Source organism: Dietzia sp. NPDC055340 (assembly GCF_053645335.1).
Window position 1 is genome coordinate 57672 of sequence record NZ_JBSHML010000004.1, and the last position, 115343, is coordinate 173014.

Consider the following 115343-nt stretch of genomic DNA (forward strand, 5'->3'; position numbering starts at 1 on the left):
GGCGATCCCGCTGGTGGTGTCGATCGCCACCGAACGCGCGGCACGCGGCGGCGTCCTGATCAAGGACCGTTTGGCTCTGGAGAGCATGCGAACCGTCGACGTGGTCCTGTTCGACAAGACCGGAACCCTGACCAAGGGCACACCCGCCGTCACCGCCGTCGACCCCGGCGGCCGCATGACGGTCGACCGGGTGTTGGCCCTGGCTGCTGCGGCCGAGTCCGATTCCGAACACCCGCTGGCCAAGGCCATCGTCTCGGCCGCCGCTCAGCGCGAGCTCGAGATCCCGCCCGCGACCGACTTCAGTTCCTCGCCGGCCGTGGGCGTTCAGGCCACGGTCGAGGCACAGACCATCCAGGTGGGTGGACCGTACCTGCTCGAGCAGGAGGGTGGCCGCGAACTCGGAATCGCTGACCGGTGGCGTGCCGAGGGCGCGATCATCCTGCACGTACTTGTCGATGGCGACGTGGTCGGCGCACTGCGACTGGTCGACGAGGTCCGTCCCGAGTCGAGGAGGGCGGTCGACTCGCTCCATGACCGTGGTTTGGAGGTCGTGATGATCACCGGTGACGCCGACGCGGTGGCCGCCTCGGTCTCTGACGAACTGGGGATCGACCGCTACTTCGCCGGGGTCCGTCCCCAGGACAAGGCCGCTACCGTCTCGCGGCTCCAGGAGGAGGGCCGCCGCGTCGCCATGATCGGCGACGGCGTGAACGACGCCCCGGCGCTCGCCCAGGCGGACGTGGGCCTGGCAATCGGCGCCGGGACCGACGTGGCGATCGCCTCGGCCGGCGTGGTACTGGCCTCCGACGACCCCCGCGCCGTGGTCTCCGTGCGGGCGCTCTCGGAGGCCGCCTACCGCAAAATGGTCCAGAACCTGTGGTGGGCGGGTGGCTACAACCTGATCGCGGTTCCGTTGGCGGCCGGTGTGCTCGCGCCGATCGGCGTGGTGATGCCGATGTCCGTCGGTGCGATCCTGATGTCCCTCTCCACGGTCGTCGTCGCGGCGAACGCCCAACTGTTGCGCCGGCTGGACCTTCGGCCGGACACGGTCACCGACTCGGCCCCACACCGACAGGAAGCGACATGACAGCACCTGGCCGGCGCCCACCGTTGAACACGACGGATGGTCCGCGACGTCTCCGATGTCAACCGGAGATGACGACCTGACGTGCCTGACATGTTCGCTGCCGCCTGCGCGGACACTGCGAGGTCGGCGGTGAAGCGTGCCGGTGATGCGAGAAGGCCTGCGCCGACCTCCTCGCCGCGATCGGCTGACGCCCGTCCGACGTGTCGCCCGGGAAGTCGCCTGACGTCTGGACGAACGGGTGCCGGGAATCCGGAAGCGCGCCCGCCATTCGAGCCCAGCCGCCCGTAAGCTGCCCCCCATGAGCAGATGGACCACCGCCGACATCCCCGACCAGACCGGGCGCACGGTCGTCATCACCGGCGCCAACTCGGGCCTGGGCCTGCAGGCCACGGAGGCGCTCACCGCCGCCGGCGCCCGGGTCATCATGGCCTGCCGGGACACCGCCCGCGCCGAGTCGGCACGCGCCGGGCTCGCGCAGCCGGACCGAGCCGAGGTCACCCAGCTCGATCTGGCCGACCTCGACTCGGTCCGCGCCGCCGGTGAGTTGCTGGCCGCGCGCGAGCCCGACGTCCTGATCAACAACGCCGGCGTCATGAACATCCCGCTGGCCCGCACCCCGCAGGGCCACGAGATGCAGTTCGGCGTCAACGTGCTCGGGCACTTCGCGCTCACCCGGAAGCTGGCCCCGGCCCTGTCTGACCGGGTGGTATGGCTGGGCTCGGCCATGCACCGCTTCGGTTCGATCGATCTTGACGACCTGGACTGGACCCGCCGCCGCTACATCCCGATGTCCGCGTACGCCGCCTCCAAGCTCGCGTGCGTGATGCTCGCCTACGAGCAGCAGCGCCGGCTCGACGCACAGGGGTCACACCTCAAGGCGGTGGCCGCTCATCCCGGCTATTCGGCCACGAACCTGCAGTACCACAGCGGCAGCGGTATCCAGGACCTGTTCATGCGGGCGGCCGAGAAGATCCCGTTCCTGGTCCAACCGGCCGAGCGGGGCGCCCTCCCCGAGCTCTACGCCGCGACCGTTCGCGACGTGGCGGGCGGCGCCTACATCGGCCCCGACGGGCCGGGCGAGCTCACCGGTTATCCGAAGATCGTCGGCTCCACGCGCGCGTCCCGCGACGAGGCCGTGGCCGCCGCACTGTGGAACCGCTGCGAGGAGATGACCACACAGGCCTGACGGGACTCCACGCCGCGGCCCTCGCCCGGCGTCGCCGACGGGCGACCCCGCGCGGGTCACCCCTCGGCGGCGCCGTTCGCCTCGGCGGCGGCCGCGGCTGCCTCGGCCTCCACGCGGCGGCGCTCGTTGTCCGCGTGGGGATCCGACTCGGCGGCGATCTGCACCGCATCGATGCTCCCGGTCAGCGGACCGGGCAATTCCGCCCCGGCGGCGTTGGCCGCGTCCTCGATCATGGTGCCGCCCTGGGCGGAGCCCTCGACGACCCCGTGCCAGAAGTTCAGCTCGCCCTCGTTCAGCTCCCCTCGCTCCTGGCGCGCGCCCATCTCCGCGGTGACGATGCCGGCGACCTGCACGCTGAGCACCGGGAAGACGTACTCGGGGATGACCACCGAGCCGAGCCCGATGGTGCCCGAACCGAGCGAGCCGACCGCGTTGACATAGGTCGATCCCGGAACGAGGCCAGAGGAGGCCACCGAGGCCACCGCGGAACCGCCCGCGGAACCGACCGCCTCGAGCGGGGCCACCGAGCCCAGCGTCTGGCCGACGGACAGCGCCGTGCCGACAAGCTCTCCGCTACCGGCCGCCTCCAGCCCCGCGGAGCCGAGGGCCGGGCCACCCACGACTATCTCGTCGGGAACCTGCTCGATCAGCTTGTCGACGCTGCCCTCGCCCGAACCCTGGCCGATCTGCTCGACCGACAGCGCGCCCGCCTCGGTGTCGGCATGGGCGATGGCCGGAACGCCGACGATCGTCAGCGTCACGGCCGCGAACGCTGCGCCGAGACGCTGGACTCGGGTTCCGAAGACACGGTTCAGGGACATCGTGAAAGGCCTCTCGTTACACCTCGGACTCCGATGGTCCGTGCATTCCAGCAGGGTACTACTGCAGCGCGGAGGTGAGCCGGGCAACGTTGTCCACGTAACGTCCCGGCCACGGTCGATTCATCCAGGTATCGAGATCCAGAGTGCTGCTCTCCAGGAGATACCTCTCCACCACGTCGTTGAGGTCGGCCACCGCCGCGCCGCCCAGGACGAGCATGCTGACCTCGAAGTTCAGGTTGAACGAACGGAGGTCCATGTTGCTCGAGCCGACGATGCCGCCGTAGTCGTCCACCAGCATCATCTTGGTGTGCAGGACGGCCGGTGACCGGAATCTGTGGATGATGACACCCGCCTCGAGCAGCGCCCGGAAGTAGGACCGCTGCGCGTGGTGGACCATGAACTGGTCGGCCTTGTCCGGCACGAACAGCTCCACCTCCACGCCCCGGTAGGCCGCCGAGGTCAATGCGTGCAGCAACGCCTCATCAGGAACGAAATAGGGGCTGACGATTCGCAGTCGCTCACGTGCCTGCGAGATGAGCTGGGTGAACATCCGGAGATTGGGCTGCGTGCGGTACCCCGGCCCCGACGGCACGAGCTGGAAAGCGCTCACCGGATCACCGGCCGTGGGGTCGCCGCCCATCGATCCCGCTGTGGCCGGCAGCCCCTTGGCGAGTTCGCCGACGGTCTCAATGATCTCCCCGCACTCGGAGTACCAGTCCACGGCGAAGACGGCGTCCATGGAGTGGACGATCTCACCACGGACCTCCATCATCAGGTCCACCCACTCCCGCCCGAGCTTGGCGTTGCGCGCGCTGCCGTAGTGCCGTTCGATGAGATTCTGTGAACCCACGAACCCGTGGTCACCGTCCACCATGAGCATCTTGCGGTGGTTGCGCAGGTCCGGGCGCCGAAACCGGCCGACGAACGGGTTGATCGGAAGCATGAGGTGGAACTCGACCGGCGTGTTCCGCAGGCGGCGCCGCAGCACCTTGAACCCCTTGTACTTTCCGGAACCGAGATGGTCGGCCAGGACGCGGACCGTCACCCCGCGCTCGGCGGCCTCCACGGCGGCGGTGAAGAACTCGTCGGTCTCGTCGTCCCAGGACTGGGCGTAGAACTCGATGTGGACCCGATCCGTCGCCGCGCGGACGGCGTCGGTCATGGCCGCGAGCGACAGCTTGTAGTCCGAGTACAGCGCCACGAACTCACCCGACATGCACGGGATCTCGGTGAGTTTCCGGTTCATCTCGAGGATCGTGTGCACCCCCGGCGCGACCCGGACCCCCACCGGGACCGTGGGGCGGTTCTTCAGCGCGCCCTCGTACAGCTGGTTGGCCTGGGCCTGGATGACGTGCCTTCGTCCCGTGATGTACGGGTTGCCGAACAGCAGGAACAGCGGCACCCCGACCACCGGGATGAACAGGATGGCCAGCAGCCAGGCCTGCGACGACCCCGGCTGGCGGTTCTCCGGGACCATGCCCAGAGCGAGGATCTTGATCGCGTATTCGGTGATGAGGATGGCCGAGGTGAGGCCCTCGGGCATGTGCAGGAGCGCGAGTTCCTGGGTTCCTGTGTTCACCCGTCCGCCTTGCTCAGCACCTCGCCCACGGGCAGCGTGCGTGGGTCGATCACCCCGCCGCGACGCATGGTCCACCGCACCACACCGGCGAGTGCCCGCTGGGTGTAGACCGAATCCGCCCGACCGAGCTCGCGGGCGCCGGGCAGGACGATGAACGCCTCGTCGTCCGCGACGACGGCGAAGTCGGCCCGCAGACCCTGCCGGATCCCCCCGCGGTCGCCCAGGCCCACGATCTCGGCGGGCCGGCCGGACATCCACCGCGCCACATCAGCCAGATCGAAGCCGCGTCGCCGTGCCTCCGTCCACACCACGGACAGACCCAGCCGGGCCGAGGCGACGGCGTCGATCGTGCCGTCACGCAGCGCCTCCCACAGCAACTCCCGGTTCGCGGCATCCCGGACCGGCGGGTCGAGGGTCGCCGCGGCGGCCGCACCCCGGGTGATCTCCGAGACCAACGCCAGCATGTGGGGGTTCGTCGAGGCGGTCACGGCCAGGCCGTCCCGCGACGCCGCCCGCAGCATCGGCAGCTCTTCGTGGTCCGCCACGGAGCGGACATGCATCCGGCCGCCGGTCCGGCGCACCACATCGAGCAGGTCGGGCAGCACCTCCACGCCGGCGTCCACCGCGAACAGGGCACCGCGGCCCATGACCTCCTCGGCGGCCGCGACCAGCCGGGCCCGGTCGAGCGTCGGCGCGCCCGCCACGCCCTTGCCCTCCGCGACGGCCGACACCCCGAACACTCCCCGGTCCAGCAATTCGCCCAGCCGGCCCACGTTGCCCGGCACCGCTGCGCCCCACAGGCCCACGTCGACGGCCGACTCCCCGGTGACCTCGTCCCGCCAGGTGTCGACCTCCGCCGGAGTGGTTGCGGACGGCTCGCCGTCCGTGCCGTAGTCGATCACCGAGGTGATGCCGCCCTGCGCCGCGGAGCGGGTCCCCACGGCCACGTCCTCGGTGCTGACGTGCGGGTCGACCAGTCCCGGCATGAGCACCACGTCGTCGCCCAGATTGATGGTGTGGTCGCCGGCCAGACCGATGTCCCGCGCATCGGACCCCGTGCGCACCGACGAGATCACGCCCCCGTCCACGGTCACCGCCGCCTGCTGGATGCGGTCGTCGACCACGGCCCGGCGGGCGTGAATCAGGAGTTCGTACTGGGCCACGGCAGGTTCCTCCCCGTAGTGCGGACATCGGGCGGCGCTGTTCTCCGGCCATTGTCCCCCACGGGTGGGCCGACCCGTGGTCGGCTGGCCGGATAGCGTGAGGGGTGTTGACCGCATCGTTCAGGAGGACACGCATGACCGACAGCCCCACCGGATTCGTCCCCACGGCGGACCTCGTCGATGAGATCGGCGAGGACGTCCGCAGCTGCGACACCCAGTTCCGCGACCTGGGCGGACGCACCGAATTCTTCGGCCCCGTCTCCACCGTCCGGTGCTTCCAGGACAACGCCTTGCTCAAGAGCGTGCTCGGCGAGGCCGGCGGGGGCCGGGTGCTGGTAATCGACGGTGGCGCGAGCGTCCACACCGCCCTGGTGGGCGACCTCATCGCCGAGCTGGGCCGCTCCAACGGGTGGGCCGGCGTGGTGGTCAACGGCGCGATCCGCGACTCGGCGGTCGTCGGCGGCATGGACTTCGGCTGCAAGGCCCTGGGCACCAACCCACGCAAGTCCACCAAGACTGGCGCCGGCGAGCGCGATGTCACGGTGAGCTTCGGTGGGGTCGACTTCGTGCCCGGTGACATGCTCTACGCCGACACCGACGGCATCGTGGTGCGCTAGACCGCCCCGCCGAGGCTCGCGAGCGGCGCCGTGAGGAGCTGCCCGACCGACGCCTCCGGCCCGTAGCTCCCGGTCGATCCGGGCGCGTAGGACCCGGTGGAGTTGGGCACGCCCACCGACAGCACCACGGATCCGGTGTTGATGAGCCCGCTGATCAGGTCCGCCAGGGAGCCTGTGCCCAACGAGCCGTAACCGAAACTCCCGGCCACGACGGCGGCGGTCGCCGCGTCGAGGGTCATGCACCACACCACGCCGGTGTAGGTGGGGATGAACACGCACCCTGCCGGGGTGTCCAGGTCGACAGTCGGAGCCGGCTCGCCGTCCTCGGCATGAGCGACCCCGCTGGCGGCGAAGATCGTGGCCGCGGCCAGAGCCGACGCGGCCGAGACGAGGGCGGTCTTGCGCATGGGGCATCCTCCGGAATCGCTGGCCCGCGCCACGGCGGGACTACGGAGCGTATGTTAACTCTCTTTCATCCGGTGCGTGTGCTGCACCCCGGCCGACCGAACGAACCGGGACGGCCCGCCCGCGGCGAGCAGCAGCTCACGCCTCCCGGCGGATCCAGCGCAGCAGCGGGCCGAGCGAGACGCGGTCGGTGAGGTCGAGTCCGCCCAGCTCGAGCATCGCGTCCTCCTCCGGGGTGCGGTCCGACTTGCGGCGAAGCGCGGCCAGCGCCGTCTTGATCCCCAGACGTTGGCGAAAGCCGAGCTGGTCCGGGGTCACCACCCCGCGCAACTGGAACAGCTTGAGCTTGCCGAGCTGGTCGGCGGAGAACTCGGTCGACATCAGCTCGATCCGTGCGTCGTCCGTGACCGGGGTGGGCCCCACCATGACGACCGCGACCCGGCGGCCGGCCTCGACCAGCGCCTCCCAGTTGTCGGTGATGAACGTCGAGCCGCCGAGGCCACCACCGGGCTGCATGCCGGTGAACAGCACGACCGTGCCGGCGACCACCATCTCGCCGGGGTCTGCCTCGTCATAACGGGTGGTCCGCGTCTCGAAGTCCTCCGCCAACCACTCGGCATACCGACGGGCGCCGGCGTCGTCGTCATGCAAGATCACCGGGGCCTGTACCGACCCCTGTGCCCCCTCGCTCATCGGTTCCCCTCCGCCTCGGACCGGGCCACCACGCGGGCCGCGCGGCCACCGGTGGCCACCACGTCCCCGTCGACCATGCCGCGGCCGCGCCGCAGGTCGACCTCACCGTTGACACTGACCTCGCCGGCGGCGACGGCGTCCTTGGCGTCGGCGCCGGAGTCCAGCAACGAAGACAGCTTGAGGAACTGGCCCAGCGTCAGTTTGCGGCTCAGGTCGCACTCGACGTCGTCGACCGGCGGACCGGCCGGCGCGGGTGCGGCCCGGCCGGCTCGTCCTCGTCCTGCGATGTGGCGGCTCATGCCGCTGAGCTTATCGGGCGACCGGCGGCAGGGTCGGAGCGCGCCGCGGCGCCTCCTCCGGCGGTGTCCCCCGACCGCGTCGCGTGACCAGCGCCAGGCCGGTCCCACCGGCGACGAGAGCCCCAACGGCCAGCACGAGTGCCACCATCTGCACCGCGGACATGCCGAAGGTCCCCTCGTCGGGAGCCTTCTCCTCCGCGGCGTCCTCCCCCCCGGCGGGCAGCGGGGGCAACTGGCTGAGCGCCGGCAGGTCGGTGATCACCACCCGCGGGCCCGGCTCGAGGACCTGCGCCGTCGCCGCCGGGGCGCCCTGCAGCGCGATCACTGCGCAGAGCGCACCGATCACGGCGAGAGGGCGACGGCGGACCATAACCTGCCTTCCGTGACGGCGGCCGGGCGGCCTGGAATTGTGATGCGCCCAATCTTAGGTTCGCCTCAGGTATTACGCCACGGCGCCCCTCGAGTCGTAGTGCTCCGGGGCGCCGTGCCGCCGTCAGCGCTGCGCGACGTCCGTCGGGCGGACGGGAGCCGGCAGCGCCGTCTCGCCCATCAGGTACCGGTCCACCGCGGCCGCGGCCGAGCGGCCCTCCGCGATGGCCCACACGATGAGCGACTGGCCGCGGCCCATGTCGCCGGCCACGAAGACCCCGTCGACGTTGGTCGCCCAGGTGCCGTCCCGGTCCACGTTGCCGCGGTCGGTGAAGTCGACACCCAGATCCGAGCACAGGCCGGAGCGTTGCGCGCCGGTGAAGCCCATCGCGAGCAGCACCAGGTCGGCGGGGTACTCGAAGTCGGAGCCGGGCACGGGCTCGAACCGGCCGTCGACCATCTTCACCTCGGAGCCCTTGAGCGCGGTCACATGCCCGCCGGAGCCCACGAACTCGGCGGTCGACACGCTGTACACCCGCTCACCGTTCTCCTCGTGCGCGGAGGCGGTGCGGAACATCAGCGGGTACACCGGCCACGGCGTCGAGGCCGCGCGGGTGGCCGGCGGGCGGGGCATGATCTCGAAACTCTTCACCGACCTCGCGCCCTGCCGGGTCGCGGTGCCGAGGCAGTCCGCGCCGGTGTCGCCGCCGCCGATGATGATCACGTGCTTGTCACGCGCGTGGACCTCCGGCAGCCCGTCCGCGTCCACCACGGGATCCCCCGCGGCGGCCTTGTTGGCCAGCGGCAGGAAGTCCATCGCCTGGTGGATCCCGTCGAGCTCACGGCCGGGCACCGGCAGGTCGCGGCGCAGGGTGGCGCCGCCGCACAGCACGATCGCGTCGAACTGCGCGCGCAACTGGGTGGCGGTGATGTCCTTGCCGACGTTGACGCCGGGGCGGAAGACCGTGCCCTCCGCCTCCATCTGCGCCAGGCGGCGGTCGAGGACCGCCTTCTCCATCTTGAACTCCGGGATCCCGTACCGCATGAGCCCGCCGATGCGGTCGTCCCGCTCGAAGACCGTGACGGCGTGCCCGGCACGGGTGAGCTGCTGGGCGGCGGCCAGCCCGGCCGGGCCGGAGCCCACCACGGCGACGGTCTGCCCGGTACGGAACGACGGCACGACCGGGTCCATGCCGCCCTCGGCCCACGCGGCCTCGGCGATCTCGACCTCGATCTGCTTGATGGTGACCGGCTCCTGGTTGATGCCCAGGACACACGACCCCTCGCACGGCGCCGGGCACAGGCGCCCGGTGAACTCGGGGAAGTTGTTGGTCGCGTGGAGCCTGTCCACCGCCGCGTCCCAGCGTCCGCGGTGCACCAGGTCGTTCCACTCCGGGATGATGTTGCCCAGCGGGCAGCCCTGGTGGCAGAACGGGATGCCGCAACTCATACACCGGGAGGCCTGCGTCCTCAGGTGGTCCTCGGGCAGGGTCGTGGACTCGTAGACCTCCTTCCAGTCCATGATCCGGAGGTCGACCGGCCGGCGCTTCGGCAGCTCGCGCTCGGTGTGCTTGAGAAAGCCCTTCGGGTCAGCCATTTGCGGCCTCCATGATCGCCTCGTCCACGTTGCGTCCGTCCTTCTCCGCCTGCTCGATGGCCAGCAGCACGCGCTTGTAGTCGCGCGGCATGACCTTGGCGAAGTGATTCACGTTCTGGGCCCAGCCGCCCAGGATGTCCCGGCCCCGGGCCGAGTCGGTCTCGGCGACGTGCCGCTCCACGATGTCGTGGAGGAACTGCACGTCGTCGGCGTCGAGCTCCTCGATGTCGACGAGCTCACCGTTGAGGTTCTCGGCCAGTGCGCCGTCGGGGTCGTAGAAGTAGGCCACGCCGCCCGACATGCCGGCGGCGACGTTGCGGCCGGTGGAGCCGAGCACGACGACCTTTCCGCCGGTCATGTACTCGCAGGCGTGGTCGCCCACGCCCTCGACGACCGCGGTGACGCCGGAGTTGCGCACGCAGAACCGCTCGCCCACGATCCCGCGCAGGAACACCTCGCCGGCGGTGGCGCCGTAGCAGATCACGTTGCCGGCGATGATGTTGTTCTCGGCCACGAAGTCGGGGGCGGCGTCGTGCGCCGGGCGGACCACGATCCGGCCGCCGGACAGGCCCTTGCCGACGTAGTCGTTGGCGTCGCCGAGGACCCGGAGCGTGACGCCGGAGGCCAGGAACGCTCCCAGCGAGTTGCCGGCCGAGCCGGTGAAGGTCAGGTCGACAGAGCCGTCGGGGAGCCCGGCGGCGCCGTGCGCCCTGGAGATCTCGTGGCTGAGCATCGTGCCCACCGAGCGGTTGACGTTGGCGATCGGGTAGGCGCCGGTGACGGGCCCGCGCGAGGGGTCGACGACCACGTCGCGGCAGTCGTCGATCAGCGTCCGGTCGAGCACCTTCCCCAGCTTGTGGTCCTGCTTCTTCGTGCAGCGCAGGTCCTGGTGCATGAACGGCGAATCGGCCTGGGCGAAGATCGGTTCCAGATCGAGTCCCGCGATGCGCTTGTTGTGGGCGAACGCCCGGGACTTGTCGAGGCACTCCGAGTGGCCGATCGCCTCGTCGAGGGAGCGGAAGCCCAGCTCGGCGAGGTATTCGCGGACCTCCTCGGCGATGAACTCCATGAAGTTCACGACGTACTCGGCCTTGCCGTTGAACCGCTCGCGCAGCACCGGGTTCTGGGTGGCCACGCCGACGGGGCATGTGTCCAGATGGCAGACGCGCATCATGACGCAGCCGGCCACCACGAGCGGGGCGGTGGCGAAGCCGAACTCCTCCCCGCCGAGCAGGGCCGCGATGATCACGTCGCGCCCGGTCTTGAGCTGCCCGTCGACCTGCACGACGATGCGATCACGCAGGCCGTTGACCAGCAGGGTCTGCTGGGTCTCGGCCAGGCCGAGCTCCCACGGCCCACCGGCGTGCTTCAGGGAGGTCAGTGGGGAGGCCCCGGTGCCGCCGTCGTGACCGGAGATGAGCACCACGTCGGCGTGTGTCTTGGACACGCCCGTGGCCACGGTGCCGACGCCCTGCTCGGCGACCAGCTTCACGTGGACCCGCGCCTGCGGGTTCGCGTTCTTCAGGTCGTAGATGAGCTGCGCCAGGTCCTCGATCGAGTAGATGTCGTGGTGCGGCGGCGGGGAGATGAGCCCGACGCCCGGCGTCGAGCCGCGGACCTCGGCGACCCACGGGTACACCTTGTTCGGCGGGAGCTGACCGCCCTCGCCGGGCTTGGCGCCCTGGGCCATCTTGATCTGGATGTCGGTGCAGTTGGCGAGGTAGTGGCTGGTCACGCCGAACCGGCCGGAGGCGACCTGTTTGATGGCCGAGCGTCGCCAGTCGCCGTTCGCGTCCGGGGTGAAGCGGTCGGTCGACTCGCCGCCCTCGCCGGAATTGGACCGCGCGTGGAGCCGGTTCATGGCGATCGCGAGGGTCTCGTGCGCCTCGGCGGAGATCGAGCCGTAGCTCATCGCACCGGTCGAGAACCGCTTGACGATCTCCGAGACCGGCTCGACCCGGTCGATCGGTATGGGCTGGCGGTCACTGCTGAGTTCGAACAGGCCGCGCAGGGTGGCCAGTCGCTCGGACTGGTCGTCGACCAGACGGGTGTACTCCTTGAAGATCTCGTAGCGGCCGGACCGCGTGGAGTGCTGGAGCTTGAACACCGTGTCCGGGTTGAACAGGTGGTACTCGCCCTCGCGGCGCCACTGGTACTCGCCACCGATCTCGAGCTCCCTGTGCGCGGCCTCCTCGGGCCGCGGCAGGAAGGCGAAGCGGTGACGGCGGGCCACGTCCTCGGCGATCTCGTCCAGGTCGATGCCGTCGATGGGGCTGATCGAGCCGGTGAAGTACTCGTCGCACAGTTCCTGCGACAGACCGGTGACGTCGAACAGTTGGGCGCCGGTGTACGAGGCCAGGGTGGAGATGCCCATCTTGGACATCACCTTGAGCACGCCCTTGGCGGCCGCCTTGCGGTAGTTGGCGTAGGCCACCTCGGTCTCGACGCCGGTCAGGTCGCCGGTCTTGACGAGCTCGTCGATCGACTCGAACGCCATGTACGGGTTGATCGCCTCGGCGCCGTAACCGAAGAGCACGGCCATGTGGTGGACCTCGCGGGCATCGCCGGACTCGATCACCAGGCCGACGCGGGTCCGGGTCTTCTCCCGCACCAGGTGGTGGTGGACGGCCGAGGTCAGCAGCAGCGACGGGATCGGCGCGTTGCGCTCGTCCGACTCGCGATCCGACAGCACGATGATCGACGCGCCGTCTTCGATGGCGCGGGAGACCTCGCGGCGGATCCGGCCGAGCGCGATGCGCAGGCCGCGACCGCCGTGGGCGACGTTGTACAGGCCCCGGACGACGACCGACTGCAGGCCGGGACGGACCCGACCGGCCGCCATGAGCGTGGTGAGGTCGGTGTTGCTGAGGATCGGGTTGTCCAGTCGGACTTGCCGGCACGAGTCCGGCCCCGGGTTGATGAGGTCGCCCTCCGGGCCCAGGGTCACGCCGTAGCTGGTGACCAACTCCTCCCGGATGGCGTCGAGCGGCGGGTTGGTGACCTGGGCGAATCGCTGGGCGAAGAAGTCGAACAGCATCCGCGACCGCTGGGACAGCACCGGCAGCGGGGTGTCGGTACCCATGGATCCGATCGCCTCGGCACCCGTGGCGGCCATCGGAGAGACGAGTATCCGCAGCTCCTCCTCGGTGTAGCCGAAGACCCGCTGGCGCAGCACCACGCGCTCGTGGCTCATGATCTCGTGTCGGACCTCGGGCAGGTCCTCGAGGCGGGTGATGCCCTCGTCGAGCCAGGTGCGGTACGGGTGCTCGGCGGCGAGGGAGGTCTTGATCTCCTCGTCGTCGATGATCCGGCCCTGCTCGGTGTCGACCAGGAACATCCGGCCCGGCCGCAGGCGGGTCTTGGTGACGACCTTGTCCTGCGGGATGTCGAGCACGCCCACCTCGGAGGCCATCACGACGAGGCCGTCGTCGGTCACCCAGATGCGCGAGGGGCGCAGACCGTTGCGGTCGAGCACGGCGCCGATCACGGTGCCGTCGGTGAAGGTGATCGAGGCCGGTCCGTCCCAGGCCTCCATGAGCGAGGCGTGGTACTCGTAGAACGCCCGCTTGGCGGGGTCCATGGTCGCGTGCCGCTCCCAGGCCTCGGGGACCATCATGAGCACGGCGTGCGGCAGCGGCCGACCGGCCAGGGTCAGCAACTCGAGCGCCTCGTCGAAGCGGGCGGTGTCCGATCCGCCGGGGGTGCAGATCGGCAGCGCCGCCGACAGGTCCTCGATGTGCTCGCTCGACATGAGCGACTCGCGGGCCCGCATCCAGTTCTCGTTGCCGCGCGCGGTGTTGATCTCGCCGTTGTGCGCGACGTAGCGGAACGGGTGGGCCAGCGGCCACGCCGGGAACGTGTTGGTGGAGAACCGGGAGTGCACGATGCCCAGCGCCGACTCGACGCGCTCGTCCCGGAGGTCGACGTAGAAGTCCGGGAGCTGCTTCTCGGTGAGCATGCCCTTGTAGACCATGGTCCGCGGGCTCAGTGAGGGGAAGTAGACCGTCTCGGAGCCGATGTCTCCGCGGCCGGGACCCTTGCTGCCCAGTTCGTGCTCGCACCGCTTCCGGACGACGAAGCACTTGCGCTCGAGTTCGAGCCCGGTGAGCAGCCGTCCGTCCGGGCCGGCCGCCTTGACGAAGATCTGGTGGATCGTGGGCTGCGCGTCGCGGGCGATCGCGCCGACCGAGGAGTCGTCGACCGGGACCTCGCGCCAACCGATCACGCTGACGCCCTGTTCGGCGCCTATCCGCTCGACCATCCGCATGGCGTCCATGGCCAGCATCCGGGACTGCGGGAGAAAACAAAGGCCGGTTGCATACGCACCGGCCTCGGGTAGTTCTCTGTTCTGCTCCTCACGCAACACCTCGCGGAGGAACCTGTCAGGTATCTGGATCAACAAGCCCGTGCCGTCGCCGGTGTTCACCTCGGCGCCCACGGCGCCGCGGTGCTCGAGGTTCACCAGCGCGGCGATCGCCTTCTCGACGATGTCCCGGGACTGACGTCCGTACATGTCCACCACGAACGCGACACCACAGGCATCGTGCTCGTACTCCGGGCGGTACAGGCCTTGTGGGCCGGGATTCGTCTTCATCACTTCGCCTTCGCTTGTCGACGGGTCGACCCCGTGACTGTCGGAGCACCCGCACACAGAGAACCGAGGCTCTCCGGCTGGAAAATAATATGGGCAGAGGGGGCTACCCACACAAGTCGTGCAAGTCAAACCACTGTCCTTGACGTGGGAAACGATTCCACCTTGTGAGATTTCTCTCAGGGCTGGCACGTACTCCGGGGCCCGACGACCGTCCCCGGCGACCCGGGTCAGCGAAGAATGCCGCGGCGGTCCCGCCCGGGACCCCCACGGACCCGGCCCACGGCGAGGCGGCGGAAAGGAACGGAGGACTTCACCCTCTCAGCCTACTGTTATCCAGATCACAGTTCCAGACCTGTTCGCCGCCGACCGGGGCCGGTGCACGTCAACCGGGCATCGCCGTCGTCGTCGTCCTGCCAGAGTGGGGAGGATCGGGGCCGCCACCCACCGCGGCGCGGAGCCCGATCCCCACGATCAGCAGGCGGTGCCCCGGCACCGGGGAGGCGGGACGACGGTGACCGACGCCAGGGCGGCCGAACTCATCGCAGGCGACGAGACACTGCATCGCCGCGGCATCGGGTATCTGCGGGAGAGGGAGGGGGCGTCCGAGGTCCCGGGCACGCTTGCGCGCCGCGGCGCCGTGTACGCGCTCAGACGCGCCCTGCCGAAATTCAACTCGGACAACTGCATGGACATGGCCTCCGGGCTGACCTACCACGCGGTGCTGTCGCTGCTTCCGACGATGATCGTGCTGGTCTCCCTGCTCGGCGTGTTCGGCCGCGGCGACGAGACGGTCCAGGCGGTGATGCAACTGCTCAACGATTCGGTTCCGCAGGCGACCGTCGAGTTCCTCCGCGGCCCCGTGGAAAGCCTCGTGCGCACGAGGGCCGCCGGCTTAGCGCTGGTGGTCGGCCTGCTCGGCGCGCTCTGGACCGCCTCGAGTTACGTCGGCGCGTTCGGCCGCGCCCTCAACCGCATCTACGGCGTCGGGGAAGGGCGCCCGTTCTGGTGGCGACGACCGGCGTTCGTGCTGCTCACCGCGTTTCTCGTGGCGCTGCTGGCGTGCGCGGCCCTCATCCTCACCCTCACCGGCGGGCTGGCCGAGAGCGTCTTCAGATTCGTCGGGCTGGGTGATCTCGCGCTCACGGTGTGGTCATTCCTCAAGTGGCCGGCGCTGGTGGCCATCGTGGTGCTGGTGATCGGGATCCTCTACCAACTCACCCCGAACGTCCGCCGGCCGCGATTCCGCTACCTGTCCCCCGGCACGATCGTCGCCCTGGTCGTGACCATCGCCGGCGGCTGGGGCTTCACCTTCTACGCATCCCACTTCAGCAACTACAACGCCACCTACGGCTCGCTGGCCGGCGCCATCATCTTCCTGTTCCTGATCTGGATCTCGAACAACGCGCTGCTGTTGGGTGCCGAGATCGATTCCGAGCTCATCCGCGCGCGCCTGCTGCTCGCCGGCGTCGAGGCCGAGGAGGTGATCCCGCTGCCGCTGCGCGACGGGACCTCGGTCATCAAGGCCCACCGCAGGACCGCGGCCCTCGTCGCCGACGGGGCCGAGCTGCGTCACGAGGCCGCCGGGCTGGGCGCCTGAGGGGGTCTCCGAACGCCCGCGGGACAGCCCGGCCGGCTGCGCCGATCAGGGCACGGTGACCACGCCGCCGCAGCCGCCGTACGGGTTGCTGCCCGAGCCGGTCGGGATCAGCAGGTCGAGCGAGAAGGTGGGCAGGAACAACCCGTCCTCCGTGGCCGACATCGTCCATTCGATGGTGCCGGGGCCGGTGTCGACGATGGCACCCCACACGTCGTCGCCGTTGAACTCGACCCAGTGGATGTCGTCCTCACCGTGCCCCTCGACCAGGGTCCCGTCCGCGCCGGTGTCGGTGTTGACCCAGTGGACCTCGACGTTCTCGGTGGTAGTGCTGCCCTCGGACGACTTGTTGGTGTCGACCAGGAAGGCGGTCTCGCCCGGGTTCTCGCCCGGAACGGCCCGGGTCTGGTTGTGATCGGCGAACCCGACAGAGCCCATCGCGGAGCACTGACCGGGCAGGGAACCGGCGGCCGCACCGAGGCCCACCTTCTCCGCGACACCGACGGAGGTGCCGCCGACGGAACCGATACTCAGGGAGCCCGAGTCGGTCGGCGCACCGCCGTCCTGCGCGGCGGCGACGGGGGCACCGAGCGCCAGGGCGAGGCCGAGGGAGGCGGTACAGGCCGCAGCGGTCATGGGACGAGGAAGCAAGGTGGTCATACCGACACCCTCGCTCAGAAAGCGAAGGGACACAAGGCTTTTCAGCCCAGACGGGGCGCCCGCCGGGACGGCAGGGAGCGGGCTGCGGTGGCCTCGCGGATCCCGGGGACCGAGGCCGGGATGACGACGGGGCCGCCGACCCGGGGGTCGAGCACCATGGCCGTGGGCGTCTCCTCGGAGCCACGGTTGATGCTGCGACACAGCTCGTAGGCGTCCTCGTCGCGCCAGATGTTCACCCAGTGGACCTCGAGGCCCTCACGGGCGGCCCGGCGGCGCAGCGCCGACGAGTAGGCGCAGCCCGGACGCCAGAGAACCACCACGGCCTTCTCGGAGTCGGAGTCGGCCCGGCTACGGACCGAATCCAGCGGCACGTGCCCGGCCACCCGGAGCGGGGAATTCCACAGCGCCACCGCGGCGATGGCCGCGAAGACCGCGATCGCCAGCGGGACGCCGTGCCCGAACCCCACGACGGTCAGGGCGAGCGCGCACCCGAGGGCCAGCACGGCGGCGGAGCCGAACCAGTGGCCGGGGACGAGTTCCCTCCCGGCCCGCGCGAATGGGTGGGTCACGAGCAAGACCATACGCCTCCGCAATCGACATGTGTGGACTGCACTGAAAATTTCTGTGACCCGACAACGACCGCCCGCCTCCGGCCTCGGAGGTCTCCGCTCCACACCTGCAGCCCCGCCGACCACCCCCGCCGAACCTCGGCCGGAGTCGGTCCCCGTCACGCGCTACCGCGGTAGCGTCTGCTTTATGACGGAGACGCCGCAGGCCCCCGCCGCGCCCTCGACCGCGACCCGCAAGGTCCGTGATCTGAGCGGTCCCGGGATCACCACCCGGTTCGGCATGGAGGGCACAGACCTGGGAATCGTCGCCCGGACACCCTCCGGGCGACTGCTCGCCGTGTTCGGGGACACCTTCGCCGGTGCGGGGATGGGCGCCCCGCACGTCGGCAAACCGCATCCGGGGATCGCGCAGTGCGTGCCCACGACCGACGACCGGCCCGGGCCCGGCAACCCGGACTGGCGCTCCCCCGTCGGGCTGTTCTCCGACACCGCCGATCCGGCCGCCGGCATCGAGTGGGCGGACGCCGCCGGCCCGGGTCCGCGCGACTACGCGTCGCAGCTCCTCGGCTACGTGCACGGCCGCGGCTGTTCGACCGTCCTGCCGAGCGACGTGCTGACCATCGGCGACACCATGTACCTGCACGTCATGGTCAACGAGGGGCTCGGCACGGTCACCCGCACGCAGATCCACCGCTCCACCGATGACGGCCGCACGTGGGAGCCGACGGGCGCCGAGTTCTCGCCCCGGCTCGAGGGCGGCCACCGCCAGTTGTGGACGTGGGAGCGAGGCGGCGACGGCTGGGTGTACGTCATGTCGACCGGCTTCCAGCGCGACAAGGGCGCCATCCTGATGCGCGTGCGCGAGGAGCACCTCGACGACCCGAGCACCGGGCACTGGCAGACCTACGGTTTCAAGGACGGCCGTTGGGACTGGGGCAACCCCACGACCATCGTGCTGCCGGGCCGCATCGGCGAGATGTATCTGCGGCGCTGCGAGGACTTCTGGACCCTCACGTACTTCAACGCGGAGCACTACCGGATCGACTGCCTGACGTTCTCGCAGATCGGGTCGGACCTGCTGGACCGCTCGGTGACGGCCCACGCCACGCTGCTGCCGGGCAGCGCGTGGGGCGACGAGTCCGACGGCACCGACCCGGCCTCCGGCCCCGCCCGCGTGGCCCAGTTGTACTGCGGCTGCCCGATCCCGGGCTCCACGCCGGAGCAGTGGTACGTCGTGGTGAGCCAGTGGAACACCCACGATTCGGCGGCCGGGCCGGCCGGCTGGCCGTACCGGTCCATGCAGTTCGTGACATCCATCCCCCGCCCGCCCGGTCACATGCCGGCCCCCTGACGGGCATCGGCGGCAGATCGTCTGACCCGGCGGGTCATACCCAGGGCAGCGGGCCCAACTCGCGCTCGGCCCACCGCCGGACCGCGTCGCCGTCGCGGCCGTCCAGCGCGGTGGTGTCCAGCTCGACCGCCTCGGGCCACGGCGCCCTGTCCGCCAGCTGGGCGTCGAGCACCTCGACCGTCGCCTCGGACGGGTCCGTTCCCGCCCGGGCCCGGTCGGTGACCCGCCGCGCCAGCTCGTCGCGGGGTGCGGTGCACGAGATCTCCACGAGCTCGGCATGGGCGTCGGCGGCCACCGTCTCGGCCTCGGCCCGCCGCCGCGGCTCGAGCCACGTGGCATCCAGCACCACGCTGCGTCCCAGCGCGAGGTGGCCGGCCGCGCGGTCGAGCATCTCGGCGTAGACCGCCGCGATCGCCTCCGGCGAATAGCGGCCCTCCCCGCCCTCGCGCCGCGCCACGTCCGATCGCATCGGGTCCGAGCGCACGAGGTCCGAGCGCACCAGCTCGGCGCCCAGCGCGGCCGCCAGGGGCGCGGCGACCGTCGACTTACCGGAGCCGGAGACCCCGCCCACCAGCACCAGCCGCACGCGCGCCCGCAGCAGGCCGTCGACGGCCCGGGCGGCCAACTCCACCGCGAGGCGGGCGTCAGCGCCGCCGGAGTCCGTCTGCGCGGCGCGGATCGCGGCGACCTTGGCGCGCACGAGCGCGCGATACGCCATGTAGTGGTGCACGAGTGACGCCGGCGCGTCGTCGCCGGAGGCCTCGCGATAGGCCTCGAGGACGACGACGGCGAGGTCGGTCGCCCCCGACCGGTCGAGATCCATGGCCAGGAACCCGATGTCCAACACGGCGTCCCCGAACCGGAGGCGGTCGTCGAACTCGAGGCAGTCGATGATCCGCGGTCCGTCGCCGGTCAGGTAGACGTCCGCGGCCAGTAGATCCCCGTGGCCGTCCACGACCCGGCCCTCCTCGATCCGTGCTCGCAGCAGCGGACCGCGGCCACGCAGGTAGGCGCCGGCGAGGTCCGCGATGTCGTCAACGATCCCCGGCGCGTCCTCGCCCACGCTCAGTCCGCGCAGGTGCTCGAGCGACTCCGTCCAGAGACCACCCACCACGCCCGGGTCGCCCGCCGCGTCGATCTCCGGCGTGCGGTGGCTGTCCGCGTGCAGACGCGCGACCTGCCGGGCCACCTCGCCCAGGCCACCCACGATGTCCGTATCGCCGACCCGGGACGCGCCGGCCTCCCGCTCCCGCACCAGCCAGGCGAGGCTCTCCCGCTCCGGGAGTCGGCGCATCTCCACGACGTGGTCGATGATCTCGTCGTCGTTGTCGTCGTCCTGCCCATCGGGCGAGCGGGGCCGGCGCACCTGCAACACACCGAGATACACGTCCGGGGCGAGCCGACGGCCCAGTTCCACCTCCCGTCGGCTCTGCTCCGCGCGCGCCCGCACGGTGCGGTTGTCGAGGAAGCCCAGATCGATCGGTTTGCGTACTTTGTGAGCCTTGTCACCACAGAGGAAGATGAGCGCCCCGTGGGTCTCCACCACGACGGGAGGCCCCCACGACTGGCGGTCCGGACGATCGGAGGTGTCCATGGACCCACCCTAGGCAGGCGCGACGCCTCCCGCCGCCGGTCCGGGCACACGCTGCGGTGCACCACATCACCGAACTGTTACCTGAAGCGCCACTGAACAAATCGGGGGCTGACATGCCCGGATGTCACTTGTAGTGTCGCCGACGCACCCCAGCCACACGGCCGGGATGCCCGCGATGAGACACATCGTGGTCAATGCAGATCGGAGACGTTCAGCAGTGACGAACACCCACCGCAAGACCACCAACCGGACCACCGCGAAGATCGCCGCCGTCGGCGCGTTCGGCATCGGTGCCGCCATCGCATTCCCGGGCCTCGCCGCCGCGCAGGACGCCACCACGCCCGAGGGCCCCACCGCCAGCCTCGAGAACCTCGCCGGCGAGGAGGGCAGCCTGTCCGACCTCACGGGTGAGGACGGCAGCCTTGAGGGCGCCCTCGGCACGGACCTGGCGCTCGACGCGGGCAGCCTGGCCCTCAATGTCAATCTCGACGCCGAGACCCCGAACCCGGGTTCGGTCGAGCTCGGCAGCCTCGGCGTCTCCCCGAACACCGGCAGTGACCTGGTCGACGGTGGCACCGGCTCGGGCTCCGCGGACGAGGACGCCACCGACGACGCCGAGGAGACCGGCTCGCTCGACACCGGCTCGCTGCCGGGCAGCAGCGAGGAGAATGAGGACGTGGCCGCCGCGGCCGAGACCGACACGGACACCGGCTCCGCCGCGTCCTCCGAGGACGACACCACGGCCACCGACGACGAGGCGGAGGAGACCGGTTCGATCGACACCGGCTCGCTCGCCGGCCTGAGCTCCGGCGCCGACGAGGTCGCGGTCTAAGACGACCACCGGCCGGTTCGGCCGACCTCATACCCGCACCTCCCCCGGTGCAGCACGGCCCGGGATCGCGACCACCGCTTTCGGTCACGATCCCGGGCCGTCGTGTGTTCGCCGACACTCATGGGGGATGATGCAGGGGTGACGATCGTCGTGGCCTGCGGGGCCTTCAAGGGCTCACTCACCGCTATCGAGGCCTGCCATCACGCGGCCGAGGGCGCCCGCCGTGCGCACCCCGACACGGACGTGGTCGAACGCCCGGTCGCCGACGGCGGCGGGGGGAGCCTCGAGGTGATGGTCGCCGGTGGGGCACGCCCGGTGCCGGTCACCGCCTCCGGCCCCACCGGCGAACCGGTCGAGACCTCGTTCGCCGCCATCGACCCGGATACCGCGTTCGTGGAGATGGCCGACGCATGCGGGCTGCTCCGACTGCCCGGAGGCGTCCCCCGGCCACTCGAGGCGTCCAGCCGCGGCGTCGGAGAGGTCATGCTGGAGGCCCTTCGCTCCGGCCGTGGCAACATCCACCTGGGCATCGGTGGCAGCGCCTCCACCGACGGCGGCACCGGCATGCTGTCCGCCCTCGGCGTGCGGTTCCTCGACTCAGACGGAAACGAGCTCCCCGACGGCGGCGGCGCGCTCCGGCGGCTTGCGACCGTCGACCTGGACGGCCTCGACCCCGCGGTGCGGGCCGCCCGCGTCCTCGTGGCCTGCGACGTCGACAATCCCCTGCTCGGCCCACTGGGCGCCGCCCGCGTCTACGCGCCACAGAAGGGCGCCTCCCCAGAGGAGGTCGACAGCCTGGAGGCCGGGCTCGCCCGGCTGGTCGAGGTCCTGCGGAACCAGGGCCTGGACGTCGACCCGGACGCCCCCGGCTCCGGCGCCGCAGGCGGGGTGGGGTTCATCGCCCGCGAGCTGCTCGGGGCATCACTCGACCCCGGATTCGAGGTACTCGGCACCCTGACCGGGTTGGAGGACGTGGTCTCGGCCGCGGACCTGGTGGTCACCGGCGAGGGACGACTGGATGACCAGACCATGCACGGCAAGACCCCGCTGGGCGTGGCCTCGCTCTGCCGCACTCACGGCGTCCCCGTGGTGGCCGTGTGTGGCCGCCTGGACCTGGAGGCGGACCGTGTGGCCGCCGCCGGGTTCGTCACCGCCGCCGCGCTCACCGAGAAGGAGCCGGACATCAAGCGCTCCATAGCCAACGCCGGTCCGCTGCTCGATGCCGTCTCCGCCGAGGTCGTCTCCCGCGTCCTACCCTGACGCTCGGCGAGCCGGTCCCGCGAGCCGCCGGACAGGGCCCCTCCGAGTGGGCCAGAATGAGGACTCGTCGTTCCCGGACCCCCTCCAGGAGGCTCCCTTGCGCAAGTGGCTCCTCGGCGCACCGCTGGCCGCGCTGGCCGCGGTCGCGGCCGCAGACCTGCGGCAGACGCGGTATCCGATCCTGCGGACCTTCCCGATCCTGGGCCACGCCCGCATGGCGCTGACCTCGATCGGACCGGAGTTGCGGCAGTACATCGTCGCGGGCAACGACGAGGAGCGCCCGTTCACCCGCAACCAGCGGGACTGGGTCTACGAGTCCGCCGAGGGCCGGGCCACCACGTTCGGATTCGGCACGGACAACGACGTCGAGTTCCTCGAGGGATACCCCCTGGTCAAGCAGCGGACCTTCAGCGACGTCTCGCTGTCCGCCCATATCCACTCCGGCGAGTTCCTGCCCACCCCGCCCGCCAAGATCCTCGGCGGGGCCCGCGGCCGCGCCCGCGCCTTCCGTCCCGACTCCTTCGTGACCATCTCCGGCATGAGCTACGGCGCCCTCTCCGCGCCCGCGGTGGAGGCGCTCAACCGCGGAGCAGCCCTCGCCGGAGCCCTGCACAACACCGGGGAGGGCGGGCTGAGCCCGTACCACCAGAACGGCGCCGACCTCATCTATCAGATCGGCACCGCCTACTTCGGCTGCCGGGACGCCGACGGGCGCTTCGACATCGACAAGCTCGTCGCGGTCACCGAGAAGAATCCCATCCGGGCGATCGAGATCAAGCTCAGCCAGGGCGCCAAGCCGGGTCTCGGCGGGCTGCTGCCGGCGGCGAAGATCACCGAGGAAGTCTCGCAGCTGCGCGGGATCCCCATGGGCGAGGACTGCGCCAGCCCGTCCCGCCACACCGCCTTCCACGACGTGGACTCACTCCTCGATCTGGTGGAGGACATCGCCGACCGCACCGGGCTGCCGGTGGGCATCAAGTCCGCCGTGGGCGACACAGGGTTCTGGGAGGATCTGGCCGATGCGATGATCCCTCGCGAGCGTGGCGTCGACTTCATCACGATCGACGGCGGCGAGGGCGGGACCGGTGCCGGCCCGCTCGTGTTCTCCGACGCCGTGTCACTGCCGTTCCGGCTCGGCTTCCCCCGCGTCTACTCGATCTTCGCCGAGGCCGGGCTCACCGACGACGTGGTGTTCATGGGCTCGGGCAAGCTCGGCATTCCCGAGAATGCCGTGGTCGCGTTCGCGCTCGGCGTCGACATGATCAACGTGGCCCGGGAGCCGATGCTCTCGGTGGGGTGCATCCAGGCCCAGCAGTGTCACACCGGCGGCTGTCCGACCGGCGTGGCCACCCAGAACCCGTGGCTCATCCGGGGCGTCGATCCCACCTCGATGGCCGAGCGCTGCGCCAACTACATCCGTTCCCTGCGCCGTGAGCTGATCAAGGTCTCCGGCGCGGTCGGTGTCCCGCACCCGGCACTGATCGGCCCGACCGATGTGGAACTGGCCCGCGGCACCCGCGATTCGACCTCGCTGGCCGAGATCTACGGCTACGAGGCGGGCTGGGGCCTGCCCGGCGAGGCCGACGTGGAGGCCATCACCGAGATCATGGTCGCCAACGGCGTGGCCGAATACACCGACGCAGCCCGGCCGCCCGGGGTCTGACCGGCGGCCGGGATCCGGCAGCCATTCGTCGCGAAGAGTCTTTCGCACGCGTTTCCCGAGAAGCGAGTGTACGAAACCCTCTTCTCGACGGCAGCCATGCGCGGGCTGGGATCAGTCCTCGCCGAGACCCGCCCGCAGCAGCCCGAGCTCGCGATTGAGGTTGGCGTGCGCCTGGCGCTCCCACGCGTCGCGTCCCGCCCGGGTCAGGTACACCGACCTGCGTTCGAGCAGGCCCTCCAGCGCGGCGATCCGCCCCGCGACGAACCGGTCCCCCGGCACGTGCGCGTACTCGTGCCGCACGTCGTGGGTGTAGGCGTCGTAGGTCTCCGGGTCCGACCCCAGCACCACCAGGTCGGCATCCGACAGGACCGAGCCGTTGGGATCCCCGGCCTCCACGCGGTGCCCGCCCATCAGTCGGACGAGCCGCGCGACCTCCTCGACGGGCGCGGCCGGATCAAGCTTCCGCTCGACCCACACCGCCGACTTCTCGTTGTTCTCCGACTCCGTGGGATCGAACTCCGCTGTGTGGCACCACGCGGCCAGGCGGACCGCGGTCCCGTCGAAGGATTCACCGTCCGCCTCGAGGGCGTCGATCGCCCGGAGCACAGCACGCAGGTGCGTCTCGTTGTGGTAGCGCCGCTGCGGGTCGTTCCAGCGTCGCAGCAGGTCGGAGCGCAGGTCGGCGGTGAGGAACTCGACATCGACGTCGAGCGGGTCGGCAGCGTTCACTCGGTCGGTATCCATGAATGGACTCTACCGCCGGAAGCCGACCGGCCTGGGCGAATCGGCCCGGGCCGGTGCGCTCCCGGCGGCCGCGGCACGGCGCTCTCAGTCCTCCAGCTCGCCGCCCAGCTTCGGCGGGAACTCCTCCAGCAGTGCCAGCTCCCGCTCATCGAACGTGCGCGCCCGCGACAGGAACCGCTTGCCGGTCGGGTTCTCGAGACTGAACCCCGAGCCCCTGCCCGGGACCGCATCCAACACCAGTTGCGTGTGCTTCCAGGTGTCGAACTGTGGGCCCGAGATCCAGACGCGCACCCGGGTCGACGACGACGACGAGTTCAGGCGCGCCTCGTCGTCGTCGTCCGCCGGTACGTCCCGGGCGCCCTGCGCCAGGTCCACCTCCCCCACGAGGACATCCCGCTGCCCCACGCGGAACTCCCCGTCCGGGTAGCACATGGGCGCCGAACCGTCGCAGCACCCGCCGGACTGGTGGAACATCACCGGCCCGTGGCGCTCGACCAGCTCGCGGATCAGCTGCGCGGCCGGCTCGGTGACCACGACGCGCGCCGGCAGCGCGGCCGGCGCCCCCTCGGGCGGGAGGGCCCGCGCCGCGATCGACACGCTCCCTCCCGAGGGCAATCCGCAGACGTCGTCCATGACCGGTCTCCTCTCAGAAGAAGCGCTGGATCAGAAGAAGCCCTGGGGCTTGCCCGAGTAGCCCACGAGCAGGCACTTGGTCTGCTGGTAGTGGTCGAGCATCATCCGGTGGTTCTCGCGCCCGATGCCGGACTGCTTGTAGCCGCCGAACGCCGCGTGGGCCGGGTACTGGTGATAGGTGTTGGTCCACACCCGGCCGGCCTGGATGGTGCGGCCGGCCCGGTAGGCGGTGGTGCCGTTGCGCGACCACACGCCGGCGCCGAGACCGTAGAGGGTGTCGTTGGCGATCATCATGGCGTCGTCGAAGTCGGTGAACGAGCTCAGGGAGAGCACCGGGCCGAAGATCTCCTCCTGGAACAGGCGCATCTTGTTGTGGCCGCGGAAGACCGTCGGCTCCACGTAGAAGCCGCCGGCGAGATCGCCCTCGAGCTCGGCGCGGCCGCCGCCGGTGAGCACGTCGGCGCCCTCCTGCTTGCCGATGTCGATGTAGGACAGGATCTTCTCGAGCTGGTCGGTCGAGGCCTGGGCGCCCATCATCGTCTCGGTGTCGAGCGGATTTCCGGTCTTGATCTGCCTGACCCGCTCGATCGCGAGGTCGGTGAAGTCATCGATGATCGACTTCTGCACCAGCGCGCGCGAGGGACACGTACACACCTCGCCCTGGTTGAGGCCGAACATCGCGAAGCCCTCGAGCGCGGACTGACGGAAGTCGTCGTCGGCGTCCATGACGTCCTCGAAGAAGATGTTGGGGCTCTTGCCGCCGAGCTCGAGGGTCACCGGGATGAGGTTCTCGGACGCGTACTGCATGATCAGCCGGCCCGTGGTGGTCTCGCCGGTGAAGGCCACCTTGCGGATGCGCGGGTTGGACGCGAGCGGCTTGCCGGCCTCGGTGCCGAAGCCGTTGACCACGTTGATCACGCCCGGCGGCAGCAGGTCGCCGATGACCGACATCAGGAACAGGATCGATGCCGGGGTCTGCTCCGCCGGCTTGAGCACCACGCAGTTGCCGGCGGCCAGGGCCGGGGCCAGCTTCCAGACCGCCATGAGGATCGGGAAGTTCCACGGGATGATCTGGCCGACCACGCCGAGCGGCTCCTGGAAGTGATAGGCGACGGTGTCCCCGTTGATCTCGGAGATGCCGCCCTCCTGGGCGCGGATCGCGCCGGCGAAGTAGCGGAAGTGGTCGATCGCCAGCGGGATGTCGGCCGCCAGGCACTCGCGGATCGCCTTGCCGTTGTCCCACGACTCGGCGAGCGCGATCTTCTCGAGGTTCTCCTCCATGCGATCGGCGATCCGGAGCAGGACCAGCGACCGCTCCGTGGCGGAGCTCGCGCCCCACGCCGGCGCAGCGGCCCAGGCCGCGTCCAGCGCGGCCTCGATGTCCTCCGCGGTACCGCGGCCGACCTCGCAGAAGACCTGCCCGGTCTGCGGGGCGACGTTCTCGAAGTACTCGCCCTTGACCGGCGCGACCCACTCGCCGCCGATGTAGTGGTCGTAGCGGCTCTCGTAGGACATCACCGCGTCGGCGGAACCGGGCTGGGAGAAGACGGGCATGTCGACACCTCTCGCGTTCTTCGGGACGCCGACCCCTGCGGTCGGCGACTGTGAGCCACGACACTATTCCCCCGGACGTTGCACGCACGTTGCATCTGACGCCGACGCCGCGGACCGCCGTGCCGGACCGTCCGAACGGCCAGGTCCGTACCCGGTCGACCTGCCGGAACACAGTCGATTCGACCCGCCGTGCGGCCCGCGCCGACCTAGCGTCCGCGGGCATGGACACCATGCTGACGCCCCGGGCCCCCAGGGAGATCTCCGTGGCGCGGGGCGGCCCGGGCGTCGCCGCCCGGCGACTCGGCGCGTTCCTCGTCCACGCGGACGCCGACCGGGTGTGCCTGGGGCACGACTTCGACAACGACGAGCTCAGCGAGGCGGTGATCCCCACGATGGCGCGCGACCTGCTCCACACGGGCGTCCTGCGCACCGTCGAGGAGTTCCACCGGGCCGTGACCGCGCTCGTCACCTCCCGGAGCGGGTCGTGGCAGGAGTGCTGGTCCGCCTACTACCGCTCCTCGATCGCGGCACTGGCCCGCGGGGCGTGCCCGTTCTCCCCCGTCCACGACCGGGCGGTCGGCGAGCAGGCCGGGGACAGTGCCCTGGAGATCGGGTGCTGCTTTGGATTCCTGTCCCTGCGGTTGGCCCGTGAGGGGGTGCGGACCATATCGTGCGATCTGGACCCCTCCGTGCTCCGCCTGCTCCGGACCTGCGCACCCGACGGGGACGCTCCCCCGGCCACGGTCTGCCTGGACGCCCGCGGCACGCCGCTCGCACCCGGGATGGCGGATACCGTCTACCTGGTCCACGTCCTGGAACACCTGGACGAAACCTCGGGGTGGGATGTCATCCGCGAGTCGCTCCGGCTCGCCCGGAGGCGTCTGGTCATCGCCGTCCCGTTCGAGGAGGTCGCCGTCGCCCAGTACGGACATGTCCGGACTTTCGACCTCGCCGCGCTGGAACACCTCGGAGACCGGGTCCGCGCGCTCGACCGGGGTGGCGCCGCGATCCGAACACGTACCGACGAGCACCACGGCGGATGGCTCGTGATCGACCTGGCCCCCGCCGCGCCCTGCGATCGGCCCCCTTGGTCAGAGCAAACCCTGCCGGCTCGCGACATACACGGCCTCGGCGCGGCGTGAGACCTTGAGCTTGCGCAGGATGTTGCTGATGTGGAACTTCGCCGTGGTGGCCGAGATGAACAGCTCGACTCCGATCTCCTTGTTCGATTTACCCTCGGCCAGGAGCCGGAGCACCTCGACCTCGCGACCCGACAGGATCTCGGGCGTGGAACCCCCGCCGCGGAGGGTGTCGACGACCATCGCGGCCGTCCGGGGGTCGAAGGCGCTCTGGCCCCCGGACACCGACCGGATCGCGGTGACCAGCTCGGTGACGTCCACATTCTTCACCACGTACCCACGGGCACCGGCCCGGACAGCGCGTACCACGATCGCCTCGTCGAGGAACGTGGTGAGGACCAGCGGCGCGACGTCGGGAAGCAGATCTCGGACCGCCGCGCACAGCCGGAGCCCGTCGAGTTCCGACCCGGCGCCCAGCTTGAGGTCGATCACCGCGACGTCCGGCCGGGTGCGGCGGAGCACCCCCAGCGCGTCATCCGCGGTCGCCGCCTCGCCGACCACCGTGATGTCGGCCTCCCGTTCGAGCATCAATCTGACGCCCTCGCGCAAGACGGCGTGATCATCGACGAGGACGGTACTGATCGGCCCGGTGCTCATCCCGTCACCCCCCGCCTCGGGGACCCGGCTCCCGTCGACCCCGGTTCGGTACGCACGTGGGGCACGACAACCGCGATCGCCACGCCGCCGAGGGCCGACGCGGTGATCCGGATCCGGCCGCCCACCATCGCCGTCCGCTCCGCCATGTTCACCAGTCCGTGGTGTCCGTGCAGCGACTCGACCCGGGGCCGCTCGAGCAGGCGACGCATCTCGTCAGGGCGTCCCTTTCCGTCGTCTTCCACCGTCAGACCGACAGTCCCGTCCCCGAACTCCACGGTCACGATCATCCGGCTCGCATCGGCGTGCCTCGCCGCGTTGGACAGGGCCTCCCCCGCGATACGGACTATCTCGTGCTCGACCTCGGGAGGTGTGGGGACCTCCTCCCCAACGACGACGACCTCGGCCTCGACGTGCGACGGCACATGCAACCTGCACAGATCGTCGATAAGGCGACTCAGTCGGCCGTCCTCGTCATCGATGGTGCGCAGTGCGTAGATGACCGACCGCAACTGCTCGACGGCCTGGGCCGTCAACCGCGCCGCCTGGTCGAGGAACGGACGGGGTGCCTCGTCGGGCGGGGTGACGTCGAGCCCCAGCTGGAGATGCATGCCCGCCCCCAGTACGAGCTGGGACACGCTGTCATGCAGTTCCCGCGCCATCCTCGAACGCTCGACATCGAGGATCCGTTGGCGGTGCGCGGCGTCGAGCTCCCGCTGCGCCAGCTCGAGTTCGGAGTTGCGGCGGGAAAGCTCCACGACGTGACCACGGGCCTGCTCGTATGCCTCCTCGGCCCGGGCGAGCAGCATCTCCTTGTCCCGGAACAGCACGGAATTCTGTAGCGCCACCGCCGCCTGCGCGGCGAGGATCCTCAGGACCACGGAGTCGATGTCGTCGGCCTGCCGGCCCGCTCGACCCCAGGACGCCAGTCCCCCGATCACGCCGCCGTGGAGTACCAACGGCACCGTCACCGCGTCCGGCCCGCTGACCTCCGCGAGCTCCACCGAACCGCCCCCGCGCAGTACCGCATTGAGGGCGTTGACGACGTCGCTGGGAACATCGTCCGGCACCGGAGATAACTCCCCGCCCTCGAACGCCACGAACCGTCCCCCTGGATCCATGATGAGATGACGGGGTTCGACCGAGGGCAGCTGCCCGTCTCGAATCGCCATGAGTGCCCAGTGCGAGTCGAGCTGGTCGTAGGCGACCCCCAGGACCGAACGCACCAGTGCCTCCGGCCCCTCAGCGGTCCGCACCAGCGCCCCGGAGACCCGGTCGAGCGCGTGCATGGACCTGCGAAGGCGTGATTCGGCCTCGCGGTACTGGTCGAAGAAGCTGCGCTTGACCGACCGCAGGCCCAGCAGGGTGTCCAGATCGGTGGGCCCCTCGTCCCTCGGCGCGGCACCGGGCCCCGGGGCTGTCATGACGCCTCCCTGTAGAGACCGTCGATGTCCTCGCTGGTGGCCGGTCTCGGGTTGGTGGCCATACAGAGGTCAGCTATCGCGTGCTCGGTGAGGATCGGGATGTCGTCCGCCCGCACCCCGAGATCGGCCAGGCCCCCCGGCAGACCGATGCCGTCGGCGAGGTCCCGGAATCGGTTCGCGATTCTGTCCACCGATATCGTGGGCCGCGCGCTGGCGGGAATGCCGACCGCCCGGACGAGATCCTCGACCCGTCCCGGGGTGAGCGTCTCACCGTTGTGCCGGACCACGTGGGGCAGCAGCACACCGTTGATCCGTCCGTGGGTGGAGTCGTACCGTCCCCCAACGGGGTGACTCATGGCATGGACCGCGCCCAGCACTGCGTTGCTGAACGCCATCCCAGCCTCGAGCGAGGCCAGCGCCATCTGTTCCAGCTGCTCACGACTGTGTGCGTCCCCTCCTGCCAGACGGTCGAGGGCGTGCACGCACAACGCGACGGAACGGAGGGCATGCGAATCGGTCAGCGGGCCCGCGGCACGCGAAAAATAAGCCTCCACCCCGTGCGAGAGCACGTCTATCGCGGCCGCCGCATTGGCGTCGGCGGGAACGGTCGCGTGGGTGGCCGGGTCGATGACCGCGACATCCGGGACCAGGGACCGGCTCGCGATGGTCACCTTGGTCCCCCGGTCCGCGTCGTTGATGACGCAGAACTGGGAGACGTCGGCGCCGCTGCCCGCGGTCGTCGAGACGGCAACTATCGGCGGCAGCGGCAGACGGACCCGGTCGACGCCCTCGTACTCGAGGACGTGCCCGCCGTTGGAGACGACCAGCGCCACCCCCTTGGCGGCGTCGATGACGGAGCCGCCGCCCACCGCCACGATCACGTCGCACCCAGCGGTGCGGTACGTCTCGGCACCGCTGAGCACCTGCGTCGCCCGGGGGTTGGGGCACACGTCCGACCACACCACCGGACGCGCCCCTTGGCTCCGCAGCCCGTCGAGCACCACGTCAGGCCACGGCGTGCGTTGCAGTCCCGGATCGGTCACCACAAGTGGACGACGTGCCCCCAGTCCCAGTGCGACCGTCGCCGCCTCGGGCAGAGCTCCGAAGCCGAAGAGGATCTCCGGCGTGTGGAACTTCGCCACGCGGGCCTCCGAGGTCATGGGCCAACGATAGGCCCGGCGGGTACTCAGCCGAGCGCACTTCCCAACAGACCTGCCCGTTCGGACAGTTCCGCGGGATCCCGGGCTGTCACGATCCCGTCGAGGTGCTGTTCGTATGATCCGAGGCCACAGGTGGCTTGGTTCCAGTACCGCCTGGCCTCCGGGGTTATCCAGGCGACTCGATGTGATCGCCGGCTGATAACGGCCATCTGGTCCGTCCGTGGGTCGAGTCCGTTGCTGCGACCGTCCCCCACGACCAGCACCGAGGTTCGCTTGTCCACCAGATGGCCGTGGCGATCGAGCAGCTCGGTGAACATCCGCCCGTAGTCGCTGCTCGCCTCGAGATCCAGCCCCGGCGCGGCCAGCACGGTGGTCAGCGCGTCGTCGCCGGACGAGGACAGCAGTCGATCGGTGACGTCCACGGGCCGGTCGACAAAGGCGACGACCGAGCACCGGTTCACCTTCCGGTGCAGACTCTGCGCCAGACGCAGCACGAAGCCGGTGACGGGTCGGACGGACAGCGACACGTCGACGAGGATGACCAGCTTCAGCGGCCCGGGCACCCGTGACCGGTTCATGATCGTGAACGCCTCGCCGTCCGTCGCCCACGCCCTGCGCAACGTCGCACGGGAGTCCAACCCCCCGTGGGCGAACGCCCGCGACCGCCGCCGGGGGGCACCGCGGATCCGACGCATCACCTCGTGACTCGCCCGCTCCAGATCGCCGAGGCCCGCCCGGTCCTGCGCGCGCGAGGCCTCCGGATCGTCCGGGCGCCCGTCGCCGGAGGCGTCCGAGACGCTCTCCAGGAACGCGACGACCGCGTCGACGAACATGCCCATCTGTTCGGTGGTCAGCTCCCCGGCGTCCGCACCGTGCTCCGAGTACACCCGGCGCGCGTCGTAGCCGTCGAGAGTTCGGAGGATGTCGAGCGCGTCCGACCACTCCAGCGCTCCGTCGCCCGACACCGAGATCGCCGAGGACCCCATCTCGCCGGCCCGATCGGACGAGGCACGGTCGACCTCGATCTCGTACGTGACCGAGGACTCCCAGCGGTCGGCACCCTCCTGGACGGCGAACTCCTCCTGGCCCGTCGCGGTGGAGAAATCCGAGTCGTCGTAGTGCATGCTCTCGTCCCGCCTCGCCGTCTCCTCCCCCTCGACCAGGTCGCCGATCTCCGCGGGGTCCAGATCCGAGGGGGCGAACGACGAGGGGTCGTCCGCGGACAGTTCGAGCTCGTCGGGCAGCCGCCCCACCTGTCCGGCGGCGCCGGGTCCTTCGCCGTCGTCGTCGGTCCGGGCCGCGTCGACCCCGGCGAAGAAGTGGTCGAACGCCCGGTCGAAGCCCGGGTTCTCCCGCTGGTACTTGACCGCCACGGACCGCAGCGCCGACCGCAGGACGCCGCGGTCGGTGGTCCCGACCACGTCGAGGACCGCCCGCACCTCCAGCACCTCGGCGGGCGAGATCTCCACCCGGCGCTCCCGCAGGAGTCGACCGAACGTCACCGCGACGATGTCGAGGACGTAGGAGGGCGAGACCGGGGTGGACATCACCGGGGCCCGGCTGACCGGCCGGACGCACTGTGGGCGCGCCCGGCGCCGAACACGGCGGAGGTCGACGCCCCGGTCGTGTCGGCGGCGGCCCGCATGTCGCGTCGGTGCTCTGCCGGGCGGTCATCCCCGACACCGAGGTCCTCACGCGCGAGGTCGGCGTCGGATCGGTACTTCAGCAGTGCCGCGACGAGGGCACCGCCCAGCTCCGGACGGTCCTCACCGAGTATCGACGCCACCCGGGCCGCGTCCACCACCTCGGAGATCGACGGCGCCTTGCGCAGCGGCAGGCCGCGCAGTCGGCGTGCCTTCTCCACGACCGCGGCCGCCACGGACGCGGGGACCTCCGGGGCCCTGGACCGGACGATCTCCGTCTCGCGCGCGGTGTCCGGGAAGTCCACGTGGAAGTGGAGGCAGCGACGCTTCAGAGCGCCGGAGAGCTCGCGTGTGTCGTTCGAGGTGAGGATCACCCAGGGCATGGTCCGCGCGCGGAAGGTGCCGAGTTCGGGGATCGTCACCTGCTTCTCCGCCAGCACCTCGAGGAGCATCGCCTCGAGCGACTCCTCGGTCCGGTCGATCTCGTCGATGAGCAGGACCACCGGGTCCTCGGAGGTGATCGCCTCCAACAGCGGCCGGGAGACCAGGAAGTCCTCGCCGTGGATCCCCACGTCCATGCCCGCCAGTGCGGCGGACGCGGCCGCGAGGTCCTCGTACCCCTCGAGCTCACCGGTGATCCGGTCCCGCAGCATCTGGACGTGGAGCAGCTGCTTGGCGTAGTCCCACTCGTACAGGGCGCGGGAGTCGTCGAGCCCCTCGTAGCACTGCAATCGGACCAGTCTGCGACCGAACGCGGCGGCCAGTGACTTGGCCAGTTCGGTCTTGCCCACGCCGGCAGGACCCTCCAGCAGCAGCGGCCGGTCCAGTACGGTCGCCAGGTGCACGACCGTCGCGAGTTCGCGATCGATGATGTACCCGGTCTCGCGGAGGGCCGCCTCCAGCGCCTCGACCTCGATCACGGTCTCCGAGGGGCCCGCCTCGTCGACCTCGGGAACCTTTGTGACGTCCATTGACGGGTCCTTTCAGGTGGCCGTGCGGCCTTGGTGGGGTGTGGGCTCACCGGGGCGGGCGGGGGTCTGCGCTCGCCCGCCCCGGGAGGTTCGTGCGTCCGTGCCGGTCGCGTGAGTACCGGCCGCGTCAGTACGAGCCGGTCATCGCGTGCTCGACCATCGGGATCAGCGACTCGACCGTGGACTCGCGCGGGTTGCCGGGCGTGCACGCGTCTTCCATCATGTGCTCGGCGATCCTGCGGACGCTCTCGGCCGAGGTGTCGATCACCGTGCCCTTGTTCTCGTACTTGCCGGTGCCCATCTGGTTCTTCGCGTACAGACCCGGGGTGATCTGGCTGAAGTTGTCGGGGATGCCGACGTCCTTGGCGAGCCGGATCGCGGCCTCGACCGCCGCGTCGGCGGCCTGGACGGTGCTCATGTTCCGCGTGTCCACGCCCATCTGCGGCGCGAGCTCGGCGTAGCGCTTGTAGCGCGCCGGCAGGTTGTACTCCCATACCCGCGGCAGGGCGATCGCGTTGTTCAGTCCGTGGTGCGTGTCGTAGAACGCGCTGATCGCGTGGGACAGAGAATGGACCATCCCCAGCCCGCCCGAGTTGAACGCCTGCGTCGCGATGTACTGGGCGTTCATCATCCCGGTCCGCGCCTCGAGGTTACGGGGATCGTAAACCGCCGTCGCGAGGTTGTCCGCGACGAGCTTGGTCGCGTAGAGCGCGTTGCCCAGCGACGGGGCGAAGTCGAGCCGGGACACGTACGGCTCCGAGCAGTGCGCGAGGACGTCGAACCCGCAGTAGGCGGTGAAGTGCTGGGGGCAGGAGTAGTAGAGGAGCGGGTCGTCCATGGCCAGTGAGACGAGGCTCGCGTCATCGAACGCGACCCACTTGTGCGGGTTGTCCATGTCCGAGGTGTCCGTGATCACGTACGCCCACGAGGTCTCGGCCCCGGTGCCGGCCGTGGTGGACACCGCGATATGCGGTGGGTTCTCGAAGTTGGTCGACTTCGAGAAGCCCTGGAACTCGTTGATGTTGCGACCGTCGTGTGCGATCACCACTCGAGCGCCCTTGGCGGCGTCGTGGCTGGAGCCGCCACCGACCGAGATGATGCCGTCGCACTTCTCCGAGTTGTACAGCGCGGCGGCGTCCATGACGTTGTAGTCCTTCGGGTTGGACTCCACCTTGTCGAAGACCACCACGTCGAGGCCCTGGTACTCGATCTTTCCCTTGAGCTCCTCGATGATCCCCGAGCCGCGAAGGCCCGTGGTCATGATGAGCACGCGGGTCATGCCCAGCTTCTTGGCCTCCACGCCGAGGATGTCATGCGCCCCGACGCCCAGCAGTGCTTTGGGGAGGGGGTGGAACTCCTTGATCGGCATGTCCCAGATCTGATTCAGTTCGATCGCCATGTGCGCCTCCTGCTCGGCGGGCCCCCGTCGAGCGACGGCGGCAGTGTGTGTGACATGGCTCACTATGCGCAGCCGAACGAGGTGCGGGAACGGGCCTACGACGACTCCCGTCTGGTCAGAGCGCCCCAACCGTCCGAGCGGCGCCGTCGCACCTGCCCGGTCGGACGGGTCCGGCGCCGGATCGCGCCGAGCAAGGCCCCGTGGGCCGCCCGCGCATCACGCTCCCAGACGCCCGTCCAGAACGCGGGTCATCGACGCCGCCGCCGACCTGCTCGCCGGGGGCGTCCCCGGCGCGACGGAGAGGGCCCGCCACGCCTCCGGATCGTCGCGACCCGGCCCGGCCACCCAGTCCCTCAGATCCTCCGTCGACCCGGCCGCGAGCACCGCCGCCCGCACCCGGGCGTGCAGCCCCTCGCGCAGCTCCACCACCCCGGGCGCATCCGAGGCCGGGAGCAGGGGTCCGCGGTAGGCGGCCACCGCGGCCGAGACGTCGCGCCCCAGCAGGTCCTCGACCTCATGGGCATCGGTTCCGAGCAGCCCCGGGTCGAGCCGGTACGGCCGCGAGTCGATCGACGCCGGACCCAGCACGCGACGCAGCCGGGACAGTTCCGCGCGGACACTCACCTCGTCCAACCTGCCCTCCGCGAGCAGTTCCGCGAGCGCCCCACCGGACAATCCCTCGGGGTATGCGGCCAGCAGCAGCAGGATCTCGGCGTGGCGGCCGGTGACGGGCCCGTGGCCCTCCAGCGCGGGCCGGTGGGTGCCCAGCACGGACAGGCGACGCGACGATCCGGACGTACGCCCAGTCCACGTCGACGATCCCGACATCGCGGCCCGCAGCTCCGACTCGACGAGCAGCACGGTCGCCCTGACGAGGGCCAACATCTCGTCCGACGCCGCGGAATCCCGGCCCGTGACATCGATGCCGCCGATCACCCGGCCGGTGATCGGGTCGTGCACCGGCGCCGCCGAACAACTCCACGAATGGGCGGGTGCCAGGTAGTGCTCCTCACCCCGGACCCGCACCGGGACATCGTGACGAAGCGCCAGGCCGGGCGCGTTCGCACCCACGACCTCGTCGCTCCACAGGGCCCCGGGCACGAAGGCCATGCGTTCGGCTCTCGTCCGGACGCCCCGATTGCCGTACAGCCACAGCAGGCGCCCGTCGGCGTCCGCCACGGCCACGAGATGGCCGCTGTCCACGACCCCCGAGACCAGGACCTTCTCGACGATCGGGAGCACCGCCGACATCCGGTTGCCGTCCCGATGCGCGGACAGCGCGGCGCCCTGGAGGTCGACCACCGGGTCCGAGCGCTCCGGATCGATCCCCAGTCGCCTGCTTCGCTCCCATGACCGGGCCACCATCGTGGCGGCCGCGGGCCGTGCACCTGCGGACATGTCGCCAGTGTAACCGTCGTCACAACAACATGATGCGCGCCTCATAAAAGGTTTCCGATAGACCGTGCTCGACACAGATCGTGAGCGGACCTCTACACTTGCCAGTGACACAGGCCACAAAGACCTAAAGGATCGCGATGACGACCGAGTTCGCCAGCCCGCCCCCCGCCAAGCCCTTCCCCGATCAGAACCTCGGCCGAATCGTGTTCACGAACGCCGCGGAGGCACCGAACGACGTCGCCGTGCTGCGGCTGGTCGGCAGTGACTGGAAGGAGGTCACCTGCGCCCAGTACCTGGAGGAGGTCAAGGGCGTCGCCAAGGGCCTCATCGCCAAGGGCGTCAAGACCGGTGATCGCCTCGCCATCATGAGCCACACCCGCTACGAGTGGTCGCTCATCGCCTGGGCCGCGTGGGCCGTCGGTGCCGTCACCGTCCCGATCTACGAGACCTCCTCGTCCGCCCAGTGCAACTGGATCCTCACCGACGCCGGCGTCTCGCTCGCCGTGGTCGAGGACCTCGAACTTCGCGAGGTGCTCACCGCGGAGACTGACTGGAAGGGCGACATCCTCGTCATCGAGAACGACCTGATCGCCCAGCTCAGCGAGGCCGGGGCCGGCGTCTCGGACGAGGAGCTCGAAACGGCCTCGTTGTCCACGGGCCACGAGGACACCTGCGCGATCATCTACACCTCCGGCACCACCGGCAACCCCAAGGGCTGCGAGATCGTGCACGGCGGGTTCGGTGGCGTCGTCGTCTCCGTCGAGGAGCGCCTGCAGGACGCGTTCGTCCCCAACAGCCGCACCCTGATCTTCCTCCCGCTCGCCCACGTGCTGGCCCGCATCCTCGAGGTGGCCTGCTTCTACAAGCGCGTCGCCGTGGCCCACGAGCCCGACACGACCAAGGTCGTCGAGCGCCTGGCCGAGATCCACCCGACGTTTCTGGTCTCGGTCCCGCGCGTGCTCGAGAAGGTCTACAACTCCGCCGCCGCCAAGGCCGAGACCGCGGGCGGCGCCAAGGCCAAGATCTTCAAGGCTGCTGTCCAGACCGCGATCGACTACTCCATGGCCCTCGAGAACGGCGGCAAGCCGTCGACCGGCCTGGCGCTCAAGCAGAAGCTGTTCGCCAAGCTCGTGTACTCGAAGCTGCACGAGGCCCTCGGCGGCGAGTGCAACCGCATCATCTCCGGCGGCGGTCCCCTGGGCGCCCGCCTCGGCCACTTCTACCGCGGTGCGGGCTTCGACCTTCTCGAGGGCTACGGCCTCACCGAGTCCTCGGGCGTGCTCACCGTCAACCCGATCAACGCGGCCAAGATCGGCACCGTCGGCAAGCCGATCCCGGGCGTGACCATCCAGATCGCCGAGGACGGCGAAGTCCTGGCCAAGGCCAAGACCCTGTTCAAGGGCTACTGGCAGAACCCGCAGGCCAACGAGGACGCGTGGACCGGAGACTGGTACCACACCGGCGACATCGGCGAGCTCGACCCGGACGGCTACCTGTCCATCACCGGTCGGAAGAAGGACCTGATCGTCACCGCCGGCGGCAAGAACGTCTCGCCGTCGCAACTCGAGGATCTGCTCTCCTCCGATCCGCTGATCAGCCAGGCCGTCGTCGTGGGCGACAACCGCAGCTACATCGCGGCCCTCGTCACCATCGACCCGGAGACCTTCCCGGGCTGGGCCGAGAAGCACGGCAAGACCGGCTCGGTGTCCGATCTGATCCAGGACGGCGACCTCGTGGGCGCCGTGCAGGACGCCGTGGACAGGGCCAACAAGTCCGTCTCCCGCGCCGAGTCCATCCGCAAGTTCAAGATCCTCGCTGCCGAGTTCTCGGTCGAGAGCGGCGAGCTCACCCCGACGCTGAAGCTCAAGCGCAACGTCGTGCACGAGCGGTTCGCGGGCGACATCGAGAACCTCTACACCACGTAGGACCCCCGAACGCCGGAGCGCCCGGACCCTTCCCAGGGCCCGGGCGCTCTCGCTTTGGTCCGATCAGGCGTACATGCCCTCGATCTGCTCGGCGTAGCGCTCGGCCACCACGTGCCGCTTGACCTTCAGGGTCGCGGTCAGCTCCCCCGACTCCTCGGTGAAGTCCCGGTGCAGGACGGTGAACTTCTTGACGCCCTCGGCCTGCGAGACCTGCCGGTTGGCGTCGTCCACGGCGAACTGGATCTCGGCCTGCAGTGCAGGGTCGGCCACCAGGTCCTCGGCCGGCTTGCCGACGTGTCCGTTCTCCGCGGCCCAGGCCTCGAGCTCGTCCTCGTCAACCGTGATCAGTGCGGACACGAACTTACGGGCCTCACCGATCACGACGGCGTGACCGACCAGGCGGTGCGCCCGGATCCCGTCCTCGATCGGGCCCGGTGCGACGTTCTTCCCGCCCGCGGTGACGATGATCTCCTTGGCGCGGCCGGTGATCGTCAGGTAGCCGTCCTCGTCGAGCGATCCGAGGTCCCCGGTGCCGAACCAGCCGTCACGGAGGGCTTCCTCGGTGGCCTTCTGGTTGTTCCAGTAGTGGTCGAAGATCAGCGGCCCGGCCAGTTCCACCTGTCCGCTGTCGGTGATCCGGACGCTGGTGCCGGCGACCGGCCGACCGACGGTGCCGATGCGCTGGCAGCCGGGCCCGTTCACGGTGGCGGCGGCGGTGCTCTCGGTGAGGCCGTAGCCCTCGTAGATCGGGACGCCGAGTCCGCGGAAGAAGTGCGAGATCCGGTCCGGCAGGGCGCCGCCTCCGGAGATGGCGTACTCGCACCGGCCCCCGAGCGCCTCACGGACGGCCTTGTAGACCGCCACGTCGAGAGCCTTGTACTGAATGGTGTGCACAAGCGAGGGTCGGCGGGCGTCGCCCAGACCGTCGCCGCCGCGCAGCTCGCTGGCCTCGATGGCGATCGCCTCCGCGCGACCGAAGATCTCCTCCTGCAGTCGGCCCTTCGAACCGGCCTTGGCGGCGATCCCGTCGCGAACTTTCTCGAATACGCGCGGGACACCGAGAATCATGTGCGGCCGGAAGTCGGCGAAGCGCGGCAGGATGGTCGAGGTGTCATCCCAGAACCCGACGGTGGCCTCGCCCAGGAACACGGTGTAGGTCACGGCGCGGGCGAGCACGTGGGCGAGTGGCAGGAACATGAGCGTCTTCTTGCCGTGCTGCGCCATCGAGCCGATGGGGTGGTCGAGCAACGCGTGGCACTCCGACAGGAGGTTGCGGTGGGTGATCACGCAGCCCTTGGGCCGTCCTGTGGTGCCGGAGGTGTAGATGATCGACGCGGGGGCGTCGGGGTCGAGGGTGGCCAACGAGGCCTCGAGGGTCTCGGGTGCGATCGAATCGCCGTCGGCCTCGAGGGCCTCGAGCCCGCCGTCGTCGAGGTAGAGGACACGGGTGCAGGTGGCAGGGACGTCGGAATCGCCGACGACGACGACGTGGGCGTCGGTTTCGGCCACGAGCACCTTCGCCTCGGAATCGGTGAGGATCCACTCGAGCTGCCCGGCCGAGGACGAGGGGTAGATCGGCACGGTGATGGCGCCGGCGGTCCAGACAGCCAGGTCGACGAGCACCCATTCGAGGCGGGTCCCGGCCATGAGCGCGACCCGGTCACCGGGTTCGACACCGGAGGCGACGAGTCCGGCCGCGATGCGGTCCACACGGGCGACGAGCTCCGCGTTGGAAACGGATCGCCACTGGTCGCCGTCGTGATACTCGAACGGGACGGCCCGTGGGTCCGTGGCGGCGCGTCCGCGCGCCACCACCGGGATAAGGTCGGAACCGGTGAAGGTTCGCTGGGTGGGGACGGTGATCTCGCGCATGCCGGTTGCGGCCTTTCGGACGACGTCGAAATGGAGCGCAGTCGATTATCGACCGGACACCGCACCTGTGGCAATCTGTCGGGTTTTCCCGATCGCACCCTCGTGCCTTGTCGTCGCATCACGTAGACTACGCAATAGACAGATCGGTTCATTCTCTGCAGAACGGAACACATCATGGCGCAGATCTACTCCGACATCACCGAGACCATCGGCCGTACCCCGCTGGTCCGTCTCAACTCCCTGACCGAGGGCATCCAGGCCACGGTGCTGGCCAAGCTCGAGTCCGCGAACCCCGCCAGCAGCGTCAAGGACCGCATCGGCGCGGCCATCATCGACGACGCGGTCGCCTCCGGCGGCCTCAAGCCCGGCGGCACGATCGTCGAGGGCACCTCCGGCAACACCGGTATCGCCCTGTCCATGGTCGCGGCCGCCCGCGGCTACAAGGCCGTCATCGTCATGCCGGACACCATGTCCGTCGAGCGCCGCGCCATCATGCGCGCGTACGGTGCCGAGCTCATCCTCACCCCGGGTTCCGAAGGCATGAAGGGCGCCGTCGCCAAGGCCCAAGAAGTCGCCGACAGCCGCGAGAACGCCGTCCTCGCCCGCCAGTTCGCCAACCCGGCCAACGTCGACGTGCACCGTCGCACCACGGGCCCGGAGATCTGGGAGGACACCGCCGGTGAGATCGACCTGTTCGTCGCGGGTATCGGCACCGGCGGCACCATCTCGGGCGCCGGCAACTACCTGAAGTCTCAGAAGTCGGACATCCAGATCGTCGCCGTGGAGCCCAAGGACTCTCCGCTGCTCACCGAGGGCAAGGCCGGCCCACACAAGATCCAGGGACTGGGCGCCAACTTCGTGCCGGAGATCCTCGACCGCGAGGTATACGACGAGGTCATCGACGCCACTCTCGAGGACTCGTTGGAGGTTGCCAGGCGCCTCGGCAAGGAGGAGGGCATCCTTGCCGGCATTTCGTCGGGTGCCAACGTGTGGGCCGCGCTCGAGGTGGCCAAGCGCCCCGAGAACGCGGGCAAGACCATCGTCGTGATCGTGTGTGACTACGGCGAGCGCTATGTCTCGACGATGCTCTTCGAGGACTACCGCGACTGATGTCAGGTTCCTCCGATCGCCCGGTGGGGCTCTTGCGCACTCTGCGTGAGGACCTCACCGCGGCGCGTGCACACGACCCGGCAGCCCGGGGTGACGTCGAGAACGCCGTCGTCTACTCCGGCCTGCACGCCATCTGGATCCACCGCCTGTCCCACCGCATGTGGCACTCCGGCGGGGCCGGCCGCACCGCCGCGCGTGTCCTGTCGCAGTTCGCCCGCTTCCTCACCGGGATCGAGATCCATCCCGGCGCGGTGATCGGCCGGCGGTTCTTCATCGACCACGGCATGGGCGTCGTGATCGGTGAGACCGCGGAGATCGGCGACGACTGCATGATCTACCACGGGGTCACCCTCGGAGGCGTCTCGCTCAAGCAGGTCAAGCGGCATCCCACGCTGGGGGACCGCGTGACCGTCGGCGCCGGGGCCAAGATCCTGGGGCCGGTCGAGATCGGCGCGGACTCGTCGGTCGGAGCCAACGCCGTGGTGGTCAAGGACGCCCCCGCCGACTCGATCGTCGTGGGCATCCCGGGCGTCGCCAAGCCCGCCAGGTCGACCAAGGAGGAGCTGCGCGAGGCGCAGTTCTATATCGACCCGGCCATCTATATCTGAGTCCCGGGCCCCGGCCCGGGAGGGGGGCCGGACCTACACCGTCTGGCCCCGATGAGGCCGTCACGCCGCCGTCACGCCGCCGCCACGCGCATCAGCGCGGGCGCCCCGGCGGTGACGGCCTCATTATTCTCTCCGCATTCGCGCGAACCGCTGCCCGTCCGGGTCTAAGCTCAGCCCCGATGCGCTCGTTACCCACCACCGTGTGGCTCCGGGGGCCGCTGGCGATCCTGGCGCTGTCCTCGGTCTTCATGGTGCTTCGCTTCCCGGATGAACGGACGCCGTGGTGGGGCATCTACGGCAACCTGCTCGATGTCAACGTCTACCGGTGGGGCGGGCAGGCGGTCCTCGGGGCGATCCCGCTGTACGAGGGGCTGCTGACCGGCGCCGACTCGGGGCGGTTCTACGCCCCGATGCCGTTCACGTATCCGCCGTTCTCGGCCCTGCTGTTCACCCCGCTGACCCAGGTAACGCCCGGCCTGATGGAAGCCGGCTGGACCGCATTGACGGTGGGGCTCCTCTATCTCGCGATCCGCATGTGCCTGCGCACCCTGGGCTACCGGTCCGACCGCGTGACCGTGCAGGTCGCGGTGTGCCTGACCCTGATCTCGCTCTCGCTGGAGCCGGTGCGCACCACCGTGTGGCTCGGCCAGATCAACGTCCTGCTCCTGGTGCTGGTGCTGGCGGACCAGCTCGCCTCGCGGTCCGGTCGCCGCTGGGCGGGCATCGGCTCGGGGATCGCCGCCGGCATCAAGCTCACCCCGGCGTTCTTCTGGGCTCACTGGGTGCTCACCGGCCGGTGGCGGATGGCCGCGGTCTCCGGGCTCACGTTCCTCGGCACCGTGGCGCTCGGCTTTCTGGTCATCCCCCGTGATGCCATCCGATACTGGTCGGGGACCCTGCTCGATTCGCAACGGATAGGGCAGGACTCCCTGGTCGCCAACCAGTCTGTGCGCGGGGCCATCGCCCGTCTCGCCGGGCTGGAGATGGCCCCCACCTGGGTCTGGTTGATCGGCGCCGTTCTCGTGGCGGTCGTCGGTCTGACGGTCGCGGCGTTGGCGCATCGCGCCGGGCATCAACTCCTCGGGCTGACGCTGGCGGGGATGACCATGACCATGGTCTCGCCCTTCACCTGGGGTCACCACTGGGTCTGGCTTGTCCCGCTGCTCGTCTTGACGCTGCACTACGCGATCTCGGCCGGTCGCTGGTACGTGTGGCTCCTGCCGCCGCTGGTGTGGGCGGCGGGAGCCAACTGGGTCCAGAGTTTCCCGGACACCAACTTCCCCGACGACCGCTGGGTGGGGATGGGCCTGTTCATGCTCGGCGGCGATATCCCGTCGGTGGTCTTCTCCACGATCACCAACGTGTATCCGCTGATCTGGCTGGTCGCGGTGGCCCTCACGGCGCTATACCTGGGAAAGGGGTCGGCGGTGACGGCTAGGCTGGCCGACTATGGGACGGCGGACGACTCGTCACCCCGCGCTGAGGATCATCGCCGGGGCTGACACCAGGCGAGAGGTGGCGACCCTCGCTGTCGAGGAGCCGCTCGAGATCCGTGTCGGCGGTGCGCCCTTCGTCGTCACGATGCGGACCCCGGGCGACGACATGGATCTGGCCGCCGGCCTCCTGGTCTCCGAGGGCGCCATCTGGGATCGCGAGCACCTGCCCACGATCCAGTACTGCACCACCGTCAGCGGGCGCTCCGAGCAGGACTACAACACGCTCTCGCTGACCGTCTCGCCCGACGTCCCCGAGCCCAGGTCGGCGCGAACCACCACCATGACCAGCGCGTGCGGGGTCTGCGGCGTGGACTCGATCGACGAGGTCCGCCGCACCACGCACTTTCCTCTCGGCCCGGTCGAGCCGCTCGTCGCGGCCGAGGTTCTGTTGTCCCTGCCCCGGCGGCTCCGCGAGCACCAGCGTGTCTTCGACAGGACCGGCGGGGTACACGCGGCCGGACTGTTCACCCCGGACGGGGAGCTGCTCTGCCTACGCGAGGATGTGGGTCGACACAACGCGGTCGACAAGGTGGTCGGCTGGGCCCTCCGAGAGGATCGACTCCCGCTCGGCGACACCGTCCTCCAGGTGTCCGGCCGGGCGTCGTTCGAACTCGTACAGAAGGCGTCGATGGCGGGGATTCCCGTACTGTCCGCGGTCAGCGCGCCCTCGTCGCTCGCGGTGGATCTCGCGGTCGACGCGCGCGTGACGCTCGCCGGCTTCAGCCGCGACGACCGGGCGACCGTCTACGCCCACCCCGAGCGCATCCACGACTGACGACCTCCGCATCTCTCTGACCTGCACCCGCCGGGCGTCGTGAGGCCGCTACTCACGACGCCGATCACCATCGAGAACCCGACCTCCAACAACGCGAACTACAACTGATCCGACGCGGAACCAGCCGCCGCGTCGACACCGGCCCGCCGCACGTCACCCTGCGGCACGTAACCGCGGCCCGGGGCCACGAACAGCAGCAGGACCGCCGCCCCCGCCGCGACCAGCCCCAGCGCGACCAGCGAATCGGAGATGCCGGCAGCGAAGATCTCCGCGGCGGCGTCCACGATCGGCCGGGCGGCGGGCCCGGCTGCGTTGCCGAACTCGATGGCCCCGGCGAACGAGCCCTCCACCGCCGGCCGGCCCGCCTCGGGCACGCCGGGCAGCACCTCCACGATGTCGGAGGCATACCGCCCGGCGAGAATGCTGCCGCCGATCGCGATGCCGATCGCCGCGCCGATCTCCCGCATCGCGTCGTTCACGGCCGCCGCGACACCCTGCTCGTCAGCGGGGATGTCCGAGACGATGGCCGAGGTCGCGGGCGCGGTGGACAGCCCGAGCCCGGCTGCGGCGATGCACAGCGGCCACAGGACATCCCAGTACCCGGAGTCCACGGTGAGCCTCGAGAGCAGGAGCATGCCCACGGCGATCCCGCCGACACCCACCACGGACACCACGCGCAAACCCACGACGTCGGTGATCCTGGGCGCGATGACCGACAGCACCATCACGGGCACCACCATGGGCGCCAGGGCCATCGAGGCGCCGAGCGCGTCGTAGCCCTGTACCAGCTGGAGGAACTGAACGATGAGCAGGAAGAACCCGAAGATCACCAGGAACTGCAGCGCCACCGAGACCGACCCGGTGGAGAAGCCGCGGCGCCGGAAATAGCGCACGTCGAGGAGCGGGTCCGAGGCGCGCAGCTCGACGCCGATGAACGCGACGAGGCTCACCACGGCCACGACGAGGGCCACCACGACGAAGGGCTCGCCGAAGCCGGTCTGCGCGCCCTCGATGAGCCAGAAGACCACACCGCCCACGGCCAGGGCCGAGAAGATCGCGCCCGCGACGTCGGGCCGACCGTGCCTGGCCGCGACGGACTCCCCGATCGTGAACGCGGCGAGCAACACCAGGAGGCCGATCACGGAATAGACGAGGAAGATCGACTTCCAGGACCACACCTGCAGCATCAGCCCGGAGCCGACGAGACCCACGATGCCGCCGATCCCGGCGAAGCCCGCCCACATGCCGACGGCCATCCCGCGCTGCTCGGGCGGGAAACTGGCCGTGAGCAGCGACAACGTGGACGGCATGACGAACGCGGCGCCCAGCCCGGCGACGCCGCGCAGGACGATGAGCCAGGTGGGCGAGTCGAGCAGGAGTGGCAGCGCGGAGGAGACCGTGAACAGGGCGAGCCCCGCGATGAGGGTGGCGCGGCGCCCGAATCGGTCGCCGAGGGCGCCGGCGGTGAGAACGAGTGCGGCCAGGGCGAGCGTGTAGGAGTCGACGATCCAGGTGAGCTCGGCCTGGGTGGCGCCGATCGCCACCGCGATGTCGGGCAGCGAGGTGTAGAGCGCGGACATCGTGGCCACGACGATCGAGACCGCGACCAGGCTGACGAACAGCAGCCAACGCCGCCGTCCTGCGGACAGTTCGAGCACGGGCCCTCCCGGGGTCATCGCGAGAAACGCTACCAACGGTATCGCTTCCTTCCGTACACCGTAACGCACGAGCCGACCGACGCGGCGGGCCACAATGGACACCATGCCCTCGCCCATCGATCCTCGCCGCGCCCGCTCGCGCGGCAAGTTACTGGACGCCGCCGCGGACCTCCTCGTCTCCGGGGGCGCGGCGGCGGTGACGGTGGAGGCGGTCACGCGCCTGTCGGGCGTGGCGCGGACCACGCTGTACCGCAACTTCCCCTCGACGGACTCGCTCATCGCCGCGGCGTTCCGGCGCCTGCTACCCACCCCGGAGCCGCCGCCGGCGGACCTGTCGGTGCGCGGGCAGCTGGTCCACCTGTGCGCCGCCCTGACCCGGCTCATCCAGACCGTGCCCATGCAGCAGTCGATGCTCGGCTGGCTCGCCATGGGGCGCGGTGCCTCCGACGACGACGAGGTGGGCGAGCTGCGCCGCAGCGTGGTCGAGTCCTACGCCGCACCCCTCCACGAGGTCCTCTCCGCCGCGGAGGCCGACGGCACGCTCACCCCCGGCGACCGCGACCTCGCCGTGGCTCAACTCGCCGGCCCCGTGGTGCTGGCCCGCATCATCGGCCTGCGCCCGTTCACCGAGACGGATGTCGAGCGACTCGTCGACGACTTTCTGCGCGATCGCCTGGCCACCCCGGAAGAACGGCGACAGGAGAGCCTGCAGTGAGGGGCACCGTCGGCGCGATCATCCTCACCGGCGGCCGGGGCAGCCGGCTCGGCGGGGTGGACAAGGCCCGGCTCCCGGTGGCCGGTCGGCCGATGGTCGAGACCGTGCTCGGCGCCGCCCGGGCCGTCGCGGGGCCGGCCATCACGGTGGGACCGGGTGGTGACGCCCGCGAGGACCCGCCCCATTCCGGACCGGTCGCGGGAATCGCCGCGGGACTGGCGTGCCTTCCGGACGGTGTCGACGTCGTCGTCGTCGTGGCCTGTGACCTTCCCGAACTCGACGCCGGCACCCTCCGCGCGCTCGTCGACGCCGTGCGCACGTCGGGCGCGGCGGCCGCGCTCGGCGTGGACGCCGCCGGTCACGAGCAGTACCTCCTGGCCGCGTGGGACCGCCGCGCGCTCGCCGCGCGCCTGGCGCGACTCGAGGCCACGGGCGGCACGGCCGGACGAGCGGTGCGCGCCCTGTATGACGACGACGATACCGTCGCCACGGGGTTCGTCCACGTGCCCGTCGGCGCCCAGGCACTCGACGTCGACACGTGGGCCGACCTCGCCGGGCGTGGGCCGGTGGCGCTCGCGCACGTCGGCCCGGTCCTGGCCGCGGGCCTGGATGCCGTGCCGGCGGCCCGGCTGGCGCTGCTCGACGCCGTGGGCGCGGTGCTGGCGGCGCCGCTGGTCGCGGCCGATCCGATGCCGCGCGGGCGGGTGTCGGCGATGGACGGGTACGCGCTGGCCGGGCCCGGCGCCTGGCGGCTGACCGGGGCCGCGCGGCGGGCCGGCGACGGTTCCGCGGCGACCCTGGAGCCCGGATGCGCGGCGCCGATCGCGACCGGCGCGCTCGCCCCCGCCGGGACCGACCGGGTGCTGCGCCACGAGTTGGTCGAGGTCTCGCCGCCGGGCGCCGGGCCGGCACTGGTCACCGCCCTGGGCGCGGCCGACGGGATCAACGACCTGCGGCCGGTCGGCGAGGACTGGCCGGTCGGGCACGCCCTCGCGCCGGAGGGCGCCACGCTCGACGCCGCGCTGGCCTCGGCGGCGCTGTCGTCGGGACTGACCGGGGTCGTGGTGCGGGGGCCGGTTCGGGCGACGGTCGTGACCACCGGCGATGAGGTGCTGCCCGCCACCACCCCGCCCCCGCTGCCCGACGGGCGGATCCGCGACACCGTCGGGCCGCTGCTCGGCGCGGTGCTCGCGCGCGCCGGCTTCGGGCCCGCCACCGCCGCGGTGGAACACTGTCCGGACACCGAGGCCGAATTCGAGGCGCTGCTGCAACGGCCGCGCGCGGCCGGGGAGGTGCTGGTGCTCGTCGGGGCCACCGGCCGCGGGGTGGCCGACCACCTGCGCCCGGCACTCGAGCGGGCGGGCGCCCGGATCGTGCTCGACGGGGTGCGGGTCCGACCCGGCGGCTCGCAGATCGTGGCGGCCCTGCCCGGTGGGGGCGTGCTCCTGGGACTGCCGGGCAACCCGCTGGCCGCGGTGTGCGCTGCCGCCAGCACCGGCCGCGCGCTGGTCGACGCCCTCACGGATCGACGGCGGACGCCTGTGCTCGCGCCCGTCCCCGCCCTGGCGGGACTGGCCGCCCCGACCCGATCCCGGATCCTGCCCGCGCGACCCGACGGCTCCGGCGGCTGGTCCGTGGACGAGCGGGTCCGTACCGCGCACCTCGCCGACCTCGCGGGGGCGCCGTCACTGGCCCTGATCCCCGAGGCCGCGGCCGGTTCCGAGCTGGTCGAGCTGATCGACTGGATCTGACGCCCCCGAAATGCGTTGTGCAAATTCGCATTATGGGATCATGGACGGGTGAACATCTCCCGTCACTCCGACCTCGCGCTTCGCACCCTCATGCTGCTCGCGGTGGGCGACCGGGACGGCGAACGGATGACCGCGGGCGCCATCGCCGGTTCGGTCAACGCCTCCCCCAGCCATGTCGCCAAGATCGTCTCGCGCCTGGTGGATCTCGAGGTCATCGCCTCGCGCCGAGGCCGCGGCGGAGGGCTACGGATAACCGACGTCGGGCGGAACCACTCCGTGGGCGCCCTGCTCCGCATCCTCGAGGGCCCCGGCGAGGCGGTCGACTGCGAGGGTGAGCAGCCCTGCCCGCTCGCCGGGAACTGCCGACTGCGCCGGGCCTTCGCCGAGGCCCGCGAGGCCTTCTTCGCCACCCTCGATCCGCTCACCGTCAACGACATCGTCCACTCCCCCACGCGGCAGATCCTGCTCACCCTGGAGCCGAGATTCACTCCGACAGTCGCGGAGCGGCCCTGACGTGCAGTTCCTCTGCACTACGTACGTAAAGCGCAAATATCCAGTTCAGGTGGGTATTCGAACTCACACAGCGTGAATGCGCATATCGAAGTCGGATTCTGGCAGGCTCGGACTCAACGCCTCCACACCCGTAGGGGCCGGTCCGGAAAGGCTGCCATGACCACGTCACTGATCTCCCTCGAGTCGATCCTCGCCCACCCCCGGGAGCTGTCCCCGCACAATGTCCCGGTCATCCGCGAGACACTGCCGGTCATCGGTGCCCACATCGACGAGATCACGCCGCTGTTCTACACGACGATGTTCGACAACCACCCCGAACTGATCCGCGACACCTTCAACCGCGGCAATCAGAAACTGGGCGCCCAGCAGCGCGCCCTGGCCGCCTCGATCGCCACGTTCGCCACCATGCTCGTGGACGGCAAGAGCCCGGTCGACCTGCTCTCGCGTATCGGACACAAGCACGCGAGCCTGGGTATCACCCCGGACCAGTACCAGATCGTTCACGACAACCTGTTCGCCGCGATCGCCCGCGTGCTCGGCGACGCCGTCACCCCCGAGGTCGCCGAGGCATGGGACGAGGTCTACTGGATCATGGCCTCCGTCCTCATCGACTTCGAGAAGGGACTGTACGCCGAGGCGCAGGTCGAGCCGGGTGACGTGTTCCGGACCGCCACCGTCGTCGCCCGCGAGGACGTCACGGACTCGGTCGCCGTCTTCACCCTCGCCGGGCCTGACGGCGAACGCCTCCCCGACTTCCGCCCCGGCCAGTACACCTCGGTCGGCGTGGTGCTGCCCGACGGCGCCCGCCAGCTGCGCCAGTACTCACTCTCGACCGCCTCCGGCGACGGCACCTGGCGGATCGGCGTACGCCGCGTGGACCCCACCGCCGGCGGCTGTCCCGCCGGCGAGGTCTCCGGCTGGCTGCACGCGACGGCCGAGGTCGGCACCACCCTGCAGGTCACGCTCCCGTTCGGCGACCTGGTCCTGGACCAGGCCGACGCCGGGACCGCCTCCGCCCCGGTGGTGCTGTGCTCAGCCGGCATCGGCATCACGCCGATGCTCGGCATTCTCGCCCAGCTCGCCGCGGAGGAGACCTCGCGTCGCGTGCTCGTCCTGCACGCGGACCGCTCCCCCGGCCAGCACGTCCTGGCGGGCGAGGTCGCCGGCGAGGCCTCCCTGCTCGCCGACGCCGAGGTGCACTCCTGGTACGAGGACGGTGCCGACACCGCTTCCGGCCCGGGCACCGTCCACCACGGGCTCATGGACCTGTCCGCGGTGCCGCTGCCCGCCGACGCGCACGTCTTCCTGTGCGGCTCCGCCGGGTTCCTACAGGCGGTACGGCCGGCCTTCCTGGCGGCCGGCATCCCGGAGGATCGGCTCCACGCCGAGCTGTTCGCGCCCAACGACTGGCTCGTCTGAGCCGCTCACTGTTGACGATGAAAACATTGCTGCGGCGAATATTTGCCCGGTAACGAACCCCGCCACATTCGTCGAACCGCCCACGGCGCGGTGACGGACTGTCGCACACTCGGGATTCGGGCCCGTTCCCCTGTCGTCCGTGCCCGACCCGCGAGACTCTGACGTGAAAGGACCGCCCGTGTCCTCAGGCTCCGACCCCGTGACCTCCGACCCCTCCGCCGCGCCCGCCATCGATCCCACGAAGGCCAACCTCGCCCTGGCACTGTGTTTCGCCGGGTTCCTGCTCACCTTCTGGGCGTGGGCGCTCATGGGCCCCCTCGGCGCCACCTACAAAGAAGACCTGGGGCTCTCCTCGTTCCAGCAGTCCCTGGTGGTGGCGCTGCCCGTGGTGGTGGGATCGCTCGGCCGGATCCCGGTGGGCGCGCTGACCGACCGGCTCGGCGGCCGCACGATGTTCCCGCTCATCGCGGCGTTGACGATCATCCCCACGCTCTTCGTCGGCTTCGTCGACAACAGCCTGATCGTCCTGCTCATCGGCGGCTTCTTCCTCGGCATCGGCGGCACCTCCTTCGCGGTGGGCGTCCCCACCGTCAACTCGTGGTTCCCGCCGAACCGGCGCGGCACGGCGATCGGCATCTTCGGCGCCGGCATGGGCGGCACCGCCGTCGCGGCGTTCACCACCCTGCGGCTCCGCGACGCCTTCGGCGACCAGGCCCCGTTCATCCTGGTGGCGGTCCTGCTGGCGATCTACGCCGTGACAGCCCGGATGCTGCTGCAGAACTCACCGGCCTGGGCACCGGCCCAGGGCAACTGGGTGGTCAAGGCCGCCAGGACGCTCGCCCGGCCCGTCACGCTCAAACTGTCGTGGATGTACGCGATGGGCTTCGGCGGGTTCGTGGCGTTCTCGGTGTACCTGCCGACCTACCTGCACAACTTCTACGAACTGGACATCGAGGACGCCGCGCTGCGCACCGCGATCTTCGTGGTGGTCGCCGTGGCGTGCCGCCCCCTCGGCGGTGCTCTGGCGGACCGGTTCGACGGCGGGTGGGTCCTGGTCATCAGCTACGTCGTCACCGGCCTCATGGCCGCGGCCGCGTCCGAGCGCATGCCCCTGATCGGGATCGACGACGGCAGCTTCTACCCGGTGGGCACGGCCGTGTTCCTCGTCATGGCCGCCTCGCTGGGCGTCGCCTCCGGCGCGGTGTTCGCCCTGGTCGCCGAACTGGTCGAGCCGTCCTCGGTCGGGTCGGTCACGGGCATCGTCGGCGCCGTTGGCGGGCTCGGCGGGTTCGTCCCGCCGCTCCTGCTCGGCTACTTCTGGACCGCCGACAGCAACTACCGCACCGGCCTGCTGCTGCTGTTCGCCCTCTCGGTCATCACCGCGGCGCTCACCTGGCTGTGGTTCCTCCGCAACAGTCGCAGCGCGTCCACCGCCACGGAAAGGACTCCGGCATGACCAGCACAGACCCCCGCCTGGACGGCCCCGCCTCCGAGGCCATCCTCAAGGCCGGCCGGTTCTTCCGCCGCGGCACGGCCTCCGACGATCTGCGCACCGTGACGATCGAGGGCGGCCGCGAAGCGGACGTGTTCTACCGCGACCGCTGGAGCCACGACAAGGTGGTCCGCTCCACGCACGGCGTCAACTGCACGGGCTCGTGCTCGTGGAAGGTGTACGTCAAGGAGGGGATCATCACCTGGGAGGCGCAGCAGACCGACTACCCGGACATCGGTGACGACATGCCGGGATACGAGCCCCGCGGCTGCCCGCGCGGTGCCGCCTTCTCCTGGTACACCTACTCGCCCACGCGGGTGCGCTACCCGTACATCCGCGGTCGCCTGCTCGAGCTGTGGCGGGCGGCGCGCGCCGAGCACGCCGACCCGGTGGACGCCTGGGGGTCGATCGTCTCCGACACCGCCAAGACCGCCTGGTACAAGCGTGCCCGCGGCAAGGGCGGCCTGGTCCGCTGCCGCTGGGAGGACGCCGTCGAGATCGCAGCCGCCGCCCACGTGTACACCGCGAAGACCGCCGGCCCGGACCGAGTCGCGGGCTTCTCCCCGATCCCGGCGATGTCCATGGCCTCGTTCGGGGCGGGCTCGCGGTTCATCGAGTTGTTCGGCGGCTCCATGCTCTCGTTCTACGACTGGTACGCCGACCTACCGGTGGCCTCACCGCAGGTCTTCGGCGACCAGACCGACGTCCCCGAGTCCGCCGACTGGTTCAACTCCTCCTACCTCGTGATGTGGGGTTCCAACGTCCCGGTCACCCGCACCCCGGACGCCCACTTCATGACCGAGGCCCGGTACAAGGGCCAGAAGGTCGTGGTGGTCTCGCCCGACTACGCGGACAACACCAAGTTCGCCGACGAGTGGCTGCACCCGCACCCGGGCACCGACGGCGCGCTGGCCATGGCGATGGTCCACGTGGTGCTCACCGAGTTCTACGCCCGCCGGGGCACGCCCGAGTTCGAGCGCTACGCCAAGCAGTACACGGACCTGCCGTTCCTGGTCACGCTGCGCACGCGCTCCGACGGGTCGGTTCTGCCGCACAAGTTCGTCACCGCGGACATGGTCGGTGCGGGCGTGCTCGCGGAGGATCCGGGCGAGAACGCGGCCAACAAGACCGTCCTGCTCGACGCGGTCACGGGTCGGCCGGTCGTCCCGAACGGCACGCTGGGCCACCGGTTCGGCGAGCAGGGCGCGGGCGACTGGAACCTGGATCTCGGCGAGGTCGACCCGGCACTGTCCCTGCTGGACACGCTCGAGGGAACCGCCGAGGTCACGTTGCCGCGCTTCGACACCACGCGCGGCGACGCCGGCACCATCACCCGTGGGGTGCCCTACCGGACCATCAGGGGCCGCGACGACGACGACAACCCCACGGACCTTCGCGTCACGACCGTCCTCGATCTGATGATGGCACAGTTCGGCGTGGGCCGGGAGGGGCTGCCGGGCGATTGGCCGACCGGGTACGACGACCCGCAGCCGTACACACCGGCCTGGCAGGAGGAGCACACCGGCGTCCCGGCCGCGCAGGCCGAGCGGATCGGGCGGGAGTTCGCCCGCAACGCGCTGGAGTCCGGTGGGCGCTCGATGATCCTCATGGGGGCGGGTACCAACCACTGGTTCCACTCCGACCTCATCTACCGGGCGTTCCTCGCGCTGACGATCCTCACGGGCACGCAGGGCGTCAACGGCGGCGGCTGGGCGCACTACGTGGGCCAGGAGAAGGTCCGCCCGCTGACCGGGTTCCAGCAGGTGGCGATGGGTCTGGACTGGTCCCGGCCACCGCGGCAGATGATCGCCACCGCGTTCTTCTACCTGCACACCGGGCAGTGGAAGTACGACGCGTACGGCGCGGACACCCTCGCCTCCGCGACCGGCGAGAACCGCTTCACCGGGATGAGCACCCCGGATCTGGTGGCGATGTCGGCGCGACTGGGCTGGATGCCCTCCTTCCCGACCTTCTCGGCCAACCCGCTCGACCTGGGGGACGAGGTCGCCGAGGCGGGCGTGTCCGCGGCCGAGCACGTGGTGGGCCGGATCAAGGACGGGTCGATGCGCTTCGCCGCCGAGGACCCGGACGGCCCCGGCAACTCCCCCAAGGTCCTCACCGTGTGGCGCTCGAACCTGCTCGGTTCGTCGGCCAAGGGTGACGAGTACTTCCTCCAGCACCTGCTGGGCACCGACTCGTCACTGCGCGCCGACCAGGCCCCGGAGGGGCACCGGGGTCGGGACATGGTGTGGCGCGAGGACGCGGAGGACGGCAAGCTCGACCTGCTCGCCACGCTCGACTTCCGGATGACCTCCACCACGCTTTTCTCAGACCTCGTGTTCCCGGCGGCCACCTGGTACGAGAAGCACGACCTGTCCTCGACCGACATGCACCCGTTCGTGCACTCGTTCAACGCCGCGATCGACCCGCCGTGGGAGACCAGGACGGACTTCGACACCTTCCGGCTGCTCGCCGAGAAGGTGTCGGAGTTGAGCCACGGGCACCTCGACACCCGCACCGACGTCGTGGCGGTCCCGTTGGCACACGACACCCCGGACGCCCTGGCCAACCCGGGCGGCACGGTGTCCGACTGGAAGGACGGCTCGTGTGAGCCGGTGCCGGGGCGGAACTTCCCCAAGATCGTCACTGTCGAACGCGACTACCGGCTGATCGGCGAGAAGTTCGGCTCCCTCGGGCCGCTCGCCGAGAAGGCGGGGATGCCGGTCAAGGGATTGCTGCTCAAGCCGGACGAGGAGATCGGCGTCCTGCTCAAGGCCAACGGCGAGACCCGCACGGGCGCCGGCCGGGGCCGCCCGCGCCTGGACACCGACATCCGCATGTGCGAGGCCATCCTCACCCTGTCCGGTACCACCAACGGGCGACTCGCGACCCAGGGTTTCGAGCAGCTCGAGGCGCGCACCGGCCGGGAGCTCGCCGATCTGTCCCGCGGTGAGTCCGGCAAGCGCATCACCTTCGCCGACACCCAGTCCCGACCGCAGCCGGTCATCACCTCCCCGGAGTGGTCCGGCTCCGAGCACGGCGGCCGCCGATACAGCGCGTTCGTCATCAACGTCGAACGGCTCAAGCCGTGGCACACGCTCACCGGCCGCATGCAGTTCTTCATGGACCACGACTGGATGGCCGAGGTGGGCGAGCAGCTCCCCGTCTACCGCCCGCCGCTCAACATGCACGAGCTGTACGGCGAGCCGGTGCTCGGCAGCACCGACGGATCCGGTGGCGCCGGCGCCGCACTGACGGTCCGCTACCTCACCCCGCACAACAAGTGGTCCATCCACTCGGAGTACCAGGACAACCTCCTCATGCTCAGCCTGTCCCGCGGTGGGCCGACCATCTGGATGAGCAGGGAGGACGCCGAGCTGATCGGGGTGGTCGACAACGACTGGGTGGAGGCGGTCAACCGTAACGGCGTCGTCGTCGCCCGCGCCGTCGTCTCCCACCGGATGCCGTCCGGCACCGTCTACATGCACCACGCCCAGGACCGCACGGTCGACGTGCCGATCGCGGAGGCCTCCGGTAAGCGCGGCGGCATCCACAACTCGGCCACGCGGATCCTCATCAAACCCAGCCATCTCATCGGCGGGTACGCCCACTTCAACTACGCGTGGAACTACATCGGCCCCACCGGAAACCAGCGCGACGAGGTGACGGTCATCCGCCGTCGCTCGCAGGAGGTGCAGTACTGATGCGCGTCATGGCCCAGATGTCCATGGTGATGAACCTGGACAAATGCATCGGGTGCCACACGTGTTCGGTGACCTGTAAGCAGGCCTGGACTAACCGGTCCGGCACCGAGTACGTGTGGTGGAACAACGTCGAGACCCGCCCCGGTCTCGGCTATCCGCGGACGTACGAGGACCAGGAGCGGTGGAAGGGCGGCTGGGAGCTGGGCCGGGGCGGCAGGCTGCGCCTCAAGGCCGGCGGGCGGATGAAGAAGCTGCTGGAGATCTTCTCGAGCCCCACCATGCCGTCGCTGGACGACTACTACGAGCCGTGGACCTACGACTACGACATGCTGGTCTCGTCCCCGCTCCAGGAGCACACCCCGGTCGCGCGACCCTACTCGCTCATCAGCGGCGAGCCGATGAAGATCTCGTGGTCGGCCAACTGGGACGACGACCTGGGCGGGTCGCCGACCCACATGAAGGACGACCCGATCCTGGCCAAGGTGGGCGAGGACATCAAGGCCGAGTTCGAAGAGACCTTCATGTTCTACCTGCCGCGGATCTGCGAGCACTGCCTCAACCCGTCGTGCGTGTCCTCCTGCCCGTCCGGCGCGATGTACAAGCGCGTCGAGGACGGCATCGTGCTGGTGGACCAGGACCGCTGCCGCGGCTGGCGCCAGTGCGTGACCGGCTGCCCGTACAAGAAGGTGTACTTCAACCACCGCACGGGCAAGGCCGAGAAATGTACGTTCTGCTTCCCGCGCGTCGAGGTGGGCATCCCCACCGTGTGCTCGGAGACCTGCGTCGGCCGGCTGCGCTACATCGGCCTGGTTCTCTACGACGCGGACAGGGTGCTCGCGGCGGCGTCGGTGCCGGACGAGCACGACCTGCTGGCCGCCCAGCGCGAGTGCTTCCTCGACCCGAACGACCCCGAGGTCATCGAGGCCGCCCGCGAGGCGGGCATCCCGGAGGACTGGATCGAGGGCGCGCAGCGCTCACCGATCTGGCAGCTCATCTCGCGGTTCGAGGTGGCCCTGCCGCTGCATCCGGAGTACCGGACCATGCCGATGGTCTGGTACGTCCCGCCGCTGTCGCCCATCGTCGACCGCGTCGCCGCGGACGGCGGCGACGGGGAGGACTCCGACACGCTGTTCGGCGCGATCGACACGATGCGAATTCCCATGGAGTACCTCGCCGAGCTGTTCACCGCCGGGGACGTCGACACCATCCAGACGGTGCTCAACCGACTCGCCGCGATGCGCACCTACATGCGCGACATCAACCTCGGCCGCGAGCCGCGGGGCGAGATCTGTGAGGCCGTGGGCATGAGCGAGGAGGACGTGTACGACATGTACCGCCTCCTGGCCCTGGCCCACTACGACGAGCGGTACGTCATCCCCACCGCCCACCAGGAGCAGGCGCATTCCCTCGAGGAGCTGGTCACCGACTGCAGCCTCGACTACGACGGCGGCCCCGGGATGATGGGCGATTCCGGCCCGTTCGGTGAGGGCTCGGGCGACCAGGCGCTGCCCATCGCGGTGGAGAGTTTCCACGCGTTGAAGCAACGCCAGACCTCGGACACCATCGCCTCCCCCGCGGACAAGGGTCGGCGGGTCAACCTGCTCAACTGGGACGGCCTCGGTACCGGCGGCCTCTTCCCGGGAAGGAAGGGCTGAGCCGTGGCGTCGCAGTTCCTCGCCGGTACCGGCTTCGGTACCGATCTGTTCTCCCGGGTCCGCAGGGCGGTGATGCCCGGCTCCTCCCCGGCCGTCGGCCGCGGGGCGCCGGAGGACCGCTCGCTCTATCAGGCTGTCTCGCTCCTGTTGGACTACCCGACCCCCGAGCTCCTCGAGCGGCTGCCGCTCATCCGCGAACTGGTCGACGACCGGGGGGACGTCGCACGGCCGCTGCTCGGCCTGGTCGACCACCTCGAGTCGACGCCGCTGGGTGAGACGCAGGAGGAGTACGTCGAGACGTTCGACCTGCGTCGTCGCTGCTGCCTGTACCTGACCTACTTCCGCTACGGCGACACCCGCAAGCGCGGCACGGCGCTGGTGGAGTTCGTCGAGGCCTACAAGTCGGCCGGCGCCCGGTTGGACGCCGCGGAACTGCCCGACCACCTGGGCGTGCTCCTCGAGTTCGGGGCCCAGCACGATCTCGACCGGTGCCGGGCTCTGCTCGTCCAGCACCGCCCCGGTCTGGAGTTGCTCCGGATCTCCCTGACCGACCGGGGGTCCGCCTGGGCCGGCGCCCTCGAGGCGGTCTCGGGCACGCTCCCGCCGATCGGCGGCGACGACCGCGATGCCGTCCGCCGACTCGTCGCCCAGGGGCCGCCCGACGAAGAGGTCGGGCTCGAAGCGTTCACCTCCTCGTCCTACCTGGAAAGCGGGGCCCGGCCATGACCGAGACGACCACAGTCGACGCGACGATCCTGGACATCGTCCTGTGGGTGGTCCTGCCGTACGTGTGCCTGGCGATATTCGTGGTCGGCCACTGGTGGCGGTACCGCTACGACAAGTTCGGGTGGACAACCCGCTCGAGCCAGCTCTATGAGTCCCGCCTGTTGCGGTGGGGGAGCCCCCTGTTCCACTTCGGCATCCTGGCCGTGGTCGCGGGCCACTTCATCGGGCTGGTGATCCCGGAATCGTGGACGCACGCGATCGGCATCACCGAGACCGGCTACCACTGGATGGCGGTGTCGCTGGGGGTCGTCGCCGGGTTCTGCACGCTCGTCGGACTGGCGATCCTCATCTACCGTCGTCGCACGGTGGGGCCCGTCTTCTCCGCGACCACCGCCAACGACAAGCTGATGTACTTCTTCCTCACCGTGACGATCCTCTTCGGACTGGCCAACACGGTCGTCGGCAACATTCTCAGCAGCTACAACTACCGCGCCGACCTGGCCGTCTGGTTCCGCGGCATCTTCTGGCTGCACCCGGACCCCGTACTCATGACCGACGCGCCCTTCACGTTCAAGGCCCACGCGATCCTGGCGTTCCTACTGTTCGCGATCTGGCCGTTCACCCGTCTGGTGCACGTGTTCTCCGCGCCCGTCGGGTACCTGTGGCGGCCCTATGTCGTGTACCGCTCGCGTCCGTCGGGCCAGTTCGGCAACCGCCCCTACCGCCGCGGCTGGATGCGCGAGGACGTCGGCGACGTGAGCCGACAGGTCGGCGAGGGCCGTGCCCGGTCGGGTTCGAGCCGTGCCGCACGCCACTAGGACATCGCCCGGCCGCCGCCTCCCGACCCCCGAGCGGCTGTCCCCCGGCTACTTCGCGCTGGTCATGGCGACGGGCATCGTCGCGATCGGGGCGGATCTGCGCGGGTGGCACACCCTGTCCCTGATCCTGCTCGTCCTCACTGCGGTCGAGTACGTCGTCCTCGTCGTACTCAATCTGTGGCGGTTGCTCGCCTATCGCACCGAGGTCGCGGCCGACCTCCACGACTCCCGCCAGGCCTTCCTGTTCTTCACCTTCGTGGCCGGGACCAACGTCCTCGCGGCCGGGCTCGCCGGCCACGGTCTCTTCGGCGTGGCGGCGGTCCTGCTGGTCGTCGCCACCCTCGCCTGGCTGATCCTCGGCTACTCCGTCCCCTGGGTCGCCGTCCTGGCCCGCACGGAGCGGTCCGTGCTGACGGAGGCGAACGGCACCTGGTTCATCTGGGTGGTGGCCGCCCAGTCCGTGGCGGTCGGCGCGGCCACCCTGGAACCCCACTTCGAGGCCGGCCGCGACGCGCTCGCGATCCTCGCGGTAGCCGCGTGGTCGGTCGGCGTCGTCCTCTACGTGGCCTGCGCTGTCTACGTGTCGCTGCGGCTCATGGTCTACCCGTTCGACCCGGGGGAACTCGACCCGCCGTACTGGGTGTCGATGGGCGCGGTGGCCATCACCGTGGTCGCGGGGGCACGCATCGTGGAGATGTCCAGCGCGCCGATGGTCGACGCCGTACGCGGCCTGGTCGCCGGCCTCGTGGTGGTCTTCTGGTGCTTCGCCACCTGGCTCATCCCGGTCCTCGTGGCGGTCGGCTACTGGCGGCACCGCGTGCGCGGCGTGCCATTTCGCTTCGAGCCCACCTGGTGGTCGATCGTCTTCCCGCTGGGCATGTACGCAGTGGCGGGAATGTACCTCGGTCGCGCCGATCAGCTGCCCATCGTCGCCTGGATCGGTCAGGCCTGGATGTGGGTCGCGGTCACGGCGTGGACCGGCACGTTCGCCTGGATGATCCGGTCAGTGGCGTCGCGCCTGCGCCGCTGACCGTCGGCCACGCCCGGTCACCACCCCGCGGTCACGACTCGGCCGTGCACCCGCCGTCCAGCGAGGCCGAGCCGGTGGACCCGGCCGCGCTGCCGGCCATGCTGCCGGTCGACTCGCCGCCCGTACTGCCCGCGGCACTGAACAGGCCGCTCACGGGGATCCCGCCTTCGCACTCGCCGGGCTCCGGCTCCGGCTCGGGCTGCGGCTCCGGCACGGTGAGCCGCCACTCGATGGCCGTCTGGACACGCGCCCCCTGGGTCTCCCTGCCCGCATCGGGATGCAGCCCCACGCTGTCGACGATCCGCACCTGCTCCCGCGGTGCCAGTTCCACCGAGTTCAGCACGGTGCCCACCTCGACCGCCGGGCCGTAGGTGTGCTCGAGGAAGTCCTCCCCGTAGTACGTGTAGCGCACGCCGACATCGTCCCCGAAGTCCGACTGGACGGTGAACAGCGAGTTGGCGGACGAGGACCAGTCACCGATGAATGTCTCGAACGTCCCGGGCACCGAGTCGGCGTTGCGGACGTAGTAGTGGCGTTCAACCACCGCGCCCGGGGAGAGGTTCCCCCCGCTGAACGGCGGCAGCACGGCGCTCGGATCCTCAGACCACGTGATCCCGTCGGCGGAGAACTCGAATATGCCCGGTGTGGGAGCCGGCTCCCCCGTCTCCTGCGCCGAGGCGGTCCCCGCCCCGGACAGCAGCATGGACAGCGCGAGCGCGAGGGTGCTCACGATCGCCGCGAGTACCACCGTCACCCGTGTTCTGCCACTCACGATTACCCCGACACCACGTCGCTGGCTGTTCACCCGACATCACCTCTCTGCGCCGCCGACCGGCCGGGCGCCGGGTCAGTCCTCCCTGAAGCTAGGTCAGAACGCCCGCCCCGGGGCCGGTTCGAGATCAGGCACCCGCGGGGGCGACCTGGATGAGGGTGCCCCACGGGTCGTCGAAACGCAGTGTGCGACCGTCGTGCCGCACCTCGATTCGATGATCGACCAGTCGCTGCTGCAGCGCGGCGACGTCGTCGTCATCGGGCAGGTCGATGTTCACCTGCCCCAGACCCAGGGCGGCGGCGCGGGGCCCGGCTCCCGCGGTGCCCCAGGTATTGACGGCAACATGGTGGTGGTACCCGCCGGCCGCGATGAACAGCGCAGTCCCGAGGTCACTCATGACCTCGAACCCGAGGGCGTCCACGTAGAAGTCGCGGGCCACGCCGATGTCACCGACCTGCAGGTGGACGTGCCCGAGCGTGGCCGGCGGCGGCGCGACCGGCCGTTGCGGGAGATGGGCGCGCAGAAACGCGTTGGGGTCCAGGGCGTTGGTCGCGGTCTGGAGCAGGCCGTTGCCGTCGCGCTGCCAGGTCTCCCGGGGGCGGTCCACGTACAGCTCGACGCCGTTGCCCTCGGGGTCGTCGAAGTAGAAGGCCTCACTGTAGAGATGGTCGGAACTACCGGTGAACGACTGCGGTGCGAGTCGTGCCACCGACGCCGCGGCGAACGCGAGCGACTGACGGTCCTCGAAGAGCACGGCGGTGTGGAACAGCCCCGCCTCCCCGGGTCGCCGCGGCGGCAGATCGCGGACGCGGCGCAGGCGCACGAGCGGCTGTCCGCCCCGGCCGAGCTCCGCGGTCTCACCCGACTGCTCGAGCACGTCCAGGGTCACACCGCGGGAGTAGAAGGCGATCATCGCGTCGAGGTCGCGGACCAGGAGTTCCACGGCGCCCATGCGCGCATCGGCGGGCAACAGTCGGTCGGCGGGGCGTTCGACGAGGCTGCGCGGATCGGGGTTCTGGACGAAGACGGGCATGACAACTCCTGCGTTACGGACGACTGCGATTTTTGATGATGTATCACCTACATTAACCGATGGGTCTGCCCGCTTATTCCCCGCGCACGAGACTCCCGGGTCACCCATCGCGCAGAGACTTCCGCACGCATTGCCCGAGTGCCGACGTGCGAAACCCACTTATCGATGCTGCCGCCGCGCAGTCGCGAGCGCGGATGCCGCTGTCGGGTCAGCCGGTGACGTCGATGAAGCCCGTCGCACCCTTCTCGGCGTCGGCGAACGAATGGTCGACGAACGTGTACCGGCCCGGCTCGACGAAGGTCATCTCCACGAACCCGCCCTGCGCGGGCGAGAGGTCCAGCGCCTGCGCCCCGCCGCTGCCGCCGCCGAACGCGTCGCGGCCCTCACGCAGCAGGTAACCGCCCTCTTTGTAGACGGTGTCGAACTGCGAGCCCACCACGTGGAAGCTCGTGCCGTCGCTCGGCCCGGCCACCACCACCCAGATCCGCACCGTCTCGCCGACGCGCGCGGTGAGCGGGTCACGGCGGTACTGGGTGGCGTGCCCGTTGAACATCACCAGATCCGGTTGCCGGGCGGCGATCTTGTCCATGTCGAACGGCTCGTCCGGCCCGCCGAGGTACGACTCGGACTGCACCAGCACGTACTCACGGTCGACCGGCGGCAGATCCGGCGGGTCCACGATGAGCGCGCCGAACAGCCCCGCGGCGACGTGTCCGGTCATCGGCATGCTGGCGCAGTGGTAGAGCCAGGCACCGGCGCGGTTGACGGTGAACCGGTACTCGAGTTCCTCCCCGGGCGGGATCGTGCGCATCACCTCGTCGGGACTCACGTCGCCGGCGTGGAAGTCGATCGAGTGCCCCATCGTGCCCTCGTTGCGCAGCGTCACCACGAACTCGTCGCCGACCCTGCCCCGCAGCGTCGGCGCCGGTAGCCCGCCGTTGTAGGTCCACACGGGACGCACCACCCCGGGGGCGAGCTCGTCGGTCGTCTCCTCGACGGTGAGCGTGACGCGGTGGACGCGCCCGGGCGGCGCGGCGGCCAGCACGGGGTCGCGGGTCGCGAAGTCGTCCGACGGCGGCGCCATCACGTCGATCGCCGAGGTCGGGGCGCCGCCGTGCGTGGTGCGGTCACCGGGGACGGAGCCGGGCCACGAGGGGGCGCCGAAATCTTCGAGGGTGCCGGAGCCAGCGCCAGAGCCGCCTTCGACCAGCACGCTGAAGGTCATACCCATCGCCTTGTGCCCGGCGATCGTGCACCAGCCCTCGAGCGAGCGGCCGATCACCCCGGCGTCGAACGTGACGGTCTCGCCCGGGCCGACCCGGCCCGAGTCGGCGCCGTTGGTCAGGTACAGGTCGTGGATGTTGGTCTCGTCGCGGTTGGTGAGGGTGATCTCCAGCCGGTCCCCGGCGGGGATCGTCACGGTGTCGGGGAAGAACCGCATGCCGTCCGCGGCGACCTCGACGGACGTGGTGTTGCCGGTGGGGGTCACGGCGACGGCCTCGCCGCCGCGGCGCAGCGGCGAGGAGGGGTCGACGGCGAGGGCGGCCCCCGTGGCGAGCACCACGACCAGGACCGCGGCCAACGCGCCGGTCAAATTGCGCTGCTTCCCCGGCGCGATCGGCGGCCGGGGCGTGTCCGCGCTGACCCGGGCGGGCTTCTCCCCCGCCTCGCGCGCCGCCGCGGTCTCGCGGATGACCCGCAACTGGGCGCGGACCGCGCGGATCATCACCGGGAGGAACAGGACGAAGCCCAGGAACGTCAGGGACGAGCCCACGACCCGGGTCCAGCTCGTTCCGCCGGGGGCGAGGAACACGAGCAGGCCGGCGTTGACCAGCACCAGCCGGAACACGGCCAGGCGGTTCATCTCGATCATGCCGGCCCGCACCGCGGCGGGACCGCCTCGCATCACGGTGGGCATGAGGAAGCTCATCGCCCCGAACAGGATCTGGGCGGCCGCCCCGGCCAGGAGTGGCACGGTCACGGCGCCGAGGTCCTCGACACGGTCCGCCGCGACCAGCAGGGCCGCCCAGCCCACCGCGACCGGGAACCAGATCAGGCCGCAGCCGATGCTCATCGACGCGAACTCCCGCGGCGGCGTCCGGCGCGCCATGCGGGCGAGATAGTAGAGGTGCCAGAGGACGGCCCCCAGGTACACGACCATCGCCGCGGCCGTGACGATCCACGCGCCGGCCAACGAGGCCGCGGCCACCGCGACGACGGAGACCGACAGCACGACGAGCGACTGCGTGGCCGCCGTGTCCTGCCCCTCCGCCATCGGCGCCCGCAGGACGGTCGCCCAGAAGGTCACCAGGGTGGTGAGCACGGTGATGCCGACGAAGCCCAGCACATTGACCGCGAGGTGGAACGCGTGCAGCCGGACGGACCACTCCGCGGGGACGCCGACCCCCATGAACGCGCCGGCCACCGCTCCCGCGGGAAGGAACGCCGCCGCGATGGCGTAGTACTTCACGATGGGCCGGAAGCGGGACGGGGCGGCGGCCCGGATCTGCCGGACCAGGCCCACGATGTACCAGCACACCGCCCCGCCGACGACAGCCGCGCCCGCGATGATCGCCACCGGGAACGCGGCGATCATGCCCGCCACCAGCACCACGACACCGGCGTTGAGCACCATGATCCGGCGCACCTGCACACCTCGGGCACTCTCCGGGGATCGCCGGTGCAGCAGTGTCTCGGTGAAGTGTTGCCCCCACACGAGGATCGAGTTGGTGATCAGCCCCAGCGTGAACATGTGGACGAGCACCCATGTGGAGGCCGGAACCCAGCGGTGGACCATGCCCAGGATCACCAGGGCGATCATCCACAACTGGACCGGCCGGGTCGCCCGCCGGTGCCACGATCCCCTACGCCGAGACCCGGCCTGCGGTTCAGCGGTGCTCATGGGCCCCCAGTCTAAGTTCTCGTTGATACCGGCTCAGCCGGAGACCGCCTCAAGCCCCGAGTTGAGGAGCGCGCTGCGTCCGCGGCTGGAGAGCACCAACTCGACGAATCTGTCCGACGCGGCCGCCTTCGCCTCGGAGGACGGGCCGTCCTCGCCGCCGGGCACCCGGGCCAGAACATAGCTGGTCGTGCCGGAGGCCTGCTGGAGTTCGCGGTCCCGCGGGTCGACGTCCACCTCCTCGACCCAACCGTGCGAGCTGGCCACGTCGGTCCGGTAGATGATCCCCACGTCGGCGTCGTTGTCCGCGAGCTGGGCGGCGAGCGCCCGGGACCCGGCGATCCGTTCGACGTCGACCGGGTCCTCCCCTGCCGCCGTCAATAGGGTGTCGGCGGCCTGGCCACAGGGCACCTCCACATCGCAGAGCCCCACCCGCAGGCCCTCCCGGTCGAGATCCTCCAGGCCGGAGACGTCCTTGGGGTTGCCCGACGGCACCGCCAACACCACGTGATTGCGTGCGAAGACGCGCGGGTCCACCGCCGCCCCCTCCGCCACGACCCTCTGCATCGCCTCCTCGCTCGCGGAGGCGAACACGTTGATGTCCGACCGCGAGCCGAGGCTCTTCGCGATCTCGCCTGACTTGCCCAGCTCGATGCTGACCCGCACCCCGGGATTGTCGGCCTCGAAGACGCTGATGATCTCCGTGAACGCCGCCGACAGCGACGGTGCGGCCGCCACGCCTATGGTGACGGCCTCCTCCTCGACTTCCTCACTCGCACAGGCCGCGGCCCCCGAGCAGGCGAGAACTGCGGTCAGGACGGCGAGGACCGGGCGCTGGCGCACGAGTCAGCCCCCGGCGAACGGCGGCAGTACGTCGACCTCCGAGACACCGGTGATCGAGGCGTGCGGGTCCCGGGTGGTCTCCTCGCCGACCAGGAAGGAGGACACGGTGACGATGCTCGCCAACGGCTCGCCGTGGCGCTCGCAGACCTCGCGGGCCAGCTCGCCGACGGTGGCGGCGTGCGTGTGCAGCCGTTCGCGGGCCGTGCCTGCCGCGTCTTCCGCCGCGGCGTAATAGCCCACGGTGATCACTCTCGGATTACTGCTCACATCGCCGATGTTATCGCCTGACTCTGACACGTCACCCACCGATGGCTCCCATCGACCGCCGCGGCCGGTGGAACGCCGTGCCGCCGATCCCGTGACCGGCCTGCTTGCCCCACATCGCACCGCGCCATGCGTCGGCGACCTCGCGGTCCGGCGCCCCGGAGCGCAGGACCCCGAGCACGTCCGTCTCGTCGTCGCTGAACAGGCACGACCGGACCGTGCCCTCGGCGGTGAGGCGGGTGCGGTCGCAGGCGGCGCAGAAGTTCCGGGTGACCGTGGCGATCACGCCGACCGTCGCGGGCCGGCCGCCCACGGCGTGCCCGGCCACCTCCCACAACTCGGCCGGCGCCGACGGGTCGTCACGACCCGCGGGGATCAGCTCGTACCGGGTCGACAGCGAGTCGAGGACCTCCTGCGCGGTGACCATCTCCACCCGCGACCAGGTGTTGTCCGCGTCGAGCGGCATCTCCTCGATGAAGCGCAGTTGGACGCTCTCGGCGAGCGCCCACTCCAGCAGGTCGGGCGCCCCGTGCAGCGTGGCCCGCATGGGCACGGCGTTGACCTTGACCGGGTCGAGGCCCGCGGCCACCGCCGCCCGCACGCCGCGCAGCACCGACGGCAGCCTGTCGCGCCGGGTCAGCTCGGCGAACTCGGCCCGGTTGACGGTGTCCAACGAGATGTTGATGCGGTCCAGCCCGGCGTCGACGAGCCCGCCGATGCGGTGTTCGAGACCCACCCCGTTGCTGGTCATGGCGATCGGCAGGTCCGGGCACTCGGCGCGCGTGCCGGCGATGATCCGCTCGAGGTCCTGGCGCATGAGCGGCTCGCCGCCGGTGAACCGCACCTCGTGGACGCCCAGATCGCGGTGCGCCAGGGCCACCAACCGGATGACCTCCTCGGTGGTCATCCTCGCCTCATCGGGGATCGGGGGCAGCCCCTCCTCCGGCATGCAATAGGTGCAGCGGAGCGAACACTTCTCGGTGAGGGAGACCCGGAGGTCCCGGGCCACTCGCCCGAACGAGTCGACGAGCAGCGGCGTGGCGGGGCGCGGTGAGCGCGTTCCGATCTCGGACGCTGCCACGGCTACACCTCCCATCTTCGGTCGCTGCGGCCAGTCTAGGCCGGACCCGGATCCTCGACCTCCGGGTTGGGCCCGAGCAGGGTCATCTCATGGATCTCGTCCCGCTCGGCCTGGGCGCGCAGCTGCGGCGCGATCACCCGGCCGAGGTGGTAGCCCAGCACCACAACGAGGGTGCCCAGGGCGATGCCGCCGAGCTGGAACGAATCCGTGATGTGCAGCGTGGTGTCGCCCACGGCGATCACCACGCCCGCCGCGACCGGCACCAGGTTGAGGGGATTGCCGAAGTCGACCCGGTTCTCCTTCCAGATCTTGGCGCCGAGCAGGCCGATCATGCCGTAGAGCACCACCGTGATCCCGCCGAGCACGCCGCCGGGGGTCGCGGAGATCACGGCACCGAGCTTGGGGGAACATCCCAGCACGATCGCGGTCAGCGCGGCCACCACGTAGGCGGCGGTGGAGTACACCTTGGTCGCGGCCATCACGCCGATGTTCTCGGCGTACGTCGTGGTGGCCGACCCGCCGAACGAGGTGGCCAGCACGGTGCCGGCACCGTCAGCGGCCAGCGCGCGCCCCATGAGCCCGTCGGTCTCGGTGCGCGTGATCTCGCCGATCGCCTTGACGTGCCCCGCGTTCTCGGCGATCAGCGCGATCACCCCGGGCACCACCAGCAGCACGAACGCCAGCGAGAAGTCGGGCGCGTGGATACCCACCACGCCGGCGGCCTCGTCGGTCATGGGCGGCAGCCCGATCCAGGCCGCGTCGGCCACCCCGGACCAGTCGACGCGCAGGTGCTCGGTCACCTCACCGGCGGTGGCGCTGAACGACGTGATGGGCCCGGTGAGTACGTCCAGCACCCAGGACAGGACGTAGCCGAAGATCAGCGCGAGGAAGATCGCGATCCGCCCCGCGAAGCCCTTGAGCCCGACGGTCATCCCGATCAGCACGATCATCACCGCCAACGCGACCCACTGGTCCTGCGGCCAGTACGTCTCCGCCACGACGGGCGCGAGGTTGAAGCCGAGCAGCATCACCACGGCGCCTGTGACGACCGGCGGCAGCACGGCCGTCACCACACGGCCGCCGACGAAGTGCACCACCAGGCCCACCACCAGCAGCGCCGCGCCGGCCACGAGCATCGCGCCGGTCACCTCGGCGCTCGTGCCGCCCTGCGCCCGGATCGCGGCGACCGCGCCGACGAACGCCACGGACGTGCCGAGGTAGCTGGGCACCTGCCCCTTAACCACCGCGAGGAACAGCAGCGTACAGACGCCGGAGAACAGGATCGCCAGCTGCGGGTTGAGCCCCATGATGATGGGGAACACGAACGTCGCGCCGAACATCGAGACGACGTGCTGCGCGCCGATGCCGATCGTGCGCGGCCAGCTCAGCCGCTCCATCGGGGCCACGACCTCGCCGGGCCGGATGTTCTTGCCGTCCCCGTGGACCGACCACAGGCCGGTGCGGGCGGACGTCGCATCTGGCGTTGTCGTCGTCGTCCTACCGTCGTTCTTCTTCTCCGTCACGTCCCACCCGTCACCCTTCACCGTCCGCGGACCGCCGCGCGCGGGCCGTAGGCACACTACAACGCGGTTACCGTGGTGGCATGGCTTCCTCCCACAGCGACACCGCGCGCCCGTCCCCCGACGGCTACCGCGACCTCGTGCGCACGCACCTGGCGCCGATGTTGGCCCGCGCCGCGCAGTCCACCCGACTGCCGTTGGTGGCGTGCCCCGACTCGGTGCTGGCCCGCGACCTGCGCGCCGCGGTGGACCTGCCGTTGTTCGTGAACTCGCAGATGGACGGGTACGCGGTGCGGTCGGCGGATGTGGCCGCGGCGAGCCCCGACGCGCCCGCGCGGTTGCGGGTGGTGGGGGCGGTGCACGCCGGCCAGGGGCCGGGGCCGGGGGTCGACGACGACGAGGCCTGCAAGATCATGACCGGGGCGCCCGTCCCCGAGGGCGCGGACTGTGTCGTTCCCGTGGAGGACACCTCACCGGACCCGGACGACGGCTCGGTGGTGCTGGTGCGGGCACCCCGCGCGCGGGGCGAGTTCGTCCGGAGTCCCGGCGACGACGTCCGCGCCGGTGACGTGGTGATCCCGGCGGGCGTGCAGCTCCGGGCGCGACACCTGGCGGCGGCGGCCTCGCTGGGCGAGTCGGCGCTGGACGTGCGGCCGCGACCCCGGGTCGGGGTGGTGGCCACCGGTTCGGAGCTGGTCGCGCCCGGGCGGCCGCTGGGGCCGGGGCAGATCTGGGAGTCCAACTCGCTGACCCTGACGGCCGCACTCAAAGCATGTGGCTGCGAGGTGACCGCGACGTTGACCAGCGGCGACGACCGCGACGAGTTCACCGCGGTCCTCGATTCCGCGGCCTCCGACGCGGACCTGGTGGTGACCGTGGGCGCGGTGTCGATGGGCGACGCCGAGGTGGTGCGGCAGGTGCTCGACGGACGCGACGGAGCCCGGTTCGCGCCGATCGCCATGCAGCCCGGTGGCCCGCAGGGGATGTCGACGTGGCGGGACACGCCCGTGGTGTGCCTGCCGGGCAATCCCGTGAGCGCGTTGGTGTCGTTCGTGGTGCTGCTGCGGCCGGTCATCCTCGAGGCGGTGGGCCGGTCGCCGGTGCAGCCCGTGCGGGCCCGGCTCTCGCGTGACGTCACCTCCCCCGCCGGGAAGGTCCAGTTCCTGCGGGCGGCGCTCGGCCCGGACTCCGGTGCTGGCATCCCCGTCGCCGAGCCGGTCTCCGGCCCCGGCTCACACCTGGTGGCCTCGATGGCCCGCGCTGACGTGCTGGTGGAGATCCCCGCCGACGTGACCTCGCTGGCCGCCGGGACCGAGATCGAGGCGATTCCTCTGTGAGCGGCCTGCTCGCGCTCACCGCGATCACCTCCCTTCTGCTTGGTGTGGGTTTCCCCGACTTCCACCGCCGCGACGTCGCCTAACTGTTCTCCCCCGGCACGACGAGTACCCCGACGTCCCTGCTCACGGCCGCGAGCTCCAACTCGGCGAGCGTGCGGGCGTCGCGGAGGTCGGCGCCGGTTGCCGCACGGATCGTGTCGAGCCGGTAATAGACGGTGTTGGTGTGCACGTGCAAGGCGCGGGCCGCGGCTTGCACGTTGCCGCCGTGTGCCATCAGCGCGCGGCCGGTGGCCTCCCACTCACCATGGTGCCTGGGGTCGGACAGGATTCGTCGGGTCCATCCAGGCAGGTCCGCCCACTGTATGGACGCCTGCATCGCGGCGACCTCGAGCAGGGACATGCGGTTGAAATCGTTGACCGGGTGCAGCGCGGTGGTGGCGTGCATCGCCCGTTCGGCCTGGTCACGGGCCACCGATAGGTCGGATCGTGCGGACATGACCATGCTGATCCCCACACGCAGCGGACTTTCCGGCAGCAGTGCCGAGATCACGAGATCCGACCCCGACCCGGGCGGCGCGGCCACGAGGGCCAGGAGCGATCCGGCCTGCATCGTCCACGGCACCTCGGTACGTGCCGCCACACGTAGATCTTTGAGCAGGGCGCTATAGTCGGCCACCAGTTCGGCGCTGGCGTCGGGTCCGGCGTCGGGGAGACGACAGAGGACGACGACGACGTCTCGGTGGAGCACTCCCAGGTCGCGGAGCGATCTCTCGGTCTCCGCCGGGGGTGTACCCCGGACGAGGCGCTCCACCTGCGCGCGCATCGCCATCGCGGCGTGGACGCGTTCTTCCTGCGAGGCGGCGAAGAACGTGTCCGTGATCTGCTCGACGTAATGATCGGCGAACGCCAGGTAGCGCGACCAGAGGTCGATCCCCGCGCCGCCTGGGGCGAACTCCTGGGCGAACTCTTGGGTGAGCCACCGCCACAGCTCATGACCGGCGACCCGCCAGGCACCGAGGATGGCGTTCGCGGGCAGGCCCTGCCGGGCACGCTCCCCTGCGATCTGCAAGACCCGCCGACCCTGGGCGTGCTCGTCGGTCAGGACGAGGTGGGCGAACTCGCTGAGCACGTCCTCCAGCGCGGCGGCGAGTTCGTCTCCGTGCCCGAGTTCGTACCACTGCTGGTAGACGGGCACCTGCCGTTCGATCTCGCGTGCGAACCGGCGCGCGAGGCCGGGGGCCTCGCGCGCCAGATTCTCAGCGATCGCCATGGCGCTGGGGCGCGGGGCACGGGGGTGTTGTGGTGCCACGCGACCGTCCTTCAGCGAGAGGAGTGGAGAATCCTCTCAGCGTACGCATCCATCACCGCCCGGGACTCGGTGTCCATGGTCGCCAGGACGAGTGAGCTGAGGTCGGTGCGGTCACCGTCGAGCAGGGCGCGTCCGGCCTCCTCTAGGCGGGCGACGGTCTCGCGGACGAGGAACGCCGGCCGGGCGGCGACCCGCTCGGCAGCCTCCGTGATTGTGCTCGCCAATGCCTCCGGCTCCACGACCGCGGTGATCAGACCGCCCTCCCTCGCCTCGTCGGCGCCCATCCGCCGGCCGGTGAGGACCAGGTCGGCGGTACGGGTGACGCCCAGGAAGCGGACGATCCGCGGCAGGCCCCCCATCGAGAAGGGGATGCCGAAGTCCAGCTCGGGGACCGAGACCTTGGCGTCCGTTGAGGCGTAGCGCAACTCGCACATGGAGGCCAACACCAGCCCGGCGCCCACGCAGTGGCCGTGGATCTGGGCAATCTTCACCACGGGCATCGCGGCGAAGGCCTCCAGTGCCCGCTGGGTGCGGGCGTGGCCGGCCACCTTCTCTGCAGCAGTGAGTTCACCTTCTGCGGAGGCATAGCCGACGTCGGCGCCGGCGCAGAACGCGCGCCCGCTACCGCGGACCACCACTGCACGGATCTCACCGGAATCACCCAGTGGCACCACGCGTTGGACGAGTTCGGCTGCCATCTGGTCGTTGATCGCGTTGAGGCTCTCGGGTCGATTGAGCGTGACCCACGCGATTCGTCCGCTGACCTCGATTTCGAGCGTGCTCATCGGGTCACCTCACTCCCGCTCGTCGACGACGCTGTGGCGCTCGCACGCGGTGTCTCGTCGAACGTCGCGTTTTCCAACTCCACGGAATCCACCACCGAGGCGTCCCGCAGTCTGGTGTACCGGGTCTCCGGGACCTTGAGCACGGTGAGCAGGCCGAGCGCGGAGATGGCCATGACGTAGAACGCCGGGGCCATCGCGGAGCCGGTGCCACTGACCAGTGACGCGGCGATCAGCGGGGTCGTGCCGCCGAAGATCGCGTAGCCGAGGCTGTAGGCGACGGCGTGTCCGGTGAACCGGATGGCTGTGGGGAACAATTCGAGCATCACCACGAAGCCGCCGGAGGCGAACACCGCAACACCCACGCCGATGAGCAACTGTCCCACCAGTGCGCCGACGAACGTCCCTGTGCTCACCAGGGCGAGCGAAGGGTAGGCCAGGACGAGCAACCATGTCGCACCGGCGAACATCATCGGCTTGCGGCCGTAGGTGTCACACAGTGCTCCGAAGACCGGAAGCAGCAGCACGATCGTGAGCACACCCAGCGAGTTGGTGGCAAGCGCGGTGGTGGCGTCCATCTCCGTGGTCTGGACCATGTACGTGTACATGTAACCGTTGAGCAGGTAGGCGCCGACCGCTTGGACGGCGACCAGCAGGATCACCATCACGGTGATGCCGAGTATCGGCTTCGCGCGAGCAACGGGCTCGTCGGACGCCTGCTTGTCGGCGGCCGCCTCGGTGAACTCCTCTGGATCGTCGAGCTTGCGACGGATCCACAGGCCGATCACCGCCAGGATGCCGCCCAGGACGAACGGCAGTCTCCACGCCCAGTCGGTGTAGGCATCGTCGCCGAAGACGCCGCGCAGACCGAGGATGAACATGCCACCGAGGACGACGGGCAGGAAAGACGAGGCCACACCGATGGCCACCCACCGGGCGCGGCGGTCCGAGGGCGCCGACTCGAGGATGTAACTCAGGCCACCGCTGGTCTCGCCGCCGGCGGAGAATCCCTGAAGCAGACGGCACAGCAGGAGCAGCGCCGGGGCCGCGATGCCGATCGAGGCGTATGTGGGCAGGACCGCGATCGCGAAGGTCGCGGCGCCCATGAGCAAGATGGTGGCCGCGAGGATCCGGATGCGGCCGATCCTGTCACCCAGGCGTCCGAAGAAGATGCCGCCGAGTGGACGGATGAAGAACGAGACCGCGTAGATGGCGAAGGTGCCCAGCAGCGCGGCGGTCGGATTCGACGACGGGAAGAAGTGCAGCGCGAGGACAGGTGCGCTCAACCCGTAGATGAGGAAGTCGTACCACTCGACGAAGGTGCCCACGACACCGCCGAGGAGGCGACGGCGGGCTGTCGACTTGTCCAGGTGCGTTCCTGGCGGCGCGACCCTCTGGTCGGCGACGATGTGCTCAGAGGACATGGTTCGGGGTGCTTTCAGTGTGAGGACAGCGGGGACGCCTGCTCGGGGAATAGTTCGCCGAGTATCTCGTCGGTGTGTTGCCCGGGGGTCGAGAAACCGTGGGAGTGAGGGGTCGCGCGCGGTTCGATCCGCACGGGGTTGCCGGCGAGGGCGATCGAACCGCATTTGCCGACGACGTGATCGGTGATCATGTCGCGGGTGCGGGCCTGCTCGTCCCCGATCAGGTCGGAGGGGCGTTGGAGGGGCGCTGCCGGGACGCCGGCATCAGCGAGCAGCGTCGCCGCGGTCTTGGCCGGGGTGGCGGCGAGCCATGCGTACATCGCCGGGGCGATGACCTCGTGGAAGAGGTCGGCGCGACCGGTTCCGGTACGCAGCCGCTCGTCCCGCCCCAGCTCGTCGAGGCCGGTCACGGCGCAGAACTGCTGCCACGCACCGTCGGTGGCCACACAGATCACCAGCCAGCCGTCCTTGGCTTCGAAGAAGCCGTAGGGGGCGAACCACGGGTGCACGGTCGCACCGAGTTCGACCTCGATCCCGGCGCCGGACTGGCAGGCGATGCTCCACTCGTTGGCCGAGAGCATGGAGTCATACATCGCGATGTCCACCCGCGAGCCGCGGCCGGTACGAGCGCGCCGCAACACCGACATGACGATGCCGTTGACCGCGTGCAGGCTGGCCATGGAGTCGCCGAAGGGCAGGCCGGCGGCCTTGGCAGGCTGGTCGCCCTCGGGGAAGCGCCCCACGACGCCGGCCATGGCCTCGGCCACGAGGTTGAACGCGGGCCAGTCCCGGGACCGGCTCGCACTGTGCCCGAAGCCGGTGATGGTGGCGTACGTCAGACCCGGGTTGATCCGCTGCAACTCGTCCCAGCCCAGTCCCCACGCCTCGAAGGCGCCGGGCCGGAAATTCTCCAGCAACACGTCGGCGCTGGCGATGAGTCGCTCGAGAGCCGGGCGCTGCTCCGGGCTGCGCGGATCCAGCACCACGGACTTCTTTCCCCGGTTGAGCCGCAGGAAGTAAGTGCTGTGGTCGGCTCCCTCACCGTCCTGCATCATCGGCGGCAGGCTGCGGGAGATTTCGCCTCCCTCGGGCTCCACCTTGATGACCTCGGCTCCGGCGTCGGCCAGGAGCATCCCTGCGTACGGCCCCGAGACGTAACGGGAGAAGTCCAGGACCCGGACGCCCTCGAGCGGCGGAATCAGCTCGTCATGGGCTGGCATTCCGGACGACGCGGTGCCGGCGGTCACTTGTCGGCCCCGCCCGTGTGCTGGTCGACCAGCTTCATGGTGAGCGCGGCGTGCGCTCCGGCCCCGCCGGCACGCAAGGCTGCGGCGATGAGGGCGGCCTCGGCGATCTCTTCGCGGCTGGCGCCGGCGTCGAGCGCGGCCTTGACGTGCACGTCGAGGCAGTAGACGCACTGGCTGATGTGGGCGCACGCGACCGCGATGAGCTCACGCTGCTTGTGCGGGATGGCACCGTCCTTGCGGCCGACCTGGCTGTCCAGCTTGACCCAGGCGGCGAACTCGTTGGGTGCGGCCTCCTTGAGCTTGGGCAGGTAGGACAGATCGTTGGAATCGTGGAAGCAGCTCATGGGTTCCTCCTGGGAGAATTCGGGATTGAGGCCGGTCCGACTTCACGTCTGACCGCTCCACCCAGGATGCTTCGCACTATGACCCAGGTCACTAGTCGTGGGCCAAGGGTCAGAGCGCCCCCATTGGGCTGCAGCACAGTCATGCTGTTCAAGTCGCCAACACCAACGCGGTCGACGCCGTCGACTACCACCGAACTGTCGTTGCACTCACCGCAAACTTGCACAGACTGCAACTTGTGGCGCATCATCGTCTGGTGAACACCGAGGATTCCTCCACCGAGCCGGCGCCCACCGGCCTGCGTGAGGCGAAGAAAGCCCGCACCCGTGCCGGTCTGGCCCGCGCCGCGCTGCAGCTGGTCGCCGAGGAAGGCCTCCACGCCACGACCGTCGAGTCGATCGCCGCCCGCGCCGACGTCTCACCCCGGACGTTCTTCAACTACTTCGACTCCAAGGACGAGGCGGTCGTTCACCTCGGTGCCGATCGGTTCCGCCGGCTGATGCTGCGCCTCTTCGCCGACACAACCGAGGCCATCGCGCCCCCCGCCGCCAATCCGGTCCTGCGGATCCGCGACGTCATGTTGGACTTCCTCCGCGAGTCCGAGTCCGACCCGGACGCCTCCGCCGATGACGACCTCGTCCGGGAAGCCCTCGAACGCGATCCCTCCCTGTTCGGAACGCTGCACACGTCGATGGCAGCGGTCGGCGCCGAGTTCGAGGCCGCACTGACCGCGCACTACGCCTCCGAGGCCGACCGCGATCTCGCCCGCGTGGGCCTGAGCGTCGCGCTCGGCCTCACCCAGACGGCCATGCAGAGTGCCCGCGCCGGGCTCACCGACGCCCCCCTCGCGGAGCTGGTCACCCACTACTTCGATCTCCTACACACCGCATTCACCGATGAAAGGCCACTTCCTTGACCAGCACCTCCACGGCGCCACCCGCGCCTGCCGGGGACGACCCGATCACGCTCACCCCGCGTTCGGTCTGGATCATCTTCGGCGCCCTCATGGCGGGCATGTTCCTCGCCTCCCTCGACCAGTCGATCCTGGGCCCGGCCCTGCCGACCATCGTCGGCGAGCTCAACGGCGTCCAGCACCAGGCATGGATCATCACGATCTACATCCTCGCCGTGGCCATCACCATGCCGCTGTACGGCAAATTCGGTGACCTCATCGGCCGTCGCAACCTCTTCCTGCTGGCCATCGCGATCTTCACCCTCGGGTCGATCGGCTCCGGCTCGGCCGGCTTCTTCACCGACCCGGCCACCGAAGCGGGCTTCTGGGAACTCGTCGCCTGGCGCGGCGTCCAGGGTCTGGGCGGCGGCGGCCTGATGATCCTGTCTCAGGCGATCATCGCCGACATCGTGCCCGCCTCCGAGCGCGGCAAGTACATGGGCCCGATGGGCGCCGTCTTCGGCATCTCGGCGGTCGCCGGCCCGCTGCTCGGCGGTTTCTTCACCGACACCGCCCACTGGCGGTGGTGCTTCTGGATCAACGTGCCGGTCGGCATCATCGCGTTCGCGCTGGCGTGGAAGTACATGAAGCTGCCCACCAAGCGCAGCACGGCCAAGGTGGACTACCTCGGCATCCTGTTCATGGTCCTCGGCACCGCGGGTCTGGTCCTGGTCACTGACCTCGGCGGCGACCAGCTGGCCTGGGACTCGCCGGGCATGATCGCGATGATCGCCGGAACCATCGCCAGCATCGTCGCCCTCGTGGTGGTCGAGCGTCGCGCCGAGGAGCCGATCCTGCCGCTGCACCTGTTCACCGGCCGCGTGTTCATCGTGGCCACCGCCATCGCGTTCGTGCTGGGTGTGGCCATGTTCGCGGCGATCGGCTTCATCCCGACCTTCCTGCAGATGGCCACCGGCACCTCGGCCGCGGGCTCGGGCCTGCTCATGATCCCCATGATGGTCGGCCTCATGGCCACCTCGATCGGTTCCGGTATCGCCATCACCAAGACGGGCCGCTACCGCATCTACCCGATCGTCGGCATGGCGCTGACCACGGCCACGGTCGCGGTGATGACCCAGATGACCGGCTCCACCCCGATCTGGCAGATCATGGGCATGCTGCTGTTCTTCGGCGCCGGCCTGGGCCTGGTCATGCAGGTGATCGTGCTGGCGGTTCAGAACGCGGTCGATCCGCGCGAGGTCGGCGTGGCCACGAGCTCGAACAACTACTTCCGTGAGATCGGCGCGGCGATCGGCACCGCCTGGTTCGGCTCGCTGTTCACGGGCCGGCTGATCGAGAACCTCACCGACACGGTGGCCGCCAACCCGGAGCAGGCGATCGCCTCGGGGTTGAACCCGGGCGCCGTCACTCCGGCCTTCGTGGCGAACCTCCCCGAGCCGCTGCACCAGGGGATCGTGGATTCCTACGCGAATGCGTTGGCTCCCGCGCTCTGGTTCGTGGTGCCGGTCCTCGCCGTCGCCCTGCTCTTCGCGTTCTTCCTCCCCCAGGTCACGCTCAGCACCGAGGCCGGCATGATCGCGCGCGGCGAGGCCGTGTGGGACGACGGCACCCTCGTGGAAGAGGGACCGACGGAGGGCGCGGCACCCGGCGCCGAGGTCGACGACGACGCCACCACCGCGACCGCGCCCACACCGACGGGCCCGCCCGGCTCGTGACGCGCGTTCCTCGATCGGTGTCCGCACGCGCGCGGAGGTCGTAGGGTCGGCGGCATGGCACGTACCACGGTCGCTCGACACATCATCGACACGCTCAGCGCCTCGGGGGTCCGGCGGGTCTACGGACTACCCGGCGACTCGCTCAACGGCGTCACTGACGCCATCCGCGAAGTCGACGGCGTGGATTGGATGATCACCCGGCACGAGGAGGCGGCCGCGTTCGCCGCCTCCGCAGAGGCCGCGCTGACGGGGGACCTCACCGTCTGCGCCGGCTCCTGTGGCCCGGGCAACCTGCACCTGATCAACGGCCTGTTCGACGCCCAACGCTCCGGGGTCCCCGTCCTCGCGCTGGCCGCGCACATCCCGTCGGAGGAGATCGGGACGGGCTACTTCCAGGAGACCCATCCGCAGGAACTGTTCCGCGAGTGCAGCGTCTACGTGGAGCATGTCTCGTCGGCCGAGCAGGCGCCGCGGCTGCTGCGGATCGCGATGCGTGCGGCCATCGAGAGGCGCGGGGTGGCCGTGCTCGTCCTACCCGGTGACGTGGCGTTGGAGGAGATCACCGCCGAGGTGGCCGCCGTCCGCCCCACCACCAGTGAGGTGGTCCCGGCCGAGGAGGATCTCGCTCGCGCCGCCCGGGTCCTCGACGGGTGCGAGGACGTGACGATCCTCGCGGGCGCCGGCTGCGCGGGCGCCCACGACGAACTGCTGCAGATCGCGGAGACGCTCAAGGCGCCGATCGTCCACGCGATGCGCGGCAAGGAATGGGTGGAGCACGACAATCCCTACGACGTGGGGATGACCGGCCTGCTCGGGTTCTCCTCGGGCTACCGCGCCATGATGGCCGCCGAGACCCTTCTGGTTCTGGGGTCCGACCTGCCTTATCAGCAGTTCTATCCCGAGGCCACGGTGATCCAGGTCGACATCCGGGGCGAGCGGATCGGGCGACGCACGCCGGTCGAGGTGCCGCTCGTCGGCGGTATCGCGGAGACGATACGGGCGCTGCTCCCCAAGCTGCGTACGCACTCGGGCCGCAAGCATCTCGACGATGCCACGAAGCACTACGCCAAGACGCGGCGCACGCTGGACGACCTCGCCACGCCGTCGAAGCGGACCATCCACCCGCAGTACCTGACGCGGTTGATCGACGAGGCTGCAGACGACGACGCGGTGTTCCTGCCCGACGTCGGCAGCCCCGTCATCTGGGCGGCCCGCTATCTGACGATGAACGGGCGCCGACGGATCGTCGGGTCGTTCACCCACGGGTCCATGGCCAACGCGCTGTCGCAGTCGATCGGCGCCCAGGCGGCCTCGCCCGGCCGGCAGGTGATCGCGCTCGCGGGCGACGGTGGGCTGTCCATGCTGATGGGCGAGCTGCTCACGCTCGTCGAGCACGACCTGCCGGTGAAGGTCGTGGTGTTCAACAACTCCTCGTACAACTTCGTGGAGGTGGAGATGAAGGCCGACGGCTTCGTGAACTTCGGTACCGAACTGTCCAACCCCGACTTCTCGAAGGTCGCCGAGGCCTGCGGGCTCGCGGGGTTCCGGGCGGACAAGTCAAAGGATCTACCGAAGACCGTCAAGCAGTTCCTCGCCCACGACGGGCCCGCCCTGCTCGACGTGGAGGTGGAGCGTCAGGAGCTCACGATCCCACCGTCCATCAGCGCCGCCCAGGCTAAGGGATTCACGCTCTACTCGCTGCGCACCGTGCTGTCCGGCCGCGGCGACGAGCTGGTGGACCTGGCCAAGGCGAACCTGCGGCAGCTCTTCTGACCGGTCGGCCCCGCGCTCAGTCCGCGCTGTCGAGGGCCTGCTGCCAGAAGTCGGCCTCCAGGCGCGTGGCCGTGCGGAACACCTCGGTGAGCTCGTCCAGCCGGCGATCGGACAGCCCGCCCTCGGCCAGCGCGTCGAGCTGGGCGACCGCGGCGCGGGACGCGGCGGTGAACTCCTCGCCGGAGTACTCGCCGATCCACTCGCGGTACGGGTGCTCGCCGCCCTGCCCGACGTGCTCGGCCAGCCGCGGCTGCAGCCTGGCGCCGATCTCGGCGTAGCCGATCGTGCACGGGGCCAGCGCCACGCTCAGGTCCAGCAGGTCCCCGGCCATCCCCGAGTCCAGGACATAGCGGGTGTAGGCGACGGTGGCCTGCTTCTCCGCTGCGGCCTCGAGCTCGGCGCGCGGAATGCCCCAGCGCTCGGTGAGCGTCAGGTGCAGCTCGGTCTCGGCGAGAATCGCGCCGGTCGCGGCGTGCGCGGCCTTGAGGTCGGCCAGCGTGCGGCTCTTGTACGTGGCCAGGGCATTCGCGCGGGTGAACTGGACGAGGAAGTGGAAGTCCTGGATCAGGTAGTCCTGGAAGACCGGCAGCGGCAGGGTGCCGGCGCCGAGCCTCTCCACGAAGTCGTGCCGGGTGTAGGCGTCCCATTCGGCGGCGCAGCGCGTCTTCAGGGTCTCGAACAAACTCAACGACTTCTCCTCGGTAGTGAGCTCTGGCGTCTCAGGGGCACCCGCGGTCAGACCAGGGCGGTGCGTGCTCATCTTCCCCGGGATCCTGACTTCCGCAAGGAACTGGTCCGGATCAGTTCCCTGACAGGTCGTTCCCCGGCGGGATCGTCTCGCAGTTGTTGGTCACCGGGGCGCCCGCGAACCGACCCTCGAGCCACATCTGACCCTCAATCACCCACGGGACGGCCGCGAGCACGTGACTGAGGTAGGGGTACTCGCGGTACTCGATCTGCGTTCCGCCGGCGCAGTAGTCCCGCATCAGGGTTCGCACGTCGCCCGCGACCATCACGCCGTCGCCGTCGCCCACGCCGGGGCCACCGGGCGGGGTGCCCTCGAGGAACCCACCGGCCCCCTGGAAAACGAACATCGGCAGCGCGTGCGCCGGCCGGGTGCCCATGTTGATCTCTCGGATGACCTCCATGATCTCCGGCGCGTCCTGCGGGGTCGGGTACTCGGGCCGGACGATGTCCGACCAGCGCAGATTCTCGTAGCGCCCGAACGCCTCGATGATGGACAGTTCTCGTACATCGGCCAGTACCCGCTGACCGTATTCGGTGAGGTACTGGTCCACGTCGATCTCGTAGGCGCGGGACAGCCCTACGAGCGCCATCCCCACCACGCCGCTCCACAGCGGCCCCTCGCCCGCGTATCGGAGGTTGGTCACCGGGTTGACGAACAGCCCGCCCTGCGCCACACCCACGATGCGGTCACGCAGCTCCGGGGCGTAGTCGGCGAGAAGGATGGCCGCCCAGTTGGAGGCGATCGCACCACCGGAGTAGCCGAACAGCCCGATCCGGGAGTCCGCACCGACGGCGGCCGTCGGCGAGGCGGTCGCCGCCCGCAACGAATCCAAGGTGGCCGCGCCGTATCCCGGCCCCGCGGCGAAATCCGCGTCCGGGCCCTGGGTATCAGCCAGGACCACCGTGTGCCCGGCGAGAAGCGACGGAGCGATGAACGTGGTCTCGAACGCGGGGATGAGACCACCCAGGGACCGATTACCCGCGATCATCCGTGACGGATTGTCCAGGGGGTTCAGCGAGTCGTAGAACGACTGGTACGACACCACGTTCCCCGTCGCCGGTCCGGGCGGGTGGATGACACTGGTGACGTTCTCCTCGATCCCACCACGTGCGTTGGTCGTGGCGTAGAGGATCTGGGTGACCTGTACCGGCGTGGGCAGAGCGGCGACGTGATAGCTGATCTGCCGCTCCCTCAGCACCGTGCCCGGCGCCGTCGAGGCGAGGTCGACTCCGTCCGGAACCTCGTAGAACGACTGGTCATCGTGCGGCGCGGTGTGGTCCACCACGGGCCGGACCGAGTCCCACACCCCGCCCACCGACTCGGTCTGCACACTCTGCGCGTTCGCGACCGGCGCCGCCATCCCCATGGCGAGCACCGCCACCACTACGGCCTGCGCCCCTACACTGAGCCTCATTCGTCTCCCCCTTGATCCGATGTGACGCAAGCTACATGACCCGGGTGGCCCCAGTCACACGTGACGGTTTCCTCAGGAAATGCCTGATGAGGCAGCTAATCAGCGCGGGCGACGATCGCCCCGTGTGGCCGGTACCCACGGCCCGTCCGCGTGGCGGTCTCCACGACATCGAACCCCACGGCCCGCACCCGCTCGGTCAGCGCCCCGATCGACCAGCGATATGCGGGGGTCACCGCGTGGTCGAAACGCTCGACGGGCTCGCCGTGGAAGAACCCGAGCAGCAGTTGACCGCCCGGCCGCAGGACCCGGGCGACCTCAGCGAGCGGTATACCGATCCCCTCCGGTTCGTGGTGGATGAGCGAGTACCAGGCGAGGACTCCAGACATACTCGCATCCCCGAGCGGCAGCGCATCCAGGTCGGCCTCCTCGAAACGACACCCGGGATAAGCCGTGCGGGCGTGATCCACGAACTCACTGACGCCGTCGACGCCGCGGACGTCCACTCCCGCTCTCGCCAGATGCGCCGTCCAGTGCCCGGGCCCGCACCCGGCATCGAGGACCGGGCCGCCCACCTGTCGCGCCCAGCGGGTCACCAGCTCGAGGTCGGCGGGGTGGACCGTAGAGATGGCCCCGAGGTGTTCGATGTACTCCCCCGCCCGCCGCGCGTAGGCCTCGCGCGCCTCCCGCGTCACAGGCCCCGCTCCCGGGCCTGGCTCGGCGGCACGCCCTCCCAGCGGGTGAACGACCGGGTGAAGGTGGCGGTCTCGGAGTACCCGAGATCTCGCGCGATCTCCGCCACCGCCGCGCCCTGGCCGAGCAGTTCCAGGGCCCTGCCGTGCCGCACCTCGTCGACCAGTCGCCGGAACGACGTGCCCTCCGCGGTCAGCCTGCGCCGGAGCGTGCGCTCGTCGAAGTGCAGGTCAGCGGCCACGCCCGCCATGGACGGCCAGTCACCCCGCTCGTGTCGCAATCGGCTGCGCACCTGCCCGGCCACCCCGACGCGGGCCACCCGGGCGTCCAGCACCTCCCGGCACTGCTGCTCGAACAGTCGCGCGGTGTTCTCATCCGCCTGCGGCAGCCGCTCGTCCAGGCGCTCGCGCGGAATGACCAGCCGGTTGGTCGCACAGTTCGGAGCCACGGCCGCCGACTCGAGCCGCCACGCCTCCGCCAGCAGCGCCGCGCCCGCGGGCCCGAGCGTGGTCTCGATCCCGGCCAGCTGCAGGTCGATCTGCGCTCCACGAAACGCCGCCGCCAATCCGGCCAGGTCCCGTTCCACCACGAAGGCGCGCACGTCGGGCGGGATCTCGTCGTCGGCGGCGACCGCGTACACGACCCCGTCTGCCTCCTCCAGCGCGAAACGCAGGTGCGTCGGCGACAACGCGAGGTAGGGGATCGCCCGCTCTAGCGCCGCGCGCACGGTCGGTCCGGCGAGCATCATGAACCCGATCACGCCGGTCCGACCGATCGTCGAATACGCCCCGATGCCGGCCCCCAGCCCGGGCAGGTCCCCGAGCTCGGCCAACAGATTGCGGATCACCGCGAACTCCTGATGTGCCCAGATCTGCGCGTTCTCATCCGCGAGATCGGGCGGCTGAATTCCGGTGCCGGCGAGGCACATCGTCGTCGTCATCCCCTGCGCCACGGCGCCTTCCACCATGATCCGCACGCCCTCCGTGCCGCGCGGCACGGCCCACACGGGCGACCCCGACGACGACCGCGACGACGACAACGACGGCTCGTACATCGCCCGAACCTATCAACCCACACACCCGGTTGTCCGACGGTGCGTATGTCCGAAAGTGCCAACTTCCCGACCGAAAGCGCCATTCCGCCGGCGCGGATGCGTGGCTACGGTCACCTTCATGACTCTCGTCGGCTCCCCTGACACCGCCACCGACACCGGGCTCGCGGCCGAGCTCGGCGACCTCTACCTCCGCGCCAAGGCCGCGATCGGCGCCGAGGACCTGGCGCACATCCGCAACGTCACTGCGTACGGCGAGGCGATCGACGCCCGCCGCCGCGAGTTGCTGCGCGAGGGCGGCCCACGCGCGATCCGCCGCGCCACCGCACTGGAGATGGCGTACCGGCTCATGCAGTTCTCCGAGCTCGGCCACAACATCATCCACGGCAGCTACGACCACCTGCCGGACTGCGGCGAGTATCACTCCGACCGCTACCACTGGGACTTCAACGTCGACACCGACCAGTGGAAGACCATGCACCACGTGGGCCACCATCCCAACACCAACATCGTCGGCAAGGACCACGACCTGGGGTACAGCCTGTTCCGCGGCAGCGCCGGCCAGGACTGGTACGGCCACCACCTCGGGCAGGTCGCGATGATCTCGGCGCTGGCCGCGATGGCCCCGATCGCGGCGCCGTTCTTCCTGGCGAACATCGCGCGCAAGGTCGAGGGACACGGGCTCTTCAGCTCGTACATGCTGCGGTCCCCCGCCCGGATCGCCGGCCGCGACGCCCGGCGTCGGTTCGTCGACGAGCCGTTTCGTTCGGGCTGGAAGCCGCTGCAGACGCTCGCCGCGAACTACCTCGGCGGGGTGACCGGCTACATGTCGGTCCTGTTCCTGGTGTTCATCGAGCACCACGCCGGCGAACTCGAGCTGTTCACCGACCCCGGCCCCGACGAGACCGCCGACCAGTACTACGAGCGCCAGATCCGCGCGACGCGAAACTTCCTGCCCAGCGCGCAGATGGACGACGCCCTCGCGCGACTGCTCGAGGAGGAGGTGCCGTTCTCCGGCCGGCCCGACCTGCGCATCTTCTACGGCGGCCTGGACACGCACGTCGAGCACCACCTCTTCCCGGACCTGCCCCCGTCGATGCAGCGCAAGATCGCGCCGGAGGTCCGGGAGATCGCCGCGCGGCACGGGCTGCCGTACCACGAGACGCCGCTACTGGAGACCGTGCCGCTCATCGCCAAAACGCTAACCGGACTGTCGGTGCCGTTCGGCGAGCGCGAGTTCTCTCGCCCCCGCGACCTGCTGCGCGACCCGGCTTCGCTCGTTCGCCGCGTCGCGGCCGGGCTGCGCTACCGGCGGCTGCCCGAGTCGCCCTACCTCGACAAGCCGCAGTTCCACAACGTGCCGGCGCGGGTCGTGGCGGCCACCCCGGTCGCCGACGGGCAGGCCCTGTCGGTACGCCTGGCCCGCCCGCGCGGGTGGGATGACGTGCGGTGGGACGCCGGCGCGTACGTGTCGGTGCGCCAGATGGTCGACGACGACGAGCTGGTCCGCCAGTACAGCCTGGTCCACGACTCGGTCGGGCACGGCGTCGCCGGCGAGGCGGCGGCTGACCTGGAGTTCTGCATCAAGCGCGTGGCTGACGGCCGCGTCTCCAACCGGCTGAACGACACCCTGAAGCCGGGGGCCTACGTGACGCTCGTGGGCGTGCCGCAGTCCTCCGGCGAGTTCGCCTTGCCGACCGTGGATAACGGCGTCGGCACACCGAAATCCCTGCACATCGCGGGCGGCGTGGGCATCACCCCGATCATCGCGCTGCTGCGCCGCCTCGCCCGCGACGCCGCAGACTCCCCCGCTGGCGCCGGCCCGGACGCGACACTGCTCTACTTCAACCGCGACGAACACTCGATCATCTTCGAGCCGCAGCTTCGCGAGCTGGCCCGCGACGCCGGGATCACGCTGCACCTGTTCACCGACGCCCCAGCCGCACGCGACGACCTGCGCACCGGTCGACTCGGCCCGGAGCTGCTGGCCGAACTGGTGCCGGATCTGGCCGAACGCGAGACCTACGTCTGCGCCCCGGCGGCGGTGATCGACCTCACCCGCGAATGGCTGCGCGAGCTGGAGCAGCCCGCCGATCGCTTCCACGCCGAGTCGTTCACCGCGCCCGAGCTGGATCGGCCCGCCGACGACGGCAGCCGCTACACCGTCCGCTTCGCCCGCACCGGGACGTCTGTAGAGATCGACGGCGGCACCACCCTGCTGGAGGCGGCCGGGCGCGCCGGGATCCCGGTACCCACCGGCTGCGAGCGGGGCCTGTGCAAGGCGTGCGTCACCACCAAGCTCGCCGGCACCACCAGCGCCGAGCAGCCCGGCGTGCAGCAGGAGCGGATCACGGTCTGCAACTCGCTGGCCTCCTCGGACATCGAGCTGGATCTGTAGGTCAGTCCCACTTCCCCCGCGTGTACTGCGGCGGGTACGGGGCGTCGCGCCAGTCCAGGCCCAGCTCGGCGGCGGCCCGCTGCGGCCAGGCCGGCTCACGCAGGGCGACGCGGCCGAGGAACACCACGTCGGCGCGGCCGTCGACCAGCAGGCTCTCGGCGTACTCCGGGTCGCTGATCAGCCCGACCGCCCCGGCCAGCGCCGCCCCGGACGCCCGGACCGCCTCGGTCAGCGGCACCTGGTAGCCCTGCTCGAGCGGCACGGGCGGCCGGTCGGGAGTGTTGGCGGCGGAGGAGACGTCGATCAGGTCCACGCCGTGATCGGTCAGTCGGCCCGCCAGCCAGCGCGAGTCCTCCGGAGTCCAGCCGCCCTCGACCCAGTCCGTCGCCGAGATGCGGACGAACAGGGGCTTGCCGCCCGGCCACACCTCGCGGACGGCGTCGCAGATCTCCAACAGCAGTCGGGCCCGGTTGTCGCGCGAGCCGCCGTAGGCGTCGGTCCGCTCGTTGGACAGCGGCGAGAGGAACTCGTGGAGGAGGTACCCGTGGGCGGCGTGGATCTCCACCACGTCGAACCCGGCCTCGTCGGCGCGCCGGGCGGCGTCGGCGAACGCGGTGACCACCTCACGGATCCCGGCGGCATCCAGCGCCTCGGGGGTCGCCATGTCGCCGAACGGGATCGCCGAGGGCGCGACGGTGGGCCAGCCGCCCTCGGAGACGGGCATCGATCCTGAAGGCTGGCCGGGGAACGCCTTGTAGGTCGACGCCTTGCGCCCGGCGTGCGCCAGTTGGATCCCCATCGCCGCGCCCTGGGAGTGGACGAACTCCACGATGGGCGCCCACGCATCCCGCTGCCGGTCGTTCCACAGTCCGGCGTCCTCGGGGCTGATGCGCCCCTCCGGCACCACCGCGGACGCCTCGGCGATCAGCAGCCCGAACCCGCCCTGCGCCCGCGCCCCGAGGTGCACGAAGTGCCACGGAGTGGGCACGCCGTCCCGGGCGTCGCACGAGTACTGACACATGGGTGAGAGCCAGGCACGGTTGCGGATCTCGAGGTCACGGATACGGATCGGGTCGAAGAGCTGCGCCATGCCCGCGATTAAACCCTCGGCCGCCTGAACGCCGCCGACGGCACCCCCACTCGTGTCCGCACACCCTTTGACTTCGCCGTGACCAGCACATATGTTGCCGTGAATGTCCTCCACCCAGCCGGTCCCCGAGCGGCAGGCCTGGCTCGCGTTGACCGCCCTGTGCTCGGGTCTGTTCATCACGCTCATGGATCAGGCGCTCGTGGCCGTGGCGTTGCCGAGCATCCGCGAGGATCTGGACGCGAGCATCATCCAGACCGTGTGGGTGGTGGCCGTCTACCTGCTCGCCTTCGCCGCCCCGCTCCTGGTCAGCGGCCGGCTCGGTGACCGGTTCGGGCAACGCAACGTCTACCTGGCCGGGATGGCGGTCTTCACCGCCGCCGCCACGGCTGCGGCGTTCGCCCCCACGATCGAGCTGCTCATCGCGGCCCGCGCCGTCCAGGGCGTGGGCGCCTCGCTGCTCAACCCACAGCCGCTGAGCATCATCCACCGGGTCTTCGCCTACGACCGACGGGGCGCGGCGATGGGGATGTGGAGCGCGGTCGCGAGCTCGGCGGGCCTGTTCGGCCCCATCCTCGGTGGCCTGATCGTGGGTTCCGCCGGATGGCGCTGGGTCTTCGCGCTCTACATCCCGTTCGGGTTCCTGGCGTTCGTCCTGGTCGCCCTGCTGGTCCCGCGGCTGCCGACCGGCGTCGGCCGGATCGACCTGGTCAGCGCGGCGCTCGCCGTGGTGGCCGTGCTCGCCGTGACGCTCACCCTCCAGCAGGGCCCCGACCTCGGTTGGCCATTGTGGCTCTGGGCGGTCGTCGGCGCGGGGGTCGCCGCAGCCGCGCTGTTCGTCCGGCGGCAGTTCCACGTCGGCCGCCGGGGCCTCGACGCCCTCGTGCCGCCGGCCCTGTTCGGCCACCGCAACTTCGCGCTCGGTTCGTTCTCGGTGTTCACGCTCGGTTTCGCCGTGTACTCGATGAACATCCCGATCATGCTGTTCCTGCAGACGTCGAAGGGCCTGTCCGCCGAGGTCGCGGGCCTGATGATGATCCCCACCGCCGTGGTCTCGCTGGTCCTCGCGCCGTACGTCGGCCGCCTCACCGACCGCACCGCCCCGGGCGTCGTCTCGACCACCGGTTTCGTGTCGATGATCGCCGCGATGCTGCTGTTCGCCGCCATGATGACCTGGCAGGCGCCGGTCCTGTGGCTGCTCGTCCCCCTGGTGCTGATGGGCGCGGCCAACGCGATGTGCTGGGCGGCCAACTCGGCGGTGTCGATGCGCAGCCTGCCGTCCGACCTGGTGGGCGCCGGCTCCGGCGTCTACAACACGTCGCGGCAGGTCGGCGCCGTGGTGGGCGCCGCCGCTCTCGGCGCGGTCATGCAGGTCGGCATCGCCCACACCGATTTCTCCACCGCGATGGGCCTCACGCTGGTCCTGCCCGCCCTCCTGCTCCTCGCGGGTGCGACCGCCGTCCGCCGCTTCCAGCCCGACTCACCCCACTGACCGACACGCCGCCCCGACCTGCACCGCGACGACTACCGTGGAGGCCATGGCAGACCCGCAGCTCACCCACCTCGACGCCGAGGGCCGCGTCCGCATGGTCGACGTCGGCGACAAGGCCGTGACCACCCGCACCGCCACCGCCGAGGGCGTCTTCCGCACCCGCCCCGAGGTGGTGACGATGGTCGACGGCGACGCGCTGGGCAAGGCCGACGTGCTGGCCACCGCGCGCCTGGCCGGGATCGGCGCCGCCAAGAAGACCTCCGAGCTGATCCCGTTGTGCCACCAGATCCCGCTGAACTCGGTGAAGGTGCATTTCGATCTCGACGCCGACGCGGGCGAGATCCGCGTCTCCGCCACCGCCAAGACCACCGGCCGGACGGGCGTCGAGATGGAGGCGCTCACGGCCGTCTCGGTGGCGGGCCTGACGTTGCACGACATGGTCAAGGCCGTGGATCCCCTCGCCACGATGGACGGGGTCCGACTGGCAGCCAAATCAGGTGGAAAGCGCGGCGACTGGACCCGGGAGTCCGACGACGACAACGCCGCCACCGACCAGAACGACCACCCGGCAGAACCCGCCGCGATCGGTGAGGGCCGGAGCGCCGTCGTCGTCGTCTCCTCCACCGCCGCCTCGCGCGGTGAGCGCGAGGACTCCACCGGCCCCGCCATCGAGTCCTGGCTGCTCGAGCGCAATTTCGCCCCGGTCGAGGTGCACGTGGTGGCCGACGCGGAGATCGAGGTGGCCGTCACCGAGCAGGTCCGCCGCTCGCCGGCTGCGCTGCTGACCACCGGCGGCACCGGCGTGGCCCCGGACGACCGCACCCCCGAGGCCACGGCGCCACACCTCACGCTGCAGCTGCCCGGTGTGGCCGAGGCGATGCGGGCACGCGGCATCGCCGCCACGCCGACGGCCGCGATGAGTCGCGGGGTGGCGGGCTTCGCCGGCCGTACGCTCGTGGTGAACCTGCCCGGCTCGACCGGTGGCGTGCGCGATGGCCTCGCCGTGCTCGACGACCTGCTCGAGCACCTGCTCGAGGTACATGCGAATGGAGGTGGGCACTGATGACCACATCTGTGCCACTGGCCCGGATCACCGACGCCGTGATCGATCCGCGTGAAGTCGAGCAGGAGGTCTGGACCACTGCCGACGGCGCGATGGTGACGTTCTCCGGGATTGTGCGCGATCACGACGGGGGGCGTTCCGACGTCCAGCACATCGAGTATTCGGCGCACCCGACGGCCGCGAAGATCCTCGGCCGACTGTGCGAGGAGATCGCCACCGAGACGAGCGGGCCGGCCGGCCGGGTGCGGGTGGGCGCCGTGCACCGGGTGGGAGTCCTGCCGGTCGGCGAGGTCGCGGTGGTCGTGGTGGCGGTCGCGCCCCACCGCGCGGAGGCGTTCGCCGCGTGCGCCGAGTTGATCGAACGGCTCAAGCACGGAGTGCCGATCTGGAAGCGGCAGTTGTTCTCCGACGGGCTGTCGGAATGGGTGGGCGTCGGCGACTGCTGACCCCTCAGGCGGGTCGGTCGCGTCTGTCGGTTCCGGGTGGGTTGGTGAGGTATCCGTCGGGTGAGAAGACTCTGTCGTTGAGGATGATCTCGACCTGTTCCTGGATGCCCTCGCGTGCCCGGGCCAGTGGACCCTTCGGCCGCGTGCGGTGTTGGTGCCCGGTGTCGGTGGTGATGATCAGCTCGCCCAGCGGCCCGGGCCGGTAGGAGTTGGTGCCGAAGGTCTTCTCGCGGTGGTGTTTGCGGCACAGGCACACCAGGTTCCACTCCAGGGTCGGCCCGCCCAACTCCGGGGTGGCCCGGTCGAACGCGATCACATGATCGATGTCGCAGTCCCGGGCATCGACCGCGCAGCCCGGATGGCGGCAGGTGCCATCACGCAGCCGGATCCGCTCGGCCAACGCCGGGGAGATGACGTACCGCAGTGCCCGCTCCGGGGTGTCCAGGGCGCCGGGGGCGGGGTCGATGATCTCGAACCGCACCCGCGCGTCATCGCCCTCGAGCAGTTCCTGACACAGCCAGTCGAAGCTGGTGTACGCGCCGGTGACGAACTCCACCTGATCGGGCAGTCCCCGCGCGGCCGCGGCGATCACACTGATCCGGATCGGCTGACCGGTGGCCGCGGCGGCGTTACCGACCGTCGGGCGCGGCAGGTCCGCCCCGACCTGCACCGGGCCGAGCTCGATGCCATCAACGACCTCGGCCGGCCCGGCCGGCGAGTACACCGCCAACGCCGACAGTGCGTCAGCGCGGAGCTGGTCCATGGGCCGCGGCACCCCGTCGGCGGCGGCCGCGGCGGCATCGGTCTCGATCCTGCGGCGCAGCATCTCCGCGTCCCCGATCGGCAGCTTGGCCCACATCGAGGCCATCCCGTCGCGGCCCCGGCGAAACCGCACCGTGCGCGACTCTGTGGCCGCATCTACCGCGTCCTGCGCCGCCCCGGGATCCAGACGCTCCACGGCCCGGTCGATCATCGCCTCCACCGCCGACCGCGACGGCCGGTCACCACCGTCCAGATCGTGCGCGACGCGGGCCATGACCGCATCCTCCACATCAGAGACGATCGCGTCCGGCACCTGCGCCAACCGGCAGGCGATATCGATGGCCAACTGCTCCGGCAACAGCCCCCGCCCGACCATGGACAGCATCCGCGGCAGCCGGGTGTGGATCTGCACCCCGGCCAACACCAACCGGCCCGCATGCCAACACGTCAACTGACACGCCGCCGCCATATGGTCACGCGCCCGCGCCTGCGGATCCAACCGCGCAAACCCCTGCCGCCCCGAATCGTCGTCCTCAGCAGCCCGAGCCATCTGCCGCACCAACAACGCAGCCGCTTCCAACCGCGTCGCCCCGGCCCGATTCTGCGCCAGCGTCGCCGACCGCGCCGCCTCGCTCACAGCGGCAAGATCCTCGCAGCAGGAGGACTCGGGAACCGCAGACAACGAACCCGCCGACGTCATCGTCGCCACCCCCGCCGCACATCAGTAGAACGTATGTACGACCGTACCCGCCGTCCCACTATCGCGCAAGTGTTCGAATCCAATCGGCCGCCGGGGCGGAGGAGGGCGCTATGAGAGCCGCGTTCCGACCCATTCAGCCAGCACGCGCGCACACGCGTCGACGCCTTCGACCCACGTGTCACCTGCGCCTTCGTCGGCCGGATCGGACACGTACTTGACCAGTCGCGTCGGCACCCCGAGGGCCGCTCCCGCCGCCGCGACGGCGTAACCCTCCATGTCGACCAGGTCGGCGATCGCGACGAGCCGGTCCCGCAGCGGCCCGCCCGCCACGAAGCGGTCGCCGGTCGCTAACACCGGCGCGGTCGTGCCGCCGGGAGACGACGGCAGCAGCGATCGCGGCGCCGGGACAACCGCGCTGACCGCGGACAGTTCCAGGGGCGGCCCGTCATGCCGACCGGTGACGGCGTGGAGGGCCGGGTCGTCGAAGTCGTGCTGAAAGACGGTGGCGATCTCGTGCGTCCCCTCCATCCCGGGGTGCAGGCCGCCGGCGGTCCCGACGTTGACCAGCTCGCGGGGGCGCGCGCCGCCGCCGAGGGCGGTGGCGACCGCCAATGCCGCCCGCACCTTGCCGACGCCCGTCACCAGGACCGGGAAGTCGGTGACGAAGTGCCGGGCCTCCTGCTCGAGAGCCACGACGACGAGTGGATGTGCCGGGTCAACAGTGCCTATGAGTTCCACGGCGTCCACGCTAGCCTGCTGCCAGATGGCCACCGAGCCCCCGCCGAGCCCCGAGGTGATCGAGATGATGTCCGCCAATCCCCGCCCCAGTATCAGCCGACCCGGCGCCACCCGGGCCGCACACCGCAGAGCCCTGCTGGCGCTGCCGGTGACCGCACTGCTCGTGTCGGCCGGCTGCGCCTCCGGCTCGAACGACCAGGCGTCCGACCAGGCCACCGATGCCCAGCAACAGACTGTCACCGCGACCGTGACCGCTCCGACCGGGAGCACCCCGACCAAGAACGCCCAGAACGGGAACGCGCCTGCCACCGACGGCTTCGACCCCGCGAACTGCGACACCGACCGGACCGGCCAGGACATCATCGGTGACGTCGTCGTCCGGAGCGGACAGACCTGCCTGCTGTCCGATCTCACAGTCAACGGCGACCTGGACGTCCAGCACGACGGCCGCCTGGAGCTGCGGGGAGTTCGCGTGGTGGAGGACGTCGAAGCCGAGGGGCACGCGTTCGTCCTTGTCAGCGGTGGTGAGGTGTCCGGGTCGATCGAGCTCGACAAGGGCGGCGAGGCGGTCGTCGAGAACGTCCGCATCGGCGGCAGCCTGGAGTCGGAACAGAATTCCGGCCCGCAGCGCTTCGAGGGCAACACCATCGGCGGCGATCTCGAGTGCGAGGACAACGCCCACGTCCCGACCGGCGGCGGCAATCAGGTCGCCGGCGAGCGCGAGGGTCAGTGCGCTGCCCTGTGAGGCCTGGCCCACCAGCGATGATCCTCGGGACCGAGAGGTAGCCGTGCCACCACCTCGTGGCGGGCCCGGCCGCGGGGTCCCTCGCCGAGGAACGAGTCGACGAGCGCGATCTCGGTGACCTCCCAGTCGGTGCTGCCGAACGTATCGAGAACACGCAGCCAGGCGGTGGCGTCGTCGCGGCCGCCCAGCCTGGCCAGGGTGAGGTGCGGCCTGAACCGAGCACCGTCCGGCACACAGCCCGAGGCGTTCGCGGCCGATCGCGCGCCGGCGGCGAGAGCGTGGAGCGGCTTGTGTTCAGGCTGGTCGACGCCGGCCCACAGCACCTTGGCCCCCTCCACCGAAGGGAAGGCTCCGGCCCCGGCCAGCCGCAGGCGGAACGGCTCGTGCTTGCGCGCCACGGCGCCGAGACGCTCAGTGAGTTCGTCGAGCCTCCAGTCGTCCACATCCGGGCAGAAGGTCAGGGTGAGGTGCCACTGCGACGGCGGGGTCCACGTCAGACCAAGCCGAGGCTCGAGGAACCGCTCGAGCTGCTCGCGGACCTCCTCCGGCGGCAGCACCGCCACGAACATCCGATGCCCCATGCCCCTACCGTGGCCCACCGAGACGCGGTTTACAACCCGCCGAGCCACAACCCCAGCAACGCGGCGCAGATCGTGGCCAGCACGGTGCCCACCGCGTAGGCGAGCGCGGTGACGCCCCGGCCGGCCAAGGCCAGACGCACCGCATCCAGGCTCGCGGTGGAGAACGTCGTGTACCCGCCCAGGACGCCGGTGCCGACCAGCGCCACCCACCCGGCGGGCGCGGCGGCGGACGCGACCGAGGGCGTCGTGAGCCCAATCACCACCCCCAGTAGCAGCGAGCCGGTGACGTTGACCAGGAAGATCCCCAGGGGGAAGGCACGGCGCCAGCGGGCGGTCACCCACTCGTCCACCGCGTAGCGGGCGGCCGCGCCCACCCCGCCGCCGAGCGCGGCCCAGCCGACGAGCACCGCGGCGCTCATGCGTTCGGCTCCGCCGCGTCACGCCGCCCCACGGCCAGCCCGGCCGCGGCGAGCCCGGCGAGCGAGGCCAGTGCCCCGAGCACGAGCGTGGCCAGCGCGTACCCGGCCGCGGTGAGAGGCGCCGAGTCCCGTACGAGTTCGGCCGTCTGGAGCGCGACCGCCGAGTAGGTCGTGAACCCTCCGCACAGGCCGGTGCCGAGGAGTAGCCGGGCCCGGCGCTGACGATCTCGTCGTCGTGGCCCCGCCGCGTCCAGCGCCGCCACCAGCGCGGCCAACACGAACGCCCCCACCACGTTGACCAGCAGCGTCGCGGCGAGCGGTGTCTCGGGGAGGGCGAGGGTGACCGCGGCGCGCCCCGCCGATCCGGCCGCCCCGCCGAGGGCGACAAGCAGCAGTGCCGGCACGGCCGCGCGCATCAGATCGAGAGCCCGGCCTCCAGGGCGGCGTCTAGGCCACCGCGGTCGCCGGTGACCTCCAGGCCCTCCGCGTCCGGCCCCACGCGTCCCCACAGCAGTAGAGCCAGCGTCTCGGGCGGGCCGGTCAGCTCGACCTCGGGCGCGGCCTGACCGTCCTCACCCTCGGCACCCGGTAGCACCCACTCGCGCTCACCGGCGCGCACGCGGATCGTCACCGGCAGCGGCGGCAGCGCGGCGGACATGATCGGGCGCAGCGCGGTGCAGAACTCGTCGATGGTGTCGAGGGCGACGTCGTCCATCAGCGGAGTCGTGCCCGCCGCGCCCGACAGCGCGCACTCGAGGTCCCAGCGGTGGATCGCCGTCTCGTGCAGCTGCCGGCGCAGCCAGTAGTCCGCGCGACCGGGGCCGGCGAAGGTCCACACGGGCGCGTCCGGCTCGGTCCCGGCGTAGGTCTCGATGGCGCCCTCCGCGAGCCCGGCGTACCACCGGGCGAGCGCATCCGCGCCCTCGGTGGCCGGCGGTGCGGACTCCATCACCGCGCGCATTCCCCGGGCCCGCACTTCGGGGTTCGCCTCGCGGACGTTGGCGCCGCCCCACCAGTTGGCGGTCCCCAGGTGGGCCACCAGCTCGTGCACCGTCCAGCCGGGGCACGCCGCGACGGGCGCGGACAGGTCGGCGCCCTCCAGCGCGAACCGGACCAGCCCGGCCTGCGCCTCGATTGCGTCGAACAGCCGCTCGCGGCTCAGGTCCGTGCTCATACCCGCGTTCCCTTCTCCGGGTCCGCTCCCGAGTCGGAACCCGATCCGCCGTCGCTCCGGCCCTTGACCAGGCCGCGCTTGGAGAAGTCGATCTGGCGGCGCGCGTTGGAGACCGCCACCACGGTGCCGGTGCCGAACATGCCGTCGCGGTCGAACAGGGTCGCCGTGCCCACGGCCACCCCGGAGTCGCTGATGTGCTCGTCGGCCTCGATCCCGATGTCTCCGCTGCGCGGTAGCCGGGCCAACGCCACGGTGAGGTCGGCGTTGATGAAGCCGATCCCCTCGGTCCCCCAGTGCGCCATGAGACTCGTGGACTCACCGGTGGTGACGGCCCGTTGGAAGGGCGTCGCGTCCTGCCCCGAGACCACATCCAGGGGATGGATCCAGAACCGCTTGCGGCCCGCGCCCTGGTGGGGGCCCATCGAGGGGCTCCACGGTTCCTCGGCCCCGTCGCTGCCGAACCATGCGCGGGTCCCGGCGCCCAGCGTCACGCTCTCCACTCCCGGCGGCGGGCCCATTTCCCGGCCCGAGAGCCACACCTCGCCCGGCGGCTGCTCGCCCCGGCGCAACTGCACGAGCGTCGCGCGCGCGACGGTCTTGCCGCCCTGCTCCACGAACGCGTCCGACACCACGATGCGGTTGCCGCTGCGCACCGTCTCGGTGCGGACGGTCATGGGCTCGAACCGCACCTGGGCGAACAGGTCGACGGTCAGCCGCGACGGCTGGAAGCCCTCGACGCCGTGCTCGATCTCGAGTGACCGCGCCGCGGCCGCCACCACCGACGGCCCGTTGAGCAGTCCTTCCGACCAGGCGCTGCGCGCGTAGCGGGTGGGGACGTAGGCGCCGCCCTCCCCAAGTGTGAAGAAGGCGAACTCGCTCCTGTCGGCCACGTCGCTCACCCCGCCACCGACGACCGCAGCCGCGACTCGCCGGCACCGCCCGCCGCCCACGACCGGAGGATGGCCGCGAGCTGGGTCTCGAAGTACTGCTCGGCGCTCGGCGAGTCGCGCCAAACACTCAGCTCGAGCGACACCACCCCGTGCAGCGACGCCCAGATCGCGGTGGCGGTCTCGTGCACATCAGCGGTCCGGAACACGCCCTCGTCGACCAGCGCGTCAACCACTTCGAGTAGCGGCTCACGCCACTGCTGGTCGGCGGCGGCGCCGGCGTCACCCGCTCCTCCCCCGACGCCCGGCCGCGGAGAACGCACCGGCTCGCCCACGACCAGCCCGTACAGGCCCTGGTTCTCGAGCGCCCAGTGCCGGTAGGCGCGGCACAACGACCGCATGTCGCCCTCCACGCTGTCGTGGCGCAGGGATCCGCGCAGTTCCTCGGCGAGCTGCCGGTCGGCCTCGTGGGCGACCGCCGCGAGGAGCCCGGCCTTGCCGCCGAACATCGTGTAGATCGCGGTGGTCGACGTGCCCTGCGACGACGCGAGCGGCCGCAGCCCCAGGCTCTCCGGTCCCCCGTCGCGGAGCCGGTGCATGGCCTCATCGAGAATTCCCCGCCGCAGCGCGGCGTCGTACTGCGCGTGAGTGGAGGCGGGTGCGGTGTCGCGGCTGGCGCGGGTCGAGGCGGGGGTCACCCGGGAGAGATTACGACGACGACGACGAAATCGCGTCATAGCACCGTGGCGTGTCGGTCGACGGCTGCGTCATCACGCTGTTGTCGCGCCGCTATCACGGAGGTGGAGCATGGTCCGAAAAACACCGTTTGGTCTGTGGCGATGTGATCATCTCGGCCGGAAAAGACCGCGGGCCCGCACTTCCTCTCGGAAGGTGCGGGCCCGTCGTTCCGGCGTTCAGTTGGCGGCAGCGTAGGCATCCATGATGTCGGCGGGGATACGGCCGCGGTCGGATACGTCGTATCCGTTGCTACGGGCCCATTCCCGAATGGCCTTGGTCTCGCCGGAGGACGAACGCGAGGCCGACTTCCGCGCCGGCTTGGCCTTGGTCCCGGTCACCCGATGGCCATTCTCGACATAAGGCGCCATGACCTCGCGGAACTTATCGGCGTTCTCATCGCTCAAATCGATGGAGTACTCCCTGCCATCGAATGAGAACGAAATGGTGTTGGCCACACTTCCGAGATCCGATCCGTCCAGATCATCGATGTACTGAACCTGAAATTGCTGCGCCATCTCACACTCCCCTAGCCCGATTTCCCTCTTCGGGAGGTCATTATGCACCCACCCATCACCGAATGCACCTTACTAATTCAATGCAGATCTCATTGACGTGGCAATACCGGGATATGCGCGCCCGGATTGTGGCCGGGATTACCGGGACAATTCACCGGGCCAGTTGTGCGGAGAACTCCCGATATCTCCGGACGATCAACTCGACGATCTCCGGGTGCGCCCCGAGCGGTTCCGAGGTGAGGTCCCCGCCGGCCGAGGCGATCCGGTCCGCGAAGAAACCCGGAGCCAGGAGGTGCGTCGCCACCGCCACTCTCGTGTGCCCGTCCGCCCGGTACGCGGCCACCGCGTCGGCCACGGTGGGGGTCGCGGTCGACGCGAACGCCGCCGTCACCGGAACGCCGAGAAGCCGGGTCAGGGTCTGCGCCAGCTCCCGGGTCTCCGCCAGCGACGACTCGTCCCGGCTCCCGGCCGCGCCCAGCACCACCGCGTCCGCGCCGAAGGCCCCCACCGCGCCGGCCTCGGCGAGGCGCTGCACGACCGCGCGCACGACCTCCGGTTCGTCGCCCAGGTGCGGGGTCTGGACGACCGGCCCCGGCGCGTTCCGGCAGGCCTGTGCGACATCGTGCGTGACATGGAACCCGCGGGCCAGGAAGACCGGGACCACGACCGCCGGCACTCCGTCGGCCAACACCCGCGACGGGCCGGGCGCCTGGACGTCGACCCAGGCCAGCCGGCAATCCACCCCGTCGAGCTGCTTGCGGGACTCGAGCAGGAGTCGGCCCACCACCCTACGGCCGGTCGCCGAACGGGTCCCGTGCGCCACCAGCAGCAGGCGGGGTCGCGTCGTCATACCTCCGAGCATGCCGCAATCCGTATGCAGTTCCGCATCCGCTGGGCGAGACTGGTGGGCATGGGCACCGACGGGACACGGCGGCCGCCACGGCCCGAGGTGACCGTGGCCAACTACGACGCCGTCTACGATTTCTACGGCCCCGGCCGTCGGCGCGACTGGTTCACATATCCGCTCCTGCGGGTGATCGACGCGATATACCGTCCCCGGGTCCACATCCCCGAAGAGACCGTCGCCGAGCTCCACCGCCTCCACCGGGCGGGAGTGGGCGTGCTGGTGGCCGTCAACCATCCGTCCAAGCAGGACCCGATGGTGCTGGCCGCCAGCCTGTTCGACAAGCGGATCCGGTTCCTGTGCGCCGGCACCGGCCTGACCAAGGACCCGCTCTTCCGGAGCCCGCTGCGGCCGCTGTTCGAGTACACCGGCACAATCCCGGTGTTTCGCGCGAAGAACTACGAGGGGACGGCGTCCGAGATCTATGACGGTGCCGCGGCCCGCCTGATCGACGTGTGTGTGAGCCGGATCGTCGAGGGCGGGGTGGTGCTGACCTTCGTCGAGGGCACCAACTCCTCCGCCGACGACCTGCGCACGCTGCGGCTCGACTCGGTCAAGAAGGGCGTGGGCCTGATGGTGGAGGGGGTCTGCACGGCCGGGGCCCCGGTCGCGGTGCTGCCGGTGGGGCTCGCCTACCACGGCCGCGAGCACGCGAGGGTGCCGCCGCGACGGGCCGTGGCCGCAGCGGGCCCGGTCATCACGTGGGGCCCGGGGGCGGCCCCCACCGTCAACGAGGTGCGCGCGGCCGTCCGGGACGGGATCGACGCGGCGCTCACCACCGCCTGGGCCTAGACCACGCCGGGCACGAGCTGGAACTCGACCCCGGCGTCCTCGAGGTCCCGGGCCGCCGCCGCGAGCGTCGGCGCCGCGACGATCCGAACCACCCCGTGACCGGCTGCGCGTCGAGCCGCGATCAGGTCGGCCACCCGGGCGGCGGGCAGTCCGGGGCCGGCCTCGACCACCTCGACGTCGTCGTCGAGCTCCGACACCAGGCCCACGTCAGCGACACCGTCCACGACCAGCACGTCCGCGGCGTGGACCAGGCGACGCGCGCGGACGGTGAGGAGGTCGCCGTCGCCGCAGCCTCCGACGAGCGCCACCCAGCCGGCCTCGGGGCGGCGGCGGGCGCGCAGCCCTGCGGGCGCGGTGGCCAGGGAGCGGGCGACGTGCCGGCCGACCCGCACCGACCGGCGCGGATCGCCCGAGTCGACGGCGATACGCACCGGCCCGGCCGGGGTCACGACCGCGGTGCGCGCGGGTACCCGCACCGAGCCGAGCGCGGCGTCGCCGGCGGTCACGCACCAGATGCGCCGCGCCTCGCACCGCGCCGCGATCTCCGCGTCGACCTGAGCATCGCCGGTGGCGACGTGCACCATCCAGGGCGTGTCCAGGTCGGCGGGGATGAAGGACCTGACAACGACGACGACGCCGTCGCCCGCGCCCGCCATCACGTCCGCCATCTCGGGCGCGATGGCCGGCGCGACCACCCGGAGGTGGGCGCCGGCCTCGAGGAACGTCCGCGCCCGCCGGGCAGACACCGGCCCGGCGCCGACGAGCAGCACCTCGCGGCCGGCCAGCCCGACGGTGAGCGGGAGTCCGTCCAGGGCCGGGGCGGGAGCGGGCGCGGCCGTGAGTGCAGCGAGAGCGGCGGTCACAGGTGGATTCCGCACTCGGTCTTGGACGAGCCCGCCCACCGGCCCGAACGCGGGTCCGCGCCGGCCTCGACGCGGTGGGTGCACGGTTCGCAGCCGATCGACGGGTAGCCGTCGTCGAGCAGCGGGTTGAGCAGGCAGCCGTGCTCGTCCGCGTAGTTGTGGACGCGCTCGAGCGTCCACGCGACCAGCGGGTTGATCTTGACCATCCCGTGCTTGGCGTCCCACTCGACGATGCCCGCGCCGGCGCGGTGATCGGTGTCGACGCGGCGGACGCCGGTGATCCAGGCCTCGTAGCCGGACAGCGCGGCGTCGAGCGGCTCGACCTTGCGCAGGCGGCAGCACAGTTCGGGGTCGGTCTCGAACGGCCTGTCGCCCAGGACGGCCTCGTGCTCGGCGATGCTCGCCGGGCTGCGGACGTCCACCACATTGAGACCCGGCGTGGCCGCCAGTGCGTCTCGGACGCCGACGGTCTCCGAGAAGTGGTAGCCGGTGTCGAGGAACAGCACGTCCACGCCGGGGGCGTGGGGCGCGGTCATCTCCGGCACGACCGTGTTGGCCATGGAGCAGGCCACGGCCAGGGCGTCACCGAAGGTCTCGCCAGCCCAGGCCAGGACCTCGGCCGGATCGATCTCGGTGTGGTTGCCGTAGAGCCCGCGGTCGTCGAAGCGGCGCGCGGCCTCCTCGGCGATCGCCTTGAGCTCGTCGGCGCTGCGCTTCCGGCCGGGGCCGGGGGTCAGCACGGTGCTGCGGGGCAGCAGTTCCAGGCCCACTGCGGTCATACGAGGACCTCCTCATCCACCCGGTGTGCCCACTCGGCGAAGGTCTCGCCGGACTCACCGGACTCGACGTACTTACGGATGACACGCTCGACGTAGTCGGCCAGGTCCGAGGTCTTCACCCGCAGGCCGCGGACGGTGCGGCCGAGGCCACCCTCCTCGCGGTGGCTCGCGGCCAGGCCGCCGCCGAGGTGGACCTGGAAGCCCGGGGTGTCGCCGTCGAGCAGCTGGCCCTTGAGCCCGATGTCGGCGGTCTGGATGCGGGCGCAGCTGTTGGGGCAGCCGTTGAGGTGGATCGACAACGGCGTCTCCAGCGGGGCGTCACCCGCGAAGCGCCTCTCCAACTCGGCGACGAGCTCGGTGGCCGAGTCCTTGGTGTCGACGAAGGCGAGCTTGCAGTACTCGATGCCGGTGCAGGCCATGGTCCAGCGGCGGAACGAGCTGGGGCGGGCGTGCAGGTTGACCGCGGCGAGCCCCTCGATGAGCGCCTCGACCTTGTCCTCCTCGACATCCAGGACGATGACGCCCTGGTGCGGCGTGAAGCGGATGCGCTGCGACCCGGCGGCCTCGGCGAGGTCGGCCACCTTGGTGAGCACGTCGCCGCCGGCGCGGCCGACGGTCGTGGTGGCGCCCACGAAGTAGCGGCCGTCCTTCTGCTCGAATACGCCGATGTGGTCGCCGGGGGCGGTGGCCTTGGCGGGGGCCGGTCCATCGTTGAGCGCGCGACCGAGGTACTCATCCTCGAGGACCTGGCGGAACTTCTCCACGCCCCAGTCCTTGATGAGGAACTTCAGGCGGTTGCGGGTGCGCTGGGCGCGGTAGCCGTAGTCACGGAACACGCTGGTGACGCCGTGCCACACCTCGACGGCCTCCTCGGGCCGGACGAAGGCGCCGAGCCGCTGGGCGAGCTGCGGGTTGGTCGACAGGCCGCCGCCGACCCACAGGTCGTAACCGGCGCCCAGCTCGGGGTGGACCACTCCGACAAACGCGATGTCGTTGATCTCGTGGACCACGTCCAGGCTCGGGTGGCCGGTGAACGCCGACTTGTACTTGCGCGGCAGGTTGGAGAACTCGGGGCTGCCGATGTACCTGGCCTTGATCTCCTCGATCGCCGGCGTCGGATCGATGATCTCGTCGGCCGCGATGCCGGCGACCGGGCTGCCCAGCACGACGCGCGGGCAGTCGCCGCACGCCTCCATGGTGGTCAGGCCGACCTCGTCGAAACGCCGCCAGATCTCCGGGATGTCCTCGATCCGGATCCAGTGGTACTGGACGTTCTGCCGGTCGGAGATGTCCGCGGTGTTGCGGGCGAACTCGGTCGAGACGCCGGCGACGACGCGCAGCTGATCGGTCGTCAGTGCGCCACCGTCGATGCGGACACGCATCATGAAGTACTCGTCCTGCAGCTCGTCGGCTTCGAGCTTCGAGGTCCGTGCCCCCGAGATGCCCTGCTTGCGCTGGGTGTACAGGCCCATCCAGCGGAACCGGCCGGACAGATCGTCCGAGGGGATCGAGGCGAACCCCTCACGCGAGTAGACGTCGAGGATGCGCTGCTTGACGTTGAGCGCGTCGTCCTCGGCCTTGAACTCCTCGTTGTGGTTCAGGGTGAGCTTGCCGTCGATCTTCCACTGACCCTTGGGCTTGGGAGCGCGCGCAGGACGAGCGGGGCGAGACGGGGCGGCGGTGTCGGTCATGCCCGCGACCATAATTGAGAACAGACCAGTCTGTCTATTGAGGCAAGCCTAAGTGCCGGTCGGTCGGTCCGTTCGTTCGCCCGGTGGACACGGCGCCCCCACGGGAGGAGTATGTGTGACGCAGCCCACACCGGGTGGGCATAACGTGGAAGGACACGTGATGTTCTCTGACTTCTGGGGAAGCCTCGCGAGCGGGTCCGCAGAGATCGCCCCGGGGCCGTTCGGCTCCGCCGCGATCGACGGATTCCTCCACCTGCCGGCATATATCCTGAGCACCCTCGCCGGGGGCGCGGCGCTATTCGGGTCCTAGATGTACTGACCACGGACGTTGTGTCGCTGGTCGGCATGGTGGGATGACATGAGGAAGACCTCCGTGTGAGGTGTGAAAGCGACGAAGCAACCACACTCACAACGGAGGTCTTCATGTCCCACGCTAACGCGCCCTTGACTCCGACGGGAAGGCTGCGTCTGGCTCGGTGTGTCGTCGTCGACAATTGGGTACCGCGGCGAGCGGCGGAGCGGTTTGGTGTCTCGGTCACCACCGCTCGCAAATGGGCCTGCCGGTACCGGCAACTGGGCAAGGCCGGCATGGTCGACCGCTCCAGCCGCCCGCACCACAGCCCGGCCCGCACTCCGCGGCGGAGGGAACGACGTGTGCTCGGTCTGCGCGTATCCCGCCGGTGGGGCCCGGCCCGGATCGCCTACCACCTGGGCATGCAACCGTCCACGGTGCACAAGATCCTGTCCCGCTACGGCTGCGTCAGGTTGGCGTTCACCGACCCGGCCACCGGCGCCCCAGTCCGGGCACACACGAGGCGCCCGCGTCGCTACGAGCACGAGGCGCCGGGCGACCTGGTGCATGTGGACATCAAGAAACTCGGCCGCATCCCCGACGGCGGCGGGCACAAGGTCCACGGCCGCGCGAAGGGAAAGCGCAACAGCAGGCGCGGGATGGGCTACTGGTACATCCACAATGCCGTCGACGACCACTCACGCCTGGCCTACAGCGAGCTCCTAGAAGACGAGCGCAAGGAGACCGCGGCCGCGTTCTGGCACCGGGCCCACGCCTACTTCGCCGACGCCGGGATCACTGTGCGGCGGGTCCTGACCGACAACGGCATGTGCTATCGCTCCCACGCCTTCGCCGAGGCCCTCGGAGGCGATATCGCCCACAAGCGCACCCGCCCGTACCGGCCGCAGACCAATGGCAAGGTCGAACGCTACAACCGCACCATGCTCGAGGAATGGGCCTACGCCACCGCGTACGTCAGCGAATCCGACCGCGCGGCTCGCCTACCGGCGTTCCTGCATCACTACAATTTCCACCGCGGCCACACCGCGCTACGAGGCGCCTCACCCGCAGACCGCGTACACAACCTGCGAGGGCAGTACACCTAGAGCCCGCAGAACTCCCGCCACAGGTCGACCTCTCGCCGGGCCTGCTCCCTGCCCAGGGAGTACGCCTCGGCGAGGCGGTCGACCTTGCGCTCGTAACTGCGGATCTTCACCTGCTCTGGGCGGAACACCACGGCCTGCCCCGCCTCCTCGAGCGCGTCGATCTCGTCCAGCGTCTCGTTGTACAGCGCCCACCGATGTAACAGCGCCTCGCCCACGGCGGGGAACCGGCGGAAGTACGACCGATAGAACGGCGTCAGACGACGAGGCGGCACCTTGCGGAAGCCCTCCGGTTGGGTGAGCACCACCAGGAACTTCTCATACCCGGCCTCGCGGGCGGCGGACAGCGGAACGCCGCCGTCGTGCCCCAGCGCGCCGTCCACGTAATACTCGCCGTCGATGAGGACCGGCGGCATCCACACCGGCATGGTCGAGGACGATCGCACCATCTTCATCAACTCCGGCATCGTGGCGGCGTCGTCCTCGGTCCAGAACAGCGTCTCGCCGTCGGAGCACCGGAACGTCCCGATCCGCGCGGCGGTGCCGCTGGCCGCGAAGGTGTCGAAGTCGAACGGCAGGACCTGGTCCGGCAGACCGGTCTGCTCGTAGATGTACTCGGCGTTGAACAGCCCCTTGCCCCGGGCGAAGCTGCGCCAGTTGCCGAAGTTGGGGTCCCCGGCGAGCTCCACGAAGCTCTTGCGCGCCCGCACCGCGTCCCGCGACAGGTAGTTGGCCAGGTGTGTGGAGCCCGCCGAGATGCCCGCCACGAGCCCGGCGTGGATCTCGGCCTCGATGAGCGTCTCCACCACGCCGGCGGTGTGCACAGCACGCATGCCGCCACCCTCGAAGAGCAGGGCGACCTCCGGCGCGGTGGGCGCCAGGTCGCTGTCACCACGGACGCTCGCTTCGACTTCAGCCACCCGCCCAGGTTACGTGCCGTCGCGCTCTCCTCCCCACAAGCGGGTGCGGACCCGAGATATCGCGGCGAACCATCCGTTAGTGTCGATTCGTGACCCACCTCACCGACCTCGTCGCGAATGTCAACGACATCTACTGGTACGGCGTCATCGCGCTCCTGCTCGTCGCCGGCCTGTACTTCTCGGCCACCACCTTGATCGTGCAGATCCGGATGTTCCCCGAGATGCTCCGGACCATCACGGAGAAACCGGCCGACATCGAATCGGGCAAGAAGGGCATCTCGGCATTTCGAGCCTTCACCATCTCGGCGGCCTCTCGCGTGGGCACCGGCAACGTCGCGGGGGTCGCCATCGCGATCACGGTGGGCGGCCCGGGCGCCGTCTTCTGGATGTGGCTGATCGCGATCCTCGGCGGCGCCACGGCGTTCATCGAGTCGACCCTGGGTCAGCTCTACAAGGTGAAGGGCAGGGATTCGTACATCGGCGGCCCGGCCTACTACATCCGGGACGGGCTGGGCTGGAAGCCGCTGGCCGTGGCCTTCGCCGTGATCATCACGATCACCTACGGATTCGTGTTCAACGCCGTGCAGGCCAACTCGATCTCCGAATCCGTCCAGAACCAGTTCGGCCTCAGCGGCACATCCGCGAGCCTGCTCATCGGCATCGGACTGGCCCTGGTCACCGGTCTGGTCATCTTCGGCGGAATCCGCCGCCTGTCCGCGGTCACCGAGATTATCGTCCCGGTCATGGCCGTGGCCTACATCGTTGTGGCGCTCGTCGTCGTCGCCATCAACATCACTGAGGTCCCCGACATGATCGGCCTCATCGTCGGCCAGGCGCTCGGCTTCAGAGAGGTCGCCGGCGCGACTATCGGCGCGGCGATCATGCAGGGCATGAGGCGCGGCCTCTTCTCCAACGAGGCCGGCATGGGCTCGGTCCCCAACGCCGCGGCCACCGCCTCGGTCTCCCACCCCGTCAAGCAGGGCCTCGTCCAGTCCCTCGGCGTCTACTTCGACACGCTCGTGGTGTGCTCGGCCACCGCGTTCATCATCCTGCTGTCCGATCCCGAGTTCGGGGGCGACAGGGAGGGCATCACGTTGACCCAGGACGCATTGGCCACCCAGGTCGGTGACTGGGGCGTGCCGTTCCTGATGGTGGTGATCTTCTTCCTCGCCTTCTCCTCGATCCTCGGGAACTCGTACTACGGCGAGGCCAACATCAACTTCCTGCGCGAGAGCCCGCGCACCATCACCGCATTCCGGTTCCTCGTGCTGCTCGCGGTGATCGGAGGATCACTCGGTTCCGTGGATCTGGTGTGGGGTCTGGCCGACCTGTTCATGGGCTTCATGGCCACCATCAACCTGGTGGCGATTCTCCCGCTCGGCGGCCTGGCGGTGACACTTCTGCACCACTACCTCAAGCAGAAGGCGGCCGGCCACAACCCGGTCTTCCATCGCGACGATCTGCCTCAGGCCAAGAACATCTCCTGCTGGGACGGTTCCGATCCCCTCACCCACCAGGACGTCGCCGACGACGCACGGGGGCTCCGGGACGAAGGATGACCGATCCCTCCCGGAACCACTACGTCGCGCTGCCGAAGGCGCACCTGCACGTCCACCTCGAGGCCGCCATGCGCGAGGCGACGCTGCGGCAGTGGTGTTCCGAGGACGGTATCGCGGTGCCGCCTTTGGTCGAGTTCAGCGACTTCACGCGGTTCCTCGACGCCTACGGTGTGCTGATCGAGCTACTGCACACGCCCGAGCGGGTCGGGCGGCTGCTCGACGAGGTGGTGGCCGACGCCGCCGCGCAGGGCGTGGTGGCGCTCGAGTACGCGTCGATCCCCGAGAAGTCGGCGGCGTTCGCCACGGCCGAGGAGGCGCTGGAGTTCATCCTGCCCGCGGCCGCCGAGGCGGGGCGTCGGCACGGTGTCTGGACCGGGGCGATCGTCAGCATCGACCGTGGCGCCGGGCCGGATCACGCACTCGCCGGCGCCCGCCTGGCCGCACGCTTCGCCGACCGTGGCGTGGTGGCCGTGGGATTGGTGAACGACGAGCGCGACAGCTCGGTGACCGCGGCGGCGGAGGCGTTCGCGATCGCGCGCGACGCCGGGCTCGGGGTGGTGCCGCACGTCGGCGAACTGGCCGGCCCCGAGGAGGTACGGGCGGCGGTCGAGCTGGGCGTGGACCGCATCCAGCACGGGGTGCGGGCCGTCGAGGACCCGTGGGTGCTCGCGCTGCTCGCCGAGACCGGGACCTGCCTGGACGTGTGCCCGACCTCGAACGTCATCCTGGGCGTGTACCCCTCGCTGGAGCAGCACCCGCTGCCGACCCTGCTGGAGGCGGGCGTGCGGTGCTCGATCGGCGCCGACGACCCGCTGCTGTTCGGCGTGGACGTGGTGGACGAGTACGTGCTCGCTGAGGAGCGGATGGGGATCGCGTCGGCACATCTCGCCGAGTGCGCACGGTCGTCGGTCGAGGCGTCGTTCGCGCCGGACGAGATCAAGCGCGACGCCCTCGCGCGGCTGGCCTGACACTCAGTACAGGTAGACCACCGCGTTGTCACCCCCGCGGCAGATGATGCCGCCGTTGTTGTGGTTGTCGATACAGCCCATCTCGTAGCTCTGGCCGGTCGTCGGGCTGTCCGCCTCGACCATCGCGGGATCCCCCGGGCGGGCGGTGCGGAAGTAGGCGTTGCGGACCGCGACGGCAAACGCGCAGCTGGTGGCCTCAGTTCCCCGACCCGATCTGGGCAGGACTGCCTCACCGGAGTCGCTGCACTTCTCGATGACGCCCGGCGGCCCGTCCACGACGCTCGTCGTGGCGGCCCCCGACGTCGGCGTGGCGACCGTGTCGGCCCCGTCCCCGGCCGGCCCGCGCACCAGCAGGAGGATTACCACGGCCAGCCCGACGACCAGGAGCGCCGAGCCCGCCGCCGCCAGGACCAGACCCACGCCGGGGCCCCGGCGCCCGCCCGCGCCGGGGTCGCTCACGCGTCGCGGCGGATCTTGTCGGCGGCCATGATCATCGGGATCTGCAGCGGCAGCCGCCCCCACGCGATCACCTGGTACGGCCAGACCGGCTTACCCCGCCACGCCCGCGCCATCTGCAGGTTGCCGGGGAACACGCCCACGAACAGGGCCGTTGCGGCCGCGCCACCGAGCGCGCGCGTGTCGCGGTTCGCCAGCAGCCCGGCCACTGCCAGCTCGACCACACCGGAGCCGTACGTCCAGGCCCGGCGACTGCCGGGCAGCTCGGGCGGGATCAGCCCGTCGAATGGCTTGGGTGCCACGAAATGCAGCACGCCCATCGTGCCGAGAGCGGCGGGCATCGCCCAGTAGCGGACCGTCTTGGAGGTGGCGTATCTCATGCGCAGAGACTACGTCCAGGGGCCCCGACGCGGCACCGTTCGGGTCGGGAGCTACGCGCCCAGCAGTGCCGGTCCCGTCACGCCCGCGTGGCCGCGAGCTCGGCGTACGCCGTTCCGCGCTCCTCGCGCTCACACCAGGTGTCGGGCTGGCTCCCGTCGACCGCTGCGCCGCCCACGCCCTGGGTGATCAGCTCGCGCTTGAGGATCTTGTTGGTCGCCGTGGTGGGCAGCTCGTCGGCGACCCGGACCCAGCGCGGCCACGCCTTGGGCGACAGGTCGGCCTGGGCGGCGAGGAACTCCTCGAACCCGGCCGGGTCGATCCGGGCGTCGTGTCGCGGAACGATCGCCGCCGCCAACTGGTCGCCCGTCCCGCGCGGGTCGGGCAACCCGTAGACCGCGACGCGGGAGACCGCCGGGTGACGCAGGAGGATCTCCTCGACGATGCCGGTGGCCAGGTTCTCGCCGTCCACGCGCAGCCAGTCGCTGCTCCGGCCGGCCATGTAGACGAAGCCATCCTGATCGCGGTAGGCCAGGTCACCGGACCAGTACATGCCGTCGCGCAGGCGGTCGTCGGTGGCGCCGGCGTCGTTGTAATAGCCCGCGAAGAAGCCGGCGCCCTCCGTGTTGACGAGTTCGCCGACACACTCGTCGAGATTGGTCACGGCGCCGTCGTCGTCGTACATCGCCCGGGGACACTCGACCCCGGTGACGGGGTCGTACACGGCGACTCCCGGGAACGGTTCCCCGATGGACTCCAGCGGTGAGTGCTCGGTGCGGACGATGATGATCGCGAGTTCGGTCGAGCCGTACCCGTCCTTGACGGTGCAGCCGAACCGCTTCGCGAAGGCCGGGATGTCCTTGGGGGCGGCCTCGTTGCCGAAGGCGGCGCGCAGGGTGGTCTCGGCGTCGTCGGGCCGCGGCGGGGTGTCCAGGATGTACGCGAGCGGTTTGCCCACGTAGTTCATGTAGGTCACGCCGTAGCGGCGGATGTCGTCGCCGAACCGGGTCGCGCTGAACCGGCGCGCGAGCACCATGGTGGCGCCCACGGCGATCGCGGGCGAGAAGCCGCTCATGATGGCGTTGGAGTGGAACAGCGGCATGGACACGTACAGCACGTCGTCGGCCGTGAGCTCGAAGGTCGACGCGAGCGACTCGCCGGACATGGTGACCGTGAAGTTCCCGACCCGCACGGCCTTGGGCGCGCCCGAGGTTCCGGAGGTGAAGATGAGCATGAACGGGTCACCGGCCTCGACCGTGGGCGGGTTCTCCGGCGGGGATGCGGCCTCCACGAGCGCGACCCACTCGTCGGAGTCGGTGTCGATCACGCTCACGTCGCCCAGGTCCAGCCCGTCCAGCAGCGGCTTGAGCTGCGAATCCGTGAGGATCACCTGGCAGTCTGACTTCCGGATGTCCCGGGCCAGCCCGTCTCCGCGGCGGGTGGCGTTGATACCCACCGTGACGTAGCCGCCGAGTGCGCCGGCGGCCAACGCGTAGAGCATCTCCGGGGTGTTCTCGAGCAGCGTGCCGACGTGGCGGGGGCGGGCCGAGTCCGGCTGCGCGTTGTCGAGACGGGTCCCGTCGAGAACCTCGGTGATCACGCCCGCCCGCTTGCCCGCACCGCGGAGGTAGTCGCGCCAGCTGATCTCGAGGTCCTCGAAGTGGATCGCCGTCCGGTCGGACTCGGCGTGACGGAGGAGCTGTTCGCGGACGGTGTCGGCCATGGGGATCCTTCGCTGGCGGAGGGGTGTGACCCACATCATAGACAGGCGCCTGACGGGTGTCAGCAATCTCTGGCTCACCTACCCTTGGCGACTCAGGTGCCCCCGGAGGCTGACCCGCGCCCACCGGCCCCGACCGGGGCGGCTGCAGGTGTGTCACGTCAGTAACTACTGTGGGCGAGAGCACCTGCCTCGAGCTACGGGAGATTCACATGGACGTCGCCGCCGTCACCGCGATCGCACCGGACAAGCCTCTGGAGAAGACCACGATCCACAGGCGGGACACCGGCCCGGACGACGTGCTCATCGAGATCGAGTACTCCGGCATCTGCCACTCGGACATCCACCACGCGCGCGGCGAGTGGGGGCGAACCATGTACCCGACGACGCCCGGTCACGAGATCGTCGGCATCGTCCGCGAGGTCGGCTCGGAGGTCACCCGGCACTCGGTCGGCGACCGCGTGGGCGTCGGCTGCATGGTGGGTGCCTGCCACGAGTGCTCCTCGTGCGAAGCCGGCCAGGAGCAGGAATGCGAGCGCGGGGCCGTCATGACCTACGGCTCCCCGCTGCCCGAGGACTCAGTGGAAGGCGCCTCCACGCAGGGCGGGTACTCGACGCACATCGTGGTAGAGGAGCGCATGGTCGTCTCCGTCCCCGACGGTCTCGATCCGGCCGCCGCCACGCCGCTCCTGTGCGCGGGCATCACCATGTACTCGCCGCTACGACAGTGGAACGTCGGCCCGGGTTCGAAGGTCGCGGTGGTCGGGATGGGCGGCCTCGGGCACGTGGGCGTGCAGATCGCCGTGGCGATGGGCGCCGAGGTCACCGTCCTGTCGCAGACAACCTCCAAGCGGGACGATTCGCTGCGCTTCGGCGCCGTCGAGCACTACGCGACCGCCGGCGACGAGGGCAAGCAGAACCTGCGCAACCTGATCGGCACCTTCGACGTCATCCTCAACACGGTGTCCGCTCAGCTGCCGCTCGACCAGTTCATGCGCACGCTCAAGCCCCGCGGAGCGATGGTGGAGATCGGGATCCCGAGCGAGCCGATGTCGCTGCGCGCGGGGTCGGTGACCGGAGGGCGCAAGATCCTCACGGGGTCCATGATCGGCGGCATCCCCGAGACCCAGGAGATGCTCGACTTCTGCGGCGAGCACGGGATCACCGCCGAGATCGAGTTGATCGCGGCCGACAAGATCAACGAGGCCTACGACCGCGTGGTCCGCTCGGACGTGCGCTACCGCTTCGTGATCGACGCCAAGACTTTTTGACCACCGCGCCGAGAGGTTGAGGCCAGTCCGCATACAGACGGCCGGTCCGAACAGCGTTCCCGCCGGAGCGCCAACTTGGGCTCACCTCGTCGTCGTCATCACAGTGCGTCAGCCTCTACGACGGGGCGACTACCGCGAATGGTTCCGGGAGGCGCCGACCTCCACTGCGGCGACAACGACGAAACGATGCCGTCTACACACATATGCGGACGTCACACGTCCCGTGCGAGTTCATAGCGGCGCAGTGCCTCGCGGCGCTCCTCCGCGTGATCGACGATCCGCTCCGGGTACCCGTGGTCGTACCCTGCGGAGTTCTTCCACGGTTCATGGGCATCGCTTCCCTGCAGGTGGGCGAGTTCGGGAACCCACCGCCGCACGTAATCACCCTGCGGATCGAACCGTCGCCCCTGGGTAACCGGGTTGAATACCCGGAAGAACGGGGACGCGTCGCTCCCTGTCCCGGCGACCCACTGCCACCCGTGGTTATTGGAGGCGATGTCGCCATCGAGCAACAGGGACAGGAAGTGACGTGCGCCCACCGGCCACCACACGTGGAGGTCCTTGACCAGAAAACTCGCGGTCACCATCCGGACGCGATTGTGCATCCACCCCTCAGCGAGAAGTTGCCGCATCCCCGCGTCCACGAACGGGTACCCGGTGCGCCCCTCCTTCCATGCCTCCACCAGACCAGCCACCTCCGGCCCGTCGTCATACGGCATTTCGGACAGCTCGTCGCGTAGGTCTCCCCACGCCGAATCAGGTCGATGCCAGAGGACATCGGCGTAGAACTCTCGCCACGCCAACTCGGTGACGAACCGGTGCGCCCCGTCTCCGGAGGAGAACTGGTGAGCGGCGAGTTCGGCCAGAATCGTCCGTGGATGGATCTCGCCATACTTGAGGTGCACTGACAGTCGACTGGTCGTGTCGAGATCAGGACGGTCTCGCCCCTCCTCATAGCCGGCCAGATCCTCGGCGAGAAACGCGCGCCAGCGGTCGAGCGCAGCGGCCTCGCCGGCTCCGGAGGAACGCCCGATCATCCCCTCGCCCGGTGCCGTGGCCCACGTGACGTCCGCTGGTAGGCGACCCGGCCCAGGCCACCCGTGGTCGTGCCATGCGCGCGAGAACGGGGTGAACACCTTGTAGGGCTCACCCGAGCGATTGAGGATACGTCCAGGTCCGACGGCGTACGGTGAGCCAGTCTCCACCAGTTCGCGAGAGTGGCGTTCGAGCTCGGTCCGGACACGGTCATCACGGCGCCGACCGTAGGGTGACGGCTCACGCGAGACGTGCACCTGCCGGCAGTCGACCTCGTCGGCCAGGTCGACGATCACCGCCGCCGGGTCTCCGGTGCGCACCACCAGCCTGCCGTCCATGCACTCCGACAGTGCCGCCAGGGACGCCTCGAGTCGTTCCACCCGTTCCCCTCCGCCAGACAGCAGTACCGGATCACGGACGAACACCGGCAGCACCTCATCCGTGGATTCGAGAGCGGCGAGGAGGGCTGGATGGTCCGCCAACCGCAGATCACGGCGGAACCACACAATCGAGGTACTCACACTGCTCCCGACCGTCCGGGAACGGGAACGCCGGACCGCACCGACACTAGCGGCCCACCGCACGGATGGGCGTGCGATGCCGTCGTGTCGGACCCGTGGTGTCTACTCGGGGTGTGGCCGGGACCCCGGTTCCGCGGCCACCACCCGGCGGCGTCGCCCGACGCCGGGATCTCTCCCCCGAGGAGTTCCTCATCCCACTCACCTGGACCCCCACCGTCGACCGCGCGCTCGCCGTGGCCGCCCGATGCCATGCCGGCCAGACCCGCAAGGACGACCCGACGCCCTACATCGCCCACCCCGTCGCGGTGGCGATGATCGTCTCCGACTTCACCACCGACGAGGACGTTGTGGTGGCCGCGCTGCTCCACGACGTGCTGGAGGACGTGCCGCCGTCGGTGTACTCGGCCGCCGACATGACCGCCGACTTCGGCGAGCGCGTCACCGAGATGGTGCGCGGAGTTTCCGAGGAGAAGACCGCCGGTCAGGAGACGCCGCCGTGGCAGGTGCGCAAGGAGGGCTACCTCGCGCAGCTGGCCGACGACTCCCCGGAGTGCCTGCTCATCTCGGCCGCCGACAAGATCCACAACCTGCGATCGATGGTCGCGGCGCACGGTCGCCTCGGTGACGCGATGTGGGAATTGTTCAACGCCGGGCCGGACGAGAAGTTGTGGTTCTACCGGGCGATCGCGGACACCGTCGGCGAGCGCCTCGGGGACTGCGCGGCGTCGCGCGAACTTCGCCGGGCGGTGGACGACGTGGCCACGCTCGCACCCACGGGCTGATCTGCCGCAGGTCAGTCGGCCCAGAAGGAGACCATGGACTGGCTGGAGATCACGGCGCCGTCCTCGTAGATCACCATGCCCGCGGGACTGATCGAGTACACGACGCCGTTGTTGGCGACCGTCGCGGTGCCGCCGGCCACGACCGGATCGTCCACCTCGACCCCGGAGCCGCCGGCCGACCCGCGGTAGTAGTAACGACCGTTGTCGGGGTTGATGCAGATCGAGAACGACGCCTGCGTGGTCCTTCCGATCATTGTCGCGGGGTCGCCGGCGTTGCACCGGGCCTGGCGGTTGCCCAGCCACCCTGAGTAGTCCGCGCCGGACGGGTACCCCGCCGACGGGTTCGGGCGCGGCGCGGGCGCCTCGCGGGTCACCGTGACCGTCTCGCGCTGCGGCGGGGTGGTGAAGGCGGTCTCGGTGACCGGGGACTGCGAAGGCTGCGCCGCGGTGGTCGACGACGACGAGGCCACCACACCTCGAGCCTGCCCGTCTCCGGAGGGTCCGCCAGGACGCAGGAAGAGATAGGCGACCACACCGAGCAGTGCCAACACCAGGACTGTCAGCAGGGCGATGAGTGCCGTCATCGGGCCGGAGATCCCGCGCTTCTGTTCGGGCTGATAGCCACCCCAGCCTGCCCCGCCACCGTGCCCGTCGTATGTCATCGATCTCTCCCCCGGCCGCGCCCATCAATGTGATCGGACGGTAGCAGGCCCTCTCCACGATTGACCGGCGTCGCTGCCATCCGTCCCCACCGGCGATGTCGTACCCGTGGGGCACCATGGCCTTGTGACCGGATTCCAGGCCCATTCCACCGCAGTCGCGGACGCGGTTCGTCGTGTCCGAGCGCGCGATCCTCTCTCCCGCATCACCGTGATCGTGCCGTCGTTCGGGGCGGCTCGGGACCTCGTCCGGGCACTGGCCCTGTCGGGCGGCGCGGCCAACGTGGCGGTGCGGACCGCGGCGCAGGTCGTCGCCGAGCTGGCGGCTCCCGCTCTGGCGCCACGGGCCGCCCTGCCGTTGCCATTGCTGGCCGCCGCGGTGGACAAGGCGCTGGACTCCGACCCGGGCCGGTTGCAGGCGGTGGCCACGGAGCCGGTCACCGGGCAGGCCGTGGCCCGGGCCTGCCTCCGGCTGGGCACAGTCGAACCCGGGTCGGTCGCGCCGGAGACACCGCTGCACGAAGAAGTACTCCGTCTCTCGCGGGAGGCCCTCGTGCGGAGCGGCACCGCGTATTACACGCAGTTCGAAGCGGTCACCACGGCCCTTGAGCGGCTGGAGCTCCTCGGGAGCGTGATCGTGGCGGCGCCGCTGCGCGGGACCGAGGTCGAGCGACGGCTGCGGGCGGCGCTCAAGGCCCGCGGGGTGGAGGCGGTACCGGGCACCGGGTCGGACCACCTGGCCTCCGCTGCGGAGCCGGACACCGAGAGCGCGGTGACCGGCACCCACGTGCTTCACGCCTCGGATTCGGACGATGAGATCCGGGCGGTGGTCCGCTTCGTCCGGTCGCGACTCGCCTCCGGCATCCCGGGCCACCGCATCGGCGTGTACTACCCCTCGCCGGATCCCTACCAGCGCCTGTTGCACCGAGCTTTCGCCGAGGCCGGCATCGCCGTTCACGGGCCGAGCGACTCCGGGGTAGGCCGTTCGGCTGCCGGCCGGTCGCTGATCCGGTTGCTGCAGATGGATCACGACCTGATGGGGCGGGCGGAGCTGCTGTCGATCGTGGCCGAGGGGGCCGTGGTCGCCACCGATGAGAGCGGGAAGCAGGTGTCCTCCCGCCGGTTGGAGCTACTGACACGCACGCGCTTCCCCGTGATCGGAGGCGCCGACTGGGACCGCCTGGCCGAGTCGCTGCGCGTCGAACCGTCAGAGCTGAGCGAACGTGACCGGGAGGCGGCCGCCGCCGTGCTGAACCTGATCACGCGAATCCGCTCCGGCCTGGCAGCCATCGATACCGCGGCGTCCTGGGCGGAGACCGCCGAGGCGGCGGATCGCCTCGTGACGGCGGTCTTCCGGCAGAGCCCGGACCGTGCGGCAGTGCTGGCGGTCGTCGCCTCGCTGGCCGACCTGGACACGATCGCGCCCGCCATCACCCGCGATCGTGTCGTGGGCGCCATCTCCTCGCGTCTTGACCCGATCACCGATCGCATCGGTGACGAAGGCGCAGGGGTCGCGTTGGGACCGATCGACGACGCCGTGGGACGGGATCTGGACACGGTGTGCGTGGTCGGCATGGCCGAAGGCCTGCTGCCGGTGCTGGGCCGACCCGATCCGCTGCTTCCCGAGGGCGCGGTCGAGCCGTCCGCCTCCGAGCAACTCGACGAGCGGTACCGGGTCCTGCAACTGGCCCTCGTCGCCGGCGCCACGCATCGGTTGTGTTCCTTCCCCCGGGGGTCGATGCGGGGCGGCGGGGACCGCATCCCCTCCCGGTGGCTGCTGCCCACACTGTCCCGGCTCGCGGGCGCCAAGGTCCACGCGACCCGCTGGCAGGAGGCGGTCGCGGAATGTCCGACCGTCACCGCCGTGCCGTCCTTCGTCGACGGCATCC

At 70.4% G+C, this 115343-nt stretch carries 101 protein-coding genes (2 of these 101 cut by a window edge); 41 read left to right on the forward strand and 60 right to left on the reverse strand.

What is annotated here, in order from left to right:
- Together ACWIFB_RS03700 and ACWIFB_RS03705 are read left to right on the forward strand one after the other, a co-directional pair.
- Positions 1-1087, forward strand: partial view of a heavy metal translocating P-type ATPase gene (locus ACWIFB_RS03700; protein WP_454057356.1) — the 3' portion only. It extends 1049 nt beyond the left edge of the window; 1087 of the gene's 2136 nt are visible here — the last part of the coding sequence; its start codon lies off the left edge, out of view; it ends in the stop codon at positions 1085-1087.
- Between the two features lie 298 nt (positions 1088-1385).
- The gene (locus ACWIFB_RS03705; RefSeq protein WP_452099784.1) at positions 1386-2273 is read left to right on the forward strand and encodes an oxidoreductase; all 888 of its coding nucleotides are present in this window, start codon (positions 1386-1388) and stop codon (positions 2271-2273) included.
- A 56-nt stretch (positions 2274-2329) separates the two neighbouring features.
- On the opposite strand, the gene ACWIFB_RS03710 is transcribed toward ACWIFB_RS03705, so the two are convergent.
- From ACWIFB_RS03710 to ACWIFB_RS03720, 3 genes are read right to left on the reverse strand one after another with little or no spacing between them, the layout of a single operon-like run.
- The gene (locus ACWIFB_RS03710) at positions 2330-3094 is read right to left on the reverse strand and encodes a hypothetical protein (RefSeq protein ID WP_454057357.1); all 765 of its coding nucleotides are present in this window, start codon (positions 3092-3094) and stop codon (positions 2330-2332) included.
- 58 nt (positions 3095-3152) lie between these two features.
- Positions 3153-4637 carry a cardiolipin synthase gene (gene cls, locus ACWIFB_RS03715; protein WP_454057461.1) on the reverse strand — a complete coding sequence of 495 codons (1485 nt, stop codon included), beginning with the start codon at positions 4635-4637 and terminating at the stop codon, positions 3153-3155.
- 32 nt (positions 4638-4669) lie between these two features.
- On the reverse strand, positions 4670-5836 hold the full coding sequence (locus ACWIFB_RS03720; RefSeq protein WP_454057358.1) for an amidohydrolase family protein: 1167 nt from the start codon (positions 5834-5836) through the stop codon (positions 4670-4672).
- A 134-nt stretch (positions 5837-5970) separates the two neighbouring features.
- Between ACWIFB_RS03720 and rraA the strand changes: the two genes are divergently transcribed.
- Positions 5971-6453: a ribonuclease E activity regulator RraA gene (gene rraA, locus ACWIFB_RS03725; RefSeq protein WP_344992601.1), complete on the forward strand. Its 483-nt coding sequence runs from the start codon at positions 5971-5973 to the stop codon at positions 6451-6453.
- On the opposite strand, the gene ACWIFB_RS03730 is transcribed toward rraA, so the two are convergent.
- The 6 genes from ACWIFB_RS03730 to gltB all read right to left on the reverse strand — a co-directional run bounded on the left by ACWIFB_RS03730 (position 6450) and on the right by gltB (position 14410).
- The gene (locus ACWIFB_RS03730) at positions 6450-6860 is read right to left on the reverse strand and encodes a hypothetical protein (RefSeq protein WP_454057359.1); all 411 of its coding nucleotides are present in this window, start codon (positions 6858-6860) and stop codon (positions 6450-6452) included. The two genes, rraA and ACWIFB_RS03730, sit on opposite strands and share 4 nt — an antisense overlap.
- Positions 6861-6996: 136 nt before the next feature.
- Positions 6997-7551 (reverse strand): hypothetical protein, encoded by a 555-nt coding sequence (locus ACWIFB_RS03735; protein ID WP_454057360.1) that lies wholly within the window; start codon positions 7549-7551, stop codon positions 6997-6999.
- A complete protein-coding gene (locus ACWIFB_RS03740; protein ID WP_452099779.1) occupies positions 7548-7850 on the reverse strand; it encodes an RNA-binding S4 domain-containing protein in 303 nt (100 codons plus the stop codon). Before ACWIFB_RS03740 ends, ACWIFB_RS03735 begins: the two co-directional genes overlap by 4 nt.
- Positions 7851-7860: 10 nt before the next feature.
- Positions 7861-8220: a hypothetical protein gene (locus ACWIFB_RS03745; protein ID WP_454057361.1), complete on the reverse strand. Its 360-nt coding sequence runs from the start codon at positions 8218-8220 to the stop codon at positions 7861-7863.
- 123 nt (positions 8221-8343) lie between these two features.
- Entirely contained in the window at positions 8344-9816 is a 1473-nt protein-coding gene (locus tag ACWIFB_RS03750; RefSeq protein WP_454057362.1) for a glutamate synthase subunit beta, read from the reverse strand.
- A complete protein-coding gene (gene gltB / locus ACWIFB_RS03755) occupies positions 9809-14410 on the reverse strand; it encodes a glutamate synthase large subunit (RefSeq protein ID WP_454057363.1) in 4602 nt (1533 codons plus the stop codon). Before gltB ends, ACWIFB_RS03750 begins: the two co-directional genes overlap by 8 nt.
- Before the next feature lie 511 nt (positions 14411-14921).
- Here gltB and ACWIFB_RS03760 point away from each other — a divergent pair.
- On the forward strand, positions 14922-16007 hold the full coding sequence (locus ACWIFB_RS03760) for a YihY/virulence factor BrkB family protein (RefSeq protein WP_452099775.1): 1086 nt from the start codon (positions 14922-14924) through the stop codon (positions 16005-16007).
- Between the two features lie 45 nt (positions 16008-16052).
- On the opposite strand, the gene ACWIFB_RS03765 is transcribed toward ACWIFB_RS03760, so the two are convergent.
- The gene (locus tag ACWIFB_RS03765; protein ID WP_454057364.1) at positions 16053-16664 is read right to left on the reverse strand and encodes a hypothetical protein; all 612 of its coding nucleotides are present in this window, start codon (positions 16662-16664) and stop codon (positions 16053-16055) included.
- A 41-nt stretch (positions 16665-16705) separates the two neighbouring features.
- The gene (locus ACWIFB_RS03770; protein WP_452099773.1) at positions 16706-17233 is read right to left on the reverse strand and encodes a hypothetical protein; all 528 of its coding nucleotides are present in this window, start codon (positions 17231-17233) and stop codon (positions 16706-16708) included.
- A 187-nt stretch (positions 17234-17420) separates the two neighbouring features.
- Here ACWIFB_RS03770 and ACWIFB_RS03775 point away from each other — a divergent pair, with 187 nt between their 5' ends.
- Entirely contained in the window at positions 17421-18584 is a 1164-nt protein-coding gene (locus ACWIFB_RS03775; protein WP_454057365.1) for a DUF4185 domain-containing protein, read from the forward strand.
- A 34-nt stretch (positions 18585-18618) separates the two neighbouring features.
- Here ACWIFB_RS03775 and ACWIFB_RS03780 read toward each other — a convergent pair whose 3' ends face one another.
- Positions 18619-20178 carry an AAA family ATPase gene (locus tag ACWIFB_RS03780; protein WP_454057366.1) on the reverse strand — a complete coding sequence of 520 codons (1560 nt, stop codon included), beginning with the start codon at positions 20176-20178 and terminating at the stop codon, positions 18619-18621.
- A 217-nt stretch (positions 20179-20395) separates the two neighbouring features.
- Here ACWIFB_RS03780 and ACWIFB_RS03785 point away from each other — a divergent pair, with 217 nt between their 5' ends.
- The 3 genes from ACWIFB_RS03785 to ACWIFB_RS03795 all read left to right on the forward strand — a co-directional run bounded on the left by ACWIFB_RS03785 (position 20396) and on the right by ACWIFB_RS03795 (position 23933).
- A complete protein-coding gene (locus tag ACWIFB_RS03785) occupies positions 20396-21010 on the forward strand; it encodes a hypothetical protein (RefSeq protein WP_452099770.1) in 615 nt (204 codons plus the stop codon).
- Between the two features lie 138 nt (positions 21011-21148).
- Positions 21149-22270 (forward strand): glycerate kinase, encoded by a 1122-nt coding sequence (locus tag ACWIFB_RS03790; protein ID WP_452099769.1) that lies wholly within the window; start codon positions 21149-21151, stop codon positions 22268-22270.
- Between the two features lie 97 nt (positions 22271-22367).
- A complete protein-coding gene (locus ACWIFB_RS03795; RefSeq protein WP_452099768.1) occupies positions 22368-23933 on the forward strand; it encodes a glutamate synthase-related protein in 1566 nt (521 codons plus the stop codon).
- 111 nt (positions 23934-24044) lie between these two features.
- On the opposite strand, the gene ACWIFB_RS03800 is transcribed toward ACWIFB_RS03795, so the two are convergent.
- The 3 genes from ACWIFB_RS03800 to exaC form a co-directional block, all read right to left on the reverse strand.
- Positions 24045-24677 carry an HD domain-containing protein gene (locus tag ACWIFB_RS03800; protein ID WP_452099767.1) on the reverse strand — a complete coding sequence of 211 codons (633 nt, stop codon included), beginning with the start codon at positions 24675-24677 and terminating at the stop codon, positions 24045-24047.
- An 84-nt stretch (positions 24678-24761) separates the two neighbouring features.
- Positions 24762-25310 carry a DUF779 domain-containing protein gene (locus tag ACWIFB_RS03805; protein ID WP_452099766.1) on the reverse strand — a complete coding sequence of 183 codons (549 nt, stop codon included), beginning with the start codon at positions 25308-25310 and terminating at the stop codon, positions 24762-24764.
- Between the two features lie 30 nt (positions 25311-25340).
- Positions 25341-26864 carry an acetaldehyde dehydrogenase ExaC gene (gene exaC, locus ACWIFB_RS03810; RefSeq protein WP_452099765.1) on the reverse strand — a complete coding sequence of 508 codons (1524 nt, stop codon included), beginning with the start codon at positions 26862-26864 and terminating at the stop codon, positions 25341-25343.
- A 221-nt stretch (positions 26865-27085) separates the two neighbouring features.
- On the opposite strand from exaC, the gene mftM reads away from it, so the two are divergent.
- Positions 27086-28006 carry a mycofactocin oligosaccharide methyltransferase MftM gene (mftM, locus tag ACWIFB_RS03815; RefSeq protein WP_452099764.1) on the forward strand — a complete coding sequence of 307 codons (921 nt, stop codon included), beginning with the start codon at positions 27086-27088 and terminating at the stop codon, positions 28004-28006.
- On the opposite strand, the gene ACWIFB_RS03820 is transcribed toward mftM, so the two are convergent.
- The 7 genes from ACWIFB_RS03820 to ACWIFB_RS03850 all read right to left on the reverse strand — a co-directional run bounded on the left by ACWIFB_RS03820 (position 27956) and on the right by ACWIFB_RS03850 (position 36592).
- Positions 27956-28600: a MadR family response regulator transcription factor gene (locus ACWIFB_RS03820; RefSeq protein WP_454057367.1), complete on the reverse strand. Its 645-nt coding sequence runs from the start codon at positions 28598-28600 to the stop codon at positions 27956-27958. The two genes, mftM and ACWIFB_RS03820, sit on opposite strands and share 51 nt — an antisense overlap.
- A complete protein-coding gene (locus ACWIFB_RS03825) occupies positions 28597-30021 on the reverse strand; it encodes a sensor histidine kinase (protein WP_452099762.1) in 1425 nt (474 codons plus the stop codon). Before ACWIFB_RS03825 ends, ACWIFB_RS03820 begins: the two co-directional genes overlap by 4 nt.
- Complete coding sequence (locus ACWIFB_RS03830) at positions 30018-31181, reverse strand: iron-containing alcohol dehydrogenase (RefSeq protein WP_452099761.1); 1164 nt, start codon at positions 31179-31181, stop codon at positions 30018-30020. The genes ACWIFB_RS03825 and ACWIFB_RS03830 overlap by 4 nt, the downstream gene beginning before the upstream one ends.
- Before the next feature lie 26 nt (positions 31182-31207).
- Positions 31208-32728, reverse strand: a complete 1521-nt coding sequence (locus tag ACWIFB_RS03835) for a VWA domain-containing protein (RefSeq protein ID WP_452099825.1) — start codon at positions 32726-32728, stop codon at positions 31208-31210.
- The gene (locus ACWIFB_RS03840; RefSeq protein ID WP_454057368.1) at positions 32728-33795 is read right to left on the reverse strand and encodes a MadB family AAA-type ATPase; all 1068 of its coding nucleotides are present in this window, start codon (positions 33793-33795) and stop codon (positions 32728-32730) included. The genes ACWIFB_RS03835 and ACWIFB_RS03840 overlap by 1 nt, the downstream gene beginning before the upstream one ends.
- Positions 33796-33922: 127 nt before the next feature.
- On the reverse strand, positions 33923-35194 hold the full coding sequence (mdo, locus tag ACWIFB_RS03845; RefSeq protein ID WP_452099759.1) for an NDMA-dependent methanol dehydrogenase: 1272 nt from the start codon (positions 35192-35194) through the stop codon (positions 33923-33925).
- 216 nt (positions 35195-35410) lie between these two features.
- Positions 35411-36592, reverse strand: coding sequence for a GAF domain-containing protein (locus ACWIFB_RS03850; RefSeq protein ID WP_452099758.1), 1182 nt, complete (start codon positions 36590-36592; stop codon positions 35411-35413).
- A gap of 137 nt (positions 36593-36729) precedes the next feature.
- Here ACWIFB_RS03850 and ACWIFB_RS03855 point away from each other — a divergent pair, with 137 nt between their 5' ends.
- Positions 36730-38517, forward strand: a complete 1788-nt coding sequence (locus ACWIFB_RS03855) for an AMP-dependent synthetase/ligase (protein WP_452099757.1) — start codon at positions 36730-36732, stop codon at positions 38515-38517.
- Positions 38518-38580: 63 nt separating this feature from the next.
- Here the strand turns inward: ACWIFB_RS03855 and ACWIFB_RS03860 are convergent, their stop codons facing one another.
- Entirely contained in the window at positions 38581-40389 is a 1809-nt protein-coding gene (locus ACWIFB_RS03860) for an AMP-dependent synthetase/ligase (protein ID WP_454057369.1), read from the reverse strand.
- Between the two features lie 174 nt (positions 40390-40563).
- Between ACWIFB_RS03860 and cysK the strand changes: the two genes are divergently transcribed.
- The 4 genes from cysK to fdhD all read left to right on the forward strand — a co-directional run bounded on the left by cysK (position 40564) and on the right by fdhD (position 44378).
- Positions 40564-41499, forward strand: a complete 936-nt coding sequence (gene cysK, locus ACWIFB_RS03865) for a cysteine synthase A (protein ID WP_230930894.1) — start codon at positions 40564-40566, stop codon at positions 41497-41499.
- The gene (gene epsC, locus ACWIFB_RS03870; protein ID WP_452099755.1) at positions 41499-42107 is read left to right on the forward strand and encodes a serine O-acetyltransferase EpsC; all 609 of its coding nucleotides are present in this window, start codon (positions 41499-41501) and stop codon (positions 42105-42107) included. The genes cysK and epsC overlap by 1 nt, the downstream gene beginning before the upstream one ends.
- A gap of 179 nt (positions 42108-42286) precedes the next feature.
- The gene (locus ACWIFB_RS03875; protein ID WP_452099754.1) at positions 42287-43609 is read left to right on the forward strand and encodes a glycosyltransferase 87 family protein; all 1323 of its coding nucleotides are present in this window, start codon (positions 42287-42289) and stop codon (positions 43607-43609) included.
- Positions 43557-44378: a formate dehydrogenase accessory sulfurtransferase FdhD gene (fdhD, locus tag ACWIFB_RS03880; RefSeq protein ID WP_452099753.1), complete on the forward strand. Its 822-nt coding sequence runs from the start codon at positions 43557-43559 to the stop codon at positions 44376-44378. Before ACWIFB_RS03875 ends, fdhD begins: the two co-directional genes overlap by 53 nt.
- Positions 44379-44476: 98 nt before the next feature.
- On the opposite strand, the gene ACWIFB_RS03885 is transcribed toward fdhD, so the two are convergent.
- Positions 44477-46054, reverse strand: a complete 1578-nt coding sequence (locus ACWIFB_RS03885) for an MFS transporter (protein WP_452099749.1) — start codon at positions 46052-46054, stop codon at positions 44477-44479.
- An 85-nt stretch (positions 46055-46139) separates the two neighbouring features.
- On the opposite strand from ACWIFB_RS03885, the gene ACWIFB_RS03890 reads away from it, so the two are divergent.
- From ACWIFB_RS03890 to ACWIFB_RS03935, 10 genes are all read left to right on the forward strand, one after another.
- Positions 46140-46751 (forward strand): TetR/AcrR family transcriptional regulator, encoded by a 612-nt coding sequence (locus tag ACWIFB_RS03890; protein ID WP_454057370.1) that lies wholly within the window; start codon positions 46140-46142, stop codon positions 46749-46751.
- Complete coding sequence (locus tag ACWIFB_RS03895) at positions 46748-48502, forward strand: NTP transferase domain-containing protein (protein WP_454057371.1); 1755 nt, start codon at positions 46748-46750, stop codon at positions 48500-48502. Before ACWIFB_RS03890 ends, ACWIFB_RS03895 begins: the two co-directional genes overlap by 4 nt.
- A 48-nt stretch (positions 48503-48550) precedes the next feature.
- Positions 48551-49015: an RrF2 family transcriptional regulator gene (locus ACWIFB_RS03900; RefSeq protein ID WP_452099746.1), complete on the forward strand. Its 465-nt coding sequence runs from the start codon at positions 48551-48553 to the stop codon at positions 49013-49015.
- A 156-nt stretch (positions 49016-49171) separates the two neighbouring features.
- Positions 49172-50434 carry a globin domain-containing protein gene (locus tag ACWIFB_RS03905; RefSeq protein WP_454057372.1) on the forward strand — a complete coding sequence of 421 codons (1263 nt, stop codon included), beginning with the start codon at positions 49172-49174 and terminating at the stop codon, positions 50432-50434.
- A gap of 178 nt (positions 50435-50612) precedes the next feature.
- Positions 50613-51890 (forward strand): MFS transporter, encoded by a 1278-nt coding sequence (locus ACWIFB_RS03910; RefSeq protein ID WP_454057373.1) that lies wholly within the window; start codon positions 50613-50615, stop codon positions 51888-51890.
- A complete protein-coding gene (locus ACWIFB_RS03915; protein WP_454057374.1) occupies positions 51887-55630 on the forward strand; it encodes a nitrate reductase subunit alpha in 3744 nt (1247 codons plus the stop codon). The genes ACWIFB_RS03910 and ACWIFB_RS03915 overlap by 4 nt, the downstream gene beginning before the upstream one ends.
- A complete protein-coding gene (gene narH / locus ACWIFB_RS03920) occupies positions 55630-57285 on the forward strand; it encodes a nitrate reductase subunit beta (protein WP_452099742.1) in 1656 nt (551 codons plus the stop codon). Before ACWIFB_RS03915 ends, narH begins: the two co-directional genes overlap by 1 nt.
- Positions 57286-57288: 3 nt before the next feature.
- Entirely contained in the window at positions 57289-58011 is a 723-nt protein-coding gene (narJ, locus tag ACWIFB_RS03925) for a nitrate reductase molybdenum cofactor assembly chaperone (RefSeq protein ID WP_452099741.1), read from the forward strand.
- The gene (narI, locus tag ACWIFB_RS03930) at positions 58008-58829 is read left to right on the forward strand and encodes a respiratory nitrate reductase subunit gamma (protein WP_230930907.1); all 822 of its coding nucleotides are present in this window, start codon (positions 58008-58010) and stop codon (positions 58827-58829) included. The genes narJ and narI overlap by 4 nt, the downstream gene beginning before the upstream one ends.
- The gene (locus ACWIFB_RS03935) at positions 58813-59859 is read left to right on the forward strand and encodes a tellurite resistance/C4-dicarboxylate transporter family protein (RefSeq protein ID WP_454057375.1); all 1047 of its coding nucleotides are present in this window, start codon (positions 58813-58815) and stop codon (positions 59857-59859) included. The genes narI and ACWIFB_RS03935 overlap by 17 nt, the downstream gene beginning before the upstream one ends.
- Before the next feature lie 31 nt (positions 59860-59890).
- Here ACWIFB_RS03935 and ACWIFB_RS03940 read toward each other — a convergent pair whose 3' ends face one another.
- The 7 genes from ACWIFB_RS03940 to ACWIFB_RS03970 all read right to left on the reverse strand — a co-directional run bounded on the left by ACWIFB_RS03940 (position 59891) and on the right by ACWIFB_RS03970 (position 68148).
- Positions 59891-60631 (reverse strand): hypothetical protein, encoded by a 741-nt coding sequence (locus ACWIFB_RS03940; protein ID WP_452099739.1) that lies wholly within the window; start codon positions 60629-60631, stop codon positions 59891-59893.
- A 127-nt stretch (positions 60632-60758) separates the two neighbouring features.
- A complete protein-coding gene (locus ACWIFB_RS03945; protein WP_452099738.1) occupies positions 60759-61664 on the reverse strand; it encodes a VOC family protein in 906 nt (301 codons plus the stop codon).
- A 208-nt stretch (positions 61665-61872) separates the two neighbouring features.
- Entirely contained in the window at positions 61873-64566 is a 2694-nt protein-coding gene (locus tag ACWIFB_RS03950) for a multicopper oxidase domain-containing protein (protein WP_454057376.1), read from the reverse strand.
- Positions 64567-64599: 33 nt separating this feature from the next.
- Complete coding sequence (locus ACWIFB_RS03955; RefSeq protein ID WP_452099736.1) at positions 64600-65406, reverse strand: molybdate ABC transporter substrate-binding protein; 807 nt, start codon at positions 65404-65406, stop codon at positions 64600-64602.
- A gap of 3 nt (positions 65407-65409) precedes the next feature.
- Complete coding sequence (locus ACWIFB_RS03960; RefSeq protein WP_454057377.1) at positions 65410-65673, reverse strand: MoaD/ThiS family protein; 264 nt, start codon at positions 65671-65673, stop codon at positions 65410-65412.
- Between the two features lie 31 nt (positions 65674-65704).
- A complete protein-coding gene (gene moaA / locus ACWIFB_RS03965; RefSeq protein ID WP_454057378.1) occupies positions 65705-66766 on the reverse strand; it encodes a GTP 3',8-cyclase MoaA in 1062 nt (353 codons plus the stop codon).
- Positions 66767-66786: 20 nt separating this feature from the next.
- A complete protein-coding gene (locus ACWIFB_RS03970; RefSeq protein ID WP_454057462.1) occupies positions 66787-68148 on the reverse strand; it encodes a uracil-xanthine permease family protein in 1362 nt (453 codons plus the stop codon).
- A gap of 206 nt (positions 68149-68354) precedes the next feature.
- On the opposite strand from ACWIFB_RS03970, the gene ACWIFB_RS03975 reads away from it, so the two are divergent.
- Positions 68355-69608 (forward strand): molybdopterin molybdotransferase MoeA, encoded by a 1254-nt coding sequence (locus ACWIFB_RS03975; RefSeq protein ID WP_454057379.1) that lies wholly within the window; start codon positions 68355-68357, stop codon positions 69606-69608.
- Positions 69609-69687: 79 nt separating this feature from the next.
- Here the strand turns inward: ACWIFB_RS03975 and ACWIFB_RS03980 are convergent, their stop codons facing one another.
- The 5 genes from ACWIFB_RS03980 to ACWIFB_RS04000 are packed head-to-tail and all read right to left on the reverse strand — an operon-like array spanning position 69688 to position 74714.
- Positions 69688-70917 carry a PucR family transcriptional regulator gene (locus tag ACWIFB_RS03980; protein WP_454057380.1) on the reverse strand — a complete coding sequence of 410 codons (1230 nt, stop codon included), beginning with the start codon at positions 70915-70917 and terminating at the stop codon, positions 69688-69690.
- Between the two features lie 11 nt (positions 70918-70928).
- Positions 70929-71702, reverse strand: a complete 774-nt coding sequence (locus ACWIFB_RS03985) for an enoyl-CoA hydratase/isomerase family protein (protein ID WP_295652415.1) — start codon at positions 71700-71702, stop codon at positions 70929-70931.
- Positions 71699-73123, reverse strand: a complete 1425-nt coding sequence (locus tag ACWIFB_RS03990; protein WP_295652413.1) for an MFS transporter — start codon at positions 73121-73123, stop codon at positions 71699-71701. Before ACWIFB_RS03990 ends, ACWIFB_RS03985 begins: the two co-directional genes overlap by 4 nt.
- A 14-nt stretch (positions 73124-73137) precedes the next feature.
- Positions 73138-74370: a CaiB/BaiF CoA transferase family protein gene (locus ACWIFB_RS03995; RefSeq protein WP_295652411.1), complete on the reverse strand. Its 1233-nt coding sequence runs from the start codon at positions 74368-74370 to the stop codon at positions 73138-73140.
- Positions 74367-74714 carry a carboxymuconolactone decarboxylase family protein gene (locus tag ACWIFB_RS04000; protein WP_454057381.1) on the reverse strand — a complete coding sequence of 116 codons (348 nt, stop codon included), beginning with the start codon at positions 74712-74714 and terminating at the stop codon, positions 74367-74369. Before ACWIFB_RS04000 ends, ACWIFB_RS03995 begins: the two co-directional genes overlap by 4 nt.
- Positions 74715-74968: 254 nt before the next feature.
- Between ACWIFB_RS04000 and ACWIFB_RS04005 the strand changes: the two genes are divergently transcribed.
- Genes ACWIFB_RS04005 through poxB form a run of 3 tightly spaced genes read left to right on the forward strand, consistent with a single transcriptional unit; the run spans position 74969 to position 79113 of the window.
- On the forward strand, positions 74969-75628 hold the full coding sequence (locus tag ACWIFB_RS04005) for a TetR/AcrR family transcriptional regulator (RefSeq protein ID WP_230930917.1): 660 nt from the start codon (positions 74969-74971) through the stop codon (positions 75626-75628).
- Positions 75625-77340 carry an MDR family MFS transporter gene (locus tag ACWIFB_RS04010; RefSeq protein WP_454057382.1) on the forward strand — a complete coding sequence of 572 codons (1716 nt, stop codon included), beginning with the start codon at positions 75625-75627 and terminating at the stop codon, positions 77338-77340. The genes ACWIFB_RS04005 and ACWIFB_RS04010 overlap by 4 nt, the downstream gene beginning before the upstream one ends.
- Positions 77341-77394: 54 nt before the next feature.
- Entirely contained in the window at positions 77395-79113 is a 1719-nt protein-coding gene (poxB, locus tag ACWIFB_RS04015; protein ID WP_454057383.1) for a ubiquinone-dependent pyruvate dehydrogenase, read from the forward strand.
- A gap of 16 nt (positions 79114-79129) precedes the next feature.
- Here the strand turns inward: poxB and ACWIFB_RS04020 are convergent, their stop codons facing one another.
- The 4 genes from ACWIFB_RS04020 to ACWIFB_RS04035 form a co-directional block, all read right to left on the reverse strand.
- The gene (locus ACWIFB_RS04020; protein WP_230930954.1) at positions 79130-79801 is read right to left on the reverse strand and encodes a TenA family protein; all 672 of its coding nucleotides are present in this window, start codon (positions 79799-79801) and stop codon (positions 79130-79132) included.
- A gap of 112 nt (positions 79802-79913) precedes the next feature.
- Positions 79914-81275: a lipase family protein gene (locus tag ACWIFB_RS04025; RefSeq protein ID WP_454057384.1), complete on the reverse strand. Its 1362-nt coding sequence runs from the start codon at positions 81273-81275 to the stop codon at positions 79914-79916.
- Positions 81276-81370: 95 nt separating this feature from the next.
- Positions 81371-81967, reverse strand: a complete 597-nt coding sequence (locus ACWIFB_RS04030) for a class I SAM-dependent methyltransferase (protein WP_454057385.1) — start codon at positions 81965-81967, stop codon at positions 81371-81373.
- Positions 81964-83019 (reverse strand): AraC family transcriptional regulator ligand-binding domain-containing protein, encoded by a 1056-nt coding sequence (locus ACWIFB_RS04035; protein ID WP_454057386.1) that lies wholly within the window; start codon positions 83017-83019, stop codon positions 81964-81966. The genes ACWIFB_RS04030 and ACWIFB_RS04035 overlap by 4 nt, the downstream gene beginning before the upstream one ends.
- Positions 83020-83137: 118 nt before the next feature.
- Here ACWIFB_RS04035 and ACWIFB_RS04040 point away from each other — a divergent pair, with 118 nt between their 5' ends.
- Positions 83138-85414, forward strand: a complete 2277-nt coding sequence (locus tag ACWIFB_RS04040) for a fatty acid desaturase (RefSeq protein WP_454057387.1) — start codon at positions 83138-83140, stop codon at positions 85412-85414.
- Between the two features lies 1 nt (position 85415).
- Here ACWIFB_RS04040 and ACWIFB_RS04045 read toward each other — a convergent pair whose 3' ends face one another.
- On the reverse strand, positions 85416-86504 hold the full coding sequence (locus tag ACWIFB_RS04045; protein ID WP_454057388.1) for an NADH:flavin oxidoreductase/NADH oxidase: 1089 nt from the start codon (positions 86502-86504) through the stop codon (positions 85416-85418).
- A gap of 103 nt (positions 86505-86607) precedes the next feature.
- Here ACWIFB_RS04045 and ACWIFB_RS04050 point away from each other — a divergent pair, with 103 nt between their 5' ends.
- Genes ACWIFB_RS04050 through ACWIFB_RS04060 form a run of 3 tightly spaced genes read left to right on the forward strand, consistent with a single transcriptional unit; the run spans position 86608 to position 89502 of the window.
- Positions 86608-87993: an MFS transporter gene (locus ACWIFB_RS04050; protein WP_454057389.1), complete on the forward strand. Its 1386-nt coding sequence runs from the start codon at positions 86608-86610 to the stop codon at positions 87991-87993.
- Between the two features lie 46 nt (positions 87994-88039).
- Entirely contained in the window at positions 88040-89056 is a 1017-nt protein-coding gene (gene moaCB / locus ACWIFB_RS04055; RefSeq protein ID WP_452099720.1) for a bifunctional molybdenum cofactor biosynthesis protein MoaC/MoaB, read from the forward strand.
- On the forward strand, positions 89056-89502 hold the full coding sequence (locus ACWIFB_RS04060; protein ID WP_454057390.1) for a molybdenum cofactor biosynthesis protein MoaE: 447 nt from the start codon (positions 89056-89058) through the stop codon (positions 89500-89502). Before moaCB ends, ACWIFB_RS04060 begins: the two co-directional genes overlap by 1 nt.
- 4 nt (positions 89503-89506) lie before the next feature.
- On the opposite strand, the gene ACWIFB_RS04065 is transcribed toward ACWIFB_RS04060, so the two are convergent.
- Complete coding sequence (locus ACWIFB_RS04065; RefSeq protein WP_454057391.1) at positions 89507-90964, reverse strand: DUF222 domain-containing protein; 1458 nt, start codon at positions 90962-90964, stop codon at positions 89507-89509.
- Positions 90965-91072: 108 nt separating this feature from the next.
- On the reverse strand, positions 91073-91702 hold the full coding sequence (locus ACWIFB_RS04070; RefSeq protein WP_452100909.1) for a nucleosidase: 630 nt from the start codon (positions 91700-91702) through the stop codon (positions 91073-91075).
- Between the two features lie 25 nt (positions 91703-91727).
- On the opposite strand from ACWIFB_RS04070, the gene ACWIFB_RS04075 reads away from it, so the two are divergent.
- Positions 91728-92447 carry a hypothetical protein gene (locus ACWIFB_RS04075; RefSeq protein ID WP_454057392.1) on the forward strand — a complete coding sequence of 240 codons (720 nt, stop codon included), beginning with the start codon at positions 91728-91730 and terminating at the stop codon, positions 92445-92447.
- Here the strand turns inward: ACWIFB_RS04075 and thpR are convergent.
- The 8 genes from thpR to ACWIFB_RS04115 all read right to left on the reverse strand — a co-directional run bounded on the left by thpR (position 92429) and on the right by ACWIFB_RS04115 (position 97611).
- The gene (thpR, locus tag ACWIFB_RS04080) at positions 92429-93028 is read right to left on the reverse strand and encodes an RNA 2',3'-cyclic phosphodiesterase (protein ID WP_454057393.1); all 600 of its coding nucleotides are present in this window, start codon (positions 93026-93028) and stop codon (positions 92429-92431) included. The two genes, ACWIFB_RS04075 and thpR, sit on opposite strands and share 19 nt — an antisense overlap.
- Before the next feature lie 29 nt (positions 93029-93057).
- Positions 93058-93447 carry a fluoride efflux transporter CrcB gene (gene crcB / locus ACWIFB_RS04085; RefSeq protein ID WP_454057394.1) on the reverse strand — a complete coding sequence of 130 codons (390 nt, stop codon included), beginning with the start codon at positions 93445-93447 and terminating at the stop codon, positions 93058-93060.
- Positions 93444-93863: a CrcB family protein gene (locus ACWIFB_RS04090; protein ID WP_454057395.1), complete on the reverse strand. Its 420-nt coding sequence runs from the start codon at positions 93861-93863 to the stop codon at positions 93444-93446. Before ACWIFB_RS04090 ends, crcB begins: the two co-directional genes overlap by 4 nt.
- Positions 93863-94621, reverse strand: coding sequence for a maleylpyruvate isomerase family mycothiol-dependent enzyme (locus ACWIFB_RS04095; protein ID WP_454057396.1), 759 nt, complete (start codon positions 94619-94621; stop codon positions 93863-93865). Before ACWIFB_RS04095 ends, ACWIFB_RS04090 begins: the two co-directional genes overlap by 1 nt.
- Complete coding sequence (locus ACWIFB_RS04100) at positions 94618-95511, reverse strand: acyl-CoA thioesterase domain-containing protein (RefSeq protein WP_454057397.1); 894 nt, start codon at positions 95509-95511, stop codon at positions 94618-94620. Before ACWIFB_RS04100 ends, ACWIFB_RS04095 begins: the two co-directional genes overlap by 4 nt.
- A gap of 5 nt (positions 95512-95516) precedes the next feature.
- On the reverse strand, positions 95517-96206 hold the full coding sequence (locus ACWIFB_RS04105; protein WP_452100916.1) for a TetR/AcrR family transcriptional regulator: 690 nt from the start codon (positions 96204-96206) through the stop codon (positions 95517-95519).
- 216 nt (positions 96207-96422) lie between these two features.
- Positions 96423-96761 carry a histone-like nucleoid-structuring protein Lsr2 gene (locus tag ACWIFB_RS04110; RefSeq protein WP_454057398.1) on the reverse strand — a complete coding sequence of 113 codons (339 nt, stop codon included), beginning with the start codon at positions 96759-96761 and terminating at the stop codon, positions 96423-96425.
- 151 nt (positions 96762-96912) lie between these two features.
- Positions 96913-97611, reverse strand: a complete 699-nt coding sequence (locus ACWIFB_RS04115; RefSeq protein WP_452100917.1) for a sirohydrochlorin chelatase — start codon at positions 97609-97611, stop codon at positions 96913-96915.
- A gap of 24 nt (positions 97612-97635) precedes the next feature.
- On the opposite strand from ACWIFB_RS04115, the gene ACWIFB_RS04120 reads away from it, so the two are divergent.
- On the forward strand, positions 97636-98457 hold the full coding sequence (locus ACWIFB_RS04120; RefSeq protein ID WP_454057399.1) for a lysophospholipid acyltransferase family protein: 822 nt from the start codon (positions 97636-97638) through the stop codon (positions 98455-98457).
- On the opposite strand, the gene ACWIFB_RS04125 is transcribed toward ACWIFB_RS04120, so the two are convergent.
- Genes ACWIFB_RS04125 through ACWIFB_RS04135 form a run of 3 tightly spaced genes read right to left on the reverse strand, consistent with a single transcriptional unit; the run spans position 98454 to position 101790 of the window.
- Positions 98454-99320, reverse strand: a complete 867-nt coding sequence (locus ACWIFB_RS04125; protein ID WP_454057400.1) for an NAD(P)-dependent oxidoreductase — start codon at positions 99318-99320, stop codon at positions 98454-98456. The genes ACWIFB_RS04120 and ACWIFB_RS04125 overlap by 4 nt on opposite strands.
- Positions 99317-100099 carry a phosphoadenylyl-sulfate reductase gene (locus ACWIFB_RS04130; RefSeq protein ID WP_452100920.1) on the reverse strand — a complete coding sequence of 261 codons (783 nt, stop codon included), beginning with the start codon at positions 100097-100099 and terminating at the stop codon, positions 99317-99319. The genes ACWIFB_RS04125 and ACWIFB_RS04130 overlap by 4 nt, the downstream gene beginning before the upstream one ends.
- The gene (locus ACWIFB_RS04135; RefSeq protein WP_454057401.1) at positions 100096-101790 is read right to left on the reverse strand and encodes a nitrite/sulfite reductase; all 1695 of its coding nucleotides are present in this window, start codon (positions 101788-101790) and stop codon (positions 100096-100098) included. The genes ACWIFB_RS04130 and ACWIFB_RS04135 overlap by 4 nt, the downstream gene beginning before the upstream one ends.
- Positions 101791-101950: 160 nt before the next feature.
- On the opposite strand from ACWIFB_RS04135, the gene ACWIFB_RS04140 reads away from it, so the two are divergent.
- Complete coding sequence (locus ACWIFB_RS04140) at positions 101951-102100, forward strand: hypothetical protein (protein WP_454057402.1); 150 nt, start codon at positions 101951-101953, stop codon at positions 102098-102100.
- 113 nt (positions 102101-102213) lie between these two features.
- On the forward strand, positions 102214-103188 hold the full coding sequence (locus tag ACWIFB_RS04145) for an IS481 family transposase (protein WP_454057403.1): 975 nt from the start codon (positions 102214-102216) through the stop codon (positions 103186-103188).
- Here ACWIFB_RS04145 and ACWIFB_RS04150 read toward each other — a convergent pair.
- Complete coding sequence (locus ACWIFB_RS04150; RefSeq protein WP_454057404.1) at positions 103185-104105, reverse strand: patatin-like phospholipase family protein; 921 nt, start codon at positions 104103-104105, stop codon at positions 103185-103187. The genes ACWIFB_RS04145 and ACWIFB_RS04150 overlap by 4 nt on opposite strands.
- A gap of 89 nt (positions 104106-104194) precedes the next feature.
- On the opposite strand from ACWIFB_RS04150, the gene ACWIFB_RS04155 reads away from it, so the two are divergent.
- Entirely contained in the window at positions 104195-105664 is a 1470-nt protein-coding gene (locus ACWIFB_RS04155; protein ID WP_454057405.1) for an alanine/glycine:cation symporter family protein, read from the forward strand.
- Positions 105661-106632, forward strand: a complete 972-nt coding sequence (add, locus tag ACWIFB_RS04160; protein WP_454057406.1) for an adenosine deaminase — start codon at positions 105661-105663, stop codon at positions 106630-106632. Before ACWIFB_RS04155 ends, add begins: the two co-directional genes overlap by 4 nt.
- A 3-nt stretch (positions 106633-106635) precedes the next feature.
- On the opposite strand, the gene ACWIFB_RS04165 is transcribed toward add, so the two are convergent.
- From ACWIFB_RS04165 to ACWIFB_RS04175, 3 genes are all read right to left on the reverse strand, one after another.
- Positions 106636-107091: a hypothetical protein gene (locus ACWIFB_RS04165; RefSeq protein ID WP_454057407.1), complete on the reverse strand. Its 456-nt coding sequence runs from the start codon at positions 107089-107091 to the stop codon at positions 106636-106638.
- Positions 107088-107468 (reverse strand): DoxX family protein, encoded by a 381-nt coding sequence (locus ACWIFB_RS04170; protein WP_454057408.1) that lies wholly within the window; start codon positions 107466-107468, stop codon positions 107088-107090. Before ACWIFB_RS04170 ends, ACWIFB_RS04165 begins: the two co-directional genes overlap by 4 nt.
- A gap of 77 nt (positions 107469-107545) precedes the next feature.
- Entirely contained in the window at positions 107546-109189 is a 1644-nt protein-coding gene (locus ACWIFB_RS04175; RefSeq protein WP_454057409.1) for an AMP-binding protein, read from the reverse strand.
- Positions 109190-109398: 209 nt separating this feature from the next.
- On the opposite strand from ACWIFB_RS04175, the gene ACWIFB_RS04180 reads away from it, so the two are divergent.
- On the forward strand, positions 109399-110457 hold the full coding sequence (locus tag ACWIFB_RS04180) for an NAD(P)-dependent alcohol dehydrogenase (protein ID WP_452100930.1): 1059 nt from the start codon (positions 109399-109401) through the stop codon (positions 110455-110457).
- Between the two features lie 212 nt (positions 110458-110669).
- Here ACWIFB_RS04180 and ACWIFB_RS04185 read toward each other — a convergent pair whose 3' ends face one another.
- On the reverse strand, positions 110670-112013 hold the full coding sequence (locus tag ACWIFB_RS04185) for a cryptochrome/photolyase family protein (RefSeq protein WP_452100931.1): 1344 nt from the start codon (positions 112011-112013) through the stop codon (positions 110670-110672).
- A 113-nt stretch (positions 112014-112126) separates the two neighbouring features.
- On the opposite strand from ACWIFB_RS04185, the gene ACWIFB_RS04190 reads away from it, so the two are divergent.
- A complete protein-coding gene (locus tag ACWIFB_RS04190; RefSeq protein ID WP_454057410.1) occupies positions 112127-112795 on the forward strand; it encodes an HD domain-containing protein in 669 nt (222 codons plus the stop codon).
- A gap of 11 nt (positions 112796-112806) precedes the next feature.
- Here ACWIFB_RS04190 and ACWIFB_RS04195 read toward each other — a convergent pair whose 3' ends face one another.
- Complete coding sequence (locus ACWIFB_RS04195) at positions 112807-113457, reverse strand: hypothetical protein (RefSeq protein WP_454057411.1); 651 nt, start codon at positions 113455-113457, stop codon at positions 112807-112809.
- 124 nt (positions 113458-113581) lie between these two features.
- Between ACWIFB_RS04195 and ACWIFB_RS04200 the strand changes: the two genes are divergently transcribed.
- On the forward strand, positions 113582-115343 hold the 5' portion of the coding sequence (locus ACWIFB_RS04200) for a PD-(D/E)XK nuclease family protein (protein WP_454057412.1). It continues 1163 nt past the right edge of the window; only the first 1762 of its 2925 coding nucleotides appear in the window; the start codon lies at positions 113582-113584; the stop codon falls past the right edge of the window.

Coding starts and splice junctions, on each gene's coding strand:
- ACWIFB_RS03735 (WP_454057360.1), bottom strand. CDS start 7,551: ATGAGCGAGGGGGCACAGGGGTCGGTACAGGCCCCGGTGATCTTGCAT.
- ACWIFB_RS04065 (WP_454057391.1), bottom strand. CDS start 90,964: ATGACGTCGGCGGGTTCGTTGTCTGCGGTTCCCGAGTCCTCCTGCTGC.
- cysK (WP_230930894.1), top strand. CDS start 40,564: ATGGCGCAGATCTACTCCGACATCACCGAGACCATCGGCCGTACCCCG.
- ACWIFB_RS03825 (WP_452099762.1), bottom strand. CDS start 30,021: ATGACAGCCCCGGGGCCCGGTGCCGCGCCGAGGGACGAGGGGCCCACC.
- exaC (WP_452099765.1), bottom strand. CDS start 26,864: ATGCCCGTCTTCTCCCAGCCCGGTTCCGCCGACGCGGTGATGTCCTAC.
- ACWIFB_RS03830 (WP_452099761.1), bottom strand. CDS start 31,181: ATGACCTCGGAGGCCCGCGTGGCGAAGTTCCACACGCCGGAGATCCTC.
- epsC (WP_452099755.1), top strand. CDS start 41,499: ATGTCAGGTTCCTCCGATCGCCCGGTGGGGCTCTTGCGCACTCTGCGT.
- ACWIFB_RS03950 (WP_454057376.1), bottom strand. CDS start 64,566: ATGAGCACCGCTGAACCGCAGGCCGGGTCTCGGCGTAGGGGATCGTGG.
- ACWIFB_RS04120 (WP_454057399.1), top strand. CDS start 97,636: ATGCAGTTCCGCATCCGCTGGGCGAGACTGGTGGGCATGGGCACCGAC.
- ACWIFB_RS03705 (WP_452099784.1), top strand. CDS start 1,386: ATGAGCAGATGGACCACCGCCGACATCCCCGACCAGACCGGGCGCACG.
- ACWIFB_RS04050 (WP_454057389.1), top strand. CDS start 86,608: ATGTCCTCCACCCAGCCGGTCCCCGAGCGGCAGGCCTGGCTCGCGTTG.
- ACWIFB_RS03740 (WP_452099779.1), bottom strand. CDS start 7,850: ATGAGCCGCCACATCGCAGGACGAGGACGAGCCGGCCGGGCCGCACCC.
- ACWIFB_RS03750 (WP_454057362.1), bottom strand. CDS start 9,816: ATGGCTGACCCGAAGGGCTTTCTCAAGCACACCGAGCGCGAGCTGCCG.
- narI (WP_230930907.1), top strand. CDS start 58,008: ATGACCGAGACGACCACAGTCGACGCGACGATCCTGGACATCGTCCTG.
- ACWIFB_RS03730 (WP_454057359.1), bottom strand. CDS start 6,860: ATGCGCAAGACCGCCCTCGTCTCGGCCGCGTCGGCTCTGGCCGCGGCC.
- ACWIFB_RS03710 (WP_454057357.1), bottom strand. CDS start 3,094: ATGTCCCTGAACCGTGTCTTCGGAACCCGAGTCCAGCGTCTCGGCGCA.
- ACWIFB_RS04180 (WP_452100930.1), top strand. CDS start 109,399: ATGGACGTCGCCGCCGTCACCGCGATCGCACCGGACAAGCCTCTGGAG.
- ACWIFB_RS03780 (WP_454057366.1), bottom strand. CDS start 20,178: ATGGACACCTCCGATCGTCCGGACCGCCAGTCGTGGGGGCCTCCCGTC.
- ACWIFB_RS03990 (WP_295652413.1), bottom strand. CDS start 73,123: ATGTCCTCTGAGCACATCGTCGCCGACCAGAGGGTCGCGCCGCCAGGA.
- ACWIFB_RS03800 (WP_452099767.1), bottom strand. CDS start 24,677: ATGGATACCGACCGAGTGAACGCTGCCGACCCGCTCGACGTCGATGTC.
- ACWIFB_RS04170 (WP_454057408.1), bottom strand. CDS start 107,468: ATGAGATACGCCACCTCCAAGACGGTCCGCTACTGGGCGATGCCCGCC.
- cls (WP_454057461.1), bottom strand. CDS start 4,637: ATGCCCGAGGGCCTCACCTCGGCCATCCTCATCACCGAATACGCGATC.
- mdo (WP_452099759.1), bottom strand. CDS start 35,194: ATGGCGATCGAACTGAATCAGATCTGGGACATGCCGATCAAGGAGTTC.
- ACWIFB_RS04090 (WP_454057395.1), bottom strand. CDS start 93,863: ATGCGCGCGGCCGTGCCGGCACTGCTGCTTGTCGCCCTCGGCGGGGCG.
- ACWIFB_RS04110 (WP_454057398.1), bottom strand. CDS start 96,761: ATGGCGCAGCAATTTCAGGTTCAGTACATCGATGATCTGGACGGATCG.
- ACWIFB_RS04145 (WP_454057403.1), top strand. CDS start 102,214: ATGTCCCACGCTAACGCGCCCTTGACTCCGACGGGAAGGCTGCGTCTG.
- gltB (WP_454057363.1), bottom strand. CDS start 14,410: ATGAAGACGAATCCCGGCCCACAAGGCCTGTACCGCCCGGAGTACGAG.
- ACWIFB_RS04025 (WP_454057384.1), bottom strand. CDS start 81,275: ATGAGGCTCAGTGTAGGGGCGCAGGCCGTAGTGGTGGCGGTGCTCGCC.
- moaCB (WP_452099720.1), top strand. CDS start 88,040: ATGGCAGACCCGCAGCTCACCCACCTCGACGCCGAGGGCCGCGTCCGC.
- add (WP_454057406.1), top strand. CDS start 105,661: ATGACCGATCCCTCCCGGAACCACTACGTCGCGCTGCCGAAGGCGCAC.
- ACWIFB_RS03875 (WP_452099754.1), top strand. CDS start 42,287: ATGCGCTCGTTACCCACCACCGTGTGGCTCCGGGGGCCGCTGGCGATC.
- ACWIFB_RS04130 (WP_452100920.1), bottom strand. CDS start 100,099: ATGACCGCAGTGGGCCTGGAACTGCTGCCCCGCAGCACCGTGCTGACC.
- ACWIFB_RS03820 (WP_454057367.1), bottom strand. CDS start 28,600: ATGAGCACCGGGCCGATCAGTACCGTCCTCGTCGATGATCACGCCGTC.
- poxB (WP_454057383.1), top strand. CDS start 77,395: ATGGCACGTACCACGGTCGCTCGACACATCATCGACACGCTCAGCGCC.
- ACWIFB_RS04060 (WP_454057390.1), top strand. CDS start 89,056: ATGACCACATCTGTGCCACTGGCCCGGATCACCGACGCCGTGATCGAT.
- ACWIFB_RS04115 (WP_452100917.1), bottom strand. CDS start 97,611: ATGACGACGCGACCCCGCCTGCTGCTGGTGGCGCACGGGACCCGTTCG.
- ACWIFB_RS03805 (WP_452099766.1), bottom strand. CDS start 25,310: ATGGACGACGTCTGCGGATTGCCCTCGGGAGGGAGCGTGTCGATCGCG.
- ACWIFB_RS03835 (WP_452099825.1), bottom strand. CDS start 32,728: ATGTCCACCCCGGTCTCGCCCTCCTACGTCCTCGACATCGTCGCGGTG.
- mftM (WP_452099764.1), top strand. CDS start 27,086: ATGGACACCATGCTGACGCCCCGGGCCCCCAGGGAGATCTCCGTGGCG.
- ACWIFB_RS03975 (WP_454057379.1), top strand. CDS start 68,355: ATGGCTTCCTCCCACAGCGACACCGCGCGCCCGTCCCCCGACGGCTAC.
- moaA (WP_454057378.1), bottom strand. CDS start 66,766: ATGGGAGGTGTAGCCGTGGCAGCGTCCGAGATCGGAACGCGCTCACCG.
- ACWIFB_RS03885 (WP_452099749.1), bottom strand. CDS start 46,054: ATGACCCCGGGAGGGCCCGTGCTCGAACTGTCCGCAGGACGGCGGCGT.
- ACWIFB_RS03855 (WP_452099757.1), top strand. CDS start 36,730: ATGACGACCGAGTTCGCCAGCCCGCCCCCCGCCAAGCCCTTCCCCGAT.
- ACWIFB_RS03860 (WP_454057369.1), bottom strand. CDS start 40,389: ATGCGCGAGATCACCGTCCCCACCCAGCGAACCTTCACCGGTTCCGAC.
- fdhD (WP_452099753.1), top strand. CDS start 43,557: ATGGGACGGCGGACGACTCGTCACCCCGCGCTGAGGATCATCGCCGGG.
- ACWIFB_RS03915 (WP_454057374.1), top strand. CDS start 51,887: ATGACCAGCACAGACCCCCGCCTGGACGGCCCCGCCTCCGAGGCCATC.
- ACWIFB_RS03985 (WP_295652415.1), bottom strand. CDS start 71,702: ATGAGCACGCTCGAAATCGAGGTCAGCGGACGAATCGCGTGGGTCACG.
- ACWIFB_RS04195 (WP_454057411.1), bottom strand. CDS start 113,457: ATGACATACGACGGGCACGGTGGCGGGGCAGGCTGGGGTGGCTATCAG.
- ACWIFB_RS03970 (WP_454057462.1), bottom strand. CDS start 68,148: ATGGAGCGGCTGAGCTGGCCGCGCACGATCGGCATCGGCGCGCAGCAC.
- narH (WP_452099742.1), top strand. CDS start 55,630: ATGCGCGTCATGGCCCAGATGTCCATGGTGATGAACCTGGACAAATGC.
- ACWIFB_RS03745 (WP_454057361.1), bottom strand. CDS start 8,220: ATGGTCCGCCGTCGCCCTCTCGCCGTGATCGGTGCGCTCTGCGCAGTG.
- ACWIFB_RS04000 (WP_454057381.1), bottom strand. CDS start 74,714: ATGAGCTGCTTCCACGATTCCAACGATCTGTCCTACCTGCCCAAGCTC.
- ACWIFB_RS04045 (WP_454057388.1), bottom strand. CDS start 86,504: ATGGCGCAGCTCTTCGACCCGATCCGTATCCGTGACCTCGAGATCCGC.
- ACWIFB_RS03945 (WP_452099738.1), bottom strand. CDS start 61,664: ATGCCCGTCTTCGTCCAGAACCCCGATCCGCGCAGCCTCGTCGAACGC.
- ACWIFB_RS04175 (WP_454057409.1), bottom strand. CDS start 109,189: ATGGCCGACACCGTCCGCGAACAGCTCCTCCGTCACGCCGAGTCCGAC.
- ACWIFB_RS03765 (WP_454057364.1), bottom strand. CDS start 16,664: ATGACCACCTTGCTTCCTCGTCCCATGACCGCTGCGGCCTGTACCGCC.
- ACWIFB_RS03775 (WP_454057365.1), top strand. CDS start 17,421: ATGACGGAGACGCCGCAGGCCCCCGCCGCGCCCTCGACCGCGACCCGC.
- rraA (WP_344992601.1), top strand. CDS start 5,971: ATGACCGACAGCCCCACCGGATTCGTCCCCACGGCGGACCTCGTCGAT.
- ACWIFB_RS03840 (WP_454057368.1), bottom strand. CDS start 33,795: ATGGACGTCACAAAGGTTCCCGAGGTCGACGAGGCGGGCCCCTCGGAG.
- crcB (WP_454057394.1), bottom strand. CDS start 93,447: ATGAGCGCCGCGGTGCTCGTCGGCTGGGCCGCGCTCGGCGGCGGGGTG.
- ACWIFB_RS04035 (WP_454057386.1), bottom strand. CDS start 83,019: ATGTACGAGCCGTCGTTGTCGTCGTCGCGGTCGTCGTCGGGGTCGCCC.
- ACWIFB_RS04095 (WP_454057396.1), bottom strand. CDS start 94,621: ATGAGCACGGACCTGAGCCGCGAGCGGCTGTTCGACGCAATCGAGGCG.
- ACWIFB_RS03905 (WP_454057372.1), top strand. CDS start 49,172: ATGACCACGTCACTGATCTCCCTCGAGTCGATCCTCGCCCACCCCCGG.
- ACWIFB_RS04140 (WP_454057402.1), top strand. CDS start 101,951: ATGTTCTCTGACTTCTGGGGAAGCCTCGCGAGCGGGTCCGCAGAGATC.
- ACWIFB_RS03890 (WP_454057370.1), top strand. CDS start 46,140: ATGCCCTCGCCCATCGATCCTCGCCGCGCCCGCTCGCGCGGCAAGTTA.
- ACWIFB_RS04040 (WP_454057387.1), top strand. CDS start 83,138: ATGACTCTCGTCGGCTCCCCTGACACCGCCACCGACACCGGGCTCGCG.
- thpR (WP_454057393.1), bottom strand. CDS start 93,028: ATGGGGCATCGGATGTTCGTGGCGGTGCTGCCGCCGGAGGAGGTCCGC.
- ACWIFB_RS03850 (WP_452099758.1), bottom strand. CDS start 36,592: ATGTCCGCAGGTGCACGGCCCGCGGCCGCCACGATGGTGGCCCGGTCA.
- ACWIFB_RS04075 (WP_454057392.1), top strand. CDS start 91,728: ATGGCCACCGAGCCCCCGCCGAGCCCCGAGGTGATCGAGATGATGTCC.
- ACWIFB_RS04135 (WP_454057401.1), bottom strand. CDS start 101,790: ATGACCGACACCGCCGCCCCGTCTCGCCCCGCTCGTCCTGCGCGCGCT.